This is a genomic window from Amycolatopsis sp. cmx-4-83, from assembly GCF_046548815.1.
Classification (GTDB): domain Bacteria; phylum Actinomycetota; class Actinomycetes; order Mycobacteriales; family Pseudonocardiaceae; genus Amycolatopsis; species Amycolatopsis pretoriensis_A.
The window spans coordinates 112,658-216,074 of sequence record NZ_JAEBEF010000018.1 but is presented as its reverse complement, the minus strand read 5'-3'; the positions used below and the strand labels follow the sequence as shown (position 1 = coordinate 216,074).

The following is a 103,417-nucleotide window of genomic DNA, read 5'->3' as shown; positions in this document are numbered from 1 at the left end:
GGCCTCCGGGCGGTGACGTGGTTCCTAGACAGCTCCACTTCACATCCGGAGGCCTTCACCTGTCTGCACGACAGGCCGTCACCGGGTCACCTCAGCTCGGGACAACGTCCCTGAACATCACAGCTAGAGCCGCGGTCAGGCCTACGAGCAGCGCGGAGGTCAGGTGGGCACCGCGCGGCCGCCCGGGCGCGACGACCGTCAAAGCCGGAAGAGCGGCGTCCCGTCGGGTTTTCGCAGGCCCAGCTGCAGGATCACCGGTGCCGACGGGCGGCGCGCCGGGATGAGGCACGGGGACGTCCGGCGGGCGGTCACCGTGAGCCGCGACCAGCCGATGCCCTGCAGGGTGCGGTGGGCCGGGTCGAGGACCATCGCCGCGCCGAAGTAGGTGCCGGCGGGGACCGCGATGCGGGCGGTGTTGCCCAGCACGACCGAAAACACCGTGCCCGTGCGGCCGCCGTCCTCCTGCAGCGTGAGGATCACCGGCGTGCGGACCTTCGCGGCCGAGTGGTGGCGCACGGAGATCTCGACGGTGCCCGAGGGTGCCCCGCCGGGCCGTGGCCACGCGGGTACCGGGGGCGGCCCGTCGAGCGCGCGGGCGACGAGCCGGTCCAGCAGGTTCGAAGCGGCGCCCTGGGCGAGCCACGCCAAGGCGCCGGTGTGCGAGTCCATGCGGCCTCCGCCGATATTCGGATGACGAACGGGCGCGACCCGGCGCAGAATTCCGGTGTGCCCGGTTGACGCCCTTCCGCTCGTGCCCCTCCTCGTACCAGACGTCGCGAAGCCGTCATCCGCTACGAGAGAGGACAATCATGCCCGCCATCCACGGCGATCGGGTGCGGCTGCGCCCGATCGGCCCAGCGGATCGCGCCCGCGCACGCGAAATCCTGGCCACCCCGGAGGTCGCCCGCTGGTGGGGCGAGCCGGAGTCGGAAATCGAGAGCATCTACACCGCCGAGGACGGCTTCCGCTGCTACGTCATCGAGGCGGACGGGGTCGTCGTCGGGCTGATCCAGAGCTGCGAGGAGCTCGACCCGCAGTACCGCCACGCGGGCATCGACATCGCGATCGACCCGGGCTTCCACGGCCGCGGCCTCGGCACGGACGCCCTCCGCACCCTGGCCGGGCACCTGTTCGACCAGGGCCACCACCGCCTGACGATCGACCCGGCGGCGGCCAACGAGCCGGCGATCAGGGTGTATTCGAAGATCGGCTTCCGGCCGGTGGGCGTGCTACGCCGCTACGAGCGGGCGGCGGACGGCAGCTGGCACGACGGCCTGCTGATGGACCTGCTGGCGGGGGAGCTGAAGTGAGGGATCACCGCTTGTCCGCGAGCTCGCGGACAAGCCGGCCGACTCGCTCGAGGTGGCCGTTCAGCTCGGCGAACCCGCCGGTGAGCGTGCGATCGCACCCTGTGCACGCGTCCCGCAGGGCCGCCAGTTGCCGCCCCTGCTCGAGCTGAGCTTCGAGCGCGCCTTCGAGCGGCGCCGGCTGCTCCGCCAGGATCAGCCGGATCTCGGTGGAGCGATCGGCGCGGACCAGGCCGGACATACGGCTCACGGTATCGGCCCCCGCTCGCCGGTCAGACCGTGACCGCCGCTTGGGAAAGGCTCGCACCCAGGGCGTCCGCCACCCGCTGCACCGCCGGGGCGATGTGCGCCACCGCCTCGGCGGTCAGCCGTCCCGACGGGCCCGACACCGACACCGCCGCCGGTACCGGCGCCCCGGGCACCGCCACCGCGACGCACCGCACACCCAGCTCCTGCTCGGCCTCGTCCAGCGCGTACCCCTGCGAAGCGATCCGCGAAAGCTCGACCGCCAGCAGGTCCGCATCGGTGAACGTGTGCTCCGTGTACGCCGGCATACCGGTCCGCGAGAGCAACGCCTGGACGTCCTCGGAAGGCAGGTGCGCCAGCATCGCCTTCCCCACCCCGGTCCCGTGCGGCAGCAACCGCCGCCCGACCTCGGTGAACATGCGCATCGAGTGCTTCGAGGGCACCTGGGCCACGTACACGACCTCGTCGCGCTCCAGGACCGCCAGGTTCGCTGTCTCGCCGACCTCCTCGACCAGCTCCGCCAGCAGCGGCCGCGCCCACGCGCCGAACTGCATGCTCGCGTTCTCGCCCAGCCGGATCAGCCGCGCGCCCAGCGCGTACCGGCGGTTCGTGTTCTGGCGGACGTAGCCCAGGTCGACCAGGGTGCGGATCAGCCGGTGGATCGTCGGCATCGGCAGCCCGGACAGCGTCGCCAGCTCCGACAGGCTGGCTTCGCCGCCGGTGTCCGCGAGGTGTTCCAGCAGCTCGAAGGCACGCTGCAGGGACTGGACGCCGCCGTCGCGACCGTTCTTCTCCGCCGGCACGGTGGCCCTCCTTACGTCGGCGTTGAGCTTCCGCTATGCAGAAACTATAGTCCGGCTGGTAGAAAACCGTAGGGCCGTTATCCAAAGATCCGAACCCTCGAGGTGTTTCCCCATGTCTTCTGAAGTCCAGGTGCTGGGCGACCCGGTCGAGCGCGGCGACGAGATCCTCACGCCGGAGGCGCTCGCCTTCCTCGCCGGCCTCCACGACGCCTTCGCCGGCCGCCGCGACGAGCTGCTCCAGGCGCGGAGCAAGCGCCGCGAGGAGGCCCGGACCACCGGCAGGCTCGACTTCCTGCCGGAGACGAAGGAGATCCGCGAGAGCGACTGGCAGGTCGCCGGCGCGCCCGCCGCGCTGCGGGACCGCCGCGTCGAGATCACCGGGCCGACCGACCGCAAGATGACCATCAACGCGCTCAACTCCGGCGCGAAGGTGTGGCTGGCCGACCTCGAGGACGCCAACACCCCCCACTGGGTGAACGTCGTCTCCGGCCAGGTCAACCTCTACGACGCCGTCCGCGAGACGATCACCCTGGAGAGTGGCGGCAAGAGCTACGCGCTCAAGGACGTCGAGCACGCCACGATCGTGGTCCGCCCGCGCGGCTGGCACCTGCCCGAAAGCCACCTGAAGTTCGGCGGCCGCGAGGGCGTCGGCGCGCTGGTCGACTTCGGCCTGCACTTCTTCCACAACGCGGCCGAGCTGCTCAAGCGCGGCAAGGGTCCGTACTACTACCTCCCGAAGATGGAGAGCCACCTCGAAGCGCGGCTCTGGAACGACGTCTTCACCCACGCCGAGAAGGCGCTCGGCATCGAGCACGGCACCGTCCGCGCGACCGTGCTGATCGAGACCATCCCGGCCGCGTTCGAGATGGAAGAGATCCTCTACGAGCTGCGCGAGCACGCCTCGGGCCTCAACGCCGGCCGCTGGGACTACCTCTTCAGTGTGATCAAGTACTTCCGCGACGCGGGCGAGAGGTTCGTGCTGCCGGACCGCAACTCGGTCACCATGACCGCGCCGTTCATGCGCGCCTACACCGAGCTGCTGGTGCGCACCTGCCACAAGCGCGGCGCGTTCGCGATCGGCGGCATGGCCGCGTTCATCCCGAGCAAGGACCCCGAGACGAACAAGGGCGCCTTCGACAAGGTGCACGCGGACAAGTCCCGCGAGGCCGGCGACGGCTTCGACGGCTCGTGGGTCGCGCACCCGGGCATGGTCGAGCTCTGCAAGGAGGAGTTCGACAAGGTCCTCGGCGACCAGCCCAACCAGCTCGGCCGTACCCGCGACGAGGTCTCCGTCACCGCCGACCAGCTGCTCGACGTCGCTTCGACGCCGGGCGGCGCGACGGCGGCCGGCTTGCGCGCCGCGGTCGACGTCGGGGTCCGCTACATCGCGTCCTGGCTCGGCGGCAACGGCGCGGCGGCCATCCACAACCTGATGGAGGACGCCGCCACCGCCGAGATCTCGCGCTCGCAGATCTGGCAGTGGGTCAAGAACGGGACCACTTTGGACACCGGCGACACCGTCACCTCGGAGCTGGTCCGCGGTGTGCTCGCGGACGTCCGCGGCGAGCTGGCCGGTGAGCTCAAGCCCGAGCAGCTGGAGCCCGCCGTGGAGCTGTTCGAGCAGGTCGCGCTGGCCGACGAGTTCCCGGACTTCCTGACCCTGCCCGCCTACGAGCGGATCAAGTAGGTGCGTCTTCCCGAAGACGTCTACGCCGCCGCGGACGCACGTCTGGCCGAGGCCGACGCGCGCGTCGCGGCGGCGTACCCGGGGGAGCGGCCGGGCCGGCAGCCGGTGCACACGGTGTACGTGCCGGCGTCGGGGTACCGGACGCGCCTGGTCGCCGACTGGGGCAAGCAGGCGATGCGTGTCTTCGTCGAGCACGAGGACCTGCTCGGGCTCGACGCGCCCGGGTACGAACGCGTGCGCGCCAAGCTGCTCACCGAGCCGATCGAGGACCTGCGGATCGACTTCGAGGACGGCTACGGCCGCGTCCCCGACGACGTCGAGGACGCCGCCGCGCTGGCGGCCGGGCAGACCCTGGCCACCACCGGCGGGACGCCGTTCTGCGGCATCCGGTTCAAGAGCTTCGAAGCGGCGACGCGCCGGCGCGGGATCCGCACGCTGGACCTGTTCCTGACCGGGTTGCTGGACAACGGGCCGCTGCCGCCCGGGTTCGTCGTCACGCTGCCGAAGGTGACGGCGATCGAGCAGGTGTCGGTGGCCGCGGAGATCCTGGCGCGCCTGGAATCCGCGTACGAGCTCGCCGAGGGGACACTGCGGTTCGAGGTCCAGATCGAGACGTCGCAGTCCATTGTGGACATCGACGGGACGCTCGCGGTGCCGCGGATCGTGCAGGCGGCCGAAGGCCGGTGTTCGGGCCTGCACTACGGGACGTACGACTACAGCGCCGGCCTCGGCATCGCGGCGGCGTACCAGAGCATGGAGCACCCGGCGGCGGACCTCGCCAAGGGCCTGATGCAGGTCTCGGCGGCGGGCACCGGCGTCCGGCTGTCGGACGGCTCGACGAACAAGCTCCCGGTCGGCGACGCGCTGCCCGCGGCGTGGGCCGAACACCTGCGCCTGGTGCGGCGGTCCCTGGAACGCGGCTTCTACCAGGGCTGGGACCTGCACCCGCACCAGCTCCCGACGCGCTTCGCGGCGACGTACACGTTCTACCGCTCGGGGTTCGCCGAGGCGGTGGACCGGTTGCGCGCGTACGCGGAGAAGAAGGCCGGGGGTGTGCTCGACGAACCGGCGACGGCCCAGGCGCTGGCGGTGTACCTGCTGCGCGGCCTCGACTGTGGCGCGCTCGACGAGAGCGAGCTGTCGTTCGGGCGGCCGGAGCTGGAGAAGTACGCGCGGCGCGAAGGCTGAGCAACGGCTGGTGAAGTGTCCCGGGGTGCCGTCCGGTGACCGGCGTCACTCACCGAGCCGGGCGCGGTCGGCGGCCTCGCGGCCCGCGCCCCAGCCTTCGTGGCTGCGCACGGTCACCGATTTGTGCACCACTTCGGGGAACCGCGTGCTGAAGGCCGACTCGACCTTCAGCTCGTGCGACGCCAGCACCGGCAGCAGCCGGTCCCGGTCCGGCGCCTCCGCGATCGTCGCTTCGGCGGCCTGGTCGAGCCGCTCGCCGATGCGGGTGGCGTAGGAGACGAGGAACGACTTCCGGAACGCCCGCGACCGCCCGGCCGGGTCGGCGATCATCGCCCGCGTCGCCTGGACGAGCAGGGACGTCGTCATCAGCTCGACGGAGTCCAGGTCCGCCTCGTCGCCGACGACGGTGACGAACCCCCAGCGCGGGTCGAAGACCGCCCGGCACCGGTCGGCCTTCGAGACGACGTGCACCAGCGACTTGGCGTCGACGTACGGCGTGTCGAGCCAGATCCGGCGGGCGGCGGGCAGCTCGGGCGCGGCCTCGCCGGCCTCGACGAGCACGCGGTCGAGGGCGTACCGGGTCATCAGTTCCTGCGCCTTCGCCGAGAGGGCTTCGGCCTCGTCCGGGAACGAGCTCGACTCGGCCTTCGCCAGCAGCGCGCGCACCCGCCCGAGCTTCTTCTCGTCGACGGCGTGGTGCGCGGGCCGCTCCGGGGTCGCGGTCCCCGGCACGGGCAGGACGAGGGTGACGGGCGGCAGGGCCAGCAGGAAGCCGAGGGCCTCGATCACGGTCGTCAGCGCTTCGGCCGGGGTGAGGATGTGCTTGGCCGCCCAGTGGGTGAGGTGCGGGTCCGGCCACCACCGCACGGCGCCGACGTCTTCGAGCTGCTCCCGCCAGCGCGGGTGGACCGTCGCGGGCGCGAACTGCTCGACGTGGGCGGCCAGCGCGTCGAGCACGTAGGACCGGGCGAACTCGTCGACGTGGCGGCGGGCGGCCTGGTCCAGGTCCTCGGGCAGCCAGCCGCCCCGGCAGACCCGGGCGATGACCTGCTGCCCGGCCAGGTGCGCGCCCTCGGCCACCTCGGCAGGCAGGTCGAGGCCGGGCGCGAGCCGGTCCGCCGTCCCCCGCGCGGTCCCGTGGGCGGCGGCGAGCAGCGTGTCCCGAGCTTCCTCGGCCGTCGGCACCGCCCCGGCCCAGGAGACGGCTTCCTCGACGGCCACGCGCTTCCGTTTACCCACGCCCCGAGTGTGCCGCAGCGGTCCGCCCGCCCGATCACCCTCCCTCGTCGCCGGCGCGCAGGGCGAGGTAGACGTCGAGCTGGTCGGTGAACTCGGTCAGGTCCGCGCCGAGCAGCTCGCCCGCCCGGCCGATGCGGTAGCGCAGCGTGTTGACGTGGACGTGCAACGCCTTCGCCGCCCGCGTCGGCGAGCCCGAGCACTCCAGGAACACCCGGACCGTGTGCACCAGGTCCGTGTGCTGCTCGGCGTCGTAGGCCAGCAGCGGCCCGAGCACCCGGCGCCGCAGGGCCGCGCGGACCCCGTCCGGGGCGCCGGCGAGCAGCAGCTGGTGCGCCGCGACGTCGGCGGCGGGGACGACCACGACGCGGCCCGGGCGCCGGGCCGCCACCCCCACCGCGTACCGCGCGGTCTCCCACGCCTCGGTCCGCGGTGCCGGTTCGCTGACCCCGCACAGGATCCGCGTCGCCCGGAGCAGGGGTTCCACAGTGGACAGTTCCAGTGTGGACGGTTGCGCGGTCGTCGCCGCGTACGACGTGTCCCCGGTGGACTCCAGCAGGAGCCCGTCCGGCAGCAGCTCCCGCAGGACGTCCCGGCTCTCGTCGCTGCCCTCGGTCCGCAGCGCGACGACGCGGGCCTCGGCCGGCAGCTCGGCTTCGGCCGGGGCGGTCCGCGCCCGCGTGACCCCGATCAGCCCCGCGAGTTCCTCCGCCAGCTCGGCCTGCGTCGTGCTCAGCGGGCCGCCGGCGGCGATCAGCCACGGCACGGCTTGGCGCCCCTCGACCGGGAGCACCGTCAGCGGCCCGGGCTCGCGGGCCGCGTACCGGCGGACGACGTCTTCGGCGGGCAGGGGCAGCGCGGCGGCGCCGGCGATCACCCGGCCGAGGCCGGAAAGCACCCAGCAGGGCAGCCCGAGCTCCGCCGACGCGCGCTCCAGCAGCGTCTCGACCGGGGCGTCCGCGGCGGCCTGCAAACGTTTGCGCGCACTGTCGGACGCGGCGGCCAGCGCCAGCACCACCTGCTCGGTGATCACCGAAAACGACAGGTCGGTGGGCACTTCCAGCAACGGGATGCGGTGCCGCGCGCAGGCGTCGACCACGTCGGCCGGGATCCCGCCGGAATCGGCGCCGGACGCGGCCAGCGCCGCCGCGCCCGAGCGGGCCAGCGCGGCCACGAACGGCTCGGCGTCGCCCGGGCGCCGCCACCAGAGCAGGCCGGACAGCACCAGTTCGCCCGCCGACAGGTACCGTCCGGGGTCGGGCAGCTCCGTGACGTAGATGCGCGTCACGGGCCGGTCGAGCAGGTCGGCCCCGGCCAGCGGGCGCAGCCGCAGCCCCGGCAGGCCGAGCAGAGTTTTCACGGTCGTCATCAGGCTTGTAGGAAAGCACAAACGCGCCCCGGTCCGCTCCTGTGCGTTTCATGCGCTGTGCCGTTGCCGCCCGCTCCTCGTTGGGCGTCTACTGGTCTATCGCCCTCACCGAAGGAGCACGAGTGGAGTTCCTGCGTCCCACGACGCTCGCCGAGGCCCTCGCCGTCAAGGCGGAGCGGCCGGACGCCGTGCCGATCGCCGGCGGCACCGACGTCATGGTCGAGCTGAACTTCGACCACCGGCGTCCCGAAGCCCTGCTGGACCTGACCACGGTGCCCGAGCTGACGGAGTGGTCCACATCGGACGGCACCGTCCGGCTGGGTGCCGGCGTCCCGTACACCCGCGTGATCGCCGAAGTGGGTGAATCCGTCCCCGCGCTGGCCATGGCGTCCCGCACGGTCGGCTCGCCGCAGATCCGCAACCGCGGCACGGTCGGCGGCAACCTCGGCGCCGCGTCGCCCGCCGGGGACACCCATCCGGTGCTGCTGGCCCTCGACGCCCGGATCGAGGTGGCCTCCGTCCGGGGGACCCGGCTCCTCCGCGCGGAGGATTTCTACGTCGGAGTGAAACGCCACGCGCTGGCCGAGGACGAGCTGATCACCGCCGTCCACCTGCCCGCGCACGCCGGGCCGCAGCAGTTCGCCAAGGTCGGCACGCGCAACGCCATGGTCATCGCGGTCTGCTCCTTCGCGCTCGCCCTGCGGGACGGCGTGGCGGGCGCGGCCATCGGGTCCGCCGCACCCACGCCACGCCGGGCGAAGGCGGCCGAAGAGTTCCTGGCCGCCGAACTGCCGTGGGGCTCGGCCGAGGCGCTGCCCGACTCCCTGAAGCGCCGCTTCGGCGAGCTCGTCGCCGAAGCGACGTCGCCGATCGACGACGTCCGCGGCAGCGCCGCGTATCGGAAGCACGCGCTGGGGGTACTGGCGAGGCGTACGTTGACCTGGGCCTGGGACGACCACCGGACGGGGGAGCGCGCATGCGCCTGAATGTCACGATCAACGGCGAAGACCGCCAGGCGGACGACGTCTGGGAGGGCGAAAGCCTGCTTTACGTGCTGCGCGAGCGGCTCGGCCTCCCGGGCTCGAAGAACGCCTGCGAGCAGGGCGAATGCGGCTCCTGCACGGTCTACCTCGACGAAGTGCCGGTGTGCGCCTGCCTGGTCGCGGCCGGGCAGGCCGAGGGCCGCGTGGTCCGCACGGTCGAGGGACTGGCCGACGGCGACACCCTCGACCCGCTCCAGCAGTCCTTTGTGGACAACGGCGCCGTGCAGTGCGGCTTCTGCACTCCTGGCCTGGTCGTCGCCGCGCACGACCTGCTGAACCGCGTCCCCGACCCGAGCGACGAGGAGATCCGCGAAGCGCTCGCCGGCAACCTCTGCCGCTGCACCGGCTACGAAAAGATCCTGGACGCGGTGCGCGCGGTGGCGAAGGGTGGTGTCGCGTGAAGACCCTCATCGCGAACGCGGCGATCGCCACCGTCTCCGGCCCCGAGTACGCCTCCGGCCACGTCGTCGTCGAGAACGACCGGATCGCCGAAGTCGGCGAGGGCGTCTACACCGGCGAGTTCGACGAGCGCGTCGACGCCGCCGGCTGCCTGGTCACGCCCGGCCTGATCAACACCCACCACCACCTCTACCAGTGGGCGACCCGCGGCCTGGCCGCCGACCACACGCTCTTCGAGTGGCTGGTCGCGCTCTACCCGGTCTGGGGCCGCCTGGACGACGAGATCACCCACGCCGCCGGCACCGCCGGGATGGCGCGCCTGGCGCTGACCGGCTGCACCACCGTCGCCGACCACCACTACGTCTTCCCGCGCGACGGCGGCGACCAGGTCACGGCGCTGGCCGCGGCCCGCCAGCGGATCGGCGTCCGGCTGCACGTCGTGCGCGGGTCGATGGACCGCGGCGAGTCCGACGGCGGCCTGCCGCCGGACAACCTCGTCGAGACGACCGAGGACGCGCTGACCGGCACCGAAGCCGCGATCGGCCGCTTCCACGACGACTCGCCCGGCTCCCACCTGCAGATCGCCGTCGGCCCGTGCTCGCCGTTCTCGGTCACCGAACGGCTGATGTCCGGCGCGGCCGAGCTGGCGCGGCGCAAGGGCGTCCGGCTGCACACGCACCTCGCCGAGACGCTCGACGAAGAAAAGCAGTGCCTCGCCGAAGTCGGCTGCACGCCCGCCGAGTACGCCGACAAGCTGGGCTGGCTCGCCGACGACGTCTGGCTCGCGCACACCGTCCACCTCGCGCCCGACGCGATCCGCCGCTTCGGCGCGACCGGCACCGGCTCGGCGCACTGCCCGACGTCCAACGGCCGGCTCGGCGCCGGCATCGCCCCGGTCCGCGACCTGCTCGACGCGGGCGTGGCGGTCGGTCTCGGCGTCGACGGGGCCGCGTCCAGCGAGTCCGGCGGCCTCGCTGAGGAGCTGCACCAGGCGCTCCTGCAGGCCCGCCAGCGCGGCGGGCCCCGCGGCCTGACCACGCGGGAAGCGCTGTGGATGGGCACGATGGGCGGCGCCCGCTGCCTGGGCCGCGCGGCGGATCTCGGCTCGATCGAACCCGGCAAGCTCGCGGACCTCGCCGTCTGGGACCTGACCGGCCTGAACCACGCGGGCATCGCCGACCCGGTCGCGGCGCTGGTGCTCGGCACGACGCCGCCGCTGCGCCGGCTGTTCGTCGGCGGCAAGGCGATCGTCGAGGACGCCACCCTGCGCGAAGCCGACGAGTCCGCGATCGCCCGCGAGCTGGCGGCCGCGAGCGCCCGGTTGAGGGAGGCCGGATGACCACCACCGTCAGCACGCAGGAGGTCGACGGCGTCGGCACGTCGCCGCGGCGCCCCGACGGCACGGTCAAGGTCCGCGGCGAATTCGCCTACTCTTCGGACCTCTGGCACGAGGACATGGTGTGGGGCGTGACGTTGCGCAGCCCGCACCCGTACGCGCGGATCACCGCGATCGACATCACCGACGCCTTGACCGTGCCCGGCGTCTACGCGGTGCTCACCCACGAGGACGTCCCCGGCGTCAACCGGTACGGCCTGGAGCACTCCGACCAGCCGGTGCTCGCTTCCGACGTCGTGCGCTACCAGGGTGAACCGGTCGCGCTGGTCGCCGCCGACCACCCGGAGACCGCGCGCCGCGCGATGAAGCGGATCGCCGTCTCCTACGAAGAGCTGGAGCCGGTGACGGACTCCGAAGCGGCTGTCGCGGGCGAAGGCGCTTCGCTGCACGACGGCGGCAACGTCGTGCGGCACGTGAAGATCCGCCGCGGGCCACAGGACCTGGCCGCCGACGTCGTCGTCTCCGGCGTCTACGAGGTCGGCATGCAGGACCAGGCGTTCCTCGGGCCGGAGTCCGGCCTCGCCGTACCGGACACCGAAGGCGGCGTCGACCTGTACGTCGCGACGCAGTGGCTGCACGTCGACCAGCAGCAGATCGTGGTCGCGCTGGGCCTGCCGGTCGAGAAGGTGCGGCTCACGCTCGGCGGTGTCGGGGGCGCGTTCGGCGGCCGCGAAGACCTGTCGATGCAGGTCCACGCGTGCCTGCTCGCCCTGCACACCGGCAAGCCGGTGAAGATGGTCTACAACCGCGAAGAGTCGTTCTACGGCCACGTCCACCGCCACCCGGCGAAGATGTACTACGAGCACGGCGCCACCCGCGACGGCCGGCTCGTGTACGTGCGCACGCGGCTCTACCTCGACGGCGGCGCGTACGCGTCCTCGACCGGCGCGGTGGTCGCGAACGCCGCCACCCTCGGCGCCGGGCCGTACAAAGTGGACAGTGTCTCGATCGACTGCTGGGGTACGTACACGAACAACCCGCCGTGCGGTGCGATGCGCGGGTTCGGCGCGGTGCAGGCGGCGTTCGGCTACGAGTCCCAGATGGACAAGCTCGCGGCCGCCTGCGGCCTGGACCCGGTCGAGATCCGCGTCCGCAACGCGATGAGCGAGGGCGACCTGATGCCGACCGGCCAGACCGTCGACTCGGCGGCCCCGGTCGCCGAGCTGCTGGGACTGGTGCGGGACAAGCCGATGCCGCCCGAGCGGCCCTTCGACCTGCGGCACCTGCCGGGCGGGGTCTCGAACACCACGCACGGCGAAGGCGTCGTCCGCGGGGTCGGCTACGCCGTCGGGATCAAGAACGTCTGCTTCTCCGAGGGCTTCGACGACTACTCGACGGCCCGCGTGCGCCTGCAGCTCGTCGGCGGCGAGCCCGCGGCGACCGTGCACACCGCGGCCTGCGAGGTCGGCCAGGGGCTCGTCACGATCATGCAGCAGATCGTCCGGACCGAACTGGGCGTCGACCAGGTGACGATCCTGCCGATGGACACCTCGATCGGCAACGGCGGCTCCACGTCGGCGTCACGCCAGACCTACGTCACCGGCGGTGCGGTCCAGGCCGCCTGCGGCGCGGTGCGCGCGAAGCTGCTGTCGCGGTTCGACCAGCGGGTGCGCGTGGTCGGCGGCAAGCTCGTCGCGGCCGACGGCCAGGTGCTCGCCGACCTGGCGGACGTCCTCGGCGACGACGTCTACGACGAAACGGTGGAGTGGCGGCACCGGCCGACGACCGCGCTGGACCCGGAAACCGGGCAGGGCACCGCGCACGTGCAGTACGCGTTCGCCGCGCACCGGGCGGTCGTCGACGTCGACGTCGAGCTGGGCCTGGTCAAGGTGGTCGCGCTCGACTGCGCCCAGGACGTCGGCAAGGCGCTCAACCCGCAGGCCGTGCTGGGCCAGATCCAGGGCGGTTCCGCGCAGGGGCTCGGGCTCGCGGTGATGGAGGAGATCCAGACCTCCGGCGGGAAGATCCGGAACCCCTCCTTCACCGACTACCTGATCCCGACGGTCCTGGACGTGCCGCCGATGAGCATCGACGTCCTGGAGCGCCCGGACCCGCACGCGCCCTACGGCCTGCGCGGGGTCGGCGAGCCGCCGACGATCTCGTCGACCCCGGCGATCGTCGCGGCGATCCGGGCCGCGACCGGGCTCGCGCTCCCGCGCGTCCCGGTCCGGCCGGAGCACCTCACCGGCACCTGATCAGCGCTTGAGCGACCAGTTCTGGTTGGCGTCGTCGTTGCAGCCCCAGAGTTCGAGCTGGACGCCGTTGACGTTGCCGGCGGGCTTGTCCCCGCCGGTGACGTCGACGCAGAGCCCGGCCTGGGTGATCGAGCCGTCCGCGGCGAGCTTGAACTTCTGGTTCGCGCCGCCGTGGCAGGTCCAGACGATGAGCTTGGTCCCGGCGGCGCTGGTGCCGCCGTCGGCGTCCAGGCACAGGCCGCCGGCCTTCAGCTCACCGGCGCTCGTGAACGTCCAGGACTGGTTCGCGCCGCCGTCGCAGTCCCGGATGTCGACCTTCGTGCCGGGCGTGGTGACGGTGCCGTTGATGTCGACGCACCGCGAGGACGACGCGCCCTGCAGGGGCTGCGCGGTGCCGGTGCTCGAGCCGGACGCGCCGGCCTTCACGCGGTAGATCACCGTGCTGTGCGAAGGAACCGCGGCGCTGATCGTCCCGGTGCTCGTGGTCAGCTCCTTCGACCACAGGTTGGTCAGCCGGTAGCTCGACGCGGCGGGCAGCCCGGCCGCGGCGGCCGTCGTCGAGACCGTGCGGGTGTCGCCGTTTTCGTTGAACAGCACCACGGCCACGTCCCCGTCTGCCAGCGGCTTCGCGAGGACGTCCAGGCCGCCGGACGACGAGATCCGCCGGGCCTGCTTGCCCAGGGAGTCCTGGTCGACGGCGATGACGTCGCCGTTCAGGTACGTCGAGAAGGTGGCGACGCTGGCGGAGCGCAGGTCGGCGCCCGCGATCAGCGGCGCGGCCATCGCGGCCCAGAGCGTGAAGTGGGCGCGGTCCTCCTGGAAGTCCATGCCGTCGCCGACTTCGAGCATGTCCGGGTCGTTCCAGGCGCCGGGTTTCGCGGCCGCCGCGAGACCGACGTTCTGGCGGTAGATCGAGTCGATGCTGCCCCAGTTGTTCGTGATGTCACCCGTGGTGCGCCACAGGTTGCCGACGTCCGGCGCCCAGGTCGACGGGCTGAAGTTGCCCCATTCGCAGATGCTGTAGGCGATCGGGCGGCCGGTGGCCTTCAGCGCGTCGCGCATCGCGGCGTAGCGGCGGACGTAGTCCTGCTGGTTTTCCCCGGCCGGGCTGCCGCAGTTGTCGTACTTGAGGTAGTCGACGCCCCAGCTCGCGTAGCTGTTCGCGTCGGTCTGCTCGTGCCCGAGGCTGCCGGGGTAGTGCTGGCAGGTCTCGGAGCCGGCGCTCTCGTAGATGCCGAACTTCATCCCGCGCGCGTGGATGTAGTCGCCGAGCGCCTTGAGCCCGCTGGGGAACTTCGCGGGGTCGGCGACGAGCTTGCCCGCGCTGTCGCGGGTGCGGGTCATCCAGCAGTCGTCGAGGTTGACGTAGGTGTAGCCGCGGTCGCGCATCCCGGAGCTGACCATCAGGTCGGTGGTCTGCTTGACCAGCGTCTCGTTGATGTTGCACTCGAAGGTGTTCCAGGTGTTCCAGCCCATCGGCGGTGTCCGCGCGAGGCCGTTTTCGAGGGCGTCGGCGGGTGGGGACACGATTCCGAGGGCGGCTACGGCGGTGGCGAGGACAGCGAGGACACGGCGCATGGCAGCTCCAACCGACAGCGGTGGGGGAGGAGAAGAGCAGCTTCCGTGTCTCTTGCTGTGCGGTCAAGCGCCATCTTGAGTATTCGTGTTGGATTCCCGACTAAAGTTGTGTGTTCTCGTTGAGGAGCCGGCGAGCGACGTCGACGGTCGCCGCGCCCGCCACGGCCATCGCTTCGGTGTCGCGCAGCGAGCGGCAGAGCACGAACGCGCCTTCGAGGTTGTTGACGGCGGTGATCGTCAACGTCCGGGCGGCTTCGGTGCCGATGCCGAACTTCGCGAACTTCTCGGTCCCGGCGTCGATCCACGCCGTGAAGACGTCGGCGGTGGCCTGGCGCAGCGGCTCGTTGGTGCTCGCGACTTCCAGCGCGACGGTCGCGATCGGGCAGCCCTCGACGTAGTCGGTGGCTTCGAGCGTCGCGATCCCGGCGGCGAAGAAGGCTTCGATCCCGCTGATCAGGTCGGGCGCGGGCACGATGAAGAGGTCGAAGAGCTGGATGTAGGCGAGCCCGGAGGTGCGGATGACCTCCTGGCCGAGCTGCTCCTTGCCGCCGGGGAAGAAGTGGTAGAGCGACCCGAAGGGCGCGTTCGCTTCCGAGACGATCTGCTTGAGCCCGGTGCCGGTGTAGCCGTTGCGCCGGAACAGTTCCGCGCCGGCGGCCATGATGCGTTCCTTGGTCCCTGCCACGCCCCCATGATAGAGCGATCTATCCACCGCACTTTCACGTGAAAGTGCGGGGACGGCACTTTCCCTACGAAAGCTCCGCTCAGTGGAGGTCCCAGGCCGGGCCGGGGTCCTCGGCGTCGTCACGCAGGATCGTGCCCTCGATCAGGCCGTACGGCCGGTCCGCGGCGTAGAACACCTCGTTGTCGTTCTTCAGCCCGAACGGGCTCAGGTCGACCAGGAAGTGGTGCTTGTTCGGCAGCGACAGCCGGACCTCGGCGACCTCTTGGCGGGTCTCCAGCACCGCTTGCCCCATCGCGTACAGCGTCTGCTGCAGGGAAAGGCTGTGCTTCGTCGCGAACGTCGCCAGCAGCACGCGCCGGATCTCGCGGTGGCTCTCCGCCCAGTCGACGTCCAAGCCCTGGTAGCGCCACTTCGCCGTGACGGCGGTGGCGAGGATGCGGTCTTCGGTCTCGGCGAGCGTCGTGTACTCGTCGCGCGGGAAGCCGTGGAACTCCGAACCGGTGGACTTGAGCAGCGTCAGGCCGTCGATGCCGGACACCACCCACGCGCGGTCGCCCTGGACCGTCACGGCCGTCGTGCGCCGCTCGTCACCCGAGCGGCTGAACGCGTGGTCGTGCGGCTCGTCGCCGACCGCGATCCGGTCCCAGCCGTGCTCGTCGATCTTCACCCGCGCGCCGGTGATGTTCTGCTGCGTGCCGACGAAGTGGCGGGCCAGGCGCAGGCCGAAGTCCTCGATCTCGCCGACCGGCGCCTCCTTCGCGAAGGCGTACACGGTGTTCTTCTGCGTGTCGGTCGCGAGCACGCCGGCGTTGTCGCCGGTCAGGTGCGTCGCGGCCAGCTCACCGCGCAGCGACGTCGACACGGTGAGGTCCTTCAGGTGGTGCACGGGGCCGTCGCGGCGCACCGTGACCAGGCGGACCTCCGCCTTGCCGTACTGGTTGGGGCCCAGGGTGATGGCCACGGTCAGCTCCCTCGGTAGGTCGAATGGGCGAACGGGCTGAGCAGGAGCGGCACGTGGTGGTGCGCGGTGCCGTCGAGGATCCGGAAGGTCAGCGCGACCTCCGGGAAGAACGCGTCCGGGCCCAGGTAGGCGCCGGTGTCGAAGACCAGGCGGTAGACGCCGGGCTCGAGGGTTTCCGGGCCGAGGTCGCGGATGCGGCCGTCGTCGTCGGTGCGGCCGTCGGCGATCGGCTTCCCTGCCGCGGTCTCGAAGCGGACGGCGATCCCCTGGGCGGGGCGTCCCTTCGCCGTGTCGAGGACGTGGGTGGTCACGAGGCTCACGCGGTCACCGCTTTCGCGAGTCGGAGTTCGGCGATCTTGAGGAGTTCGCGCCCGGCGACGGCGAGTTCGGTCGCGGGGTCGTTGTCCAGGCGCTCGCGCAGGATCTTCAGCAGCTCGGCGCCGCTGCGGCCGCTGGCGCAGACGAGGTAGACGTGCCCGAACCTGGCTTCGTACTCGGCGTTCGCGGCGGCGAACGCGTCCGGGTTGTCCACACCGGACTGTTCGGAGCGCGCGAAGCCGTCCGCCGGCTTGTCCCCGATCCGCGGGTGCGCGGCCATCGCCTGCCGGATCTCGTCGCTGCTCAACGGCAAGCCGGCGGCGGCTTTGAGCGCGTCGACGTCGGCGTACGGGCGCCCGGCCAGCACGGCGTCGACCCACCGGGGCACGGCGAGGCACTCGGTCAGCAGCGGGCGGACGTCGGCGGTGTTGAACTCGGTGAGCAGCACGGCCTGACCGTACGTCGGCCCCGGAGTTCCGTCAACATTTTGTTGAAAGCGCTGGTCAGTCGGCTTCCCGGTTGAGGTAGTTGTAGACCGTGAACCGGGTGACGCCCAGCGCGTCGGCCACCGACGAGACCGATTTCCGCAGGCCGAAGGCCCCGCGTTCACGCAGCAGCCGGACCGCGCGCTGCTTGCCCGCGCGGTCGAGCTCGCCGAGCTTGGCGCCCAGTTCGCGCTCGACGTCGGCGATCAGCCGGGCCAGGGCGTCGTTCAGCTCGACGACCGGCGCGCCCCCGGGGTCGTCGGCCCGGCGCAGCTGCAGCGTGACGCGGGTGGCGCCGCCGTCCAAGGCCGCCTTCGCGATCGATGGCAGGGCTTCGAGCAGCTCCTTCGCCTCGCCGCGGGCGAGGGTGCCGAGCGGCCCGAAGTCGGTGTCCAGCCCCGCTTCCGCGGCGGCGTCGCGAGCGGCGACGGCGTGCTCGGGCGGCGAACCTTCGCCGTGGAACGGTTCGCTGGTGAACTCCGCTTCAAGCCGCACGGGTCGACCGTAACGCGCCGCGTCCGTCGTTGACGAGCGGCGCGCGCCGTGGTTACTGTCGTTGTGCGAAACCGTCTTTCCGTTCTGTGGAATCGATGGTGCTCATCCTCCCGGCGAAGGGCTTTCGGATGGATCTTGTGGTGCGCGCCGCACGGGCCGTGACGGCCGAGGGCGAAGTTCCCGTGACGCTCGGCGTCGACGGCGGCCGGATCGTCGCGGTCGAACCTGGCGGCGCTTCGCTGTCCGGCGACCGCGTCCTCGACCTCGGCGGCGACGTCGTGCTGCTGCCGGGACTCGTCGACACGCACGTCCACGTCAACGACCCCGGCCGCGCCGAGTGGGAGGGCTTCGAAACGGCGACCCGCGCGGCCGCCGCGGGCGGGGTGACCACGATCGTGGACATGCCGCTGAACAGCCTGCCGCCGACGGTGGACGTGGCGGCGCTGGAGGTCAAGCGCAAGTCGGCCGCCGGGCGCGTGCACGTCGACGTCGGCTTCTGGGGTGGCGCGATCCCGGGCAACGTCACGGATCTCCGCGGCCTGCACGACGCCGGCGTGTTCGGGTTCAAGTGCTTCCTGCTGCACTCGGGCGTCGACGAGTTCCCGCCGCTCGACCCGGCCGGGCTCGACGAAGCGTTGCGGGAGCTGAGTTCCTTCGACGCGCTGATGATCGTCCACGCCGAGGACGCGCACGAGATCGGCGCGGCGCCGGAGCCGCACGGCGGTCGTTATGTCGACTTCCTGCACTCGCGGCCGCGGCAGGCGGAGAACCTCGCGATCACGCACGTGATCGAGGCGGCCCGCCGCACTTCCGCACGGGCGCACATCCTGCACCTGTCCTCTTCGGAAGCCCTGCCGCTGATCGCCGCGGCCCGTCGTGACGGCGTGGCGCTGACGGCGGAAACGTGCCCGCACTACCTGAGCTTCGTCGCCGAGGAGATCCGCGACGGCGCGACGCAGTTCAAGTGCTGCCCGCCGATCCGCGAGGCGGCCAACCGCGAGCGGCTCTGGCAGGGGCTCGCCGACGGCGTGATCGACACGATCGTCAGCGACCACTCGCCGTGCACGCCGGAGCTGAAGCGCTTCGACAGCGGCGACTTCGGCGAGGCGTGGGGCGGGATTTCCAGCCTGCAGCTGGGCCTGCCGGCGATCTGGACGCAGGCGCGGCAGCGCGGGTTCGCGCTCACCGACGTCATCCGCTGGATGGCCGAGCGCCCGGCCGCGCAGGCCGGGATGCGCCGCAAGGGCCACCTCGCGGTGGGCTACGACGCCGACTTCTGCGTGTTCGCGCCGGACGAGGCGTTCGTCGTCGACGTCGCGAAGTTGAAGCACCGCAACCCGGTGAGCGCCTACGACCGCCGTCCGCTGGCCGGCGTGGTGCGCTCGACGTGGCTGCGGGGCACCGAAATCACGGGCGACGCGCCGCACGGCGCGCTGCTGACCCGGGGGAACTGCTGAAATGGAGGCTGTGGTGTCCGACCGTCCTGAGTGGACAGAACTGCCCGACCTCGCGTCCCGGCGCTTCGGCGGGACCGTGATGTGGGCGACCGACGAGCTGTTCGCCGAGAAGGAGAACCTGGTCAACCCGTGGGTCCCGGCCCACCGCGCGGAGACGTTCGGCCCCAAGGGCCAGGTCTACGACGGCTGGGAAACCCGCCGCCACCGCGAACCGGGCGACGACCAGGCGATCCTCCGGCTCGGCCTGGCGGGCACGGTCACCGGCGTCATCGTGGACACGGCGTTCTTCAAGGGAAACTACCCGCCGCACGTCTCGGTGGAGGCGACCTCGGTCCCGGGCTACCCCTCGGCGGCGGAGCTGGCGTCGGCCGACTGGGACGTCCTGGTCGACCGAGCCCCGGCGGCCGGCCACACGGAGAACTTCTACGCGATCAACGGTTCCCGCCGGTACACGCACGTACGCCTGACGCAGCACCCGGACGGCGGCGTCGCCCGCCTGCGCGTCCACGGCCTGCCGATCCCGGACCCGGACCTGCTCGATCTCGATGCGCTCGACCTGGCGGCCCTGGAGAACGGTGCGGTGGTCACGGGCTGCAGCAACAAGTTCTATTCGTCGCCGAACAACCTGCTGTCCCCGGGCCTGGCGGCCCACCAGGCGGAGGGCTGGGAGACGGCCCGCCGCCGCGACGCCGGCAACGACTGGGTGACGCTGCGCCTGGCGGGCGCGGGCATCGTCCGCTTCGCGGAACTGGACACGAGCAATCTGAAGGGCAACGCCCCGGGCTGGGCGTCGGTCAGCGGCCGCGACACGTACGGCGAGTGGGTGGACCTGCTCCCGAAGACGCGCCTGCAACCGGACACCCGCCACCGCTTCGCCGTGAAGGACGCCCCGGAGGTGACGGAAGCCCGCCTGGACATCTATCCGGACGGCGGCCTGGCCCGCCTGCGGCTCTTCGGCCGCCTCACGGAGGCGGGCCGCACGAACCTGAAGGCGCGGTTCTCGAAGACGCGCTAGCTCAGAGTGCTGTCCACGATGTAGACGGGCCGCAGCGGGAGAAGGCGCTTGTACTCGAGGCTGAACTTGTCGTAGTGCTCGAAGATCAGCTTGACCAGCTGGCGGCCGTTGATCAGGCGGAGGTTCTGGCGGTGCCGTTCTTCGTGCTGCGCGTCGGCGGAATAGCTGCCCAGTGTGACGAACAAGCCGAGCTCGGACCCGCCGGCCGCGAGTGTCCCGGTCAGCTGCTGAACCTCGGGGCGGCCGATCGACGAGGTCGTGCGCTTGCACTGCACCTTGACGATCGGCGGCTCCAGCAGGAGCGGGTCGTGCGAGGCCAGGATGTCGTAGCCGCCGTCCCGTGAAGGGCTCGTCACCTCGGTCCGGTACCCCATGGCCCCGAGGAGGTGGGCGACGAAGTGCTCGAAGTCGATCCCCTCGAGCTTGGTCATCAGGGTCTCGATGATGAAGTCGCGGGTGTAGGTCTCGATCCGTTCGGGATCGGGCTGATCCGCGGCTTCGTCCGCGGCGGCTTCGGGTTCGGCTTCGACCACTGACGGGGTCGTGGCCGAAGTCGCGCCGTCGAGGAAGTCGAGGAACTCCTGCTTGTGCTGCTTGACCTGGAACACGGTCACGGCCGAGCCGATTTCGTAGCGCGCGCTCTGGGAGAACGTCGTGCGGGGGATGCTCGTCCGCAGCCAGGTCACCGGTCGCCGGTTGGCGTGCGTGGGAGCGTCCTTCGCGAAGTAGTAGTCACCCGTGATGCGGCCGATGTTGATCGTGCTGTCCGGCTTGTACGGGTAGATCACGAGATCCCCGGGCCGCATCCGGTGCCGGAAGGAAAGCAGCGTCCCGGCGGTGACCGGGATGGCGCCCGGCTTGAGGTACGGACGTTTCCGGGCGACCCGTTCTTTCGCGTCCTCGCGATCGTCCTTGAGATCGGTGAGATCCCCGAGGTCGTCCCAGCCGATCGACACGAATCCGTTCGCGACCAGGCCCAGTTGGGGCTGGTCGTTGTGGACGCCCCAGATCGTCGTCATGGGGTCACGCTAGCTGTTCGCCCCGGGCCGGTTGAGGTAGGCCGAAGCCAGCGCGAGGACGCAGGCGCAGCCGACGATCGCACTGACCCACCACGGCAGGCCGGTCACGACGCTCCAGACGAAGCCCGCCGCCGCCAGCAGGGCGACGAGGAGGTTGCGGAACTGCAGCGGCGTCGGTTTGGCCATGCCGCCAGCCTCTCACGGCCCGCTGCCGGACCCGTGCTCACCCGGCTCGGACCGCCGCGTGCTGGCCGGGTTCGAGGAGCACCAGCCGGTCGGCCAGCCCGGCCGCCTCGAAGGCCTTCCGGAGCACGTCCGAGCCCTCGGTGAAGTGCTGCCAGCCGCGGAAGTGCAGCGGGACCACCTTCGCCACGCCGAGCACCTTCGCGGCTTCGACGGCGTTCTCGCTGGTCAGCGTCAGGGGAGCGCCGTCGAAGAACCGTGTCCGGGCGGCGCCGGCGAAGAGCACCGCGATGTCGACGCGGAACCGCGAAGCGATCTCGCGCACGAGGTCGACCGAGGCGTTGTCGCCGCTGACGTACACGGTCGGGAGGCCGTCGCCGGTCAGCACGAAGCCCGTGACGTCCCCGGTGACCCGCGAAGCCCCTTCGGGTCCGTGCAGGGCCGGGACGGCGGTGACGGTCAGCGGCCCCACCCGCGTCTCCTCCCACGGCGCCAGCCCCCGCGCCGTGCCGCCGAGGCGCGCAGCCCCGCTGGGCGTGATCAGCGTCAACGGCACCGTGGCGAGGTACGCGCGGCCGCGGTCGTCGAGGTTGTCGGGGTGCTGGTCGTGCGACAGCAGCACGGCGTCCACCACGCCGACCGCAGCCTCGGACAGCACCGAATCCTCGGTCTTGACCAGCACGCGCTCGCCGACCGGGTGGTCGCCGGGCGCGTCGAAGGTCGGGTCGGTGAGCAGCCGGACGCCGCCCAGCTCCAGGAGTGCCGTCGGGCCTCCGGACAACGTGATCCCCAAAGTCATACCGGGGCCAACAGCGGGAACGCCCGTTCTCTTCCCGTGCCGCCTAAGGCGCCGACTGCCGCCGCGAGCTGATCACGCCGGTGTTGAACCCGGCCAGGTGCAGCCCGCCGGCGAAGCGCGCGTGCTCGATCTTCACGCACCGGTTCATCACGACGTCGAGCCCGGCCTCCCGCGCCCGGTCGGCGGCCGGCTCGTGCCACAACCCGAGTTGCAGCCACAGCGTCCGCGCGCCGGCGTCGACGACCTCGTCGGCCACCTGCGGCAGGTCGTCGTGCTTGCGGAAGACGCTGATCAGGTCCAGCTCGCCCGGGACGTCCTCGAGCGACGCGTACACCGGCTTCCCGAGCAGCGTGTCCAGGCGCGGGTTGACGAAGTTGACCTCGTACCGCGTCGAGGAAAGCAGGTAGGTCGCGACGAAGTAGCTGGGCCGCGCCGGGTTGGCGGACGCGCCGACGATCGTCACCGACTTCGTCCGGTTCAGGATCGCGCGCCGCTCGACGGCCCCGACGTCGTGGGTCATCCCGCCACCGCCTTGCCCAGCGCCTGGTCGAGGTCCCAGACGAGGTCGCCGACGTCCTCCAGCCCGATCGACAGCCGGATCAGGTCCGGCCCGACGCCCGCGGCCGCGAGCTGCTCTTCCGACAGCTGCGCGTGCGTCGTCGACGCCGGGTGGATGACGAGCGACCGCGCGTCCCCGACGTTCGCCAGGTGCGACAGCAGTTCGACCGACTCGACGAACTTCTCGCCGGCCGCGCGGCCGCCGTCGATGCCGAAGGAGAACACCGCGCCCGGCCCGGCGGGCAGGTACTTCTTCGCGAGGTCGTGGTGCGGGTGCGACGGCAGCCCGGCGTAGGACACCCAGGCCACGCGCGGGTCGGCTTCGAGGTGCTCGGCGATCGCGCGGGCGTTGGCGACGTGCGCGTCCATCCGCTGCGGCAGCGTCTCGATCCCTTGCAGCAGCAGGAAAGCCGAGTGCGGCGAGAGCACCGCGCCGATGTCCCGCAGCTGCTCGGCGCGCAGCCGGGTGCAGAACGCGTACTCGCCGAAGTTCTCCCAGTACTTCAGGCCGCCGTAGCTGTCGACGGTCTCGGTCATCCGCGGGAACTTCCCGTTGCCCCAGTCGAACTGCCCGGACTCGACGACGATCCCGCCGAGCGTCGTCCCGTGGCCCCCGAGGAACTTCGTCGCCGAGTGCAGCACGATGTCGGCCCCGTGCTCGATCGGGCGGCACAGGTACGGCGTGGCGAGCGTGGCGTCGACGACCAGCGGGATGTCGTGGGCGTGCGCCAGGTCGGCGAGCGCGGCGAGGTCGGCGATGCCGCCACCGGGGTTGCCGATGACCTCGGTGTAGAGCAGCCGCGTCCGGTCGGTGATCGCGGCGGCGTAGTCGTCGATCCCGCCGCTGACGAACGTCGTCTCGACGCCGAAGCGCCGCAGCGTCCCGGTGAGCTGGGTGACGGTGCCGCCGTAGAGGCCGCTCGCGGACACGATGTGGTCACCGGCCTCGGCGAGCGCGCTGAAGGTGAGGAACTCGGCGGCCTGCCCGCTCGCGGTGGCGACTCCGCCGATGGCCCCTTCGAGACTGGCGACCCGCTCCTCGAAGGCGGCGACGGTCGGGTTCCCGATCCGGCTGTAGACGTTCCCGTACTTCTGCAGCGCGAAGAGGTTGGCGGCGTCGGCCGCGTCCTCGAAGACGAAGCTGGTGGTCTGGTAGATCGGCACGGCCCGGGCCCCGGTCGCGGGATCGGGGGTACCACCCGCGTGCAGGGCGCGGGTGCGGAAACCCCAGGTGCGTTCACTCATCGGTGTGCACGCTACCCACGGGTTCGCGGGGGCGCTATCCGTCCCGGCGACCGGCGGTCTCGTCACGCGCGGTGCCGGCGCCTGCGCGGGGCTACCCTTCCCCCGTGACGGTGCGCTGGAGCCTGACGATCGACTGCGCGGAACCCCGCGCGCTGGCGAAGTTCTGGGCGGTGGCCCTCGGCTACATCGAGCGTCCGCCCCCGCCGGGGTGCGCGAGCTGGGAGGCGTGGTTCGAGCAGCAGGGCGTACCCGAGGAAGAGTGGGACGACGGCGCGTTCCTGAGCGACCCCGAGGGCGTCCTGCCGAGCATGAGCTTCCTCAAGGTCCCCGAGAGCAAGGTCGCGAAGAACCGCCTCCACCTGGACGTCCACGCCGGCGGCGGCCGCGAGGTGCCCTGGGAGACGCGCTGGGAGCGGGTCGTCGAGGCGATCGCCCGCCTCACCGCGGCGGGTGCGACGGTGCTCCAGGAGCACACCCTGGACGGGCGCCCCGACCACTTCGTGCTGGCGGACCCCGAGGGCAACGAGTTCTGCGTGGTCTGACACCGGCCGTCCACCGGGTATGACCGGGCTCACTCCCGTTCCGGTCACATCGCCCGCCGCCGCGGGGTCTACTCCTGTGACCCCGGGTGAGAGGAACAGAGTGGACGCGCTGACCGAGCGGTTCGAGCGGGAGCGGCCGCGGTTGCGCGCGGTCGCCTACCGGATGCTGGGGTCGGCCGCCGAGGCCGACGACGCCGTCCAGGAGGCGTGGCTGCGGTTCCACCGCACCGACGCCGCCGAGATCGACAACGTCCCCGCGTGGCTGACCACCGTCGTCGCGCGCGTGTGCCTCTCGGCGCTGCGGTCCCGGCGCAACCACCCCGAAGAACCGCTCGACGGGCAGCCCGAGCCCGACGACGAGCGCCGTGATCCCGCGCAGGAAGCCGAGCTGGCCGACGAAGTCGGGCTCGCGCTGCTGGTCGTCCTCGACGCGCTGGGCCCGGCCGAACGCGTCGCCTTCGTGCTCCACGACATGTTCGCGGTGCCGTTCGAAGAGATCGCGCCGATGCTCGGCAAGACGCCGGCCGCGACCCGGCAGCTCGCGAGCCGCGCCCGCCGCCGCGTTACCAATCCGGCCGAAAGCAGGCGGACACGGTCCGGCGCCGGCTCTGCCACGGGCACCGGTTCCGCCGTGACTGCCGGTCGGATTGGTAACGATCGACACAGCAAGGGCGGGACCGCCGCGGACGCGGGCCTGCCCCGGCGGCGCAAGGTCGTCGAAGCGTTCCTGGCGGCGTCCCGCGGCGGCGACTTCGAGGCGCTGCTCGCCCTCCTCGACCCGGACGTCGTCCTGCACGCCGACCGCTTCGCGGGCCCGACGCCGGCGCCGATCGTGCTTCAGGGCGTCGAGAGCGTCCGCCGCGGCGCGATCCTGGCGTCCGAACGCGCCCGCGCGAGCGAGCTGGCCCTCGTCGACGGCGCGCCCGGCCTGCTCATGGTCCGAGAGGGACGGCTCGCGGTGGTCCTGGCGTTCCGCGTCGAGGACGACCGGATCACGGGCATCGACGTCATCGCCGACCCGGACCGGCTGGCGAAGCTCGAGCTGGCCGTCATCGACTGAGCGCGGCGCGAAGGCGGGCTTCGCGCTCGGCGGGCGGCTGACGCGGGCAGCTCACGCACTTCGGGTTGCCTGCTTCATAGATGAGGCAGCACGACGCCCGCCGCACGGCCGGGGTGCGCCCGACGCGCACGAACCGCGGCTTCGGCAGGTCGAGCCCGATCGCCGCGACCAAAGGCTCGGCCAGGGTGAGCGCCCGCTCGGGATCGGACGTCCAGAGCAGCCGGTTGCCGATCGAGTCGGTGGCGATGGCGCCCAGCGCGCGCTCCCGGGCCCCGCTGACGGCGGCGATGGTGCCGATCGCGGTGCCGAGGGCGACCTTGAAGGCCGCCCCCAGCTCGGGCAAGCCGCCCTCCAGCGCACGGGTGGACCGCGCGCCGAGGAACCGGCCGTCGGCGACGAGGTCCAGCTCGACGGCGTCCAGCGACGGATCCACGAGCCTCCCGGCGACCAGGCCCTCGACAGCCGGCGCCACGAGCACCGACGAGAGCGAGTACCACCAGATCGTGCCCAGCACCTCCGGCCGCGCGCACCCGTACAGCTTCGCCGCGCCGCCGATGCGGGCCCGGACCCACTCCGCGTCCGCGAGCCGGGTCGCGGGGGCGGTCCAGTCGGGCTTCACCCCTTCACCCTTCCAGACGCCGGTAGGTCGACACCGTGAACGACACCGTCACGACCTGCGGCTCGCTCAACGCCGCCAGCCGCGCCCGGCGGTCACCGCGGTCCAGGTGGAACCCCGCCGGCCCCATCCCGACCACCTGCCGCACCTGCTCCGGGGACAGCTCGACCTCCTGGCGGACCGCCGTGCGGCCCGTCCGCGCGAAGTACTCGCCAAGGGTGCCGTCCAGGCGCTCGTCCTTGCGCTCGTCGACCGCCAGCACCAGGTCGCCCAGCTCGCGCAGGTGGTCCGGCGCCGGGGCGGCCACGACCAGCAGGCCGCCGGGGCGCAGCACGCGGTGGAACTCCGGCCCGTTGCGCGGCGCGAAGACGTTCAGCACGACCGACGCCACTTCGTCGCCCACCGGCCACGGCTCCCACAGGTTCCACACCGCCGCGCCCAGCCGCGGGTGGGCGCGGGCCGCCCGTTTCAACGCGGCCGCCGAGACGTCCAGCGCGAGGCCGAACGCGCCGGACGCGTCCAGCACCCGCGCCAGGTAGTAGCCGGTGCCCGCGCCCGCGTCGACGACGAGGTCGTCGGCCTCCGCGCACGCCCGCGCCAGCTCGTCGGCGAGGCCCCGGTAAGCGCCCGACGCGAGGAAGTCCGCGCGGGCCGCGACCATCTCCGCGGTGTCCGCCGTCCCCGCTGGGATTCGCGCGTGCAACAAGTTCACGTAACCCTGTCGCGCTAGATCGAAAGAGTGGCGGTTCCCGCAACGCAGCGTGCGATCGGCTAGCCCGATCAGGTCACCGCAGACCGAACACCGCAACGCCTCCACCACTCGGGGTGGCAGTGGGTCATTACCGGGGCCGCTCGCCGTCATGGGGCTATTCGACCACGGCGTAAAGCAACCGGACACTTCAGCACAGGTCTCCGGAAACCTGTCCGTAACAACCCGGCGCGGACAGTTCACGCGGGTGAAACCTCTCGCGCCGCCCCGTGAAACACCGCGCGCCAAAACTGCCAACGCACGAACCCAGGGCACGGGAGGACGATGTGCTGAACGCAGGAGACACCGCATGGGTACTGGCCAGCGCCGCGCTGGTCATGCTCATGACCCCAGGACTGGCGTTCTTCTACGGCGGGATGGTCCGCGCGAAGAGCGTCTTGAACATGCTGATGATGAACTTCATCGCGCTGGCCGTAGTGGGGGTGCTGTGGGCCCTCTACGGGTTCACGATGTCCTTCGGCGACGACGCGTTCGGCGGTTTGCTGGGTAACTTCCACTTCGCCGGTCTCGAGAACACCTTCGGCAAGCTCGCCGGGTTCGCGACGGCCGCCACCGACACCAGCCCGGCCGTCGCCTGGCCCGGCTCGGACGGCTTGCCCGTCCTCGCCTTCGTCATGTTCCAGCTGATGTTCGCGATCATCACCCCCGCGCTGATCTCCGGCGCCATCGCCGACCGCGCGAAGTTCTGGGGCTGGACGCTGTTCGTCGTCGTCTGGGTGACGATCGTGTACTTCCCGGTCGCGCACTGGGTGTTCTCGTTCAACGGCTTCATCGGCGAGAACTCCGTCGGCGGCTGGATCGCCAACAACCTCAAGGCACTCGACTTCGCCGGGGGTACCGCGGTCCACATCAACGCCGGTGCCGCGGGCCTCGCCCTCGCCATCGTGCTCGGCAAGCGCAAGGGCTTCCCGAAGGACACCGGCCGGCCGCACAACGTGCCGTTCGTGCTGCTCGGCGCGTCCCTGCTGTGGTTCGGCTGGTACGGCTTCAACGCCGGTTCGGCGCTGGCCGCCAACGACCTCGCCGCCGTCGCGTTCACCAACACCACCGTCGCCACCGCCGCCGCCGTCCTCGGCTGGCTGGTCGTGGAGCAGCTGAAGTTCGGCAAGCCGACCACCCTCGGTGCCGCGTCCGGCGCGGTCGCCGGCCTGGTCGCGATCACCCCGGCGTGCGGTTTCGTGAGCCCGATCGGCGCCATCGCGATCGGCCTCATCGCCGGTGTGCTGTGCGCGCTCGCCATCTCGCTCAAGTTCAAGTTCGGCTTCGACGACTCGCTCGACGTCGTCGGCGTCCACCTGGTCGGCGGCATCGTCGGCACGCTGCTGATCGGCTTCTTCGGCACCACCAGCGTCAACTCCCTCGGCGCCGACGGGCTCTTCTACGGCGGCGGGTTCACCCAGCTGGGCCGCCAGGCGCTGGCCGCCGGCGCGGTGCTCGCGTACTCCTTCGTGCTGTCCTTCATCATCGGCTTCGTGATCAAGAAGGCCGGCGGCTTCCGCGTCAGCACCGAGGACGAGGTCACCGGCATCGACGAGGCCCAGCACGCGGAGAGCGCGTACGACTTCACCGGTTCGGGCGGTGGCCTCGGCCAGCCGACGATCATCCCGGTCAAGTCCGCCGCCGGCACCGCGAAACTCGAGGAGAGCAAGGCATGAAGCTCATCACGGCGATTGTGAAGCCGTTCACGCTCGACGACGTCCGCTCCGCGCTGGAGCAGCTGGGCGTCCTGGGCATGACCGTCAGCGAAGTCCAGGGTTACGGCCGCCAGAAGGGCCACACCGAGGTCTACCGCGGTGCGGAGTACTCGGTGGACTTCGTGGCCAAGCTGAAGATCGAGGTCGTCACCGACGACACCAACGTGGAGAAGGTCCTCGAGGCCATCACCACGGCCGCGCACACCGGCAAGATCGGTGACGGCAAGGTGTGGGTGACCCCGGTCGAGACGGTCATCCGGGTACGCACCGGCGAGCGCGGCACGGACGCCCTATAAGGCGACGGGGATGGCCGACGGGGGCGAACTGGTCAAGGCCACCGAGCGTTTGCTCGAGGGCAGGCACGGGAGGCTGGGGGCGTCCGCACTGCGGGCGGCCCTGGTCGACCTCTACGAGTTCTGGCTGGGCAGGGGAGCCTCGGCGGCCGGCGTCGACACCGCGGAACCGGGTGTCGCGCTGGTCGCCGTGGGCGGGCTCGGCCGCCGGGAGCTGGTGCCGTTCTCCGATCTCGACCTGCTGCTGGTGCACAACGGCAACAGCGGCGTCGGCGAGATCGCGGACGCGCTCTGGTACCCGTTGTGGGACGCGAAAGTCGGGCTGGACCACTCGGTCCGCACGCCCGGCGAAGCGCTGAAGGTCGCTTCGGAGGACCTTCGCGTGGCGATGGGCCTGCTCGACGCCCGGCACCTCGCCGGGGACGCCGAGCTGAGCGGCAGGCTGGTTTCGGCGGCGCGCGAGCAGTGGCGCCGCACCGCGCGCAAGCAGATCCCGGACATGACGGCGTCGGTCCGGCAGCGCTGGGCCCGCAGCGGCGAGATCGCGCAGTCCGCCGAACCCGACCTCAAGCACGGCCGGGGCGGGCTGCGGGACTTCGCCGTCCTGGAAGCACTGGCCGCGGCGCAGCTCACCGCGCGTCCGGGCGAAGAACTGCTGGAGGCCAAGGAACTCCTGCTCGACGTCCGCACCGAGCTGCGGCGCGAGATCCGGCGCGAACGGGACGTCCTGGCCGCGCCGGAGGCCGAGCTGGTCGCCGCCGAACTCGGCTTCGGCGACCGGTTCACGCTGGCCCGCAAGCTGTCCGGCGCGGGCCGCACCATCGCGTACGCGCTGGACGTGGCTCTCCGGTCCACTGTGGAGCCGCCGAAGACGCGCTTCGGGCGCCGTCCGTCGCGGACGCCGCTCGCGGAAAACGTGGTGCTGCACGGGAACGAGGTCGCGCTGGCCCGCGACGCCGTCCCGGCGAAGGACCCGGCGCTGCTGCTGCGGGTGGCCGCGGCGTCGGCGCGCACCGGGAAGCCGATCGCGCTCGGCACGTTGAAAGCGCTGGCGGAATCGGCGCCGGAGCTGCGCGCGCCGTGGCCGGCGGAGGCGTTGAACGCGCTGGTCGAGCTGCTGGGCGCGGGGGAGGGCCTGGTCGACGCGGTCGAGTCGCTCGACCGGACCGGCCTGTGGTCCCGGCTGTTCCCCGAGTGGGGCGCGGTCCGCGACCTGCCGCCGCGCTCGCCGGTGCACCAGTGGACGGTCGACCGCCACCTCGTGCGCACCTGCGTCGAGGCGGCCAAGCTGACCACCACGGTCGCGCGGCCGGACCTGCTGCTGATCGGCGCGCTGCTGCACGACATCGGCAAGGGCCGCGACGCCGACCATTCGGAGCTGGGCGCCAAGATCTCCGCCCAGGTCGCGACCCGCCTCGGCCTCAGCCCGGCCGACGTCGCGACGGTGTCGGCGATGGTCCGCCACCACCTGTTGCTGCCGCACACGGCGACCCGGCGCGACATCAGCGAGCCGGCCACGGTGGCGCGGGTGGTGAAGACACTGGACAGCGACCTCGTGCTGGTCGAGCTGCTGCACGCGTTGACGCAGGCGGATTCGCTGGCCACCGGCCCGGGCGTGTGGACGGACTGGAAGGCGCGCCTGCTCGCGGAACTGGTGTCGGGCTGTGAGGAAGTGCTGCACGGCAAGGGTTTCACGGCCCCTTCGCCGATGGACGACGAACAACGCGAACTCGTCGCTTCGGCGGTGGCGTCGGGCACGGGCCAGATCCGCATCAGCTCCCACGGCAAGGTGGTGACGGTCCTGCTGGCGGTCCCGGCCCGCGCGGAACTCCTGGCCCCGGCGGCGGGCGTACTGGCGCTGAATTCCCTGGAGGTCCACGCGGCGGTCCTGCGCGGCCACGACGGCGGCCGCGCGGGCGTGTTCACGGCGTCCCCGAAGTTCGGCTCCCTCCCGGACGCGACACTGCTGCGCGAGCAGTTCGCCCGGGCGGTCGCGGGCACCCTGCCCCTGACCCAGCGCCTGGCGGCGAAGGAACGCGACTACGGCTCCCCGTCGGCGGCTTCGGTGGCGCCGAAGGTCCTGTGGTTCGACGACGAGGCAACGGGCCCGGACACGGTGGTCCTGGAACTGCGCGCGGCCGACCGCATCGGCCTCCTGTTCCGGGTGGCGGGCGCGTTGCGGAGGTGCGACGCGGAGGTCCGCTGGGCAAAGGCATCGACGCTGGGCGGAGCGGTGGTGGACTCGTTCGCGGTGACCCCCCGCAGCGGCCGCATCGAACCAGGCTGGCGCCGAGAGGTGGAACAGGCCGTCCTGGCGGCGGCTTCCTGAAGCGCGTTTGTTCGGAGCCGCATGGACCCGCGGCTCCGAACAATGCGGTAACGGCTGTAACGACCGGTGCCCGCTCACCGAGATCTTCCGCATGGCCGGGACCAAAATCCAAGCAGCGGAGCACACCGTCGGCGAGATCTTCGACGACGCCTACCAATTCACCATCCCTCGTTACCAGCGCCCGTACGCGTGGACGACGGAGCAGGCCGGTGAGATGTTCGACGATCTCCTGGCCGCTTCCCGGTCGAGAGACTCGCTGTCCGAATCGGATCCCTACTTCCTGGGGAGCATCGTCCTCGTCAAAGCGGAAAAGCAGGCGCTCGCCGAGGTGGTCGACGGACAGCAGCGCCTCACCACCTTGACGGTGCTCTACAGCGTCCTCCGCGAACAGGTCTCGCCGGAGTTCGCTGCTTCGCTCGAGAAGCGCATCTTCCAGAAGGGCGACCCGATCAAGGGCACCGCCGACCAGCCGCGGCTCCGGTTGCGGGATCAGGACCAGGGCTTCTTCGAGAAGTACATCCAGGAGCGATCCGGCAACGACCTGCTGCCGGACCTGCGGAACGTGACGCCGGACAGTCGGCTCCGGCTGGTCGAGAACGCGCTGCTGTTCAAGACCCGGTTGAACGCGCTCGAGACGGTGGAGCGCGAGCGGCTGGTCTCGTTCATCGACATGTACACCTACCTCGTCGTCGTGGCGACCGTCGACTTCGAGTCCGCCTACCGGATCTTCTCGGTCCTCAACGAACGCGGCCTGGACCTCACCCACACCGACATCCTGAAGTCGGAGATCATCGGCAAGATCCCGGAAGCCGACCAAGACGCCTACACCACCAAGTGGGCACAGGAGGAAGACGACCTCGGCCGAAACGACTTCGGCGATCTCTTCTCCCACATCCGGATGGTGTACGCGAAGACGAAGGCCCGGGAGTCGATCCTCAAGGAATTCCGGGCGTCCGTGCTGAGCCGGGTACCCGACGGCAAGAAGTTCATCGACGACGTGCTGGTTCCCTTTTCGGACGCTTTCGAGGTGGTCAGGAGCGCCAGCTACGCCGGGGGACCGGGCGCCGAGGAGATCAACCGGCTCCTGGCCTGGCTGAAACAGCTCGACAACACGGACTGGATCCCGCCGGCGATCAGCTACTTCAGCCGGCCGACCGCCGACTCCGCGTCATTGCTGCGTTTCCTCGGCGACCTCGAACGCCTCGCCGCCAGCATGCTCGTGCGCCGGGTGGACATCACCCGCCGGGTCGAGCGGTACGGCCGCGTCCTCGACTGGCTGGAGAAGGACCGCGACCTCTACGCCCCGGAGTCCCCGCTGCAGCTTTCCGGGGACGAACAGGCGGAAACCCTGGCGAAGCTGGGCGCGGAGATCTACACGGTGACGAGGATCCGCCTGTACGTGCTGCTCCGCCTCGACTCGGCCTTGTCGGACGGGGGAACGAACTACGACGGTTACCCACTGATCAGCGTGGAGCACGTCCTCCCGCAGTCCCCGGACGTGGACAGCGTGTGGACCCACTCGTTCACCGCGCAGGAACGGGTCTACTGGGTGCACCGCCTGGCGAACCTCGTCCTGCTCTCGAAACGGAAGAACTCCCAGGCGAGCAACCTCGAGTTCGAGGTGAAGAAGACCAAGTACTTCGAGAAGACGAGCTGGCCACCGTTCGTGCTGACTTCCCAGGTGCTCGCGTCGGACGGCTGGACCCCGGCCGTCCTCGAAGAGCGTCAGGAGACCTTGCTGAAGGTGCTCGGCGGCCTCTGGCGGCTGGCGGCGGCGGCTTCTTAAGCCGGCGCGGTGCCGTCGACCACCTGGTTGCGGCCCGCGTCCTTGGCCCGGTACAGGGCCTTGTCCGCGGCCTGCAGCAGGCGGTCGACGGCCGTGCCGCCGTCCGGGTACGTCGCCACGCCGATCGATGCCGACAGGTCGCCGATCACCCGGGACGCCGTGCCGTCGAAGTACTCGACCTTCAGCGTCTCGATCGCCGAGCGGATGCGCTCCGCCACCGCCAGGACCGCCGCCGGGCCGATCTCCGGGAGCAGGACCACGAACTCCTCGCCGCCGAAGCGGCCGACCGAGTCGTAGTCGCGGACCGCGCTCTTGATCGTCGCCGCGACCGCGCGCAGCACCGCGTCGCCCGCCAGGTGGCCGTGCTCGTCGTTGATCAGCTTGAAGTGGTCGAGGTCGATCATCAGCACGCCGAACGTGCTCCGCTTGCTGCGCTGGGCGCGTGCCAGCTCGCGTGAAGCGAGCACGTGCCAGCCGGTCGTGTTGAACAGGCCGGTCTTCTCGTCGGTCGTCGCCGCGATCTCCAGCTGCTTGATCAGCACCGCCCGGTGCAGCACCAGCAGCGGCGGCACGATCGCGACGGCGAGCGCGGGCAGCGTCGCCAGCGTCAGCGCCGTGAGCAGGCCCAGACACAGCGTCGCGACCTCGAGGAGGTTGTCGCCGAGGCCGCCGAAGAACGCCTTCACCGAGCGCGTCGTGATGGTCAGCGCCGGCAGGATCGTGACCGCCGAGACCAGGAAGTACGCCGCCGCGGCGAGCGCGATGGCCGTGACGCCCCGCCAGCCCGACGTCAGCGCCGTGTACATGTCGGGGACGCCGAGGCGGCTCAGCACGAACTCGGCCGCGTAGCAGGTGATGACGACGAGCGTCGCGTTCAGCGTGGTCCGGAACGGCGGCACGCGCTTGATCCGCGCGAGGCTGCGCGTCGCCAGGTGCAGGTAGAGGACGGCGATCAACGCCGTGACGAGCGCGGGCGGCAGGAGCAGCACGCCGGCGAACGTCCAGACCGACGTCAGGTTGATGTGCGGGGTGTCCGACACCAGCCGCCGGACGCGCTCGACCTGACGGCCCAGCTCCGCCTGCAGCACCCCGAGCCCGGCGAGCACCCCGAGGACGGCCACGTCCCACGTCCGCACGGGTACTTCGGCGGCCGTCCAGACGGTGGCCACGAGCGCGACGGACTCGACGAGGAAGCAGTAGAAGACGAGCGATCGGCGCTGCCGCCAGAGCGTCCAGCGAGCAGGGTTCAGCGCCCCTCGGATCCTGGCCGCGTGGCGTTCGGCCGGACGGGCGCCGTCCATACTCAAGGCGGTCCAACTCCCCTGGTGAGCCGACGATCCGCGTCCACCCCACCACACCGGGCGGCCGCGATCGACGAGTGCCACACGATCGGAGCAGCGAAGGGAGCCGCCGTCATGCGCAACCGCGAATCCTGACTCGTCACTGTCCTGTTCGTACGCCCGGAAGGAGTAGTGCCGTGCGCAATCGCGAGTCCTGAAGCCCACGCCAGCCGCCCGTCCGCACGCCGGAGAGGAGAGCCCCGTGCGCAACCGCGAGTCCTGAACCGCAGCCATCCGTCAGCACATCCGGAAGGAGTCCTGCCGTGCGCAACCGCGAGTCGTGAGCCGAGCCGCCCGTCCGCACGCCGGAGAGGAGCGCCCCGTGCGCAACCGCGAGTCCTGAACCCCCAGCCATCCGCCCGCACGCCCGAGAGGAGCAGCCCCGTGCGCAATCGCGAGTCGTGAGCCCCGCCCGCCCGTCCGCACTCCCGGGAGGAGAGCCCCGTGCGCAACCGTGAGTCCTGAAGGAACGCCGCGGGCCCGGGTGGGGCCGCCGGTCAGGCGGTCGCGCCGCCGTCGACCACCAGGTCGTGCCCGACGGTGAAGGCCGCTTCGTCCGAAGCCAGCCACAGCACCGCGGCCGCCACCTCGGCGGTGGCACCCACCCGGCCCAGCGGGATCGCGCCCTTCACCCGCTCGGCGCGATCGGCGTCCGTCTCGCCGGGGCGCAACGACATCCCGGTGTCCGTCGCGCCCGGGCTGACCGCGTTGATGCGGACCCCCTCGCCGATGTGGTCGCGCGCCGCCGTGCGGGTAAGCGCGCTCACCGCGGCCTTCGACGCCGCGTAGGCCGCCATGTTCGGCAGCCGCCCGTGCGCGCCGATGTTCGACGCGATGTTGACGATCGCGCCGCCGCCGTGCGCCCGCATGTGCGCGACCTCGTGCTTCAGGCACAGCCACGTCCCGGTGACGTTCGTGGCCAGCACCGCGCCGAAGCCGTCCTCGTCGAGGTCCGCGGCCGGCGCCGGCGACCCGAGGATGCCCGCGTTGTTGACCGCGACGTCCAGCCCGCCGTGCCGCGCGACGATCGTCTCGACCATCCGCGCCACGTCCGCCGGGTCGGTGACGTCCACCGTCACCGCGTCGCCGCCGATCTCCTCCACCACGGCCGCCAGCCGCTGCTCGTCGCGCCCGGCGACGACCACCGTCGCGCCCTCGGCCGCGAACGCCCGCGCCGTCTCCCGCCCGATGCCCGAACCGCCGCCCGTCACCAGGACGACCTTGCCCGTGAACCGTGCCCCCATCGCATGCCTTCTTTCTGGTCCGATCAGTCCTGAATGAGGCGCATTGCCTGTGAGACGGCCGCGTCCAGCCGGCGTGAAGCGTCCGCGCCCTTGCCCAGCACGCGCAGGCCCTGCAGCACGGTCAGCAGGAAGCGCGCGAGCGCCGCCGGTTCGCTGCCGGCGGCGAGTTCGCCCTGCGCCTTGGCGCGCTCGAGCGCCATGGTGAGCGCGACCTCGAGGGTGTCCCAGCTGCGTTCCACCAGCCGGGCGACCTCGGGGTCGCGGGGGAGCAGCTCGATCGCCGCGTTGACGACGAAGCAGCCCATCTTTGTCTCGTCGCCGAGGATTTCCGCCAGGTAGCCGTCGAAAAGCCGGCGTACGGCGGCCACCCCCGAGCCCGGGCCCGACAACTCGGCCAGCACCCGCGCGTCGGCCCGCTCCGCGTACCGCTTCAACGCCGTCACGTAGAAGTCGTGCTTCGACCCGAAGGTCGCGTACAGGCTGGCCTTGGCGACGCCGACGTGCGTGACGAGGTCGCTGACCGACGTCGCCTCGTACCCCTGCTGCCGGAAGAGCGTGAGCGCGGCGTCGCAGGCTTCGTCGACGTCGAACTCCTTGACCCGGGACACGAGCGAAACCTTAGCCGTTTTGAGAACGGTCGGTCAAATAAGCAGGCGGCGGTGTGTCGCATCAGGTCACGGCGCGTGCGGTGGCACTATGGCTGCTCTGACCGAGGGGGTGCGCGAATGCAGGATCGGCTGACGCTGCCGCCGACCGTCGTCGCCTCCCACCTGCGGTCGTGCGCCGAGGAGCTCGCCGCGGGCCTGCGCTGCGGCGGCCCGGGCGCGACGACCGCCGAGCTCACCGACGTCGTCGCCCAGCTCGTGGCCGGCCAGGAAGCCATTTCGCGCGCGCTCGCCGGGCTCGCCGCCCGCGTCGGAGCGGGGGCGGACGCGCTCGCCGCGGCCCCGCCGCTGGACGTCGAGGTGGTCACCGAGGTGCTCCGCGCGGCCGCTGTCGCGTCCCGCTGTTCGGCCGAAGCGCTCGACGCGGTCACGCCGTCGTTCGAATGTGTGAGCGAATCCGTCGCGCCTGACACCCGTTTGTAGCTGTCGGCCCGCGGGATCGCCTGGCTAGCCTGGGACCTGCGGAGGTGGTGCGCATGCGGGCCGTCTGGTCGGGCACGATCGGGTTCGGGAGTTACGCCGTTCCGGTGAAGGCGTACAGCGCGACGGAAGAGCGCGAGATCCCGCTGCACCAGGTCCACGAAACCGACGGCGGCCGCGTCCGCGTCAAGCGCGTGTGCGAGGTCGACGGCGAAGAGGTGCCGCCGGCGGAGATGGTCCGCGGCTACCCGGTCCCGGGCGGCGACGTCGTCCTGCTGTCCGACCACGAACTCGCGTCGCTGCCGATGCCGGCCCGCACGATCGCCATCCGCGGTTTCGCCCCGCTCGCCGACGTCGACCCGATCTGGTTCGCGCGCAGCTACTACCTCGAACCCGAGCCGGCGGGCACGAAGCCGTACGTGCTGTTCAGCGAGGCGCTGCAGCAGTCGGGCCGGGTCGCGCTGGTGACTGTCGCGCTTCGCCGCCGCGAGACACTCGGCGCCCTGCGCGTGCGCGACCAGGTGATCGTGCTCGAAACCATGCTGTGGCCCGCCGAGGTGCGCGAGCCCGACTTCCCGTTCCGCCACGCCGACGTCGACATCCGGCCCGGCGAGCTGCGCCGCGCGGTGAACCTCATCGAGGAGCTGACCGGCGAGTTCGACCCCGGCCGCGTGCCCGACCGTTACCGCGAAGCGCTCCAGGCGTTGATCCAGTCGAAGATCGACGGCGCCGAGGTCGTCCAGCCCACGGCGGCCGAGCAGGCGGACGGTGTCACCCGCCTGCTGGCGGCGCTGCAGGAGACGGCCGCGGACGCGCGCCCCGACGCCGTCGCGAAGGCCAAGACCGCCGCGTCGAGGGCGGCGAAGGCGCGTACGACGGCGAAGCGAGCGGCGGGCCGCGGGCGCGCGAAGACGTCTTGAGTACTACTACCCACGGGTAATTGAGGGTTCTCACACTCAACCGGCCGCCTCCGGAGCGGCAGACTTCGTCCTGTCAGCGGATACCGGATCGCTGACGAGGGGGGATCCGGACGGCCCCTGGGGAGGTGAGCCGTCCGGGGACCAGGGTTCCGGGGCGGGCCGACGGAGGAGCGGCCCGTTCCCGGAACCCGTGTCCGCACCGCGGGGAGGCGGCGCGGACGAGGGGAGTCGTGAAAGCCGCCGTGGAGGGATCGAGGGGTCTCCACGGCGGCTTTCAGGCGTTCCTCGTCGGAGTTGCGCTTGCTCGTTCGGTGCGGGAGGCGCGGTGACATCCTCGGTTCACCTGCTCGGCTCGGGCTTCAGCCACGCGATCAGTGAGCACATGTCGACGATGGCCGACCTTTCTTCGGCCATCCGAAGTGACTTGAGCGCCGGCGGGCGGCCGCCGGTGGCGGTGAAGAGCCCGTACTACGTGAACAAAACGATCCGAGCGATTGGCGTCAAGCCGCGGAGGCACTCCGCCAAGCAGACGAGCTCGTGATCATCGGCTTCAGCCTGCCGCCGTCAGACCAGATCGTCAGCTCGATGCTCGCGACTGAGCTGAACGAGAACGCAACGATCATCCCCGTCGACTACGGCGACGCAGTCGTGAGCAACCTCGAGCGGATCTTCCCCGCCGAACGGATCGTCACGGACGACGCCGGCCTGCGTGACTCCGCAGTACCCAAGTGGGTCGCGACCAGGGCAAACCACACGCACTGACCTCAGGCGTCCGCCACCCGCACCAGCAGATCCGCCGCCAGCTTCAGCAGCTGCCGCTCAGTCGGCGACAACGTCGACTCCAGCGCCGCCGCCAGCCACCGTTCCCGCTGCACGCTGTACTCCCGCAGCACCGCCAGCCCCGCCGGCGTGATGCTGATCAACGACCGCCGCCCGTCCTCCGGATCGGTCGTCCGAGTCACGAGCTCGCGCTCCGACACCCAGGCCAGGATCCGCGTCAGCGACTGCGGCTGCAGCCGTTCCGCCTCGGCCAGCTCGGTCGGCGTGTGCGTGCCCGCCCGGTAGAGCCGGCTCAGCACCGCGAGCACCGCCGGGCCCGGACCGCTCGGGTCGCGCTCGGCGCGCATCCGCCAGTTGAGCCGGCCGACGCCCTCGCGGACCCGCCAGGCCAGGTCGGCGAGCTCGGCGTCGGCGCTCACGCGCGAAGCGGTGTCGGGGTCCGGGTGCATGGATCCAGGTTAGGCGGTTCCGCGCACCAGCCGGGCATACCGCCCATCGCGCGCCAGCAGCTCCGCGTGCGTCCCGCGTTCGGCGATCCGGCCTTCGTGCAGCACCACGATCTGGTCCGCGTGTTCCACAGTGGACAGCCGGTGCGCGATGGTCAGCGTCGTGCGTCCCGCCGCGAGCCGGTCGAGCTCGGCCTGCACCGAGCGTTCCGTGCGGGTGTCCAGGGCGCTGGTCGCTTCGTCGAGGATGAGCACCGGCGGGTTGCGCAGCAGGATCCGGGCGATCGCCATCCGCTGCTTCTCGCCGCCGGAGAACCGGTAGCCGCGCTGGCCGACGACCGTGTCGTACCCCTCCGGCAGCCCGGCGAGGGTGTCGTGGATGTGCGCCGCCTTCGCCGCCAGCTCGATCTCCTCGTCGGTCGCGTCCGGCTTCGCGAAGCGCAGGTTCTCCCGCACCGTGTCGTGGAACAGGTAGGTCTCTTGCGAAACCAGCCCGACGCCCGCCGCGAGCGAAGCCAGCGTGACGTCGCGGACGTCGATGTCGTCGATCTTCACCGAACCGGCGCTCACCTCGTACAGCCGCGCCACCAGGTAGGCGAGCGTCGTCTTGCCCGAACCGGTCGCGCCGACCAGCGCCGTCGTGGTCCCGGCCGGGACGTCGAGGTCGATGTCCCGCAGCGTCCACCCGCCGTCGGAGTCGTAGCGGAACGAGACCCCGCGCATCGAGACGTCGCCGCGGCGCACCTCGAGCGAGCGCGCACCGGGCTTGTCGGCGATCTCCACCGGCAGGTCGAGCACCTCGAAGATGCGCCCGAACAGCGCCTTCGACGTCGCCACGTTCTGCCCGATGGTCTGCATCGCGGTCGCCGGCGCGACCAGCCGGTTGAGCATGCTGGTGAACGCCACCACGGTGCCGAGGGAGAACGGCGACGCGCCGCCGGCCAGCGCGAGCCCGGCGATCCAGTAGACCAGCGCCGGGATGACGGTCAGGCTCATCCCGCGCGACGCCGTCTGCCAGCGCCCGGCCAGCGCGGCGGCCCGTTCGAGCGCCGCGATCTCCCGCGACTCGGCGCCGAAGCGCTCGCGCACCGCCCGCTCGTTGCCCATCGTCTTGGCGAGCAGCACGCCGGTGACGGACAGGGACTCCTCGACCATCGTCGTCAGCCGGGCCATCCGCCGGGTCCGGCCGCGGGCCAGCGTCCGCCGCCGCTTGCCCAGCCGCAGCGTGAACAGCAGGAACAGCGGGACGACGACCAGTGACAGCCCCGCCAGCTGCCAGTCGAGCGCGATCAGCGCGGCGGTGATGGCGATCGTCGTGGTCGCGTTCTGCACCACCGAACCCGCGGTCGTGGTGATGACGTTGTCGACGCCGCCGATGTCGTTGAAGACGCGCGAGAGCACTTCGCCGCTCTTCGTCCGCGTGAAGAAGCCGAGCGACATCCGCTGCAGGTGGCCGTAGACCGAGACGCGCAGCTCGTTCATCACGCGCTGCCCGATCGTGTTCGACAGGCCGGTGGTGGCGACGCCGAGGGAGCCGCTGCCGACCGCGCAGACGATCATCCCCGCGGCCAGCAGGCTGATCAGCAGCGTGTCGCGGTGCGGCAGGGCGTCGTCGAGGATCTCGCGCAGCAGGAACGGCGAGACGACGCCGAGGCCGGCCTGCACCACGATCAGCGCGAACAGCGCGGCGAGGGGCCCGCGGTGCGGGCGGAACAGGCCGGCGATCCGCCGCAGCGGGACCGGCTCGTCGGCGTCGGTGGCCGGTTCTCGGAGCACGGGCACGGAAGTCATACACGTATGTTTACCGAATCGCGGGCATGGTTCCAGTTTTTTTCCGGAAGTAGTGACCGTGTTAGTACACACATGCGTAGTACGTGTGCGTACCCGCGAAGAGAAGGAGCCGGAGCGACTACCCTCGGAGGGGCCGGCCTCGTCCGGCGCGCCACTCTCGACCCAGCTGGAGCGTGCACACCCGTGTTCGACACCCTCTCCGATCGGCTCACCGCCGCCCTGCAGACGCTCACGCGCAAGGGCAGGCTGTCCGACGCCGACATCGACGCCACCGCGCGCGAAATCCGCATCGCGCTGCTGGAGGCCGACGTCGCCCTCGGCGTGGTCAAGGCCTTCATCGCGAAGATCAAGGAGCGGGCGAAGGGCGCCGAGGTCTCCCAGGCGCTCAACCCCGCGCAGCAGGTCGTCAAGATCGTCAACGAGGAGCTCGTCGCGATCCTCGGCGGCGAGACGCGCCGGCTCAACCTCGCCAAGACGCCGCCGACCGTGATCATGCTCGCCGGTCTGCAAGGTGCCGGCAAGACGACGCTCGCCGGCAAGCTCGCGCTGTGGCTGAAGAAGCAGGGCCACGCGCCGATGCTGGTCGCCTGCGACCTCCAGCGCCCGAACGCCGTCACGCAGCTGCAGGTCGTCGGCGAGCGCGCCGGCGTCGTCACCTTCGCGCCCGAGCCCGGCAACGGCGTCGGCGACCCGGTCGACGTCGCCCGCCGCGCCATCGCCGAGGCCAAGCACGCGCAGCACGACGTCGTCGTGGTCGACACCGCGGGCCGCCTCGGCGTCGACGAAGAGCTGATGAAGCAGGCCGCGGACATCCGCGACGCGGTCGAGCCGGACGAGGTCCTGTTCGTCGTCGACGCGATGATCGGCCAGGACGCCGTGACCACGGCCCAGGCGTTCCAGGACGGTGTCGGCTTCAGCGGCGTCGTGCTCACCAAGCTCGACGGCGACGCCCGCGGTGGTGCCGCGCTGAGCGTCCGCGAGGTCACCGGCCAGCCGATCCTCTTCGCCTCCAACGGCGAGAAGCTCGAGGACTTCGACACCTTCCACCCGGACCGGATGGCGTCGCGGATCCTCGGCATGGGTGACGTCCTCACCCTGATCGAGCAGGCCGAGCAGGCCTTCGACCAGGGTGAGGCCGAGAAGGCCGCGGCGAAGCTGTCCAGCGGCCAGCTCACCCTGGAGGACTTCCTCGAGCAGATGCTCGCGGTCCGCAAGATGGGCCCGATCGGCAACCTGCTCGGCATGCTCCCGGGTGCCGGCCAGATGAAGGACCAGCTGGCCCAGGTCGACGACAAGCACCTGGACAAGCTGCAGGCGATCATCCGCGGCATGACCCCGGCCGAGCGCGACGACCCGAAGATGATCAACGGCTCGCGCCGGCTGCGCATCGCCAACGGCTCCGGCGTCACCGTCCGCGAGGTCAACGACCTGGTCAACCGGTTCTTCGAAGCCCGCAAGATGATGGCGCAGATGGCCGGCCGGTTCGGCTTCGGCGGCGGGGGCGGCGGCTCCAAGTCGCGCAAGGGCAAGAAGGGCAAGAAGGGCCGCGGCCCGACCCAGCCCAAGGTCCGCGGCGGCTTCCCCGGCGGCATGCCGATGCTGCCCCCGGGCGGCCAGATGCCGGGCGGTATGCCGGACCTCTCGCAGCTGGGCGGCATGAACGACGTCCCGGGCTTCGACCCGTCGAAGTTCAAGCTGCCGAAGAACCCGAAGGACAATTGAGCACGGCGCTGCACGCCGCCGGGGTGGTCCTGCCCGGCGGCGAGTCCCGCGAACTCTGGATCACCGGCGGCCGGATCTCGTTCGAGCCGGTCCCGGACGCCGAGTCGCTGGGCCGGGACGTCTTCCTGGTGCCCGGCCTGGTCGACGCTCACTGCCACCCCGGCATCGGCGTCGGCGGCCCCGTCTCGCTCGAAGAGGCGACCGAGCAGGCGCTGCAGGACCGGGCGGCGGGCACGCTGCTCATCCGCGACTGCGGCCTCCCGATCGACGTCCGGCCCCTGCAGGCGCGGGCCGACCTGCCGACGATCATCCGCGCCGGGCAGCACCTCGCCCTGACCAAGCGGTACATCCCCGGCCTCGGCATCGAGCTGGACGACCCCTCGCAGCTGCCCGGCGCGGTCGCCGAGCAGGCGCGGGACGGCGACGGCTGGGTCAAGCTGGTGGGGGACTGGATCGACCGCGGCGTCGGCGACCTCGCGCCGCTGTGGCCGGACGACGTCCTGGCCGAAGCCGTCGAGGTGGCGCACGAAAACGGCGCCCGCGTCACCGCGCACGTGTTCGGCGAAGCGGCGCTGCCCGGCCTGATCGCGGCCGGCATCGACTGCCTCGAACACGGCACCGGACTGAGCGCCGGCCAGCTCGGCGAGCTGGCCCGCCACGACATCGCCCTGGTGCCGACGCTGATCAACATCGAGAACTTCCCCGGCATCGCGGACAAGGCGGGCAAGTACCCGGCCTACGCGGCGCACATGCGGGCGCTGCACGCCGGCGTCGGCGAGATGGTCGCGACGGCCGTCGAAGCGGGCGTACGCGTCTTCGCGGGCAGTGACGCCGGCGGCATGGTCGAGCACGGCAGGCTCGTGGACGAGATCGAGGCGCTGCACCGCGCGGGCATGACCCGCGAGCAGGCCCTCGCGAGCGCGTCCTGGGCCGCCCGCGACTGGCTCGGCCACCCCGGCATCGCCGACGGCGCCCCGGCCGACCTGCTCGTCTACCCGAGCGACCCGCGCGACGACCTGGGCGTGCTGCGGCATCCCTCGCACATCGTGCTCGGCGGCGTCGTCCACGCGTAGACCCCCGCCGTTTTCCTTGCGGGGGCGGCACTTTAGCGTGGGGAGCGTGACGGACGACGACGGCGCACGGCGCGTACTGGGAGCGCACTGGTGTTTCGTGGCGTTCATCGCGGGGATCGCGGGCTACTACCTGATCAACCTGATCATCGCCGCGGCGGTGAACCGCAACGTCGGCGAGTTCGACCCCCTCGAGCTGCGCGACATCGGCCCGCTCCTGCTCCTCGCCTTCGTGCCCAACCTCCTGCTCGGCCTCGGCCCGGCGGTCGGTTCGTGGCGGTGGGGTCACGGGCTGCGCGCCGACTTCGGGCTCAAACCGACCTGGCGCGACGTCCGGATCGGCCTCGCCTGCGGGGTGCTCGCGCTGGTCGTCGGCTACGGGCTCAACCTGGTGCTGATCGCGGTCTACGGCGCCGACGACGCCTCCGACAGCCCGCTGACCGATCTCGCCGACACCTTCGACGGCGACACCGTGTGGCTGGTGCTGGCCGCGGTGATCGTCATCGCCGGCGCCCCGATCACCGAAGAACTGCTGGTCCGCGGCACGCTCTGGAACGCGCTGGCCTTCCACCGCGTCCCGCCGTGGGTGGTGCTCCTGCTGACGTCGGTGGTGTTCGCGCAGCTCCACGGCGAGCCGACCCGCACGATCGCGCTGATCGGCCAGGGCATCGCGATCGGGCTCGCCCGGCACCTTTCGGGCCGCGTCAGCGCCGGCGTGATCGCCCACGCCGCCAACAACCTCCCGCCCGCCGTGCTGCTGTTCGTCGCGCACTGAACGTTGCGAAGATCGATGGACAGTAGTCGGACGGATACTGTGTGATCACCGCCCGGCCGCTAGGCTCGAAGCAGGAGCCGAGCGACGCGGAGGGCAAGGCGTGACCACTTCCCAGCCCCGGGACCCGGCTGCCGGCGCCGCACCCTTCCCCGAGCCCGAGGAGCCCGCCTCGACCGAGTTCCTGCCCCCGGTGCCGCGGCACAAGTGGGGGTTCGGTGCGTTCCTCCTCGTCGAAGCCGTCCTGCTCTCCAGTGCCGCGTTCGTGTCCGTGCTGGTCGGGGACACCGGACCCGGTCCGCTGCCGATGCGCGTCGTGCTGCTCGGCACCATGCTGCCGACGATGATCGCCGCGGGCGTCGCGGTCCTGATCACCTACGTGCGCGGCAACGGGCCGATCGTCGACCTGCGGATCGAGTGGCGCTGGGCCGACGTCCGCACCGGCGTGCGCTACGGCTGCGTCGGGCTCGTCTTCACCACGGTCGCCGCCTACCTGTGGACGCGCTTCGTCGGCGACGCCAACGCGACGTCGGCGATCAGCGCGCTGGTCGAGGACCGCCGGATGTCGGTTTCGGCGGCCGTGGTGATGTTCGTCTACCTCTGGCTGCTCGGCCCGATCTGCGAGGAGATCATCTACCGCGGCCTGCTGTGGGGCGCCGCCGAGCAGCTGCAGTGGCGCAGCGAGCGCTGGGGCCGCGTGGCCGCGTTCCTGCTGTCCACGGCGGTGTTCGCGGCGAGCCACCTCGAGCCGCTGCGCACGACGTTGCTGCTGGTCATCGCGGTCCCGATCGGCCTGGCGCGGCTGGTCACCGGACGGCTGCCGGGCAGCATCGTCGCGCACCAGGTCAACAACTTCCTCCCGGCGCTCACGATCCTGCTCGGCGCGCTCGGCGTGGCCTCTTTCTGAGCCTCTTTCCGGGCCCGCGGCGGCCGTCTGGCAGAATGGGTCACTGCCTGCTTCCGCCGGACCCTCTCACCGTGCGAAAGCTCCTGACCTTCGGGTGCCCGCGACCGTGTCCCCACTCGGCCCGCGTGCGCCCAGCCCAGCACCAGAGAGATTCGAGGAGAACCCACACCCGTGGCCGTCAAGATCAAGCTGCAGCGCCTCGGCAAGATCCGTGCGCCGTACTACCGCATCATCGTCGCCGACGCGCGCACCCGCCGGGACGGCAAGGCCATCGAGACGATCGGCAAGTACCACCCGAAGGAAGAGCCGAGCCTGATCGAGGTCGTCTCCGAGCGCGCCCAGTACTGGCTGAACGTCGGCGCGCAGCCGACCGAGCCGGTCCAGCGCCTGCTGGAGATCACCGGTGACTGGCAGAAGTTCAAGGGCCTGCCGGGCGCCGAGGGCACCCTGAAGGTGGCCGAGCCGAAGCCGTCCAAGCAGGACCTGTTCAACGCGGCGCTGGCCGCGGCCGGCGAGGAGCCCTCCACCGAGGCCACCACGCCGAAGAAGAAGTCCGCCCCCAAGAAGGCCGAGGCCGAGAAGGCCGAAGCCACCGAGGGTGAGAAGGCCGAGTGAGCTTTCTGGCTGACTCCCTCGAGCACCTGGTGCGCGGGATCGTCGACAACCCGGACGAGGTCCGGGTCGAGCTGCTGACCACGCGCCGTGGCCGCACGCTCGAGGTGCACGTGCACCCCGACGACCTCGGCAAGGTGATCGGCCGGGGTGGTCGCACGGCGACTGCCCTGCGCACCGTCATGGGCGGCATCGGTGGCCGCGGCGTCCGCGTCGACGTCGTCGACACCGACCGCTGAGCCTTCTCGGAAAACGGTCAGGATGGACGTCGTAGTCGGCCGCATCGCCAAGGCGCACGGAATCCGCGGGGAACTCGCGGTGGACGTGCGCACGGATTCGCCGGATGAGCGCTTCCGCGTCGGTGCGGCCGTGCTGACGAAGCTGCGTGACGGCAGCAAAAGGGAACTCACCATTGCAGCCGCCCGCGAACACAGCGGGCGGCTGCTGGTGCGTTTCGAGGAGGTACTGACCCGCGACGTCGCCGAGACGCTGCGGGGCGCCCTCCTGCTCGCCGACACCGACACACTGCCGCCCACCGGCGACCCGGACGAGTTCTACGACCACGAGCTGGCCGGCCTGCGGGCCGAGCTGATCGACGGCACCGTCGTCGGCAAGGTCGTCGAAGTCGTCCACTCGCCCGCGGGCGAACTGCTCGAACTGGACGTCGACGGCCGCGAGGTGCTGGTGCCGTTCGTCCGCGCGATCGTCCCCACCGTGGACATCGGCGGCGGCCGGGTCGTGCTCGACCCGCCGGAAGGGCTCCTGGACGCCTGAGATGCGGATCGACGTCGTCACGATCTTTCCCGAATACCTCGACCCGCTGCGCGCCGCGCTGCTGGGCCGGGCGATCGACCGCGGCCTCATCGAGGTCGGCGTGCACGACCTGCGCGACTGGACCCACGACGTGCACCGCGCGGTCGACGACGCTCCGTACGGCGGCGGTCCCGGCATGGTCATGAAGCCGCAGATCTGGGGCCCGGCCCTGGACGACGTCTGCCGTCCCGAGACGCGGCTCGTCGTGCCGACGCCGGCGGGCCGGCCGTTCACCCAGGAACTGGCCCACGCGTACGCCGAAGAGCAGCACCTGGTGTTCGCCTGCGGTCGCTACGAGGGCATCGACCAGCGCGTCGTCGACGACGCCGCCCGCCGGATGCCGGTCGACGAGGTGTCGATCGGCGACTACGTCCTGGTCGGCGGCGAGGCCGCGGTGCTCGTCATGGTCGAGGCCGTTGTCCGGCTGCTGCCCGGGGTGCTGGGGAATTCGCGTTCGGCCGCCGAGGACTCGTTCTCCGACGGCCTCCTCGAGGGGCCCAGTTACACGCGCCCGGAGGTGTGGCGCGAGCTCGCCGTGCCCGACGTGCTGCGGTCCGGGAACCACGCGCTGATCGACCGCTGGCGGCGCGACCAGGCCCTCGAACGCACCGCCCGGCGCCGCCCCGATCTCCTGGCCGCGCTGCCCGAAGGTAGTCTCGACAAGCACGATCGCGGGGTCCTCGAGGGCTTGGACCCCCGGCAGGCTTAGGGCCGGTTGCTCGACCGGTGCCGGCGTCTGCGATACTTGACAGGTTGGCGTGAGTGGACCTCGTCGTCCGCGAGCCCGCCAGCAGCCCCCTGGGTCGCCCGCAGCGCCACCGTTGCGCGCCCGGGGTCGTGTACGCAAGCCATACGAAGACGAGGACGGACCACCGATGAACACCCTGGACGCGCTGGACAAGCAGTCGCTGCGTTCCGACATCCCGGACTTCCGCCCGGGCGACACGCTCAAGGTGCACGTCCGCGTCATCGAGGGCAACCGCGAGCGCAACCAGGTCTTCCAGGGCGTCGTGATCCGCCGTCAGGGCGGCGGCATCCGGGAGACCTTCACCGTCCGCAAGATCTCCTTCGGCGTGGGCGTCGAGCGCACCTTCCCGGTGCACTCGCCGAACATCGCCGAGGTCGAGGTCCACAAGCGCGGTGACGTGCGGCGCGCGAAGCTCTACTACCTGCGCGACCTGCGCGGCAAGAAGGCCAAGATCAAGGAGCGCCGCGAGAACCGCGAGACGGCCTCGGCTAACTGAGTCACAACCCGGTTACCGGTAGCCTGACGACGTGGCCGAACCCGTGTCCCAGAACGCTCCCGAGGATGACCCCGATCGCTCCGAAGAGGACCAGCCGCGGCTGTCCCGATCCGAGGAGCGCGGGGGATCCCGCCGGCGGCGAGCCAAGCCCGCCAAGAAACGGTCGTTCTGGAAGGAACTGCCGATCCTGCTCGTGATCGCCCTGGTGCTCACGATCCTGATCCAGACATTCCTCGCGAAAGTCTTCATGATCCCTTCGGGGTCCATGGAGGCGACGCTGCACGGGTGTCCCGGCTGCCACGGCGACCGGATCCTCGTCGACCGGGTCACCTACGACTTCACCGAGCCCTCCCCGGGCGACGTGATCGTGTTCAAGGGCCCGCCGGCGTGGATCAACAACGAGATCGCGCCGCAGGAGTCGGGCAACATCGTCGTCCGCGCCATCCAGGGGCTCGGCTCGCTGGTCGGGTTCGCCCCGCCGGACGAGCGCGACTTCGTCAAGCGGGTCATCGCCGTCGGCGGCCAGACCGTCCAGTGCTGCGACCCGCAGGGCCGGATGATCGTGGACGGCAAGGCGCTCGACGAGCCGTACATCCACTGGGAAGACCCGTCGGTCCAGGAGCAGAAGACCTTCGATCCGGTCAAGGTGCCGGCCGGGATGGTCTGGGTCCAGGGCGACAACCGCAACAACTCCGACGACTCCCGGTTCCAGGGTGGCGGCGGCGTGAACGGTGCGGTCCCCGTGGACAACATCATCGGCAAGGCGCGGATCATCGTCCTCCCGCCGAGCCGCTGGGGCGGGATCAGCGACCACAACCCGCAGGAGTCGGCGCAGCCGGTGGCGCTCGGCGCACCGGCGTGGCAGAGCGGGATCCCGCTCGGCGTCGGCGTCGCGGGGGCGTGGCCGGCGCTGTTCCTCGGGCGCAAGCTGAAGTCCGGACTGCGCCGGAAACGCTAACCACCCCGATCCGTGTCGGCAGACGGGTGATCCAGCCTTGACTCTTCCCGTTCCCCTCACCGCGGCCGAGCCGATCCGGCCACCGCGGGCCGTGGTGCGCGGCGACCTCTTCTGGGGTCTGCAGGGCGCGCTCGACCGCCGTGGCCTCGGCCCGGTCGCCGGTGTGGACGAAGCCGGCGCCGGGGCTTGCGCCGGGCCGCTGGTGGTCGCGGCCTGCGTGCTCAAGCAGGGCGACGCGGCGAAGCTGACCGAGCTGACGGACTCCAAGCTGATGACGGCGAAGGCGCGGGACCGGGTCTACGACCTGGTCCTCGCCCGGGCCGTCGACTACTCGGTGATCGTCATCCCGACGGCCGAGGTCGACCTCTACGGCATCCGGGTGATGAACCTGGAGGGCATGCGCCGAGCCGCGGCCGCGTTGCGCGTCCACCCGGGCTACCTCCTCACCGACGGCTTCCGCGTCCCGGGCCTGACCGCCCCGAACACGGCGGTGATCAAGGGCGACCGCTCGGTGGCCTGCATCGCGGCCGCGTCGGTGCTGGCGAAGGTGACGCGCGACCGCATCATGGCGGGCCACCACGACGACCTCCCGCACTACGGTTTCGACGTGCACAAGGGTTACAGCACCTCCGATCACCTGGCGGCGCTGCGCGAACACGGCCCCAGCGACGTCCACCGCTGGTCTTACACGAACGTGGCGAAGGTGGCCGTCAAGCACGGCGTGCGTCCGACCAGGCCGGTCCTGCTGACGTACGCGGCCCTCGAGAAGGCCATGGAAGCCGGCACCACGGCGACCCTGTCCGCGGCCCTCGACGACGCACTCGAGCCACAACTCAGCCTGCCGCTGCATGCCCCGGCCGCGGGTGTGGGTCACAATGAACGCTCCGCCGGCGGAGCAGCAGCACGATCCCGAGGAGGGGCGCGGATTTCATGAGCGCAGAGGATCTCGAGAAGTACGAGACCGAGATGGAGCTCTCGCTGTACCGCGAGTACCGCGACATAGTGGGTCAGTTCTCGTACGTGGTGGAGACCGAGCGGCGGTTCTACCTGGCCAACGCAGTGGACGTCCAGGTCCGCGACGGCGGCGGCGAGGTGTACTTCGAGGTCCGCATGTCGGACGCGTGGGTCTGGGACATGTACCGCCCGGCCCGCTTCGTCAAGCACGTCCGGGTCATCACGTTCAAGGACGTGAACGTGGAGGAGCTCGACAAGCCGGACTTGCGTCTCCCGGAAGACGGCCCGTTCTCGGGCTGACCCAGTCTCCGAAGAACCGCGCCGCCTCACCTGAACGGGTGAGGTCGCGCGGTTCTTTTCGTGCGTCCACGGCTCGATTTCGGCCCCTGCACCCCGCACCGACAGTCCGGGGCACTTCCGAGCGTCCACGGCTTGATTTCGGCCCTTGCACCCCGCACCGACAGTCCGGGGCACTGCCGAGCGCGCGCGGCCCGTCCCGATCCGCGCTTTCCCCCTCTGCTCGGCGCGGCATCCGAGCCCCTCGGACAAGCGTCGCCCTCCCTCGTCCTCCTGATGCCTGCGCGTGTGTTGCCCTCCTGGTGACCACGCAGCCCGCCGTTCCCAGCCTTCTGCTGAGGCGTCGCCCCGCCGATCCTCGTGCGTCCCGGACCATCCCTGGCTCGGCGGCCGCAGATCCCGCCTCCTTCGAGCCCAGCGCTTGTGGCCGGACCGCCCCTAGCACACCGCACCGACAGTTCGGGGCACTTCCGCCACGGTCCGGGACCGGTTGTCCCCAGCACCCCGGTTGTCCACAGCTGCGCGAATCGGCTCTGGTCGGCCCCCTCCGCCCGCTGGCATCGTCGAACGCACACGCACCGTGATCGCCGGGACCGCCCCGGTGACCGGCGCGGACCGACGAGGGGGCGAACACGATGCCGGGCACCGACGAGCTCGCAAAACACCGCCGAGACCTGGGCGCCTGGGGCGAAGACCTGGCCCTCCGCCACCTGCAGGAACGCGGCCTCGTCCTGCTCGCCCGCAACTGGCGCTGCCGCGAAGGCGAGCTGGACCTGGTCTTCACCGACCGCACCCGGGTCATCGTCTGCGAGGTCAAGACCCGTACCGGCACCGAGTTCGGCCTTCCGACCGAGACCGTCACCGAGGAGAAAGCCGGCCGCGTCCGCCGAGCCGCCCAACGCTGGCTGAGCCACTTCCGCATCGGCTGGTGCCCGGTCCGCTACGACGTCGTCACCATCCTCGCCGAACCGGGCACCAGCCCCCGCCTCCAGCACATCGAGGCGGCGTTCTGATGCCCACCGCCAAGACCTGGTCAGCTGGCCTCCTCGGCATCGAAGGCCGAGTCATCGAGATCGAGGCCGACCTCGGTGGCGGACTCAGCCGGATCACCCTCGTGGGCCTCCCCGACGCCGGCTTGCGCGAGGCGAAGGACCGCGTCCGGTCCGCCGTGCGCAATTCCGGGCAGCCGTGGCCGGACGGCAAGGTGACGCTCGGCCTGTCCCCGGCGAACCTCCCCAAGATGGGCTCCGCGTTCGACCTGGGCATCGCGGCGGCGGTACTCGCGGCATCGGGCGCCGTTCCCGCGACGCGTCTCCTCAACACGGTGTTGCTCGGCGAGCTCGCTCTGGACGGCCGGATCCGAGCGGTGCGCGGCATCCTCCCGGGCCTGCTCGCAGCCCGCGCGGCCGGCTATGGAAAGGCCGTCGTCCCGACGGACTCGCTCGTCGAGGCGGCCCTCGTCGACGGAATGGAGGTGGCAGGCGCCCCCCACCTGCGGGAGTTCGTGGCCTGGCTGAAGCGCGAAGGCGATCTGGCCCAACCCGAGCCGCCCGGCCCGGTGCCCCCACCGGAGGTCCCGGACCTCGCGGACGTCGTCGGCCAACCGGAAGCACGCTGGGCCCTGGAAGTCGCCGCGGCGGGCGGCCACCACCTCCTCCTGACCGGCCCGCCCGGGGTGGGCAAGACGATGCTGGCGAGACGGCTGCCGGGCCTCCTCCCGCAGCTCACCTCCGAGGAATCCCTGGAGGTGACCGCGGTGCACTCGGTCGACGGCTCGCTTTCGAAGTCCTCCCCGCTGGTCACGGTGCCCCCGTTCGTCGCCCCGCACTATTCGATCTCCGTACCGGCGCTGATCGGCGGCGGCAGCGGCATCGCCATGCCGGGCGCGATCAGCCGAGCCCACCGCGGCGTCCTGTTCCTGGACGAGGTCTGCGAGTTCGGCGGCCAATGCCTCGAGTCCCTCCGAACCGTCCTAGAAGAGGGCGAGGTGCGCATCGCCCGGGTCAAAGGCGCAATCACCTACCCAGCACGGTTCCAGCTGGTGCTGGCCACCAACCCGTGCGCGTGCGCACCCCCGAAGGACGCCGACTGCGTGTGTTCGCCGAACGCCCGCCGCCGCTACCTGGGCAAGCTTTCCGGCCCCCTGCTCGACCGCGTGGACCTGCGGGTCCGCCTGAGGCCGCTGAGCGCCATCAGCGCACACGACACCGACACGGCGGAGCCGTCGCAGATGGTCCGCGAGCGAGTCCTCACGGCTCGCGAACGCGCGGCGCAAAGGTGGCAGGCCCACGGCTGGCTGTCCAACTCGGAGGTGCCCGGACCGGCCCTGCGCCGCGAGTTCGCCCTACCGCACGACGCAACGATCCTGCTGGACCGAGCCATGGACCGCGGAACCCTGAGCGGCCGCGGCGCCGACCGCTGCCTACGCATCGCGTGGACCCTGGCCGACCTGGACGGCGAGCCCCGCCCCGGCGCCGAACAAGTAGGCGCAGCCCTGGACTTTCGCGAGCGGGTGGCGGCATGACGACCGAACTCCCGCAGTCAAATGGCGGCTCACGCCCCGAACTCCCGCGAGTGGGCGGGAACCCGAGCACCGAGCTTCCCCGAGCGGCCGTTGGCCCGAGCCCCGAGCTTTCCCGGGAGGGCTGCGGCCCGAGCATCGACCTCCCGCGGGCGGCCGTGGGCCCGAGCCCCGAGCTTTCCCGGGAGGGCTGTGGCCCGAGCATCGCCCTCCCGCGGGCGGCCAGTGGCTCGAGCGCCGAGCTGCCACAAGCAGGTGGCGGCCCGACTACCGGCCTCCCGCGGGCGGGCAGCGGCTCGAGCACCGAGCTTCCGCAAGCAGGTGGCGGCACGAACCCGGAGCTTGATGGTGCGAGCGTCGATCTTCCGCAGGCGGATGGCGGCTCTAGCGCCGAGCGTCCGCAAACAGGCGGCGGGCCGAGCGCCGAACGTCCCGGAGCCGGCGGCCCGAGCCCCGGACTTCGCCAAGCGGGTGCGGGCAAGCACCCCGACGAGATCCGCCAGGCCCGCGCCTACCTCCTGCGGGTAGCCGAACCACCGGCGCCCGCCCTGGTTGCCTTCGTGGCCGAGCACGGACCCATCACGGCCGCCAAGCGGGTTCGCGCTGGCGACTGCCCGCCCGAGGTGCTGAAGGCGACCGAAGCCCGGCGGGAGTACGACCTGGTCGCCCAGGACTTCGCCCGCGCCGCCGAAGTCGGTGCCCGGCTGGTCGTACCCGAAGACGACGAGTGGCCCGCCTGGCCGCTGCTCGCCCTCGACCAAGCCGCGCTGCGCGGGGTGGCCGAAGCCGTGCCGCCGCTGGCGTTGTGGGTGTCCGGCGAGGTCGCGCTCGGCACCGCCACCGATCGGGCCGTGGCCATCGTCGGGGCCCGCGCGGCCACCGAGTACGGCGAACACCACGCCGCCGAACTCGCCTACGGGCTGGCCGGCCGGGGCGTGCCGGTGTTCTCGGGCGCGGCGTACGGCATCGACGGGGCGGCGCACCGCGGTGCGCTCGCCGCTGACGGGGTCACCGTCGCGGTGCTCGGCTGTGCCGTCGACGCCGGTTATCCGGCCGGCCACGTCGGGCTGCTGAACCGGATCGCGCGGTCCGGTGGCGCGGTCGTCAGCGAGTACCCGCCCGGCACACCGCCGGCGCGGCACCGCTTCCTCGTCCGCAACCGGCTCATCGCCGCCCTCACCGAGGGCACCGTGGTGGTCGAAGCCGGCCGGCGCAGCGGCGCACGCAACACCGCGAGCACCGCCGGTGCCTTCGGCAAGATCGTGATGGCGTTGCCCGGACCGATCTCGTCCGCGATGTCCATCGGCTGCCACGAGCTGATCCGTGACTCGCGGGCGACGCTGGTCTCGACGATCGACCAGGTCCTCGAGACGGTCGGCCACTTCGGCATCGCCGAGGACACCGCGTCCGGCCGGCAGAAGCGGTCCACCGACCGGCTGGGCCCCGAAGCGCTGCGCACCTACGAGGCACTCGTAGTGCGCGCGGACCGGTCCGACGCGGAGATCGCGGTCGAAGCCGGCATCCCGTTGCGGCGGGTGCGGGCCTTGCTGCCGGCACTGGAGATCGACGGATTCGCCGTCCGCGGGGAAGCCGGGTGGCGACGGCGGAGGGAAAGCTCGTGAACGCCACGAAATCCGGCCGAAATCGTCGATGGGGTTCGGCCGGTCCGGTGGGCCCGCGTGGCGATCCTTGACCGCGGGCGGTAGTTCGCGCAGCGTGACATCCATGCCGTCACCACGCTCCGGCCGGGCCCGCCGTCCCGATCTGCGCGCGCTCCGGGCAGCTTTGCCCGAGCCCGTCCGGGCCGTCGTCACCGGGTACGAACGGCATCTCGGGCTCGAGCGGGGCCTGTCCGCGCACACCGTCCGCGCGTACATCGGAGATGCGGTCTCGCTGCTGGGCTTCGTCGTGGACGGCGGTGGCGGCCTCACCGACCTCGACCTCGCGCGGCTGCGGGCGTGGCTCGCCGCGCAGCAGTCCGGTGGGGCGAGCCGCACGACGCTCGCGCGGCGGGCCGCCTCGGCGCGGACGTTCACCGCCTGGGCGCACCGGACCGGCGTCCTGGCCACCGACCCGGGCGGCCGGCTCGCCGCCCCGCGGGCGCACCGCACCCTGCCCGGGGTGCTGCGCGCCGGGCAGGCGGGGGAGGTCATGCAGGCGTCCGCGGCGGGTGCGGAGCAACGCGATCCGGTCGCACTGCGTGATCGCGCGATCGTCGAGCTGCTCTACGCCACGGGCATCCGCGTGTCGGAGTTGTGCGGGCTGGACGTCGGCGGCGCCGACTTCTCCCGGCGTGTCGTCACGGTGCTCGGCAAGGGCGCGAAGGAACGAGTGGTCCCGTTCGGCGTGCCGGCGGCGGCGGCGCTGACCGACTGGATCGACGAGGGGCGGCCGAAGATCGTCGCCGAAAGCGGTGGTGACGGCACTGAGCCCGCGCTTTTCCTCGGTGTCCGCGGCAAACGCGTCGACCCGCGGGCGGTGCGGCGCGTGGTGCACGACGCCGTCACGGCGGTGCCCGGAGCGCTCGACATGGGGCCTCACGGCCTGCGTCATTCCGCCGCGACGCATCTGCTCGAAGGGGGCGCGGATCTCAGGAGCGTTCAGGAACTGCTTGGTCACGCTACGCTTGCCACGACGCAGCTCTACACTCATGTGACCGTCGACCGGTTGAAAGCGATCCATGACCGAGCGCACCCCAGGGCCTGAGGCGGCCCCGGGGGTCTCGCCGGGGTCGTCAGCAGCGGGCCCGGCGGCGCACGCGCATCCGCACGAGCACGGAGACGACACTGAGCCGCATGCCGAGAACGACTGTGCAATGACCGCAGGACCGCACGTGACCGAAGCCGCCGGAGTGACCACTCACGGTGAGGCCGCCGCGCCCGCGGACACCCGCGCCGGCTACGACGTCGACGCCGGGATCGCGGCGCTGTGGCAGCAGTTCGCCGACAGCCCCGATCAGGCGTCGCGCGATCGGCTCGTGCTGCACTACGCCCCGCTGGTCAAGTACGTCGCGGGCCGAGTCGGCACCGGCCTGCCCACGCACGTCGACGTCGGTGACCTGGTGCAGTCGGGCATCTTCGGCCTCGTCGACGCGATCGAGAAGTTCGACCCCGAGCGCGGCCTGCGCTTCGAGACGTACGCGATGCAGCGCATCCGCGGCGCCATCCTCGACGACCTCCGGTCGCAGGACTGGGTGCCCCGCGCGGTCCGCAGCAAGGCCAAGGAGGCCGAGCGCGCGATGGAGCGCCTCGGCGCCCGTCTGCACCGCACCCCGACCGACGCGGAGCTCGCCGCCGAACTCGGCATCGGCCTCGACGACCTGCGCGACTTCTACGGCCAGCTGCAGCTGACCAGCGTCGTCGCACTGGAGGACCTGGTAGCCGCCGGCAAGGACAGCGGCTCGCTGGTCGACACGCTGCCCGACGACGACGCCGTCGACCCGGTCGCGGTGCTCGTCGACCAGGACAACCGCCGCCAGCTCGCGCAGGCGATCGCGCAGCTCACCGAGCGCGACAAGATCGTCGTCAGCCTCTACTACTTCGAGAGCCTGACCCTCGCCGAGATCGGCAAGGTCCTCGGCGTCACCGAGTCGCGGGTCAGCCAGCTGCACACCCGGGCCGTGATGCGCCTGCGCGCCAAGCTCGTCGAGCAGACCGGCACCTGATCATCGATCACCTCCCCACGCCTTGAGCCGGTATTCGCCCACCTCGCCGGTCAGGGCCAGGGGATCGACGTACTCGTCGCCCCGCCGCACGCCCCAGTGCAGGCAAGCCGCCAGCAGGCAGCCGGGGTGCCCGGCGAGGACGGTCCCGAGCACCTGCCCCCGGTAGACCTGCTCACCGACGGCCACCTTCGGCGCGATGGGCTCGTAGGTGGTGCGCAGCCCACCGTCGTGGTCGACGGAGATGACGGTCCGCCCGCCCACCGGCCCGACGAACACGACCACGCCCACATCGGCCGCGAGCACCTCCTGCCCGGGAACGGCGGCCAGGTCGACCCCGCGGTGCCCGGCGCCGTAGGGCGTTTCGGGGGCGTCGAAGTACTTCGCCACCACCGGAACGGGTGATAACGGCCAAGACAGCCGGGGCTGCCGAACGTCCGGCGCGGACCACGCCCCGGCGGCATCGGCCCGGATCGCCGTTGCGGGATTCGAGACGGCCATGAGTGCGCTCGCCCAGGAGGGAGCCGGCGAGGGCCCGCTCGCGAACCTCGCCAGGGTGGCTGGTTCGGCCGTGGTGGACGCCGGTTCGGGTGGTCTTGGCACCGCCGACGGGAACACCGGCATGGCGGCCGGTGAGTGGGCCGGTCCGGGCGGTCGTGGCGCCGCCGATGGCGACTCTGCGGGGGCAGCTGGCCGAGCGTCGGTGCGGCCCCGCGCGAGCAATCGGGACCCCGCCGGCGGGGCTCCCAAAGGCGGCGGCCACCGCCCGGCGGGCAGCTCCGGGAGGAGCGGCGGGGAGGTCGGCGGCGGCCCCAGATCAGCGGCCGTCTCGCCACCTATCCCCAGCTCCGACGCCACCACCGCTGAGGCCGTCACCACCGTTTCGGGTCCCGCCGAAACCGGCTCCCGGGCCGGCGCCAAAGCCGTCCCAGCCACGCCTCCCAATCCCGCGGGCACCGCCGCGACCAGCACGAACACCACTCCTGTCCACCCCGGCAGCCAGTGCCGGAAACGCATGATCGACTCCATGGCTCCAGCCTGCGGCACCCGCGGCCGCCGTGGGAGGGCGTCGGTGAATCTGTGGATAACCGGAGGCGTTGTGGACAACTCCGTCGCTCAATCGCCGCCGGTGGGGGGTGGGGTGGTGGGAGGGGGTAGAATCTTTTGCGCGGTCCGTGTGAGCGGACTGACTTCGCGTGCACGTGCGCGTTCCCCTCGATTTTCCACGCGGGGGAGACGCACGGGGTCCGGCGGTCCCAGGGGTTCCTCAGCACCTCCGGGTCCGGACGCCGCCACGGGCACCAGGGCGAACGGCCACCCGGCCGGGAGCGACAAAACCGAGCAGCGCGCCGATCGAACCCGGCGCGCACTACACAGAAGAGGTGTGATTCCGGCAATGGCCGTCGTCACCATGAAGCAGCTGCTCGACAGCGGCGTGCACTTCGGGCACCAGACTCGTCGGTGGAACCCGAAGATGAAGCGCTACATCTTCACCGAGCGCAACGGCATCTACATCATCGACCTGCAGCAGACGCTGACCTACATCGACCGTGCCTTCGAGTTCATCAAGGAAACCGTCGCGCACGGTGGCACGATCATGTTCGTCGGCACCAAGAAGCAGGCTCAGGAAGCCATCGCGGCCGAAGCCTCGCGCGTGGGCATGCCCTACGTGAACCAGCGCTGGCTCGGCGGCATGCTGACCAACTTCCAGACCGTGCACAAGCGCCTCCTCCGCCTGAAGGAGCTCGAGTCGCGCGAGCAGACCGGCGGCTTCGAAGGTCTCACCAAGCGCGAGATCCTCACGCTCACCCGTGAGAAGGACAAGCTCGAGAAGACCCTCGGCGGCATCCGCGACATGGCCAAGGTGCCCAGCATCGTGTGGATCGTCGACACGAAGAAGGAGCACATCGCCGTCGGCGAGGCTCGCAAGCTGAACATCCCGGTCGTCGCGATCCTGGACACCAACTGCGACCCGGACGAGGTCGACTACCCGATCCCGGGCAACGACGACGCCATCCGGTCGGCCGCGCTGCTGACCAAGGTCGTCGCCGAAGCCGCGGCCGCCGGTCTGATGCAGCGGTCCAGCCGCAACGGTGCGTCGGCCGACACGAAGCCCGAGCCGGGTGTCGCCGCGGACGAGCCGCTGGCCGAGTGGGAGAAGGAGCTGCTCGCCGGCTCCGAGACCGCCGCCGCCGACGCGACCGAGGCCGCTGCCGCTGTCGAGGCTCCGGTCGAGGCCCCGACCGAGCAGGCGACCGCCTCCTCCTGATGTTCACCCGCCCGTGCGGCCGGCTCCGGCCGGCCGTACGGGCGTAGCACCCTCCAAGACTTACGTACCTGAAAAGGACGGATCTACCAGAATGGCGAACTACACCGCCGCTGACGTGAAGCGCCTGCGCGAGATGACCGGCGCCGGCATGATGGACTGCAAGAAGGCGCTCGAGGAGAACGGCGGCGACTTCGACAAGGCCGTCGAGTTCCTGCGCATCAAGGGTGCCAAGGACGTCGGCAAGCGCGCCGAGCGCGCCACCGCCGAGGGCCTGGTCACCGGCGAGGGCGGTGTCCTCATCGAGCTCGACTCCGAGACCGACTTCGTCGCCAAGAACGCCGACTTCCAGGCGCTCGCCGCGAAGATCGTCGAGGTCGCGAAGACCGTCAAGACCTCCGACGTCGAGGCGCTCAAGGCCGCCGAGCTCGACGGCAAGACCGTCAACGAGGTCGTCCAGGAGCTCTCGGCCCGCATCGGCGAGAAGCTCGAGCTGCGCCGCGTCGTGGCCTTCGAGGGCCAGACCGCGACCTACCTGCACCGCCGCGGCTCCGACCTGCCGCCGGCCGTCGGCGTGCTCGTCGAGTTCACCGGTGACGACACCGAGGCCGCCCGCGGTGCCGCCATGCAGGTCGCCGCGCTGCGCGCGAAGTACCTGACCCGCGAAGAGGTCCCGGCCGAGATCGTCGAGAACGAGCGCTCGATCGCCGAGAAGACCGCCCGCGAAGAGGGCAAGCCGGAGCAGGCCATGTCCAAGATCATCGAGGGCAAGGTCAACGCCTACTACAAGGACAACGTCCTGCTCGAGCAGCCTTCGGTCAAGGACAACAAGAAGACCGTCAAGGCCCTGCTCGACGAGGCCGGCGTGACGCTGACCAAGTTCGCGCGGTTCGAGGTCGGCCAGGCCTGACACCAGGCCAGGGCGTAGGTTTCACACCCACAGTGCCCCGTCTCCGCCCACCGGGGACGGGGCACTGTCGGGTCCAGAGAAGAAATGCACGGCCGAGGGCGTAGGAGGCGACATAGATGGGTGACCGGGTCGAAGGTGGCTACCGGCGGGTGCTGCTGAAACTGGGCGGCGAAATGTTCGGCGGTGGTTCGATCGGCGTCGATCCGGATGTCGTCCACTCGGTCGCGCAGCAGATCGCCGACGTCGCCCGCACCGGCGTCCAGGTCGCGGTCGTGATCGGCGGCGGCAACTACTTCCGCGGCGCGGAGCTCTCGCAGCGCGGCATGGACCGCGACCGCGCCGACTACATGGCGATGCTGGGTACCGTGATGAACTGCCTGGCGCTGCAGGACTTCCTGGAGAAGGAGGGCCTGCCCACCCGCGTGCAGACCGCCATCACGATGGGCCAGGTCGCCGAGCCCTACATCCCGCGCCGCGCCGAGCGGCACCTGGAGAAGGGCCGCGTCGTGATCTTCGGCGCCGGGGTCGGCATGCCGTACTTCTCCACCGACACCGCCGCCGCGCAGCGGGCGCTCGAGCTGGGCTGCGAAGCCGTGCTGATGGCGAAGGCCGTCGACGGCGTCTACACCGCGGACCCGAAGGCCGACCCGACCGCCGAGATGTTCCGCGAGATCACCCACCGCGAGGTGCTGGAACGGGACCTCAAGGTCGCCGACGCGACGGCGTTCAGCCTCTGCATGGACAACAACATGCCGATCATCGTGTTCAACCTGCTCACCGAGGGGAACATCGCCCGCGCGGTGAGTGGTGAAAGAATCGGCACGTTGGTCAGCACCCCCGCCGACGGGGTGCCGGCCTAGACCTGCTGGGATCAGCAAGCGCCACCCATCACAACAACGGGAGTAGCCGTGATCGACGAGACCCTCCTCGACGCCGAGGAGAAGATGGAAAAAGCGGTGTCCGTCGCGAAGGACGACCTGACGTCGGTGCGCACCGGCCGGGCCACCCCGTCGATGTTCTCGCGCATCGTCGTCGAGTACTACGGCGCGCCGACCCCGCTGAACCAGCTGGCCAGCGTCAACGTGCCCGAGGCGCGGATGGCGCTGATCAAGCCCTACGACCAGACGCAGCTGGTCGCCATCGAGAAGGCGATCCGCGAGTCCGACCTCGGGGTCAACCCGAGCAACGACGGCAACGTGATCCGGATCGTCATCCCGCAGCTCACCGAGGAGCGGCGCAAGGAGATGGTGAAGGTCGCCAAAGGCAAGGGCGAGGACGCCCGGGTGACCATCCGCAGCATCCGCCGCAAGGCCAAGGAAGAGCTCGACCGCATCGGCAAAGACGGCGAAGCGGGCGAGGACGAGGTCGTGCGCGCGGAGAAGGAACTGCAGAACCTCACCGACACCTACTCGCACAAGGTCGACGAGCTGGTCAAGCACAAGGAAGCCGAGCTGCTCGAGGTCTGATGGCACAGGTGAGCGAGGAACGCGAGGACCGGGTGGACGCCACCGGAGAACACCCGGCGGCCGCGCCCGGGACACCGGAGCCGGCGCAAGCCGGCACCCCGGCCACGCCGGAGTTCCCGGGGACGGACGCCGCGCCGGAGACCTCGGGCACGGGCGCGACCTCGGGAACCGAGGGGACGGACCGCTCGGCTGCGGCCGGAAATGCCGCAGCGACCGGCGGTGCGGATCGCTCGGCAGCGGCCGGGGCCGCGGGTGCTGGCTCGATCGCCGGTGCCGGGGCGTCCTCGGGTGCTGGCGGTGTGGATCGCTCGGCGGCGGCTGGGATCGCGGGTGCTGGCTCGATTGCCGGTGCCGGGGCGTCCTCGGGTGCTGGCGGTGTGGATCGCTCGGCGTCGGCCGGGGCCGCGGGTGCTGGCTCGATTGCCGGTGCCGGGGCGTCCTCGGGAACCGGCGAGGCGAGCCGGCTGTCGGCGGCCGGGGCCGCTGAGCCGACCTCTGTGCCGGGGACTCCCGGTGCCGAAGCGGCGCCGGAAGCCAAGAAGGCTTCCAAGGCCGGGCGGAACCTGCCCGCCGCCATCGGGGTCGCGTTGCTGCTCGGGGCCGCGATCATCGTTTCCCTGCTCACCGTGCGCTTCCTCTTCATCGGGATCATCGCGGTCGCGATCGCGGTCGGCACCTTCGAATTCGCCGGGGTGCTGCGCCGGGTCGCCGACACCAAGGTCGCGATGATCCCGGTGCTCGTCGGCGGGCAGGCGATGATCTGGCTCGCCTGGCCGTTCGGGCGGGAAGGCGCGCTCACCGCGTTCGTCCTGACCGTGCTCGCCTGCCTGCTGTGGCGCCTGCCCGGCGGCGCCAAGGGCTACCTGCGGGACATCAGCGCGTCGACGTTCGCCGCCGCCTACCTGCCGCTCTTCGGGGCGTTCGCGGCCATGCTCGTGCCGCCGTCGGACGGTGTCGGGCGCGTTCTCACCTTCCTCATCGGCGTTGTCGCCTCGGACACCGGGGGCTACATCGCCGGTGTCCTCGGCGGCAAGCACCCGATGGCGCCCACCATCAGCCCGAAGAAGACCTGGGAAGGCTTCGGCGGTTCGCTGGTCGGCGGGATCGTCGCCGGCGCCCTCACCTTGAGCCTGCTGCTGGACGGGCACGTCTGGCAGGGCGTCATCTTCGGCGTCGCCATCGTCCTCACCGCGACCCTGGGCGACCTCGTCGAGTCGCTGATCAAGCGCGACCTCGGCGTCAAGGACATGGGCACGCTGCTGCCGGGTCACGGCGGGATCATGGACCGCCTCGACTCGCTGCTGCCCTCGGCCGTCGTTTCCTGGCTGCTGCTGTCCGCGTTCGTCCCGTTGGGCTGACCTGCAGTGGGAGCCGCAAGCTCCCACCCGGGAGGCAACGGTTCGTGGACGGCCGAAGCTTCGGCGGGTTTCACTCGGGGGCATGAGCACCGAAACCCGAGCCCCGGCGAAGCTCGCGCTGACCGCCGTCTGCCTGGGCTTCCTGATGATCACGCTCGACGCGACCATCGTGAACCTGGCCCTGCCCGCGATCGGCGCCGACTTCGGTGAGCCGTCGACGGCCGCGCTGCAGTGGGTGGTCGACGCCTACACCGTCACCCTCGCCGCGTTCCTGCTGACCTGGGGTGCCGCCGGGGACCGGTGGGGTTCACGACGCGTTTTCGAAGCGGGCGTCGCCGTCTTCGTCGTCGCTAGCATCGGCTGCGCGCTCGCCGGGGACGCGGTCTGGCTGATCGCCGCGCGGGCCGTGCAGGGGGCCGGGGCCGCCGCGCTGCTGCCGTCGTCGCTCGCCTTGATCGTCCACCAGTTCCCGGACGCGCGGGAGCGGGCCCACGCGCTCGGCGTCTGGGGTGGCATGAGCGGGGCCGGGCTGGCCGCCGGGCCGGTGCTCGGCGGGCTCGCCGTCGGCCTCGCCGACTGGCGCCTGGTCTTCGCGGTCAACGTCCCGGTCGGGATCCTCGCCATCGTCCTGACGCGGCGGGCGGTCACCGAACCCCCGCGCCGGGAGACGCAACTCGACTTCGCCGGGCAGGTCGCCGGCACGGTGTCACTGGCCGCGTTCGTCGCCGGGTTCATCGAAGCCGGGCACACGGGCTGGGGCGCGCCCGCCACCCTCGCGCTGCTCGCCGGGGGCGTGGTGGCCGGCGCGGTGTTCGTGGCCGTGGAGCAGCGCGTCGCGGAACCCGTGCTGCCGCTGGGCATCCTGAAGATCCGGGACTTCGCGGTGGCCGCGGGCATCGGCGGCTTGTTCAACTTCTGCCTCTACGGCACCCTCTTCAGCCTGGCGCTGTACCTGCAACGCGCCTGGTCGCTCGGGGCGCTCGCCGCCGGGCTCGCGCTGGTGCCGCTGACGGCGGTGGTCGGGCTCAACGCCTTCTTCAGCGGACGCCTCACCGGACGCTCCGGCCCGCGTACGCCGATGGTCGCGGGCGCGCTGGCCGGGCTCCTCGGCGCGGCCGGCTTCGCGCTGCTGCCCGCGGATCGCGCGCTGGTGGCGTTCGCCGTGGTCTCGGTCGTCTTCGGCTGCTGTTCGCTGGCGATGCCCGCGATGACGTCGCTGGCGATGAACGCCTTGCCGGGGCAGGCCGGGCTGGCCGCGGGGGTGCTCAACGCGTCGCGCCAGACCGGGGGAGCGATCGGGGTCGCGCTCGTCGGCGCGCTGGCCCCGGCCGCCGGGATGTGGCTGGTGGCGGCCGGGTACGCGCTGGTCGCGGGGCTGGCGTTCGCCGCGCGTCAGTCGTCGTAGGGGTCGTCGACCTCGGCGCGGCCCCACTCCTCGGAGACGCGCGAGTGGTCGATCACGGCGAACACCGCGCCCTCGGGGTCGGCGAGGATCGCCATCCGGCCGAACGGGGTGTCGTACGGCTGGATCACGACGGTGCCGCCGTGCATCAGCGCCTCGCCCGCGACCGCGTCGGCGCCGCGCGCCGGGTCGATGTCGAAGTAGACGAGCCAGTGCGGCGGGGTGTCGAGGCTGTACTCCGACCCCATCACGTACCGGTACAGCACCGGCTGGTGCTCGATGAGCCATTCGACGTAGTCGAGGGTCTCGCCGTCGCCGATCTGGTGGCTGCCGTAGGTGAAGAGCTTGGTGTAGAAGTGATCCGCCGCGGCGCCGTCGTGGGTGTTGAGATCCGCGCCGCTGAAGGTGTTGGGGATCCCGGTGACGAACTCCCAGTCCGGCGGCACCTCCCAGAACACGACCGGCGCGCCGCTCGTGTCGTAGGCGTGCAGGATCGTGCCGCGCTGCGGGATCGGCATCGGGCCGAGCGTCAGCCGTCCGCCGAGGTGCTCGACCCACTCCGCCGCGCTGGCGGTGTGCGGCACGGACAGGTGCGGCATCCAGCCGAGCGGCGCCCCCTGCGCGGCGCGGTAGAGACCGCCGACCGGGAGCGTGTTCAGCGTCGCGATGGCGTACCGGCCGTCGGACGTCGCCGGATCGCGTTGAGTGGTGTACTCCCAGCCGAAGAGGGCACCGTAGAATTGTTCCGCCACGGCCTGCTCGCGGCAGGCCAGCTCGATCCAGCACGGGATTCCGGCCGGGACCGGGGACGGGGTACTGGACGGGTCGACTGCCATGGGTGCTCCTCCCGATACCCACCGGATTCTAGGCGTGATCCGTGAGGTTTCCGCCAAGAATTCGCCACCGGGCGAGCACTGGACGGCGACGAGGACCCGGAAGGAGCAGCGGGGTGCGGTGGTCGTCGCGGCGCGCGGAGGTCGTGCCGAGCCCCAACATCTGGTACTACCAGGCCGATTACGAGCGCGAGAACCGCGCGCAGGACAGCGGCGGCGAGATCTGGCGTGTGCTGCGCGAGGAGTGCGACTGGACCGGCCGGGACGTGCTGGACGTCGGCTGCGGGGACGGTTTCCACTTGCCGGTCTTCGCCCGCGACGCGCGCTCGGTGCTCGGTGTGGAGCCGCACGAGCCGTTGGTGCGAAGCGCGCTGAAGCGCGTCGAGGGACTGTCGAACGTGGACGTCCGGATGGGCCGGGCCCAGCGGTTGCCGGTCCGCAGCGCGAGCGTCGACGTCGTGCACGCGCGCACGGCGTACTTCTTCGGGCCGGGGTGCGAGCCGGGGCTGGCGGAGGCCGACCGGGTCCTGCGGCCGGGCGGGAAGATCCTGATCGTCGACCTCGACGTGACCAGTGAGCCCTACGGCGGCTGGATGCGCGCCGACCTACCGCACTACGACCCGGCCGCGGTGGAACGGTTCTTCGCCCGCGCCGGGTTCGGCTGCCGCCGCGTCGCCACCGACTGGCGGTTCGCGACGGCGGCCGACCTCGAAGCCGTGCTGAAGATCGAGTTCAGCAAGCCCGTCGCCGAACAGGCGATCACGGAGTCCTTGCAGCGTAACGGGAATCGCGGCGAAGACCTGACGCTGCCGGTGGGCTACCGCGTTCACGCGCGGCGCAAGCCCACCGGCCTCGTCCTGCCAGGTCACTCGGCTGCTTCTTCGGGAGCCGAGGACTCGTCCTCGTCTTCGCCCAAGATGCCGTAGAGCGAGCGCCGGGCGTCGTTGAGCACCTCGGCCGCGCGGGCCTGCTGGCTCTCGGTGCCCGCGCGCATGATCTGCACGACCGCGGCGGCCAGGTTCTTGCCCGCCTTCGCGAGCCCGACCTCGGTCGGGTCGACGTCCTGCGCGATGTGCTCCCACGGCGGGGTGCTGTCCTGCTCTTCCGCGGCGGTGCGGCCGGCGTCGGTCAGCTCGAAGAGCTTCTTGCCGTGCTCGTCCTTGCTGACGACCAGGCCTTCGTCGGCCAGCAGCTGCAGCGTCGGGTAGACCGAGCCGGGGCTCGGGCGCCAGAAGCCGCCGGAGCGCTCGCCGATCTCGCGGATGATCTCGTAGCCGTGCCGGGGCTGCTCGGCGAGCAGCGCCAGGATCGCGGCGCGGACGTCACCGCGGCGGCTGCGCCGTCCGCCGTGACCCCGCCGGCCCGGTCCGTGGCCACGGCCGCGTCCACCGGGGCCGAACCCCGGGGGGAACTCGCCGAAACCACCGAAGGGCCCGAAAGGGGTGCGCCCACGCTCGTGGGCGAAGGGGTGTCGTTGCCTACGCATGTCTGTGTTCCTTTCTCGAACTGTTGCGACTGCTTCACGATATATCGGAAACGGTCGGATGACAACCTGCTGGAGGTGAGCCCGGTCACGGCCGCGTCCGGGTGGGAAGATCGGGCCGTGCCCGACACCATCGACGAGATCGACGCGCGGCTGCTCCAGGCGCTGGGGGAGGACCCCCGGTCCACGGCGGTCGCGCTGGCCGAGCGGCTGGGCCTGTCACGCAACACGGTGCAGGCCCGGCTCGCGCGGCTGGAGCAGCGCGGTGCGCTCCGGTCGTTCGAACGCCGCATCGACCCCGCGCGGCTGGGCTACCCGCTGCGGGCGTTCGTCAACGCGCAGGTCGACCAGCGGCGCCTCGCCGAGATCGCCGAAGCCCTGGCCGAAATCCCCGAGGTCACCGAGGTGTGCGGGCTGACCGGGGCGAGCGACCTGATGGTGCAGGTCGTCGCCGTCGACGCGGACGACCTCTACCGGATCGCCGGGCGGATCCTGGCCTCGCCCGGGGTCGAGCGGACGAACATCTCGCTCGTCATGCGCGAGCTCGTCCCGTACCGCTTGACGCCTCTGCTGGAGCGCGTGCATTCTGCGCACCCGGAGGCCTGAGCCGTCCGGTTTCGGTGTGCATTCTGCGCAGCCGGATCGGCATCGGTTGTGCGAAGCGTCCACCAGTGCTGTTCTGGGGGTGCTTCCTGCACGAAAGGTGTCGACGATGACCCAGCCCTCCGCGACCGTTCCGGCGACGGGCACGCTCGCCGCGATCGAACGGCGGGTGCTGTGGCTCGCCACGGCGATCGTGCACCAGGCCAACCGCGTCCGGCCGAACCCGTCGGGGCTGAAGGTCGGCGGGCACCAGGCGTCGTGCGCGTCGCTGGTGTCGATCATGACGTCGCTGTGGTTCCGGCACCTGCGCCCCGAGGACCGCGTCTCGGTCAAGCCGCACGCGTCGCCGGTGCTCCACGCGATCAACTACCTGCTCGGCGAGCTGGACGAGGACTACCTGCCGACGCTGCGCGAGTTCGGCGGCCTGCAGAGCTACCCGAGCCGCGCCAAGGACCCCGACCCCGTCGACTACTCGACCGGCTCGGTCGGCATCGGCGCGACCGCCCCGATCTGGGGCGCGCTGGCCCGCCGCTACCTGACGACCCGGGGCGGCGCCGCGGGAACCGGCCGCCAGTACTCGCTGGTCGGCGACGCCGAGCTCGACGAAGGCGCGATCTGGGAGGCCATCCTCGACCCGGGCGTCGCCGAGCTGGGCGAGATCGTCTGGATCGTCGACCTCAACCGCCAGTCGCTCGACCGCGTCGTCCCGAACATCGCGGCCGGGCGGCTGCAGGGCATGTTCGACGCCGCCGGCTGGCAGGTGCTGACGCTGAAGTACGGGCGGCTGCTGGAAGAGCTGTTCACCCGGCCCGGCGGCGCGGAGCTGCGCGCGCGGATCGACGACATGCCGAACCCGGAGTACCAGCGGCTGCTGCGCTGCGACGCCGCCCAGGTGCGCGACCGGCTGCCCGCGGGGAACGCCGCGTTGGCCGAGCTGGTCGCCTCGCTCGACGACGAGACGCTGCTGGCCGCGATCCGCAACCTCGGCGGCCACGACCTCGGCTCGCTCGACGACGCCTTCGCGTCCATTTCGGACAGCCGGCCGACGGTGATCTTCTGCTACACCGTGAAAGGCCGCGGTCTCCCGACCCAGGGGCACCCGCAGAACCACTCCTCGCTGCTGACCGCCGCGCAGATGGAAGAGCTGGCGTCGTCGCTCGGGACGGACCTCGCTTCGCCCTGGGAGGGCTTCGCGGCTGAAACGGCCGAAGCCGCGTTGTGCGCCGAGGTTGCTTCGCGCCTTCGCCGTCCCGACGTGCCTTCGCTGCCTTCGCTCGAATTGCCCACCGACATCGGGCGGACGCCGTCCGGGACCGCGACGACGCAGGCGGCGCTGGGCCGCGTTCTGCTGGACCTGACGCGCGAAGCGCCCGAAGCGGCGAAGCGCGTTGTGACGGTCAGCCCGGACGTCAGCTCGACGACCAACCTCGGCGGCTGGGTCAACAAGGTCGGCGTCTGGTCGGCCACCGAGCGCCGCGACTGGTTCGACGACGACCCCGAAACGATCATGCACTGGCGGGAAAAGCCGACCGGGCAGCACGTCGAGCTGGGCATCGCCGAGACGAACCTGGTCGGCCTGCTGGGCGAACTCGGTGCCACCTGGAGCCGCTGGGGCGAGCCGCTGCTGCCCATCGGCGTCATGTACGACCCGTTCGTCGAGCGCGCGCTGGAGCCGTGGTCGTTCGGCATCTACGCGGGCGGGCAGTCGATCCTGATCGGCACGCCGTCCGGCGTCACGCTCGCCCCGGAAGGCGGCGCGCACCAGTCGATCACCACGCCGTCGATCGGCATCGAGCAGCCCGGCTGCGTCAGCTACGAACCGGCGTTCGCGATCGACACCGAGTGGACGCTGCTGGCGGCGCTCGGCCGGCTCGGCAAGCCGGGCGGCACGTCGTCGTACTTCCGGCTCTCGACCCGCCCGGTCGACCAGACGCTGGCCGCGGTGCCGGCCGACCCGGCGGCGCGCGAACGCCGTCGCCGCCAGGTCGTGGCGGGCGCGTACCTGCTGCGGCGGGCTTCGGCGCCTTCGGTCACCCTCGCGGCGATGGGCGCGCTGGTGCCGGACACCCTGGCGGCGGCCGAGCGGCTGGCCCAGGTCGGCGTCGAGGCCGACGTCGTCTGCGTGACCAGCCCGGGCCTGCTGTTCGAGGCGCTCCAGGCGCGGTCGGGCCGGGGCACCGGCGAGTCGTGGATCCTCGACCAGGTCTTCCCGGCCGCGCGCGCGAAGCCGCTGGTCACCGTCCTCGACGGCCACCCGCACACGCTGGCGTTCCTCGCCGGGATCAACCGGGTCCCGTCGGTCTCGCTGGGTGTCACGGGCTTCGGCCAGTCGGGCTCGCTCGAGGACGTCTACCGGTACCACGGCATCGACACCGACGCGATCATCCGGGCCGCGCTGGACGTGACCGCCTAGGCGAAGGTGGCGCCGGTCAGCAGTGCGTCCATCTTGGCGTCCCAGCCGGGGAAGGACCCGTACTCGACGACCAGGATCTTGCTCGTCGGCAGCCACCACATGCGGACCTGGTTGTTCTGCGTCGCGTCTTCACAGGTGACCTGCCAGCGGCCGTACTCGGCCTTCTTGGTGCCGATCGGGGCGAAGCCGGAGTCGAGCAGCGTGCTGCCGGTGGCCACCGCGGCCTGCCCGGGCGGCGACGCGGGCGTGATGCACGTCGGCACGTCCGTGCCGGTGTACCAGCCGAAGGGCCGCTTCGCGCTCGGGAGGTTGATGGGTGCGTTGGGGTCCGAAGTCAGTTCGCGCAGGTCCAGCATCCGCGCTTCGCAGACCGTGGTGCCTTCGGCGATGCAGCCGTCGAGGAGGCCGTCCTGGCTGTGCTCGGTGAAGGTCGCGCCCGGCGGCAGCGTCACGCGCATCGTCCCGACGGTCACCTGCGGCCCCGCGGCCGCCGTCACCGTCGGCACGGGCTGGGCCTGCCCCGCGGTCGATGTGCTGCAGGCCGCGGTGCTGAAGACCACCGCGAGGACCAGGACGCAGTGCCGGAAGGACACGGGCTCACCTCTTTCGTCGGACCCTCGGACGCCCGGGCGGCCCGTCCGGTTTCACCGTAAAGGCCGCCCGTGCGCCGGGGATCAGGCGGCTGCCGTCGCGGTGAGCGAGACGTAGCCGGCCTTCAGCTGCGCGAACGCCTCGAGCGCGAACCCGGCGAGCTGGTCGACGACGGCCGGGTTCCGCAGCAGCAGCCGCGTCTGGTTCCCCCGGATCGCGGAGAGCTTCGGCTTCTCGGAGTAGACGATGCTGACGCTGTTGCCGCCCGCGGCCTTCACGTCGACCTGGATGTCCTGGTAGACCCCGGTGAGCTTCGAGGTGATCTTGGCCAGGAGCTGCTGGACGCTGACCGCCGCGGTCAGCGCCGCGATGATGGTCACGATCGCCTTCGTGTCGACGTAGAGCGAACTCACCCGCGGTGTCGTCCACTCGCCGTTGCTGTAGAGCCGGGCCGCCGAGTTCACCTCGGTGAGGTCGATCTCGATCGCGTTGGACCGCGCGGTGCTGAACATCGTGCTGGTGGCGACGTCCTGCTCGAACCAGACCTGCACGCACTCGACCGGGGTCAGCACGTCGGAGCCGGTCACGATGGCCTTCTCGGCCACGTAGATCGGGCTGGTCGACGTGCTGCCGTCGAGGTTGGTCGAGAACGCGCACAGCCCGGGGTGGATCGTGCCGTAGTCGTTGACCAGCGTGATGCCGGTCGCCGGGCCGCCCGAGGAGGATTCCCCGAGCAAGCCGCTCGAGTCGAGCACCGACTCGTCACCCAGGCCGATCGAGACCCGGTTCGTCGAGACGCGCACCGTCACGTCACCCTTGAACTCGTTGCTGCCGAACAGCTCGTACAGCGGCTGCCACGAGAAGGTGTTGTCGGAGAGGTACTTGTCGGCCGACTGCCACACCACGTTGTAGGTGTCGTTCACCTTCTTCGCGAAGCACAGCTTGTACTCGTTCTTCTTCAGCGTCTTCAGGTCCTCCGCGGCGATCTGGATGTCGACGCTCTTGAGCTGTTCGTCCGTCATGGTTTCCGCTCCTCGGTTCGTGCGGGCCGGCGCGGCCCTCGGGACAGACCTTCCGGGGCCGCCGTCGCGCGGGCGTCGGTCCCGCGTGCCGCACGCCGTCGGGCGTCACACGATGGGCTAAACCAGAGCGGACCAGTCCCGTTGGGCCATTGGCGATCCGGGCGCCCGGCGGCCGGGGTGTCCGGCGACGCGCCGTCGCGGCGGCTCCCGTCCGGGTGATCGGTCAAGCCCGCGCACGGCTGAGTGGCGATCGCGCGGGAGCCGTGGTCCCGACGCGGCGTGAGGGAGCGGGGAGACGCCCGGGAGACACCGCCGGTGCCATGCTCGGAGACCGGCGAACGGCGTCGACGGAGACGAGGGGACGCGATGGACGAGGGCGACAGATCCCGCGTGGACTTGGTGCTGCTGGGCCGGTTCGAGCTGCTGGACGGCGGCGAGCGGGTCGCGCTGCCCCGGGCGGCGCAGCGCCTGCTGGCGTTCCTGGCGGTGCGCGACGGCGCCGCGGTGAACCGCAACGCGGCGGCCGAGCAGCTGTGGCCGGAGAGCCGCCGCCAGCGCGCGGCGGCGAACCTGCGTCAGGCGCTGTGGCACGTCCGGCGCTCCACGGCCGCCCCGGTCGTCGAGACCCCGGTCGACCACCTGCGGCTGTCCCCGGCCCTCCCGGTCGACTTCCGCGGCGCCCTCGAAGCGGCCCACCACGTCGTCGCGGCTTCGGCCCGCCCGGCGCCCGAGGGGCTCGTCGGCGCCCTGTCCCGCGACCTGCTGCCCGACTGGACCGAGGAGTGGCTCACCGCGGAACGGCAGCGCTGGGAGCAGGTCCGCCTGCACGCATTGGAGGCGATCGCCCAGCGCCTGATCACGGCCGGCGCGCACCTGGCCGCGCTGGAGGCGGCGTTCACGGCGATCGGCATCGACCCGGTCCGGGAAAGCGCTCACCGCACGGTGATCGCGGCCCACCTGGCCCAGGGCAACGGCGGCTCGGCACTGCGGCACTACCAGCACTACCGGGCGCTGCTGCACCGCGAGCTGGGTGTGCGCCCGTCCCCGCACATGACGAGGCTGGTCGCGGCGCACGGGGCGCCGTGAAGCACGCCGTCAGGGCCGGCCGGGCAGCACGGCCGAAAACTCGGTCACCGGGCCGGCCCGGTCGCCGCCGAACGCGGCCCGCAGCCCGGCCATCTCCGGCAGCGTCGTCCGCCCGGCGACGAACAGCGCCGCGAGGCGGGGCAGTGGCTTCCCGAGGTCGAGCAGACGGCGGACCTGCCCGGCGTCGAGCCCGAGCACGCGCAGGCCGGGGAGGTCGGCGATCGGGCCGAGGTCCGGCACCGCCGAGCCGGCGAGGTCCAGCCTCGTCAGCCGGGGCAGCGTGCGCAGCACCTCCAGGTCGAGCGGCTCCCGGACGTTCTCGAGCCCCAGGTCCCACAGCGCCGGGTGCCCGGCGAGCCCGGCCAGGTCCGCGCGCGTGGCCTCGATCCGCACCGACTCCAGCGCGCCGAGCCCGCCGATCGACGCGGTGACGGCGCCGGCGCGGTTGACGCTCAGCCGCCGCAGCGACGGCAGCGGAGCGAACACGGCCAGGTCGACGTCGGCGGCGTCGTTCAGGTAGACCTCCTGCACCAGCTCCCGGCCGGGCAGCCCGGCCACCACCGACGGCAGGTCCAGCGTGGCCGCCTCGGAGATCACTTCGTGGTACGACCGCTCGGCGGCGTCGCGGAGATCCGTCTCCGCGAAGAGGTACTGCTCGCCCGGGTCTTCGTAGCGCCCGGCCCGCAGGGCGGTCACGACTTCGGTCAGCATCGCGGTGATCGACGTCGCGACGTAGCGCAGCGGGCCGTAGATGTCGCGGCCGTACTCGAGGACCTGGCCGGCGTGCCCCCGCGCGGCGGGGTCGACGTCCACCGCGACGTAGTTCATCGCCCGGTCCCCGCCGAAGGTGATCCACCAGTCGTTGCGCGACAGGCGTTTCACCGCGCCGAAGGGCACGGTCTCGAACACGACGCCGTCGTCGTCCAGCGCGTCTTCCCAGCCGTAGGAACCGGGTGCGCCTTCGAGGTAGGTGTCGACGACGCGGTCCAGCGGGTCGTGGGAGTAGGGCCCGAGCAAGCCGGTCTCCCACGGATCGCCGTCCGCCACCAGGTACAGCGCGCGGAGGTCCTCGGGCAGCCGGACGCCCATGCGCGCCTCGGCGCCGGCCAGCTCCGCTTCGGTCTTGCCCGCGGGCCACCGGGGCGGCGTGCCCTTGATGCGGGTGTACGCCGCCGCGTACTCGCCGGTGAGCCTGAGGATCTCGGCGCGCACCAAGGGATCCGTCGGCGCGCCGGTCGGTTCGGCGCCCGCGGGCCGCGGGCGCCCCGGCAAGGGGTGGCCGGGATAGCGGAAGCCCGGATCGAAGACGAGTTGCCCGGGCGAGACGGCGGTGAGGTCCGGCCGGGCGGTGAAGCGGTACGCCCCCGAGACGTCGAGCCGGACTTCCAGCACCGCGGGCGGGCGCTCGAACAGCCGCTCCGCGATCGGCCCGTAGTCCACGCGAAGGCCGTCCCGCGTGTCACTCCACGCCGTGCACGAGACGGACCCGCCGGTGTGCCGCAGCTGGAGCGTGGCGTGCGCCCACGCGGTGCCGGCGCCCGCGCGCAGGGCTTCGGCCATGGACGCGGCGATGGCGGCGTAGTCGCTTTCCCCCGGATTCACCCCGCGAGGCTACCGAGCCCCCGACCTGGGTGTGACCCGGCGGACACCCGGCCGGGGCGGGCCGGGTGCGGGTTTCGGGGCGTGGGACACTTGACCGGTTATGACTGCCCTCCCGCTCGTTTTCGACGCCCCCAAGCGCGGCCTCCCGCCGCGCCACCTCGCCGACCTCACGCTCGCCGAACGCGCGGCCGCCGTCGCCGAGCTGGGGGAGAAGCCGTTCCGGGCGAAGCAGCTGTCGAACCACTACTTCTCCCGCCTGACGGTCGACCCGGCGGAGATGACCGACATCCCGGCGGCCTCGCGGGACCGGCTGGTCTCGGATCTGATGCCGACGCTGCTGACCGAGGTCCGTGCGCTGGAGGCCGACAGGGGCGCGACGCGCAAGACGCTGTGGCGAGCCCACGACGGCACGCTCCTGGAGAGCGTCCTGATGCGCTACCCGGACCGCGCGACGCTGTGCATCTCGAGCCAGGCGGGCTGCGGCATGGCGTGCCCGTTCTGCGCGACCGGCCAGGGCGGCCTCGACCGCAACCTGTCGACGGCGGAGATCGTGGACCAGGTCCGCTCCGCGGCGGCGGTCATGCGCGACGGCACGATGCCCGGTGGCCCGGGGCGGCTGTCGAACATCGTCTTCATGGGGATGGGCGAGCCCCTGGCCAACTACAAGCGCGTGGTCGCGGCGGTCCGGCGGATCACGGACCCGGCTCCGGGTGGGCTGGGGATCGGTCAGCGTTCGGTGACGGTGTCGACGGTGGGGCTGGCGCCGGCGATCCGGAAGCTGGCGGACGAGAAGATGCAGGTGCGGCTGGCGGTGTCGCTGCACACTCCGGACGATGAGCTGCGTGACACGCTGGTGCCGGTGAACGAGCGCTGGTCGGTCGACGAGGTGCTCTCCGCCGCCCGGTACTACGCCGATACTTCCGGCCGGCGGGTCTCGATCGAGTACGCGCTGATCCGGGACATCAACGACCAGCCGTGGCGGGCGGAGCTGCTCGCGAAGCGGCTGCGCAAGCACCTGGGTCAGCTGGTGCACGTCAACGTGATTCCGCTGAACCCGACCCCGGGTTCGAAGTGGGACGCGTCGCCGAAGCCGGTGGAGCGGGAGTTCGTGCGGCTGGTCAACGCCGGCGGAGTAGCGTGCACGGTGCGGGACACCCGCGGCCAGGAGATCGCCGCCGCCTGTGGGCAGCTTGCTGCCGAAGGCTGAGTTTCCCTTTCAGTGATGGAGAGTTTGTCGTGATGTATGCCCCCAGCCTGCTCGACCCGGCTGCGGAGGAGCTTCGGCTCGCGGACTTCACCGGGGCCACGAACGTGGCCCGCGGCGCCCGGACGCTGCTGGGCGACCGGTTCAGCTCGGTGACGTTCATGTACGTGCTGATGCGAGCGTTCGAGGTGGAGTACACGGCGGCGTGCGACGCGGCGCGCTGGCACGAGTTCCACGGCGGCCCGCGGGCGCTGTCGGACGCGGACCTGGAGAAGCTGCTCGCTCCGTGGCTCGACCGCTGATCTGACCCGGTAGCGGCGCGTGGAGGAGTTCCTCGAACACGCGCGACGAGCGTACGGAGACCTGCGGAAGCCGGACTACGGATTCTTTTCCGACGCACTGCGAGTGCGGCCCTGGGAACCCCTGGTGGATCGGTTGCGGCAGCTCCTGCTGGTGGAGGACTGGACCGACCGCGAGGACGACGTCAGCTTCTCGTACGTCCTGCAGGTCAGCCGGGATTCACCGGCGTGGTCGCTGTGGTTGTCGGCGGTGGGACCGTTCGCGCTGCTGGCCTGCACCGCCGCGGGCGCCGAGCTGGTCCGCTCCGATGTGGTCGTCGGTACCGGACCGGACATGCCTCCGGAAGGAGACCGCGTCCTCGCCCTGCTCCGTGAGGCCGGTGTTCGGCTGCTCAGCGCCGAAGAGGTCGAGACGACCGTGGACGGTTTCCGCGCGTGGAACGGGGGGGGCCTCGTGTCCTTGTTCTTCGTGCTGTTCGGCGAGACCGACGTGCCGTGGTGGCACGCTTCCTAGCCCGTCAGGCGGCAACCGTCCGCAGGGACTCCGACAGCGCCACCAGCTCCCGGACGTCGTCGTCCAGGCCGCCGCCCTCGGGGACGGCGACCGGCATTCCCGAATCCGGGACCGGCTCGCGGCGGGCGTGGGCGTCCAGGGCCTCCGTGAGCCGCAACGCCAATGGCCCCTCGGACGGCCGGTGGGCTAGGTAAGGGCTGATCCGGACCAGCCCGTCGCGACACTCGATGACCCGCCGGTAGTACCGCCGGTGCACGCCCAGCACGCTCAGCGCGTCACGCCGGGGGCTCAACGGCTTCCGGCTCAGCGCGTCCTCCGGGAACGCCTCGTGCAGCCGGGTCCACAGTGGACCGAGACGGTGGTACGTGCGCAAGTGCTGCCACCACACGCGGGTCGCGGCCACGCGGGTGGTGACGCCGGGGTACGACAGGCCGATCACCAGCAGGATCGCGCTCGGGAAGACCAGGAAGACCGTCGCCTGCACCAGCAGCCACGGGATCGCCGCGCCCGCCCAGTGGACCAGCACCACCGCCACCAGTGTCGCGCCGCCCACCGCGCCGAACGCGAAGCCCACCGATGCCACCAGCAGGCCGCGGGCCAGGCGGGGGGCCGCGCCGCGGGCGTAGCGGCGGGCGAGGAAGCACGCGCTCGCGATGCCGTAGGTCAGGTACAGGTCGGCCGCCAGGTAGAAGACCGAGACCCCGGCACGCGGGTACGTCGACGGCGGGCCGCTGGGCATCAGCACCGCGACGACCGCCATCACCAGGATCGCCGTGGCCAGCGGGACCGCCTCCCCCCAGGCCCGACGCCGGGCGCGGTCGGCCGGCAGCGCCGAAAACAAGAAGAAGCACGCCAGTGAATAGACCAGCCCGCAGAGGAAGACGTGCTGGAACAGCAGCGGCACGATCGCGCCCGGGTCCGGCTGGTTGACGTCGCCCGCCAGCAGGCCGAACGGGAAGGACGCCGCGAAGCAGGCCAGGCAGGCCGTGACCATCCAGCGCGCGACGTCCCGCGGGGCCCGGGTGAGCTGGTAGATCTTCCACAGCAGGGCGGGGTAGAGGAGCACGCCCTGGACGACGAGCAGCGCAATCTTGCTGGTCACAGCCACCCCAGCCGTTCGTCCAGCGCGTTCTCGATCCGCTGCGCGGTGCGCTCGCCCGACGACTCGGGCGCGACCCGGTCCAGCACGGATGCCCACTCCAGGATGATCGTCGCGACCGTCTCGGCTTCCCGCTCGTGGTCGGTGTCGTAGGAGGTCCGCAGCAGCGCGCGCCGGACCGGCTCGGGCGTCAGGCCCGGGTACGGCCCGGGCGGGGTCAGCCCGGCGACCAGGCTGTCGTCCTCCGCGGTGGCGTGATGGCCGGCCAGCATGTGGCCCAGTTCGTGCAGGATGATGTGGCTCTGGTGGGCCTTGCTCGTGTCCCGCTGGTAGACGATGTAGTCGGCGCGCTCGGTGGCGATCCACGCGCCGAACGGGCCCGGCACCGGGATCCGGTGCGCGATCAGCCGGATCGGCCGCCCGCGCTGGTCCCCGACGCTCCGGCACAGCTCGACGACGTCGAGCGGCGGCCGGATGCCCAGTTCCTTCAGCAACCGCCGGCAGCGGCGGCGCAATTCGCGTTCCCTCACCCGTCACCTTGCCGTCGCCGTGCCCACCTGTCCGGTCCCTTACCGTAGACGACGCCGATCTCACACGTAGAGGCTGCGCGCGGCCGCGTCGGTCAGGCAGAGCGCCGGGATCGCGTGGTGGACGAAGTCGAAATTGTTCACACGCAAGCGGCCGTCCGGCAGGTTTTCGTCGTACGTCTGCTGCCACACGTCGTTGCCGTCGCGCGCGTCGAAGGGCAGGTACGCCACCGAGAACCGCTTGTCGGGTGACTCCGCCAGCCCGTTCTTCCCCCGGGTGAACGGGTTCGCCTTGCCCCCGGTCAGCGCGGTCGTGGCCGTCGGGAAGGAATGCGTGTAGAAGCGCACGCTCTTGCCCTTGGCCGTGCTGCGCCCGCTCGTCAGCTTCGACCACCCGCCCGCGGCGGCGATCATGGGGTCGGTGAAGCCGTCGGGCGGATCGAAGACGAAGAATTCGTTGAACTCGTCGTTCATGAAGGTCCCGGCCTTGGGGTCGCGCTTGGCCGCGGCCACGTTGTCGGTCAGGAACTTCGCGACCACGTTGCACCCGCTGCTGTTGGCGGAGATCGCGACGTGGGACAGGGTGTCGCCGTGGATCGGCAGGATGTCGCCCTGGATCGCGAGCAGGAGCGTGCGCAGGGTCGCCGCCGAATACAGCTGGTAGTCGCGCAGCTGGCGGGTGGCCTGGTCGAACACCCGGCTGATCTGGGGCAGCACGACCACGTACGGCTTGTTCGCGTGCCGCAGCTGGTAGGGAAAACCGAAGGACCCCTGCTGTGGCGAGAGGAACGGCATGTCGACCTTGACGCTGCCGCCGGCTTCCGGCCGTGCGTTGTAGACCCACCAGCTCCAGATGTCGTAGTACAGCCAGTCGAACCCGAGCGGCCGGAAGTGGGTGAACAGGTGCGCCTTCTCGTCCTGGCCGGGAATGTGCTTGTAGTGCACCAGGAACGGCGGCGGCTTCGAAGTGTCCAGGTCCATCGGGACGGCGACGGCGACGAACCGCGGCGGCCGCTCGTCGCCGTCGTAGGTGACGCTGTAGACCTTCACCGTGTAGCCGGCGGGCGGCTGCCGGACGAACTCGAGGTCGAGGACGTCCCACTTCGCGAACGCCGACCTCTTGAAGAGCGACGGCTTCAGGAACGGCCAGGAGATCGGCTTCGTGACGTCCGGCAGCGGGAGGGGATCCCAGTTCCGGTTCCGGGCCAGGAAGGGTTTCTCGTCCTTCCGGTTCGCGGTCTGGAGCTTGCACGTCTTCACGTCGCGCAGGCACTCGGCGCTGGGTTCGACCGGCACCGCCTGGCCGGTGGGCGGGTTGCTCAGCGTCGTCCACGTCGTGGCCGTCACGTCCCTGAGGGTGAGCACGCTCAGACCTGCTGCCCGGTCTTCGGGTCGTACTCGACCTCGACGACCGCGACCTGGTCGGTCGGCAGGACCTCCACCCACTGGTCGAAGACCTCGTAGCCCTTCTCGCTCTCGGCCTTGAACCCCTTGTCGAGCGGGTCGAAGCCCTTCTCGTACACCATGTCCGGGCGCAGGTAGTTCAGCGTGACGCCGGGTTCGAGCTGCTCGGTGATCACCTCGGTGCCCGCTTCGTGCTTGGCCAGCACCGTGACGGCCACGTACCGCAGGACGTCGCGGATGGTCAGGTCGGCCGGGGCCAGGTCGCGGTAGCGGGTCACCAGCGCCGGGTCGGACCACGGGTAGGCGCGCAGCCCGGTGAGGATCCGGGTGCTCTCGCCGCCGGTGGCCGGCTGGTAGCGGTCGTCCAGGCCGTCGGCGCCCTCGATGCTCGGGTCGGACAGCCAGTTCAGCGCGGCGAGCTCCTTGCCCGGCCGGATCGGCACGACCGCCTTCACCCAGGGCGCGTTCAGGAACGCGTTGCGCTGGTGGTCGCCGTCGAGCTGCAGCAGCCAGCCCAGCGAGCTGCCGAGCCGGGCCGGCGCCGAGTCCTCGGTGATGAAGTAGTTGTCGCGCCGCCTCATGTCGCCCTCGTTGGCCCAGCCGACGGTGTGGTCGTCGAGACCGGTGGGGCTGTCGCGGACGAGGTGCTCGACGGCCGTCTCGAGCGACGGGTCCCGCGCCGGGGTGCCGCCGGGCGTTTCGAGCCGCGGGTCGCCCAGCCGGTCGAGCTCCGGGGCGAACGTCGGGTGCGCCTCGTGCCGGCGGGGCCGCCACCACTCGGGCGCCACGAAGTACAGCATGGCCTCGACGTCGAACATCGAGTTGATGAGCTCGGCGAGCTTGTGCAGCAGCTCCGGCTGGGTCGGCCGGGTGCCGTCGATCCGCATCAGCTGTTCGAGCAGCCGCCGGTACACGACCACGCGCTCCTCCTCGCGGAGCACGTCGTAGTCGCGGACCTGGATCTTGCTGGCCGCGGCCACCCGCTCCCGCGCCGCCGTCAGGTACGCCTCGCGCTGCTTCCGGTCCAGTTCGAGGTCCCGCTTCGCGGCGAGCAGCTGGTTCTGGTCGCTGACCTGCTTGCGCTTTTCGGCCGAGGCCCGGTAGGTCACCGGCACGGTGAACGCGAAGAGCTCGTTCCGCTCGCCGTGGGCGTTGTAGAGGAAGACCGACAGCGCGGGCTGCCGCGGGTCGGGCGTGCCTTCCGGCGCGTCCTGGGTCTTGCGGCCCAGCTTGAGCTTCACCGCCGCGGCCCCCGCCGTCCAGCGCACCTCGCCGACCTTCGCGGGCTCGAAGCCGTCCCGGGGGGTGAGCTCGACGTCGGCGATCCACCAGCCCGTCCCGGACCCGCCCACCGGCCGGATGTAGCCGTTGAAGGGGTAGCCGAACTGGACCGTGACGTCCTCGGTGTAGTCCTCGGGCATCGGCAGCTCGTTGGCCGGCGCCACCGCGGCCGCGTCCGGCGGTGCGGCGAGGTGGACCAGCTTGGCCAGCCCGAGCGCCGCACCCGGGTCGTCCACGAAGGACTGCCAGCACAGCTGGGTGCCGAGGTCCTGCACCTGCACCCCGACGCGGCGCATCTTGCGGCGCAGCTCGTAGTTGATCAGCTTGTCGGTGCCGTTCGCCAGGACGTAGCGGCGGCTCGAGGTGTCGGTGGTCTCGGTGACCGTGCGGAACGTGGTCTTGAAGCTGCGCTTGATCTCGGTGCTCAGCCGTTCGCTCTGCTGGCGCATCTGCTTGTGCGTTTGTTCGCGGGCCTGCTTCTGGGTGTCGCTGAGGTCCATCGTCGCGGTCTCGTTGGCATCGCCCCAGACCCACCGCTGGTTGGCCGACACCGAAAAACCGAGCTTGGTGTTGCGCTCGTTCTCGTCCTTGACCGCGGTCGACACCTCGTCGTCGAGCTTGTTCTCGCTGGTCCGGCTCTGCGTGAGCTCCTGGCCCTCCTCCACCACGCGCTCGACCAGCGTGCGCCGGGTCTGCGACTCGATCAGCTCCAGCGAGCTGCCCGGGCTGAGCCAGACGTGCTGGACCGGCGGGCCGAGGAAGGTGTCGAACTCGAAGAAGTACTGGCGGAACAGGTGCACGATCCCGACCGGGGAGAGGCTGACGCGGTTGAGCGCCTCCGCGCGGCTCGCGGTCTCCAGCGGGTCGAGCATCCGCTGCAGCCCGCGGTACTGCGGGGTGTCGACCTCGCCTTCGCGGGGCGGGGAGAACAGGTCGGCGAGCGTCGGGACGAGGCTCTGCACGGCGAGGTAGTTGAGCAGCCCGGCGACCATGGACTCCTTGGCCGCCATGGCCTCCACCAGCGCCTGGCGCTTGGCCTGGTCGGTGGGCTCAACGACGGCGGCGCGGGTGAACAGCACCGGCGCCACCTCGTTCGCGAGGATCGGGTCCAGGCTCGCGCGGGACAGCAGGGGCAGCCAGGTCGCCGGGGCGCGCGGGTCCTTGTCCTTGACGCGCGCCTGGATCAGGTCCGCCAGCACCGAGGCGATCAGCGGGTTGTACGAGCCGGTGGCGGGTGCGTCGCCGGTCTTCAGCTCCAGTGTGTCGGTCGAGCCGGCTTCGGCGCCCTGGAGGTGGATGACGGGCGGCACGAACTTCGCCCGTGGTGTGACGACCTTGGACAGGGTGGCCAGCACGGCGTCGTCGACGCGGCGCAGCGCCTCGACGTACCGGGCCACCGTCCGCTGCGAGCGCCAGCCGAGCAGCGGCTGGATCAGGCCGAACGACTCGCTCGCGTACGGCAGCGCGCCGGCGAACTCGGCCAGCGGCCGCCCGGTGGTGATCCGGGCGCCGACGGCCGGCGCGGGCAGGGCCTGCGCGTTCGCGACCGGGCCGCCCGCGGTCACCGCGAACGGCAGCACGGTCCACGGCTTGCCGGCCCCGCTCGCCCCGACGAGGAACAGCTCCCGGTCCGCCTGGGCGGCCGGCGCGACGAAGGCGATCGTCTGGGTGGTCCCCGGCGACCCGACGACCTTCCCCGCGTACTGGCGGCTGCCCGCGGCGTCCTTCTCGAGGAAGGCACCGCCGAGCGCGCCGATGTCCGGGTACCGGCGCGGGTCCTGGACGTCGACGGCGGCGGGCAGGGCGAGCGCGATCCGCTGGGTGAGCCCGAACTCCCCGAGCGACGACGCCTGCACGGTGTAGGTCCAGACGTGGTAGTACGCGGTGCCCCCGCTGGTCGCCGGGGTCCTGCCTGCGAAGGTCACGGTCAACGCCATGGTGTTCTCCCGATCGTCGGCCGTCATCGTCGCGCCGTCGCGGTGCCGGGGGAGGGGGCACGAGGACCGACCAAAGGGAGCAACCGGGCGTGCTTCGGGATGCCCTCGAGGGCAGTGCGGGTGCGCGCTGCCAGGCCTTTGCCAGGGCCGTGTGCGCCGGCTGCCAGCGGCTCCCGACAAGCTCTGGAACGTAATTCCAGAGACCGAAGGAGTCACCGTGCGCACCCCAGTCACCATCATCGGCGCCGGGCTCGGGGGACTCACCCTCGCCCGCGTGCTGCACGTCCACGGCATCGAAGCCACCGTCTACGAAGCCGAAGCTTCACCCATGGCGCGGATGCAGGGCGGCATGCTCGACATCCACGACTACAACGGCCGGCTCGCCGTCGAGGCCGCCGGGCTGACGACCGGGTTCCGCGACCTCGTCCTCGAAGGCCGTCAGGCGATGCGCGTCCTCGACTCGACCGGGGCCGTCCTGTTCGAAAAGGGCGACGACGGCACCGGCGGCCGGCCCGAGGTGCAGCGGGGCGAGCTGCGGCAGCTGCTGCTGGACTCGCTGCCCGCCGGCACTGTCCATTGGGGACGCAAGGCCGCCGAGGTGCGGGCCGGGAACGAAGTGGTCTTCACCGACGGCACCAGCGTCACGGCCACCCTGCTCGTCGGCGCGGACGGGGCCTGGTCGCGGGTCCGGCCGCTGCTCACCGCCGCCACGCCCGAGTACGCCGGCACTTCGTTCGTCGAGACCTACCTCTTCGACGCCGACACCCGGCACGCCGCCGTGGCGAAGGCGGTCGGGGGCGGGTCGATGTTCGTCGCCGGCCCCACACCGGGGCAGGGGATCAACGCGCACCGGGAAAGCGGGGACACCCTGCACGCCTACGTCGAGTTCGAGCGGCCGCTGGCGTGGTTCGACGCCGTCGACTTCGGCGATCCCGCCGCGGCCGCCGCCCGGCTCGCGGCGGAGTTCGACGGCTGGGCGCCCGAGCTCACCGCGCTGCTCACCGACGCCGATTCCGGACCGGTCCTGCGGCCGCACCACACCCTGCCGGTCGGGTTGCGGTGGGAGCGCGTACCCGGCGTCACCCTGGTCGGCGACGCCGCCCACCTCACCGCGCCGAACGGCGAAGGCGCCAACCTGGCCATGCTCGACGGCGCCGAGCTCGGCCGGGCCCTCGCCGCGCACCCCGTCGAAGAAGCGCTGGCGGTCTACGAGGAAGCCATGTTCACCCGGAGCGCGAACCCCGTCGACGAAGCCGTCGTCATGGAAAGCGTGTTCGGCGGCGAAATCCCGCCGCAGCTGCGCGCGCTGTTCGACGAGCTCAAGCCCGGGAACTAGCGCGACGGCGGCGGTCCGCCCGGGCCGCCGCCGGCCGTCGTCGTCGCCGAAGACGTTGTCGCTGCCGGTGTCGAAGCCGGACCGGATGTCGGCACGGACGATGCCGCTCTGCTCCAGCACGTCGGGCCCGTTGGAGCCGTCGCCCGGGTACGGTCCCGCGGTCTCGTCCGGGATCTCGCCCGTCGACGCGGTGGTGGTCGTCGAGGCCGAAGACGTGGCGGGGGAAGAAGTCTGGCAGGCGGTCAGCGCCGCGCCCGCCGCGCCGAAACCCTGGTCGACGACCTCGTCACGCGGCCGGGGCAGCGGGCGGCCTTCGTAGGTGGGGTTCATGGCTTCCACCCTGCCGCCGGAAGGGTGCCCCGCCTTGCGCGGAAGCTGTGCGCTTGCCGTGAACCGTCCTCGTCGGGCGGTTCTACGGCTGCCCGGGTGCCCAGAGGCCGTCCGCGTCGCCCGCTTCCAGGCGGCCGCGGTACACGCCGATCTTGCGGTCGATCAGCTGCAGGTTCTCCTGCAGCTCGGCCAGCTTCGCCAGCACGTCGGCGCGGTGCTCCTCCAGCAGGGCCAGGCGTTCCTGCTCGTTGCCGCGGCCGGCCGAGACCAGGTCGGCGTAGCGGCGGATCGTCTTGATCGGCATGCCGGTGGCCCGGAGCTTCGTGCAGATCTTGATCCAGTCCAGGTCCAGCTTCCGGTAGCGGCGGCGGCCGCCGCTCGTGCGGTCGACCTTCGTGACCACCAGGCCCGCTCGTTCGTAGTAGCGCAGCGTGTGCGCGCTGACCCCGGTGCGGCGGGCCGCGTCCGCGATGGTCAGCCCCTCGGCGGGGATCGGCGGTTTGACTTCGAGCACGCTCTAAATCCTAGCGTCGATCGCATGAACGCTCCGACCGCTCATCGCCCCGCGCTCGTGCTGGCCGTCTGCTGCGCCAGCATCGTCGTGGTGGTGATGGACATATCCATCGTCACCGTCGCCCTGCCTTCGATCCGCCGCGACCTCGGCGCGTCCGTCTCCGGGCTGCAGTGGACGGTCGACGCCTACACGCTGGTGCTGGCCGGGTTCCTGGTGCTCGCCGGGTCGGCCGCCGACCGGTTCGGCCGCAAGCGGGTCTTCCAGTGCGGCCTCGCCGCGTTCGGGCTCGGTTCGCTGCTGTGCAGCCTCGCGCCGGGCATCGGCTGGCTGATCGCGGCCCGCGCGCTGCAGGCGATCGGCGGCACCATGCTCAACCCGGTCGCGATGGCCATCGTGGCCACCACCTTCCCGGCCCCGGCCGAACGCGCCCGCGCGATCGGCGTGTTCGGCTCGATGTCCGGACTGGCGCTGGCGCTCGGGCCGATCCTCGGCGGCGCGCTCGTCGACGGCTTCGGCTGGCGCGCGGTCTTCTGGGTCAACGTCCCGATCGTCGCCGCGGCACTCGTGGCCACCGCGCTCTTCGTGCCCGAATCCCGCGCGCCGCGCGCCCGCCGGTTCGACCCGCTCGGGCAGCTCCTCGTGCTGGTGGTGCTCGGCAGCGTCGTCTACGCGCTGATCGAGTCGCGCCCGCTGGGCTGGACGTCGCCGCTGGTCCTCGGCCTGTTCGCGGTCGCCGCGCTCGGCGTGGCCGGCCTGCTCGTGCACGAACCGCGGCGCACCGACCCGCTGCTGGAGCTGCACCTGTTCCGCAACGTCGCCTTCAGCTCGGCGATCGTGATGGCGGTGCTGGCCCTGTGCGGGTTCGGGATCTTCCTGTTCACCGCCACCCAGTACCTCCAGGACGTCCGCGGCCTGCCGCCGCTGGCGGCCGGGCTGTGCCTGCTCCCGGTCGGCGTTCTGGTCCTCGTGCTGTCGCCGCGCACCGGGCGCCTGGTCGGCACCACCGGGCCGCGGCTGCCGCTGGTCGTCGCCGGCAGCACGCTCGCCCTCGGCGGCGCCGCGGCGGCGTGGCTCGGCCCGGCGACGCCGCTGCCCCTGGTGCTCGCGGTCTTCCTGCTGTTCGGCGTCTTCCTCGGCACGGTCAACCCGCCGATCACGAACACCGCCGTCTCCGGGATGCCCGGGTCGATGGCGGGGGTGGCCGCCTCACTGGCGTCCACCGGACGGCAGACCGGCACCACCCTGGGTGTCGCGCTCGCCGGCAGCGCGCACGGCGTGTGGTGGCTGGTCGCCGGGCTCGGCGCCGGGCTGCTCGCGCTGGCGCTGGTGGGCACCCGGCGCCGGGCCGAGGCGCTCAGCCTCCCGCGACCGACGGGATGATCTGCACCTCGGCGGCGTCACGGAGCACGACGTCGGGGCCGCCGCGGTGGCGGCACTCCTCGCCGTCGACGAAGAAGTTGACGTACCGGCGCAGTCCCGCCTGCTCGTCGCGCAGCCGCCGTTCGAGTGCCGGGTAGCGCTCGGCGAGGGCGTCGAGCAGGGTGCCCAGCGTGGCCGGCTCGCCGACTTCGACGTCCAGCTTCGCCTCGCCGCCCGCCTTCTCGCGCAGTGTTCCGGGCAGCAGCACGGTGATCCGCACGGTCACACCGTCGCCGCGCGGACGCTCAGCACGTCGGGCAGGTGCGCCGCGACGAGCTGCCAGCTGTCGCCGTCGTCGCGGCTGGCGTAGACCTCGCCGCAGCGCGAGCCGAAGTACACCCCGGCCGGGTCGGCGTCGTCGGTGCACAGCGCGTCCCGCAGCACGCCCGCCCAGTAGCCGTCCGGCAGGCCGGCGCCCACCGCTTCCCACGACTTCCCGGCGTCCTCGCTGCGGTACACGCGGCAGCGGCCCTCCGGCGGGAACCGCAGGGCGTCGGCGACCAGCGGGAACGTGTAGATCACCTCGGGCCGGTGCGGGTGGACGACGACGGGGAAGCCGAAGTCGCTGGGCAGCCCGTCGGCGATGGACTGCCAGCTCGCGCCGCCGTCGTCGCTGCGGTAGACGCCGTGGTGCACCTGCGCGTAGAAGCGGTCCGGCGCGGCCGGGTGCGTGGCGACCTTGTGCACGCAGTGGCCGTATTCGGGGTACGGGTCGGGGACGTGGACGGCCTTGATACCGGTGTTGCTCGCCCGCCACGACTCGCCGCCGTCCTCGGTGCGGTAGACGCCGCCGGTGGACATCGCGACGGTGACGTGGCCGGGTTCGGTCGCGTGCGGGAGCACGGTGTGGATCGCCTTGCCGCCGCCCCCGGGCGTCCAGTGCTCCCGGTGCGGGTGCTCCCACAGGCCGCGGACCAGCTCGTACGTGCGGCCGCCGTCGGTGGAGCGGAACAGCGCGGACGGCTCGGTGCCGGCGTAGACGACGTCCGGTTCGCTCGCCGGGCCGGGCACGAGCTGCCACGCCCTGGCGAGGGATTCGCCGGTGTCCGGCGGGAACGCGATCGGCGCGTGGCCGGGTTCGTCCCAGGTCGCGCCGAGGTCGTCGCTGGTGGCGACGCTCGGCCCGAAGTGCTCGCTGGTCACCCCGGCGAGCAGGCGCGGGGTGGCGCGGCGGGTGTCGATGCCGACGGCGTGGACGTCGGTCATCGGGTGGTGCGGGCCGGTCACCTCCCAGGTCTTCCGGTCGTCGTGGCTGGTCGCCAGCCACAGGCCTTTGCGCGTTCCGATCGCGAGCACGACGGGCATCGGGCACCTCCAGCCGATGGTGACGCGCGTCACAGTACTCTGCCCGGGAAGATGTCCGGGAGAAATGTCGAACGCCGCGTGCGGCCGATCGACGCGGGGGTGAAGGCCGGTCATCGCGTCCGGAAGGCCCCGGACCACGGCCAGGAAGACCAGGGAGCAAGACCATGCGTTTCCTCATGATGCACCGGATCGACGAGAGCGACCCGCAGGCGTGGAACCCCAGCCCGGAGTTCGTGGAGAAGATGGGCGGGTTCATCCAGGAGTCGGCGGAAAAGGGCATCCTGATCACGGCGGAGGGCGTGCACAAGTCCGACAAGGGTGCGCTGGTCCGCAAGCCGCGCGGGGCCGCGATCCGCGTCACCGACGGCCCGTTCGCCGAGGCCAAGGAGGTCATCGGCGGGTTCGCGCTGATCAACGCCGCGGACCGCGCGGAAGCCGTCGAGTTCGCCCGGCGCTACGTCGAGCTGTTCGACATGGAGATCGAGGTCGAGGTCCGGCAGGTCGTCGAGTTCGAGGACCTGCAGCAGGGCTGACGCGGCGGCCGGTGGCGCTGCGGTGGGCCAGGACGATCCTGGGGGCGGAGATGTTCCTGGTCACCGGCGCCACCGGCACTGTCGGCGCGGAAGCTCCCCCGGCATGCCGGCGCGGGCGCGCGAGGCGGGCGCGCACGCCGGTGCCTTCCGCTGACGGGCCGCTTCAGGGGAGCAGGACGACCTTGCCCGCCGCGCGGCCCGCGTGGAGGTGGCCGATCGCGGCCGCGGCGTCGGCGAGCGGGTAGGTCCGGTCGAGCACCGGCGTGAGCTTCCCGGCTTCGATCAGCTCCCGCAGGGTTTCGAGGTTCGCGCCGCGCTCGCGGGCGACGAGTCCCCGCAGCCGGTGCCGCACGAGTGGGTTCAGCAGTGCCGCGAAGAGCACCCGCTGGATGCCGCCGAGCCACCGGCCGCCTTCGCCGCCGACGATCACCAGCGTTCCGCGCGGGGTCAGGGCCCGGCGCAGGCGGGTCAGCGAGCGCAGGCCCGCGGTGTCGATGATCAGGTCGTACCGGTCCGCCGTGAAGTCCTCGCGCGTGTAGTCGAGGACGTGGCCGGCGCCGAGCGCGCGGACCAGGTCCGTCTTGGCGGTGCTGCACAGGCCGGTCACGTGCGCGCCGAAGGCCTTGGCGAGCTGGACGGCGAAGGAGCCCACCCCGCCCGCCGCGCCGATGACGAGGACGCGCTGCCCCGGCCGGACCCGGCCCGCGTCGCGCAGGGCCTGCAGGGCGGTGCCGCCGGAGACCAGGACTGATGCTGCCTGTTCGAACGACAGGCGCGCGGGTTTCGCCGCGACGAGGTCCTGGTCGGCGACGGCGAGTTCGGCGAACGAGCCCGCGCAGCCGCCGAACACCTCGTCGCCCGGCCGGAACCGCGTCACGCCGTCGCCGGTCTCTTCGACCGTGCCGGCGAAGTCGAGGCCGCGCACCGGCTGCTTCGGCCGCCGCAGGCCGAAACCCAGGAGCCGTAACAGGTAGGGCTGCCCGGTGGTCAGGTGCCACACGCCCGGGTCGACGCCGGCCGCGTGCACCCGCACGAGGACCTCGCCGGCACCGGGCGAAGGTCTCTCGACGTCCCGGAATTCGAGCAGGCCGGGACTTCCGTAGCGGGACTGGACGATCGCTTTCACGAGGACTCCTCCGGGTACTGGAACACTTCTTCGAGCGGGACGCCGAACACGTGCGCGAGCTGGAAAGCCATCTCGAGCGAGGGGGAGTAGCGGCCCTGCTCGATCGCGATGACGGTCTGGCGGGTGACGCCGATCCGGGTGGCGAGGTCGGCCTGGGTCATCTGGCCGTTGGCGAACCGGAGGGCGCGGATCGAGTTCGTGACGCGGGTCGGTTTCACCACGGCTGGAAACCCCGGCGGTAAGCGGAGATCCGGGCGGCGGACCCGAGCACCGCGGAGAGCGTGAACGCCAGGTAGACGGTGTTGGCGATCCAGAAGTGCGGTGCTTCGACCAGCGCCAGCAGCAGCGCGGCCACCGCGCCGATGGCGACGAACGCCTGCCCGACGTGGTCGCCGAACCGGCCGATCTCGCGGTCGCGCTGGTCCTTCTCGCCGTCCTTCGAAACCACCGCGGCCACGATGCTCAGCACGATCGCCGCGGCGACGGAGGCTCCGATCGTCCAGAGCAGCGTCGCGGCGTACGGGACTTCGGCCAGCGGCCGCCCGCCGGCCCGGCCGAGGACCAGGACGAGGTAGACCGCGTAGCTCACCACCGCGGCGAGCCCCCGGATCCAGGCGTTCTTCTCTTCGTGGGTCACCTTCGCCAAGGTAAAACAAACCAGACACCGTGTCAAAGTTTCTTGACATGAGAAAATCTTCGGCGAGGGTGTCCAAGGCGGCGCCGGCCGTTCGTAGTGATCGCGTACGGCAACCGAGACACCGGAGGATCCCGTGAAGTACCTGATGCTCATCAACGCCAGCCTCGACGCCCAGGGCGAGCCGACCGGCTGCAGCACGCCCGAGGACTGGATGCTGTTCGACAAGTCCATGAAGGACGCCGGCGTCCACGTCGGCGGGAACTCGCTCGCCGACTTCACCACGGCCGCCGCGGTCCGCGTCACCGAGACGGGCGAGCGGATCGTCACCGACGGGCCGTTCGCCGAGTCCCGCGAGGTGCTCGGGGGCTACTTCGTCATCGACGTGCCGGACTTCGACGTCGCCCTCGACTGGGCGGCCCGCTGCCCAGGCTCCCGCGACGGCGGCCACATCGTGGTGCGCCCGCTCGCTTCGTACGGGGACTGAAAGCGGTGACGGAGCGGGCGGCCGCGTCGATGGATGCTTTCGGGGGTTCCGGGTGGCAGAGCCCCCGGCCCGGGGCGAAGCCCCGGTTGATACTGGAGGCGGTGTTCCGGGAGGAGCGCGGGCTGCTGCTGGCCGCGCTCGTCCGCCGGTTCGGCGACCTCGACCTGGCCGAGGAGGTCACATCGGAGGCCATCGAAGCCGCGCTGGTGCACTGGCCGGCCGAGGGCGTGCCGCCGAAGCCGGGCGCGTGGCTGATGACGACGGCGCGGCGCAAGGCCGTCGACCGGCTGCGCCGCGACCAGGCCTACGCGGCCCGGCTCGCGGTGCTGCAGGTCGAGGCCGAGCGCGCGGCGCCCGCGCCGGAGTCCGACGGCGGGCTGCCGGACGAGCGGCTCCAGCTGTTCTTCACGTGCGCGCACCCGGCGTTGCCCGCGGAAGACCGCACGGCGCTGACGTTGCGCTGCCTCGCCGGGCTGACCACGCCGGAGGTGGCGCGCGCGTTCCTGGTGCCGAGCGCGACGATGGGGAAGCGGATCGTCCGGGCGAAGCACCGGATCCGCACGCTGCGGATCCCGTTCCGCGTCCCGGACCCGGCCGAGCTGCCCGGGCGGCTGCCGGGCGTGCTCCAGGTCGTCTACTCGATCTTCACCGAGGGGTACGCGGCCAGCTCGGGCCCGGAGCTGCAGCGGCTCGACCTGGCGGAGGAGGCCATCCGGCTGGCCCGGATCCTGCGCCGCCTGCTGCCCGCCGAACGCGAGGTCGCGGGCCTGCTGGCGTTGCTGGTGCTGATCCACGCCCGCCGCGACGCCCGCACCGGCCCGGACGGCGCGGTGGTCCTGCTCGACGACCAGGACCGCACCCGCTGGGACCGCGCGATGATCGACGAGGGCACGCCGCTGGTCGAGACGGCGCTGACCGGAGGCCCACCCGGGCTCTACGGCGTCCAGGCGGCGATCGCGGCGCTGCACGACGAGGCCCCGGACGTGGCGAGCACGGACTGGCCGCAGATCGTCGCGCTGTACGACGTCCTGCGCGGCCTGGCCCCCTCCCCGGTGGTGGACCTGAACCGGGCGGTGGCCGTGGCGATGCGCGACGGCCCGGCAGCGGGCCTGTCCCTGCTCGACGCCCTGGCGGGCGAGCCGCGCCTGCGCGAGTACAGCCCGTTCCCGGCCGCCCGCGGCGACTTGCTCAGTCGCCTGGGTCGCCACCCCGAGGCCGCCGAGGCCTACCGGGAGGCGCTGTCCCTCGCGGGCACGGAACCGGAACGCGCCCACCTGCGCCGCCGCCTCGCCGAGGTCGCCAAGCCGTGAAGGTGGCAGTCACGGACTTCCCGGAACTGTCGGTGCCCGCCGGTAGAATGGACACCGGGGGCCGGAGGCCCAAGACCCGGCCTCGAACTCGGCGTGTCGCTGGGTGAACCGCCCGCCTGTGGGCCCGGTCCGACGGACCGGAGGTCGGTCAGGGAGACTGGGGGCCAGTGCCCGCCCTCTCGACCTGGAGCTTTTGATGCCGCAAGGGACCGTCCGTTGGTTCGACGCCGAACGTGGGTTCGGCTTCCTCGCGCCCGAGGACGGCTCGCCGGACGTGTTCGTGCACGCCTCCGAGATCGTCGGGGACGGCGGCGCGAAATTGCTCCGCGAGGGTCAGGCCGTCGTGTTCGAGGTCGGCGAGAACGACCGCGGGCCCCAGGCGCTGCGCGTTCGCGTCACCGCCGATGCGGCCACCGGCAGCGCCGTGGGCCTGCTCGGCACCATCAACTGGTACGAGCCGGGCAAGGGGTACGGCTTCGCGTCGCCGGACGGCGGTGGCGCCGACATCTTCGTGCACAGCTCCGCCATCGTGACCGGCGGCGTGGTCGCCGAGGGACAGCGGGTGGCCTTCCTGATCGTCGAAGGCGAGCGCGGCCCGCAGGCCGGGCACGTGATCCCGCTGGGAGCAGGGGCCGGCTCACCCGCCGCGGCCGGTAACGCGGACGGTGCCGACGGCACGGTGGCCTGGTACGACGAGGACAAGGGCTTCGGCTTCATCAACCCCGACTCCGGCGCCGGGGACGTCTTCGTTCACGCCCGGGCCCTGGCCGAGGGACTGACGTGGCTCGCGGAGGGCGACCGCGTCGCTTACGAGGTGGCTAGTGGAGACAAGGGCCCGCAGGCCCGCGACGTGCACCTGGTCCGGGGCGCCGAGCCCCAGACGGCGCCGCAGCGGTCGGCCGCGGCCGCAGGGCCGGCGGCGCGGGACGTGCCCGCACGAGGCGGCGAGGGCGTCGTCGCGCGCTACGACGACGACCGCGGCTTCGGCTTCATCACCCCGGACGCGGGCGGCGACGATCTCTTCGCCCACGCGTCCGTGATCATGGGGTCGGAGCCGCTGCAGAAGGGTGACCGGGTCCGGTACGCGGTGCGTCAGAGCGACCGGGGCCCGCAGGCCGACCGCATCGAACGCCTCTGAAGAGGCGGCCCCACCGATGGTGCGGACGTTGATCATGGTGCAGGCCGGCGTGAGTCGCGCCAGCGTGGTGCGTTCGGTCCGGTCGTAGCGCAGCCCGAGGCGTTTGAACCGCAGCGTCCTGCCACTCACGTAACCGCCGCCACGCGGTGTGCCCGGAACCGCATCCGAGCTGCTCGGGTAGGTCTCGCCGGCGGCAGCCGGTGTCGAGCGCGAACAAGATCCCCTCCAGTGCGGCGCTGGCCGGGACGGGATCAGGGGTTCGATCAGCTCCCGGAGCCGGTCTTCGACCCGCCGCTGCTGCGTCGTCTTCGCCACGACTGCCCACGATCGACGACCAGGACCGGAGGGTTGCGCAGTGACACACCCTTGAGTTTCGAGACCAGGTCTAAGCAGGCGCGCGCAAAGCCGTCACCGCCGGGGCGAACATCGTCGCCTTGATCGCGCCCAGGGTGCCGCGGTCCTTGCCCGCCAGCGCCCCGACCCGCCCGGAAGCCACCTCCACCAGCTCGGCCTCGCCCGCGATTTCGTCCACCAGCCCGGTTTCCAGCGCGTCCGCGCCGCCGAACCGGCGTCCCGTCGTCATCGAAGCGATCGCCGCCGCCGGGGTCAGCTTGCCCTGGATCAGCGCCGCCATCCCCGGCGTGAACGGGATGTTGATGTCCGCCTCCGGGAAGCAGAAGTAGCCGCGATCCGCGCGCATCACGCGGAAGTCGTGCGCCATCGCCAGCATCGCGCCCGCGCCGAACGCGTGGCCGTTGATCGCCGCCACCGTCGGCACCGGCAGCGTCAGCACCCGCGCGAACAGCTCCTGCACGTCGGTGACGTAGGACTGGGCCTGGTCGCCGTGCGCGGTGAGCCATTCGAGGTCGAGGCCGTTCGAGTAGAACTTCCCGCCGCCGGTGGTCACCAGCGCGCCTTCGACACCGTCCAAAAAGGAATGCACGCGCTGCAGCCACTCGGGCGAGAAGCGGTTCTCGTCGTCACCCAGGTGAAGCACGGAAACGGTCACGGTCGGTCCTTTTCTCGGGGTGGCACGGTCAGCACGGCCCGCACGGCGGCGGCGAGCCGCGCCCGCACCAGTGGATCGGTGAGGTCACGGCGGAAGAACGCGGTCGGCAGGTCGACGACGCAGGTCGTGATCACCTCGACGGCCAAGCCGTCGCCGCGGTCCCACACCAGTCGCGCGAGCCGCACCAGCAGCGCGACCAGCCGGTTGTCCAGCGCGTGCAAGGTGTCGGCGAGCTCGTCGGGCAGCTCGGGCCCGAACAGCCGGTCAACCCGGACCTTCAGCAGCATCCGGGCCGCGTCGGGCCGCCGGTCGGCGAACAACGCGGGGGTGCCGGCCGCCGCGACCACCGCGTCGACCGGCGTTTCCGCGGCGTCCACCAGCGACGTCTGCAGGTCGAGGAACGCCGTCGCCGCGCGCACCCAGACCCGCGCCAGCAGTTCGCTGAGCGAGCCGAACGCGTGGTAGATCGTGCCGTTCGGCACGCCCGCGGCCGTCGCCAGCCCGCGCACGGTCACGTTCTCGTACCCCGACGATGCGACCAGCCGCTCGGCGACGTCGAGCAGCGCGTCGAGGTCGTGGACACGGGGGCGGGGCATGCCGCGACCGTAACAGAACAGCTGCTCCAAAACCAGCGCGGTAAGCTCCCGCCGTGGAGATCTGGGTCAACCCGGCGTGCTCGAAGTGCCGGTCAGCGGTGTCGATGCTGGACGAAGCGGGCGCGCGGTACACCGTGCGCCGCTACCTCGACGACCCGCCGACGGCGGCGGAGCTGACCGAGGTGATCGAGCGCCTCGGCCTCGAACCGTGGGACATCGCGCGCACGGCCGAGCCGGTCGCGAAGGACCTCGGCCTGAAGTCGTGGGGCCGCACGCCCGACGACCGGTCCCGCTGGATCGACGCGCTGGCCGAGCACCCCAAGCTGATCCAGCGGCCGATCATCACGGCCGACGACGGCACCACCGTCGTCGCCCGCGACCCCGAAACGGTCCGCTCGGTCCTCTAAGGAATCGAGTCCGTCTTCGCCAGCAGCGGGACGTCGAGCGGCACCGTCTCCGGGTACTTGATCCCGGCGCCGGTGTTGAGCACGACGACGTCTTCGTCGCCTTCGAGCCACCCGGACTCGCGAAGGTGCCGCAGCGCGGCGAAGCACGCGCCGCCTTCGGGGCAGACGAAAGTGCCTTCGCGCTCGGTGAGTTCCCGTTGCGCCGCAAGGAGTTCCTCGTCGGTGACGGCGACTGCGGTCCCGCCGGTCGCGTACACGGCGTCGAGCACCAGGAAGTCACCGATGGCCTTCGGCACGGTGATGCCGAAGGCGACCGTCCGCGCGTCGGGGAACGGCTCGCTTTCCCGCGCCCCGCGGGCGAACGCGTCGACGATCGGCGCGCACCCGGTCGCCTGCACGGCGACGAGCTTCGGCAGCTCGCCGGTCACCCAGCCCAGCTCGCGCATCTCCAGCAAAGCCTTGTAGATCCCGATGATCCCGACCCCGCCACCAGTGGGGTAGAGGATGACGTCCGGCAGCCGCCAGCCGAACTGCTCGGCGATCTCGTACCCCATCGTCTTCTTGCCTTCGATGCGGTACGGCTCCTTCAGCGTCGAGACGTCCTGCACCCCCGGCCGCCCCGGAACCGCCGCGGCGACGAGCTTGCCCGCGTCGCCGATGAGACCGTCCACCCGGTACAGCTCGGCGCCGGCGGCGACGCACTCGCGCATGGTGATCGCGGGCGCGTCGTCCGGCATCGCGATCAGGCTCGTCAGCCCCGCGCGGGCCGCGTACAGCGCCCACGCCGCCCCGGCGTTGCCGTTCGTCGGCATCGCGATCCCGCGCACGCCGAGCTCGGCCGCCCGCGAGACGCCGACCGCGGCGCCGCGCGCCTTGAACGTGCCGGTCGGGACCAGGCCCTCGTCCTTCATCCACAACCGGGACAGCCCCAGCTCACGGCCGTAGCGCGGCAGCCGCAGCAACGGCGTCATGCCCTCGCCGAGGCTCACGACGTGCTCGGGCGAGCGCACCGGCAGCACCTCGTGGTAGCGCCACAGCGTCGGCTCCCGCCCGCCGATCTCCTTCGGCGTCACGGCTTCGCGGACGCCGCCGAGTTCGTACCGCGCGAGCAGCGGCGCGCCCGACGGCGACAGCCCCTGGACGGCGTCGGCGTCGAAGCGCTCCCCGGTCCGGGAGCAGTCGAGGTGGCTGAGGAACGAGTACGGCACGGCGCCTCCGGTCAGAAACGGCGGGTGAACGGGAGTGGCTTGCGCATCCGGACCAGCAGCAGGAGCGGCACCAGGACGTAGGGCAGGTTGAAGGCGAGGAACTTCGCCGGGTTGCCGGTGCGCGTGGCCGGGTCGCCGAAGAACTCGACGCCGAACACGACGACCCCGGTCAGCGTGACGATCATGGTCGCGTAGATCACCGACGGCAGCTGGATCCAGTTGCGGCCGGTCAGCAGCGCGAAGACGAGCACGACGTAGAACGGCATGTAGACGAACGCCGAGAGCCCGGTGACGATCCGCATCCAGTCCGGCGGGTGCATGAACAGCGGGTCGGCGTCGCGGGCGTACCAGTAGTTGGAGTTCACGAAGAAGTTGCCCGACGGCCGGGAGAAGTCGACCCCGACGGTCGGCAGCAGGTCGCTGATCAGCGACGTCACCGTGAAGGCCGAGAACAGCACCGCGAAGAAGACGTCGATCTTCCGTTCCCGCAGCGGCAGGTTCATGCCGCCGATCTTAAGTCCTATTGTGAGGGGATGGACGCGTTGCGGGTCTGCCTCTACGTCTTCGCCGGGGTGACGCTCGGCACCTGGCTGGCTTCCGTGCTGACCAGGGAGTACTCCTGGGTGGACCGGATCTGGTCGATCGTCCCGGTCGCGTACCTGGCGATCTTCGCGGCCGAGGCCGGGTTCGCCGACACCCGGCTGAACGTGATGTTCGCGCTGGTCACCCTGTGGGGGATCCGGCTGACGTTCAACTTCGCCCGGAAGGGTGGTTACGCCCCCGGCGGCGAGGACTACCGGTGGGCGGTGCTGCGCGAACGGATGGCGCCGTGGCAGTTCCAGGTGTTCAACTTCTTCTTCATCTCGCTGTACCAGAACGCGATCCTGCTGCTGATCACGCTGCCCGCGTTGACCGCTTCGGAGCACCAAGGCTCGTTCGGGGTGGCGGACGTCGTCGTCGCGGTGGTCTTCCTGGCGTTCCTGGCCGGCGAGACGGTCGCGGACCAGCAGCAGTGGGTGTTCCACCGCGAGAAGCACGCGGGCCGCGCGCCGACGCGGTTCCTGCAGAGCGGGCTGTTCCGCTTTTCGCGGCACCCGAACTTCTTCTTCGAGCAGGCGCAGTGGTGGGTGATCGCGGTGTTCGGGATCGTCGCCGGCGGTCTGCAGTGGACGGTCGTCGGCGCGGTGCTGCTCACGCTGCTGTTCGTCGGGTCGACGAAGTTCACCGAGAGCATCACGAAGTCGCGCTACCCGGAGTACGCGGACTACCAGCGGCGGACGTCCGCCGTCGTTCCGTGGCCGGCCCGCGGATGACGGTCGTCGGCGCGCTGCAGCTCGGCACGGGTGTCGACGTCGGGCGGATCCTGGCGTTCGAGGACGAGATCCGCGGCGCCGACCTGGTGGTCCTGCCGGAGGCCGTGCTCGGCGGGTACCCGGGCCGGGTGCCGTTCGTGGCGTACTTCGCCGCGTCGGTACTGGTTCCGGGGCCGGAAGTTTCGGCGCTGGCCGGGCTCGCGGCCCGCACGGGCACGACCCTGGTGGCCGGCGTCATCGAGCGCGACGGCTCGACGCTCTACAGCACGGCGGTGTTCCTCGACCCGCACCTCGGGCTGGTCGCCAAGCACCGCAAGCTGGTCCCGACCGCCCGCGAGCGCCTCGCCTGGGGCCGCGGCGACGGCTCGACCCTCCCGGCGGTCCCGACGGCGGCGGGCCTGGCGGGCGCGGCGATCTGCTGGGAGAACCACATGCCGCTGTTCAGGGCGGCGATGTACGCGAAGGGCGTCGAAATCTGGTGCGCCCCGACGGCGGACGACCGCGACGTCTGGCAGGCGTCGATGCGCCACATCGCCGACGAGGGCCGGTGTTTCGTGATTTCGGCGTGCCCGTACGAGACCGGCGGCGACGACCCGTTCCGCGGCGGCAGCGTGATCGTGGGCCCGCTGGGCGACGTGCTGGCCGGTCCGCTGCGGGACGCGGAAGGCCTGATCACGGCGGAGATCGACCGCGAGGAGATCGTGGCGGCACGGCACAGTCTTGACGTGTCGGGCCACTACGCGCGGCCGGACGTCTTCTCGCTGACGGTCGACGAGCGCCCGCGGGACGGCGTCACCTTCCTGCGGTGACGCCGTCCCGGCCGGGGCCTCACACCGCCAGCCGGCCGCCGTCCACCGGGAGGATCGCGCCCTGGACGAAGCTTGCGTCGTCCGCCACCAGGAACGCGATCGCCGCCGCGATCTCGGCCGGGGATGCCACGCGGCCGGCCGGGCCCGCCGAGGCCAGTTCGTCCAGGCCGTCGCCGAAGACCGCCGTGCCCTCGGTGCGGGTCGGGCCGGGGCTGACCGCGTTGACGCGGACGCCGGACGGGCCGAACTCCGCCGCCCACGCCTTCGTCAGCAGCTCCACCGCCGCCTTCGCCGAGCCGTACAGGGCCATGCCCGTCATGCCCCTCGCCGCGACCATCGTGGACACGTTGACGATCGCGCCGCGCCCGCGCTCGGCCATCGCCGGGGCCAGCTCGGCGACGAGGAAGTACGGCACCTTCACGTTGATCGCGTACACGCGGTCGAAGTCCGGCTCCGTCGTCGAGGCGGTGGGGCCGGTCGGGAAGATCCCCGCGTTGTTCACCAGCACGTCGACGGGGCCGCCCACTTCCCGCGCCCGCTCGGCGAGGGCGCGCGCCGACGCGGCGTCGGTCAGGTCGGCCGCCACGAAGTCGGCCTTGCCGCCCGCCTCGCGGATGGCCGAGACGACCTCGGCGCCGCGTGCCGCATCCCGGCCGGACAGCACCACGTGGGCGCCGAGCCCGGCCAGTGCGACCGCCGTTGCGCGGCCGATGCCGCTCGTCCCGCCGGTCACCAGCGCCGTCGACCCGGACAGATCTGCACTCATCGTTCAACTCCTCCGCGACCCGGGTGTCTCCCCGGTCGAAGGGTTCAAACGCGAGCGCCGGAAAGGACTTCCGGAACGGCGTTCGGCGCTGCTTATGGCCGCGATCAGTCCGGTCGATAGTCCTCCAGCGCGGCGACGAACTCCGCGAGGTCACGCCGGTGCGCCGCCGCCGGCCACACCGCCCACGTCCGCCGGACGATCGGGTTGCCCGCGAGCGGCACCCACCGCACGGTGTCCGGCAGCGGGTACGGCCACTGCGGCGGGGCGAACGCGTACGCCCCGCCCGCGTTGACCGCCGGGATCTTCAGCTCGACGATCAGCCGCTGCTCTTCCGGGACCTCCGGGCCGACGTCGAGGCCGTGGCTGCGCAGGATCGCCGCCAGCTCGTCGTACCAGGCCGGGCTGCCCGCGCGGGCGAACGCGAACCACTCCAGCCCGGCCAGGTCCTCCAGCCGGACCGGCGAACCCAGCTTCTCCGCCAGGTCCGCGGCCAGCAGCACGCCGACGTCTTCCGCCACGACGAGCACCGCGTCCAGGTCGGGGCCCGGCGGGCGCTCGCGCACCAGCCCGACGTCCAGCTCGCCCGCCCGCAGCGCCGCCACCTGCGCCACCGACGACAGGTGCCGGGCCTGCACCCGCGTGTCCGGGTACGCCGCCGCCAGCCGCGCGAGCGCCGAGGGCAGCAGCTCGGGCGGCAGCTCCAGGGGGATGCCGACGCGCAGCACCCCCGTCGTGGTGTGCCGGGCCAGCGCGGCGAGGGCCTGCTCGTGCCGCGCCAGCACCGCCCGTGCCTCGCCCAGCAGCGTCGTCCCCGCGTCGGTGGTCTGCACGCCGGTGCTCGTGCGCACCAGCAGCTGCAGGCCGAGCCGCCGTTCCAGCGCGGTGATCGTCTGGGACAACGCCGGCTGGCTGATGTGCAGCTGGCGGGCCGCCTTCGACATCGTCCCGGCTTCGACGACCGCGACGAACGCCCGCATCTCGCGGATCTCCATCAGCGCCCCCACCGGATCGGCAGCGACTTGAGGCCGTTCTGGAAGTTCGACCGCAGCCGGACCGGATCCCCCGCGAGCTCGACGGGGCCGAGCAGGTCGAGGACCGCCTCGAACATCGCCCGCAGCTGCACCCGCGCCAGGTGCGCGCCCAGGCAGAAGTGCGGGCCGTGGCCGAAGGTGAGGTGGTCGTTCGGCGTCCGCCCGATGTCGAACGTGTCCGGGGAAGCGAACACGGCCGGATCCCGGTTGGCCGCCGAAAACCACACCACCACCTTGTCCCCGGCCGCGATGTCCACATCGGACAGCCGGACGTCGGAAACGGCCGTGCGCCGGAAGTGCATCACCGGTGTCCACCACCGGAGCATCTCCTCGACCGCCGACGGCAGCAGCGACCGGTCGGCCAGCAGCCGCCGGTGTTCCGCCGGGTGCGAGAGCAGCGCGAGCATCCCGCCGGGCAGGCCGTTGCGCAGGGTTTCGTTGCCCGCCACGGAAAACAGCCAGAACAGGTTCTCGAACTCGGCGAGCGAGACGCGTCCGCCGTCGTCGCCGACGTGCCGCATCAGGGTGCTCATCACGTCGTCACCCGGGTGCGAGCGCTTGTGCTCGCCGAGCGCGTTCGCGTACGCGTAGAGGTCCGGCATGCCCGCGCGCGTCCGCGGATCCGGCATCGACCCGTCCGGCCCCGGCGACGGGCGGACGGCGAGCGCGGCCCGCGCCAGCTCGCTCACCTCGGCGACGGAAACCGTCGAGCTGACCGCGTATTCGGCGTCCTGGTAGCCGATCACGCGGTTGCTCCAGTCGTACATCAGCCGCCGATCCCGCTCCGGCACGCCGAACACCCCGGCCAGGGTGATCAGCGGCAGATCGGCGGCCACCGCGGCGAAGTCGCACTCACCCCGGTCCGCGACCGAAGCGACGAGATCCCGCGCCCACGTCTCGATCTGCGAAGTCAGCTTCGCGATCGCCCTCGGCGTGAACGCCTTCGTCAGCAACCCCCGCAGCCTGCCGTGCTCCGGCGGGTCCATGTTCAGCATCATCCGGCGCACGTAGGCGAGGTCGGCCGCGTCGCGGATCTGGGTCCCGCCGAGCTGCGAGGAAAACGCGGCGGGATCGCGCAGCACCCGCCGCACCTCGGCGTGCCCGAGCACGGCCCAGAAGTCGTCGACGCGCACCACCGGGCCGGCGCGCCGCAACCGCGCCAGCTCCTCGTACGGGACACCTCGCACGTAGGTGTCCGGATCGGTGATCGCCACGAGCCGACCCTAGCCGCGCCCACCGACAATTTGGGAAGCTGCGCGGATGGACACCCTGAACATGCGCACCGGCGGCGAGGGCGAACCGGCCGTCCTCCTGCTGCACGGCCTCGGCGCGACCGGCGCGGTCTGGGCCCACTTCGCCCCGCCGCTCGCCCGGCGCGTCCTGGTGCCCGACCTGCCCGGCCACGGCCCGTCCGCGCCGCTGCCGCACTACAGCTTCGGGACGCTCACCGCCGCGGTCGCCCGCGTGCTGCCCGGCGCGGGCCCGTACGTCGTCGCCGGCCACTCGCTCGGCGGGGTGCTGGCGCTCGAACTGGCGTCCGGGAAGTACGACGTCGAGGTGGCCGGCGTGCTGGCGCTCGGGGTGAAGGTCGAGTGGAGCCAGGACGACCTCGGGCGCGCGGCGAGCTTCGCGGCCAAGCCGCCGCGGGTGTTCGAGACGCGGGTGGCCGCCGAGCAGGCGTACCTGAAGGTGTCCGGGCTGCTCGGGATCGCGCCCGCGGACCCGGCCGGGCTTCGCGAGACCGAGGGAGGTTGGCGCCTCGCGATGGACCCGGCCGCGTTCGGCGTCGGCGCACCGGACATGCCGGCGCTGCTCGCCGCGGCGCGGTGCCCGGTCGTGCTGGCGGCGGGCGAGCACGACCCCATGAGCCGTCCCGGCCAGTTGCGTGCGCTGGACCCGGACGCGGTCACCCTCGCCGGCCTCGGGCACAACGCCCACGTCGAGGACCCAGCCGCCGTGCGCGCCCTGCTGGAGCGCTTCGGCGTCTGAAAGCCCGGGGTGCAGCCGTCGTACCCCACGCGACGGCTGCTCCGCGAACCCCTCGTCACCACCGGACGGGAGAAAGCTTAGGAACTCGTGGTGGACGAGCGTCTGTACTGCCGAGTCACGCCGCGGTCACGGTCGGTACCTGCGGAAACGGTTATCTTCGCCGTTCGGTGGTACAGGTGGGGAGGCACGATCGTGATGCTTGAGGGGTACGTTTCGCTCGGGCACGCGGGAGAGGACGCCTGTGGACGAAGGCCGGTCGTTCGCCGGGTGGCTCCGTGCGCGCCGCGTGCTCGCCGGGCTCACGCAGGCGCAGCTCGCCGAGCGCGCCGGGCTGAGCCTCCGCGCGGTGCGCAACGCCGAGCTCGGCAACGTCCGGCGGCCGCGCCCGGAGACCGAACGACGGCTGCGGGAGGTGCTCGCCGAAGCCCCGCCCGAGCCGGTGCGGATCGGCGTGCTGGGCCCGCTGACGGTGTCGCGGGGTGACGAGCCGGTCGAGATCGGCGCGGAGAAGCAGCGGCTGATCCTCGCGCTGCTCGCACTGCAGCCGAACCGGACCGTCCGGCGCGAGGACCTCGTCGACGTCGTCTGGGACGAGCCGCCGCCGTCGTGCCTGGACCTGCTCCACACCTACGTCGCCCGGCTGCGGCGGGCGCTGCGGCCCGCCGACCTCATCGCCACCGACAAGGGCGGCTACCGGCTCTCCGCCGGCGAAAGCGAGCTCGACCTGCTGGAGTTCGATGCCCTCCTGGCGCGCGACGCCCCCGGCGAGGCCCTCGAACTCTGGCGCGGGCCGGCCCTCGCCGACGTCGAGCGCCTGCGCCAGCACCCCGCCCGCCTCGCGCTCGCGATGCGGCGCGCCAAGGCCGTGATGGCCTACGCCGGGGTCGCGGCCCCCGAGGACGCGGCGGTGCAGCTGCGGGTGCTGACCGCGGAGGAGCCGCTCAACGAGTCCGCGCACGCCCGGCTGATGCTGGTGCTCGCCGAGTCCGGGCGGCAGGCCGCCGCGCTGGACGTCTTCGAGGAGATACGCCGGCGGCTCGCCGAGGAGCTGGGCATCGAGCCCGGCCCGGAGCTGCGCGCCGTCCACCGCCAGGTGCTGCGGCAGGACTTCGCCGGCCCCGAGCCCCCGGCCCGCGTCCCGGCGCAGCTGCCCGCCGACGTCCCGGGCTTCCGCGGCCGCGTCACCCAGCTGGCCGAGCTGGACTCGCTGCTGCGCCGCGAAGACGGCGACACCGGCGCGCGCATCGCCGTCCTCTCCGGCACCGGCGGGGTGGGCAAGACCGCGCTCGCCGTGCACTGGGCGCAGCGCTCGCCCGGCGAGTTCCCCGACGGGCAGCTCTACCTCGACCTGCACGGCTACGGCACGGTCCGGCCGGTGGAGCCGGGCGACGCGCTGTCCGGCTTCCTGCGCGCGCTCGGCGTCCCCGGCACCGACATCCCGACCGAGCCGGACGAGCGCGCGGCGAAGTTCCGCACCGCGCTCGCCGGCCGCCGGATGCTGCTGGTGCTGGACAACGCGGGCTCGGTGGCGCAGGTCCGCCCGCTGCTGCCCGGCTCGCCGACGTGCCTGGTGCTGGTGACCAGCCGGGACGCGCTGCCCGGGCTGGTCGCCCGGCACGGCGCCCGCCGGGTGCTCGTCGACCTGCTCACCGACGCCGAAGCCCGTGACCTCCTGCGGGCGCTGCTCGGCCCCCGCGTCGACGAAGAACCCGAGGCCACCGCGGCGCTGATCGGGTACTCGGCCCGGCTGCCGCTGGCCCTGCGGCTGGTCGCCGAGCTGGCCCTCGGCCGGGAAGGGGAGCGGCTCGCCGCGCTGGCGGCGGAGCTGGCCGACGAACGGCGGCGGCTCGACCTGCTCGACGGCGGCGGCGACCCGCTGACCGCCGTCCGCGCGGTGTTCTCGTGGTCCTACCGGCACCTGCCCTCCGACGCCGCGCGCGTCTTCCGGCTCTGCGGTCTGCACCCGGGCCGCGACCTGACGCCGGTCACCATCGCCGCGCTCGCCGACGTCCCGCTGCCCGAAGCCGAGCGGCTGACCGGCGTGCTGGTGCGCGCCCACCTCGTGCAGCACACCGGCGACGACCGCGTCCAGCTGCACGACCTGCTGCGCGTCTACGCCGCCGAGCTCGCGGCCGCCGAACCGGACGAGAGCCACGCGGCCCAGGAGCGGCTGTTCGACTGCTACGTCCGTTCCGCCGCCCAGGCCATGGACGTCGTCCTGCCGCAGGAACGGCACCTGCGGCCGGTCGTGCCCGACCCCGACGTCAAGGTGATCGAGGCGCAAGCCTGGCTGGAAGCCGAAAGGCGCAACCTGCTCGCCGTCGCCGCGCACGCCACCCGGCACGGCTGGGCCGACCACCTGCGCCTGCTGTCCGGGATCCTCTGGCACCACCTCGACGTCGGCGGCTACCACGAAGAAGCGCTGGTGCTGCACACGCACGCGTCCGCGCTGGCGCACGACGCGGGCGACCGCGCCGCCGAAGCCGAACCGCTGACCCTGATCGCGCTCGGCCACTGGCGCGTCGGCCGGTCGCGGGAAGCGCGGCGGTACCTGGAAGAGGCGCTCGTCCTCGTCCGCGAAACCGGCGACCGGCGCACCGAAATCCACGTCCTCAACACGCTCGGCCTGGTCTGCCGCGCGCTCGGCCGGTTCGCCGAAGCGATCACCTACTCGACGGAAGCGCTGGTGGTGGCCAGGAAGACGGGCGACCGCACCAGCGAAGGCCTGGTCCTGATCGTGCTCGGCTGCTCGTGCCGCGGCATCGGCCGGTACGCGGAAGCGGCCGGGTACCACCGGGAAGCCCTGGCGCTCGCGCGCGAAACCGCCGACCGCACCAGCGAGGGCTACGCGCTCGTGAACCTCGGCGACGCGTTGTCGGCGCAGGGCGACCACGACGAAGCCGCGCGCTCGCTGGCGGAAGGGCTCGAGCACTTCCGGGCCATGGGCGTGCGGGTGAGCGAGGG

General features: G+C 71.9%; 106 protein-coding genes and 2 pseudogenes (1 of these 108 only partly in view). 61 read left to right on the top strand and 47 right to left on the bottom strand.

Going from position 1 to position 103,417, the window contains the following annotated elements; genetic code table 11:
- Positions 1–198: 198 nt before the first annotated feature.
- Positions 199–669, bottom strand: coding sequence for a hypothetical protein (locus tag ACLJQM_RS42855; protein ID WP_410636047.1), 471 nt, complete (start codon positions 667–669; stop codon positions 199–201).
- 140 nt (positions 670–809) lie between these two features.
- On the opposite strand from ACLJQM_RS42855, the gene ACLJQM_RS42850 reads away from it, so the two are divergent.
- Positions 810–1,310, top strand: coding sequence for a GNAT family N-acetyltransferase (locus ACLJQM_RS42850; RefSeq protein ID WP_410636046.1), 501 nt, complete (start codon positions 810–812; stop codon positions 1,308–1,310).
- A gap of 4 nt (positions 1,311–1,314) precedes the next feature.
- Here ACLJQM_RS42850 and ACLJQM_RS42845 read toward each other — a convergent pair whose 3' ends face one another.
- The gene (locus ACLJQM_RS42845; RefSeq protein ID WP_410636045.1) at positions 1,315–1,548 is read right to left on the bottom strand and encodes a hypothetical protein; all 234 of its coding nucleotides are present in this window, start codon (positions 1,546–1,548) and stop codon (positions 1,315–1,317) included.
- 31 nt (positions 1,549–1,579) lie between these two features.
- A complete protein-coding gene (locus ACLJQM_RS42840) occupies positions 1,580–2,356 on the bottom strand; it encodes an IclR family transcriptional regulator (protein ID WP_360783845.1) in 777 nt (258 codons plus the stop codon).
- A 112-nt stretch (positions 2,357–2,468) separates the two neighbouring features.
- Here ACLJQM_RS42840 and aceB point away from each other — a divergent pair, with 112 nt between their 5' ends.
- Both aceB and ACLJQM_RS42830 read left to right on the top strand, forming a co-directional pair.
- Positions 2,469–4,043 (top strand): malate synthase A, encoded by a 1,575-nt coding sequence (gene aceB / locus ACLJQM_RS42835; RefSeq protein ID WP_410636044.1) that lies wholly within the window; start codon positions 2,469–2,471, stop codon positions 4,041–4,043.
- On the top strand, positions 4,044–5,231 hold the full coding sequence (locus ACLJQM_RS42830; protein WP_360783848.1) for a DUF6986 family protein: 1,188 nt from the start codon (positions 4,044–4,046) through the stop codon (positions 5,229–5,231). It abuts the gene before it with no gap.
- Positions 5,232–5,276: 45 nt separating this feature from the next.
- Here the strand turns inward: ACLJQM_RS42830 and ACLJQM_RS42825 are convergent, their stop codons facing one another.
- Both ACLJQM_RS42825 and ACLJQM_RS42820 read right to left on the bottom strand, forming a co-directional pair.
- Positions 5,277–6,470, bottom strand: coding sequence for a DUF2786 domain-containing protein (locus tag ACLJQM_RS42825; protein WP_410636042.1), 1,194 nt, complete (start codon positions 6,468–6,470; stop codon positions 5,277–5,279).
- A 34-nt stretch (positions 6,471–6,504) separates the two neighbouring features.
- The gene (locus ACLJQM_RS42820; protein WP_410636041.1) at positions 6,505–7,836 is read right to left on the bottom strand and encodes a PucR family transcriptional regulator; all 1,332 of its coding nucleotides are present in this window, start codon (positions 7,834–7,836) and stop codon (positions 6,505–6,507) included.
- Positions 7,837–7,958: 122 nt separating this feature from the next.
- Between ACLJQM_RS42820 and ACLJQM_RS42815 the strand changes: the two genes are divergently transcribed.
- The 4 genes from ACLJQM_RS42815 to pucD are packed head-to-tail and all read left to right on the top strand — an operon-like array spanning position 7,959 to position 12,869.
- On the top strand, positions 7,959–8,822 hold the full coding sequence (locus tag ACLJQM_RS42815; RefSeq protein WP_410636039.1) for an FAD binding domain-containing protein: 864 nt from the start codon (positions 7,959–7,961) through the stop codon (positions 8,820–8,822).
- Entirely contained in the window at positions 8,813–9,280 is a 468-nt protein-coding gene (locus tag ACLJQM_RS42810) for a (2Fe-2S)-binding protein (protein WP_247013065.1), read from the top strand. Before ACLJQM_RS42815 ends, ACLJQM_RS42810 begins: the two co-directional genes overlap by 10 nt.
- Entirely contained in the window at positions 9,277–10,617 is a 1,341-nt protein-coding gene (locus ACLJQM_RS42805; RefSeq protein ID WP_410636037.1) for an 8-oxoguanine deaminase, read from the top strand. Before ACLJQM_RS42810 ends, ACLJQM_RS42805 begins: the two co-directional genes overlap by 4 nt.
- Complete coding sequence (gene pucD, locus ACLJQM_RS42800; protein ID WP_410636036.1) at positions 10,614–12,869, top strand: xanthine dehydrogenase subunit D; 2,256 nt, start codon at positions 10,614–10,616, stop codon at positions 12,867–12,869. Before ACLJQM_RS42805 ends, pucD begins: the two co-directional genes overlap by 4 nt.
- Here the strand turns inward: pucD and ACLJQM_RS42795 are convergent, their stop codons facing one another.
- The 6 genes from ACLJQM_RS42795 to ACLJQM_RS42770 all read right to left on the bottom strand — a co-directional run bounded on the left by ACLJQM_RS42795 (position 12,870) and on the right by ACLJQM_RS42770 (position 17,391).
- Positions 12,870–14,447 (bottom strand): glycoside hydrolase family 27 protein, encoded by a 1,578-nt coding sequence (locus ACLJQM_RS42795; RefSeq protein ID WP_410636035.1) that lies wholly within the window; start codon positions 14,445–14,447, stop codon positions 12,870–12,872.
- 100 nt (positions 14,448–14,547) lie between these two features.
- On the bottom strand, positions 14,548–15,108 hold the full coding sequence (locus ACLJQM_RS42790) for a TetR/AcrR family transcriptional regulator (RefSeq protein WP_247025251.1): 561 nt from the start codon (positions 15,106–15,108) through the stop codon (positions 14,548–14,550).
- A gap of 103 nt (positions 15,109–15,211) precedes the next feature.
- Positions 15,212–16,093, bottom strand: coding sequence for a factor-independent urate hydroxylase (gene pucL, locus ACLJQM_RS42785; RefSeq protein ID WP_410636034.1), 882 nt, complete (start codon positions 16,091–16,093; stop codon positions 15,212–15,214).
- 2 nt (positions 16,094–16,095) lie between these two features.
- Positions 16,096–16,413, bottom strand: coding sequence for a hydroxyisourate hydrolase (gene uraH, locus ACLJQM_RS42780; protein WP_410636032.1), 318 nt, complete (start codon positions 16,411–16,413; stop codon positions 16,096–16,098).
- The gene (locus ACLJQM_RS42775; RefSeq protein WP_410636031.1) at positions 16,410–16,859 is read right to left on the bottom strand and encodes a 2-oxo-4-hydroxy-4-carboxy-5-ureidoimidazoline decarboxylase; all 450 of its coding nucleotides are present in this window, start codon (positions 16,857–16,859) and stop codon (positions 16,410–16,412) included. Before ACLJQM_RS42775 ends, uraH begins: the two co-directional genes overlap by 4 nt.
- 55 nt (positions 16,860–16,914) lie before the next feature.
- The gene (locus tag ACLJQM_RS42770) at positions 16,915–17,391 is read right to left on the bottom strand and encodes a helix-turn-helix domain-containing protein (RefSeq protein WP_247013051.1); all 477 of its coding nucleotides are present in this window, start codon (positions 17,389–17,391) and stop codon (positions 16,915–16,917) included.
- A gap of 128 nt (positions 17,392–17,519) precedes the next feature.
- Between ACLJQM_RS42770 and allB the strand changes: the two genes are divergently transcribed.
- Positions 17,520–18,848: an allantoinase AllB gene (allB, locus tag ACLJQM_RS42765; RefSeq protein ID WP_410636030.1), complete on the top strand. Its 1,329-nt coding sequence runs from the start codon at positions 17,520–17,522 to the stop codon at positions 18,846–18,848.
- A gap of 1 nt (position 18,849) precedes the next feature.
- Entirely contained in the window at positions 18,850–19,863 is a 1,014-nt protein-coding gene (alc, locus tag ACLJQM_RS42760) for an allantoicase (protein WP_360783881.1), read from the top strand.
- On the opposite strand, the gene ACLJQM_RS42755 is transcribed toward alc, so the two are convergent.
- Genes ACLJQM_RS42755 through ACLJQM_RS42735 form a run of 5 tightly spaced genes read right to left on the bottom strand, consistent with a single transcriptional unit; the run spans position 19,860 to position 23,667 of the window.
- The gene (locus ACLJQM_RS42755) at positions 19,860–20,882 is read right to left on the bottom strand and encodes a restriction endonuclease (RefSeq protein WP_410636029.1); all 1,023 of its coding nucleotides are present in this window, start codon (positions 20,880–20,882) and stop codon (positions 19,860–19,862) included. The two genes, alc and ACLJQM_RS42755, sit on opposite strands and share 4 nt — an antisense overlap.
- A gap of 9 nt (positions 20,883–20,891) precedes the next feature.
- Positions 20,892–21,068 (bottom strand): hypothetical protein, encoded by a 177-nt coding sequence (locus tag ACLJQM_RS42750; protein WP_360783886.1) that lies wholly within the window; start codon positions 21,066–21,068, stop codon positions 20,892–20,894.
- Between the two features lie 37 nt (positions 21,069–21,105).
- Entirely contained in the window at positions 21,106–21,864 is a 759-nt protein-coding gene (locus ACLJQM_RS42745; protein ID WP_410636028.1) for an MBL fold metallo-hydrolase, read from the bottom strand.
- 43 nt (positions 21,865–21,907) lie between these two features.
- Complete coding sequence (locus tag ACLJQM_RS42740) at positions 21,908–22,384, bottom strand: CoA-binding protein (RefSeq protein ID WP_360783891.1); 477 nt, start codon at positions 22,382–22,384, stop codon at positions 21,908–21,910.
- Positions 22,381–23,667, bottom strand: coding sequence for an O-acetylhomoserine aminocarboxypropyltransferase/cysteine synthase family protein (locus ACLJQM_RS42735; RefSeq protein WP_410636027.1), 1,287 nt, complete (start codon positions 23,665–23,667; stop codon positions 22,381–22,383). The genes ACLJQM_RS42740 and ACLJQM_RS42735 overlap by 4 nt, the downstream gene beginning before the upstream one ends.
- Before the next feature lie 104 nt (positions 23,668–23,771).
- On the opposite strand from ACLJQM_RS42735, the gene ACLJQM_RS42730 reads away from it, so the two are divergent.
- The gene (locus ACLJQM_RS42730) at positions 23,772–24,209 is read left to right on the top strand and encodes a VOC family protein (RefSeq protein WP_360783905.1); all 438 of its coding nucleotides are present in this window, start codon (positions 23,772–23,774) and stop codon (positions 24,207–24,209) included.
- A gap of 100 nt (positions 24,210–24,309) precedes the next feature.
- Entirely contained in the window at positions 24,310–25,269 is a 960-nt protein-coding gene (locus ACLJQM_RS42725) for a sigma-70 family RNA polymerase sigma factor (protein ID WP_410636025.1), read from the top strand.
- Here the strand turns inward: ACLJQM_RS42725 and ACLJQM_RS42720 are convergent.
- Positions 25,259–25,888: a (2Fe-2S)-binding protein gene (locus ACLJQM_RS42720; RefSeq protein ID WP_410636023.1), complete on the bottom strand. Its 630-nt coding sequence runs from the start codon at positions 25,886–25,888 to the stop codon at positions 25,259–25,261. The two genes, ACLJQM_RS42725 and ACLJQM_RS42720, sit on opposite strands and share 11 nt — an antisense overlap.
- A 4-nt stretch (positions 25,889–25,892) precedes the next feature.
- Entirely contained in the window at positions 25,893–26,747 is an 855-nt protein-coding gene (locus ACLJQM_RS42715) for a putative RNA methyltransferase (protein ID WP_410636022.1), read from the bottom strand.
- Positions 26,748–26,920: 173 nt separating this feature from the next.
- On the opposite strand from ACLJQM_RS42715, the gene ACLJQM_RS42710 reads away from it, so the two are divergent.
- From ACLJQM_RS42710 to ACLJQM_RS42695, 4 genes are all read left to right on the top strand, one after another.
- Positions 26,921–28,309, top strand: coding sequence for an ammonium transporter (locus ACLJQM_RS42710; protein ID WP_247013013.1), 1,389 nt, complete (start codon positions 26,921–26,923; stop codon positions 28,307–28,309).
- Positions 28,306–28,644: a P-II family nitrogen regulator gene (locus tag ACLJQM_RS42705; RefSeq protein WP_086677886.1), complete on the top strand. Its 339-nt coding sequence runs from the start codon at positions 28,306–28,308 to the stop codon at positions 28,642–28,644. Before ACLJQM_RS42710 ends, ACLJQM_RS42705 begins: the two co-directional genes overlap by 4 nt.
- Before the next feature lie 10 nt (positions 28,645–28,654).
- Positions 28,655–30,970 (top strand): [protein-PII] uridylyltransferase, encoded by a 2,316-nt coding sequence (locus ACLJQM_RS42700; protein ID WP_410636019.1) that lies wholly within the window; start codon positions 28,655–28,657, stop codon positions 30,968–30,970.
- Between the two features lie 91 nt (positions 30,971–31,061).
- The gene (locus ACLJQM_RS42695; RefSeq protein WP_410636017.1) at positions 31,062–32,756 is read left to right on the top strand and encodes a DUF262 domain-containing protein; all 1,695 of its coding nucleotides are present in this window, start codon (positions 31,062–31,064) and stop codon (positions 32,754–32,756) included.
- Here the strand turns inward: ACLJQM_RS42695 and ACLJQM_RS42690 are convergent.
- The 3 genes from ACLJQM_RS42690 to ACLJQM_RS42680 form a co-directional block, all read right to left on the bottom strand.
- A complete protein-coding gene (locus ACLJQM_RS42690; protein ID WP_410636054.1) occupies positions 32,753–34,057 on the bottom strand; it encodes a diguanylate cyclase in 1,305 nt (434 codons plus the stop codon). The genes ACLJQM_RS42695 and ACLJQM_RS42690 overlap by 4 nt on opposite strands.
- Positions 34,058–34,593: 536 nt before the next feature.
- Positions 34,594–35,340, bottom strand: coding sequence for an SDR family NAD(P)-dependent oxidoreductase (locus ACLJQM_RS42685; RefSeq protein WP_410636015.1), 747 nt, complete (start codon positions 35,338–35,340; stop codon positions 34,594–34,596).
- Positions 35,341–35,363: 23 nt separating this feature from the next.
- Entirely contained in the window at positions 35,364–35,948 is a 585-nt protein-coding gene (locus tag ACLJQM_RS42680) for a TetR/AcrR family transcriptional regulator (protein WP_410636013.1), read from the bottom strand.
- A gap of 117 nt (positions 35,949–36,065) precedes the next feature.
- Here ACLJQM_RS42680 and ACLJQM_RS42675 point away from each other — a divergent pair, with 117 nt between their 5' ends.
- The 3 genes from ACLJQM_RS42675 (at position 36,066) to ACLJQM_RS42665 (ending at position 38,107) form a co-directional block, all read left to right on the top strand.
- A complete protein-coding gene (locus ACLJQM_RS42675) occupies positions 36,066–36,428 on the top strand; it encodes a hypothetical protein (RefSeq protein WP_360783927.1) in 363 nt (120 codons plus the stop codon).
- A 53-nt stretch (positions 36,429–36,481) separates the two neighbouring features.
- Entirely contained in the window at positions 36,482–37,345 is an 864-nt protein-coding gene (locus ACLJQM_RS42670; protein ID WP_410636011.1) for a Ku protein, read from the top strand.
- A 537-nt stretch (positions 37,346–37,882) separates the two neighbouring features.
- The gene (locus ACLJQM_RS42665; RefSeq protein ID WP_410636009.1) at positions 37,883–38,107 is read left to right on the top strand and encodes a hypothetical protein; all 225 of its coding nucleotides are present in this window, start codon (positions 37,883–37,885) and stop codon (positions 38,105–38,107) included.
- 2 nt (positions 38,108–38,109) lie between these two features.
- Here the strand turns inward: ACLJQM_RS42665 and ACLJQM_RS42660 are convergent, their stop codons facing one another.
- Positions 38,110–38,574, bottom strand: a complete 465-nt coding sequence (locus ACLJQM_RS42660) for a MarR family winged helix-turn-helix transcriptional regulator (RefSeq protein WP_290049963.1) — start codon at positions 38,572–38,574, stop codon at positions 38,110–38,112.
- 9 nt (positions 38,575–38,583) lie between these two features.
- Positions 38,584–40,362, bottom strand: coding sequence for an ABC transporter ATP-binding protein (locus ACLJQM_RS42655; protein WP_360783936.1), 1,779 nt, complete (start codon positions 40,360–40,362; stop codon positions 38,584–38,586).
- 183 nt (positions 40,363–40,545) lie between these two features.
- Between ACLJQM_RS42655 and ffh the strand changes: the two genes are divergently transcribed.
- From ffh to ACLJQM_RS42570, 17 genes are all read left to right on the top strand, one after another.
- Positions 40,546–42,084 (top strand): signal recognition particle protein, encoded by a 1,539-nt coding sequence (gene ffh, locus ACLJQM_RS42650; protein WP_247012995.1) that lies wholly within the window; start codon positions 40,546–40,548, stop codon positions 42,082–42,084.
- Positions 42,081–43,157, top strand: coding sequence for an amidohydrolase family protein (locus ACLJQM_RS42645; RefSeq protein ID WP_410636008.1), 1,077 nt, complete (start codon positions 42,081–42,083; stop codon positions 43,155–43,157). The genes ffh and ACLJQM_RS42645 overlap by 4 nt, the downstream gene beginning before the upstream one ends.
- Before the next feature lie 46 nt (positions 43,158–43,203).
- On the top strand, positions 43,204–43,929 hold the full coding sequence (locus ACLJQM_RS42640) for a CPBP family intramembrane glutamic endopeptidase (RefSeq protein ID WP_247012991.1): 726 nt from the start codon (positions 43,204–43,206) through the stop codon (positions 43,927–43,929).
- 100 nt (positions 43,930–44,029) lie between these two features.
- Positions 44,030–44,833: a CPBP family intramembrane glutamic endopeptidase gene (locus ACLJQM_RS42635; RefSeq protein ID WP_247012989.1), complete on the top strand. Its 804-nt coding sequence runs from the start codon at positions 44,030–44,032 to the stop codon at positions 44,831–44,833.
- 171 nt (positions 44,834–45,004) lie between these two features.
- Entirely contained in the window at positions 45,005–45,448 is a 444-nt protein-coding gene (gene rpsP, locus ACLJQM_RS42630) for a 30S ribosomal protein S16 (RefSeq protein ID WP_360783945.1), read from the top strand.
- Positions 45,445–45,684, top strand: coding sequence for an RNA-binding protein (locus tag ACLJQM_RS42625; protein ID WP_003103110.1), 240 nt, complete (start codon positions 45,445–45,447; stop codon positions 45,682–45,684). Before rpsP ends, ACLJQM_RS42625 begins: the two co-directional genes overlap by 4 nt.
- A gap of 22 nt (positions 45,685–45,706) precedes the next feature.
- Positions 45,707–46,219: a ribosome maturation factor RimM gene (gene rimM / locus ACLJQM_RS42620; protein ID WP_410636007.1), complete on the top strand. Its 513-nt coding sequence runs from the start codon at positions 45,707–45,709 to the stop codon at positions 46,217–46,219.
- A gap of 1 nt (position 46,220) precedes the next feature.
- Positions 46,221–46,967, top strand: coding sequence for a tRNA (guanosine(37)-N1)-methyltransferase TrmD (gene trmD, locus ACLJQM_RS42615; protein WP_360783947.1), 747 nt, complete (start codon positions 46,221–46,223; stop codon positions 46,965–46,967).
- Between the two features lie 166 nt (positions 46,968–47,133).
- On the top strand, positions 47,134–47,502 hold the full coding sequence (gene rplS / locus ACLJQM_RS42610; protein ID WP_086680529.1) for a 50S ribosomal protein L19: 369 nt from the start codon (positions 47,134–47,136) through the stop codon (positions 47,500–47,502).
- Positions 47,503–47,533: 31 nt separating this feature from the next.
- A complete protein-coding gene (lepB, locus tag ACLJQM_RS42605; RefSeq protein WP_247012980.1) occupies positions 47,534–48,460 on the top strand; it encodes a signal peptidase I in 927 nt (308 codons plus the stop codon).
- A gap of 91 nt (positions 48,461–48,551) precedes the next feature.
- Complete coding sequence (locus ACLJQM_RS42600; protein ID WP_247025248.1) at positions 48,552–49,394, top strand: ribonuclease HII; 843 nt, start codon at positions 48,552–48,554, stop codon at positions 49,392–49,394.
- Entirely contained in the window at positions 49,391–49,714 is a 324-nt protein-coding gene (locus ACLJQM_RS42595; protein ID WP_003096226.1) for a DUF2469 domain-containing protein, read from the top strand. The genes ACLJQM_RS42600 and ACLJQM_RS42595 overlap by 4 nt, the downstream gene beginning before the upstream one ends.
- 632 nt (positions 49,715–50,346) lie before the next feature.
- Positions 50,347–50,724, top strand: coding sequence for a YraN family protein (locus ACLJQM_RS42590; protein ID WP_247012978.1), 378 nt, complete (start codon positions 50,347–50,349; stop codon positions 50,722–50,724).
- Positions 50,724–52,235: a YifB family Mg chelatase-like AAA ATPase gene (locus ACLJQM_RS42585; RefSeq protein WP_410636005.1), complete on the top strand. Its 1,512-nt coding sequence runs from the start codon at positions 50,724–50,726 to the stop codon at positions 52,233–52,235. Before ACLJQM_RS42590 ends, ACLJQM_RS42585 begins: the two co-directional genes overlap by 1 nt.
- Before the next feature lie 491 nt (positions 52,236–52,726).
- Entirely contained in the window at positions 52,727–53,854 is a 1,128-nt protein-coding gene (gene dprA, locus ACLJQM_RS42580; protein WP_410636052.1) for a DNA-processing protein DprA, read from the top strand.
- Positions 53,855–53,957: 103 nt separating this feature from the next.
- On the top strand, positions 53,958–54,938 hold the full coding sequence (locus ACLJQM_RS42575; protein WP_410636003.1) for a tyrosine recombinase XerC: 981 nt from the start codon (positions 53,958–53,960) through the stop codon (positions 54,936–54,938).
- Between the two features lie 109 nt (positions 54,939–55,047).
- A complete protein-coding gene (locus tag ACLJQM_RS42570) occupies positions 55,048–55,896 on the top strand; it encodes a FliA/WhiG family RNA polymerase sigma factor (RefSeq protein WP_247012972.1) in 849 nt (282 codons plus the stop codon).
- Here the strand turns inward: ACLJQM_RS42570 and ACLJQM_RS42565 are convergent, their stop codons facing one another.
- On the bottom strand, positions 55,897–56,394 hold the full coding sequence (locus tag ACLJQM_RS42565) for a M23 family metallopeptidase (protein ID WP_410636001.1): 498 nt from the start codon (positions 56,392–56,394) through the stop codon (positions 55,897–55,899).
- An 895-nt stretch (positions 56,395–57,289) separates the two neighbouring features.
- Here ACLJQM_RS42565 and rpsB point away from each other — a divergent pair.
- The 6 genes from rpsB (at position 57,290) to ACLJQM_RS42535 (ending at position 63,298) form a co-directional block, all read left to right on the top strand.
- Positions 57,290–58,162: a 30S ribosomal protein S2 gene (gene rpsB, locus ACLJQM_RS42560; protein ID WP_247012968.1), complete on the top strand. Its 873-nt coding sequence runs from the start codon at positions 57,290–57,292 to the stop codon at positions 58,160–58,162.
- 91 nt (positions 58,163–58,253) lie between these two features.
- Entirely contained in the window at positions 58,254–59,069 is an 816-nt protein-coding gene (gene tsf / locus ACLJQM_RS42555) for a translation elongation factor Ts (protein ID WP_247012966.1), read from the top strand.
- A 116-nt stretch (positions 59,070–59,185) separates the two neighbouring features.
- Entirely contained in the window at positions 59,186–59,929 is a 744-nt protein-coding gene (gene pyrH / locus ACLJQM_RS42550; protein WP_003065595.1) for a UMP kinase, read from the top strand.
- A 48-nt stretch (positions 59,930–59,977) separates the two neighbouring features.
- Complete coding sequence (frr, locus tag ACLJQM_RS42545) at positions 59,978–60,535, top strand: ribosome recycling factor (protein ID WP_360780678.1); 558 nt, start codon at positions 59,978–59,980, stop codon at positions 60,533–60,535.
- A 497-nt stretch (positions 60,536–61,032) separates the two neighbouring features.
- Positions 61,033–61,893: a phosphatidate cytidylyltransferase gene (locus ACLJQM_RS42540; protein ID WP_410635997.1), complete on the top strand. Its 861-nt coding sequence runs from the start codon at positions 61,033–61,035 to the stop codon at positions 61,891–61,893.
- Between the two features lie 82 nt (positions 61,894–61,975).
- On the top strand, positions 61,976–63,298 hold the full coding sequence (locus ACLJQM_RS42535) for an MFS transporter (protein ID WP_410635996.1): 1,323 nt from the start codon (positions 61,976–61,978) through the stop codon (positions 63,296–63,298).
- On the opposite strand, the gene ACLJQM_RS42530 is transcribed toward ACLJQM_RS42535, so the two are convergent.
- Positions 63,286–64,131 (bottom strand): VOC family protein, encoded by an 846-nt coding sequence (locus tag ACLJQM_RS42530; protein WP_247012960.1) that lies wholly within the window; start codon positions 64,129–64,131, stop codon positions 63,286–63,288. The genes ACLJQM_RS42535 and ACLJQM_RS42530 overlap by 13 nt on opposite strands.
- A 113-nt stretch (positions 64,132–64,244) precedes the next feature.
- Between ACLJQM_RS42530 and ACLJQM_RS42525 the strand changes: the two genes are divergently transcribed.
- Entirely contained in the window at positions 64,245–65,054 is an 810-nt protein-coding gene (locus ACLJQM_RS42525; RefSeq protein ID WP_247012957.1) for a class I SAM-dependent methyltransferase, read from the top strand.
- Here the strand turns inward: ACLJQM_RS42525 and ACLJQM_RS42520 are convergent.
- A complete protein-coding gene (locus tag ACLJQM_RS42520; RefSeq protein ID WP_247012956.1) occupies positions 64,994–65,614 on the bottom strand; it encodes a PadR family transcriptional regulator in 621 nt (206 codons plus the stop codon). The two genes, ACLJQM_RS42525 and ACLJQM_RS42520, sit on opposite strands and share 61 nt — an antisense overlap.
- 117 nt (positions 65,615–65,731) lie before the next feature.
- Here ACLJQM_RS42520 and ACLJQM_RS42515 point away from each other — a divergent pair, with 117 nt between their 5' ends.
- Both ACLJQM_RS42515 and ACLJQM_RS42510 read left to right on the top strand, forming a co-directional pair.
- The gene (locus ACLJQM_RS42515; RefSeq protein WP_247012954.1) at positions 65,732–66,217 is read left to right on the top strand and encodes an Lrp/AsnC family transcriptional regulator; all 486 of its coding nucleotides are present in this window, start codon (positions 65,732–65,734) and stop codon (positions 66,215–66,217) included.
- 106 nt (positions 66,218–66,323) lie between these two features.
- Entirely contained in the window at positions 66,324–68,627 is a 2,304-nt protein-coding gene (locus tag ACLJQM_RS42510; protein ID WP_410635995.1) for a transketolase-like TK C-terminal-containing protein, read from the top strand.
- Here ACLJQM_RS42510 and ACLJQM_RS42505 read toward each other — a convergent pair.
- Both ACLJQM_RS42505 and ACLJQM_RS42500 read right to left on the bottom strand, forming a co-directional pair.
- Positions 68,624–69,220: a hypothetical protein gene (locus tag ACLJQM_RS42505; RefSeq protein ID WP_360780694.1), complete on the bottom strand. Its 597-nt coding sequence runs from the start codon at positions 69,218–69,220 to the stop codon at positions 68,624–68,626. The two genes, ACLJQM_RS42510 and ACLJQM_RS42505, sit on opposite strands and share 4 nt — an antisense overlap.
- 81 nt (positions 69,221–69,301) lie before the next feature.
- Entirely contained in the window at positions 69,302–70,240 is a 939-nt protein-coding gene (locus tag ACLJQM_RS42500; RefSeq protein ID WP_410635993.1) for a hypothetical protein, read from the bottom strand.
- Positions 70,241–70,606: 366 nt separating this feature from the next.
- On the opposite strand from ACLJQM_RS42500, the gene ACLJQM_RS42495 reads away from it, so the two are divergent.
- The gene (locus ACLJQM_RS42495) at positions 70,607–71,326 is read left to right on the top strand and encodes a BTAD domain-containing putative transcriptional regulator (RefSeq protein WP_360780700.1); all 720 of its coding nucleotides are present in this window, start codon (positions 70,607–70,609) and stop codon (positions 71,324–71,326) included.
- Between the two features lie 9 nt (positions 71,327–71,335).
- Here the strand turns inward: ACLJQM_RS42495 and ACLJQM_RS42490 are convergent, their stop codons facing one another.
- Positions 71,336–72,928 (bottom strand): SMI1/KNR4 family protein, encoded by a 1,593-nt coding sequence (locus ACLJQM_RS42490; RefSeq protein ID WP_410635991.1) that lies wholly within the window; start codon positions 72,926–72,928, stop codon positions 71,336–71,338.
- A 100-nt stretch (positions 72,929–73,028) separates the two neighbouring features.
- Between ACLJQM_RS42490 and rlmN the strand changes: the two genes are divergently transcribed.
- The 3 genes from rlmN to ACLJQM_RS42475 all read left to right on the top strand — a co-directional run bounded on the left by rlmN (position 73,029) and on the right by ACLJQM_RS42475 (position 74,945).
- On the top strand, positions 73,029–74,135 hold the full coding sequence (gene rlmN, locus ACLJQM_RS42485) for a 23S rRNA (adenine(2503)-C(2))-methyltransferase RlmN (RefSeq protein WP_360780705.1): 1,107 nt from the start codon (positions 73,029–73,031) through the stop codon (positions 74,133–74,135).
- Positions 74,136–74,167: 32 nt separating this feature from the next.
- Positions 74,168–74,434, top strand: a complete 267-nt coding sequence (locus ACLJQM_RS42480; RefSeq protein ID WP_360781038.1) for a hypothetical protein — start codon at positions 74,168–74,170, stop codon at positions 74,432–74,434.
- A gap of 124 nt (positions 74,435–74,558) precedes the next feature.
- Positions 74,559–74,945, top strand: a complete 387-nt coding sequence (locus tag ACLJQM_RS42475) for a hypothetical protein (RefSeq protein WP_410635989.1) — start codon at positions 74,559–74,561, stop codon at positions 74,943–74,945.
- Between the two features lie 4 nt (positions 74,946–74,949).
- Here the strand turns inward: ACLJQM_RS42475 and ACLJQM_RS42470 are convergent, their stop codons facing one another.
- The 4 genes from ACLJQM_RS42470 to ACLJQM_RS42455 are packed head-to-tail and all read right to left on the bottom strand — an operon-like array spanning position 74,950 to position 81,193.
- Complete coding sequence (locus ACLJQM_RS42470) at positions 74,950–76,047, bottom strand: MAB_1171c family putative transporter (RefSeq protein ID WP_410635987.1); 1,098 nt, start codon at positions 76,045–76,047, stop codon at positions 74,950–74,952.
- Entirely contained in the window at positions 76,044–76,574 is a 531-nt protein-coding gene (locus tag ACLJQM_RS42465; protein WP_410635985.1) for a hypothetical protein, read from the bottom strand. The genes ACLJQM_RS42470 and ACLJQM_RS42465 overlap by 4 nt, the downstream gene beginning before the upstream one ends.
- A 60-nt stretch (positions 76,575–76,634) precedes the next feature.
- On the bottom strand, positions 76,635–77,936 hold the full coding sequence (locus tag ACLJQM_RS42460) for a hypothetical protein (RefSeq protein WP_410635983.1): 1,302 nt from the start codon (positions 77,934–77,936) through the stop codon (positions 76,635–76,637).
- Between the two features lie 2 nt (positions 77,937–77,938).
- Positions 77,939–81,193: a hypothetical protein gene (locus ACLJQM_RS42455; protein WP_410635982.1), complete on the bottom strand. Its 3,255-nt coding sequence runs from the start codon at positions 81,191–81,193 to the stop codon at positions 77,939–77,941.
- A gap of 217 nt (positions 81,194–81,410) precedes the next feature.
- Here ACLJQM_RS42455 and ACLJQM_RS42450 point away from each other — a divergent pair, with 217 nt between their 5' ends.
- Together ACLJQM_RS42450 and ACLJQM_RS42445 are read left to right on the top strand one after the other, a co-directional pair.
- A complete protein-coding gene (locus tag ACLJQM_RS42450; RefSeq protein ID WP_410635981.1) occupies positions 81,411–82,529 on the top strand; it encodes an FAD-dependent oxidoreductase in 1,119 nt (372 codons plus the stop codon).
- 85 nt (positions 82,530–82,614) lie between these two features.
- Positions 82,615–82,848, top strand: coding sequence for a hypothetical protein (locus tag ACLJQM_RS42445; protein WP_410635980.1), 234 nt, complete (start codon positions 82,615–82,617; stop codon positions 82,846–82,848).
- Positions 82,849–82,941: 93 nt separating this feature from the next.
- Here the strand turns inward: ACLJQM_RS42445 and ACLJQM_RS42440 are convergent, their stop codons facing one another.
- Positions 82,942–83,373 carry a MerR family transcriptional regulator gene (locus ACLJQM_RS42440; protein ID WP_247012919.1) on the bottom strand — a complete coding sequence of 144 codons (432 nt, stop codon included), beginning with the start codon at positions 83,371–83,373 and terminating at the stop codon, positions 82,942–82,944.
- Between the two features lie 24 nt (positions 83,374–83,397).
- Between ACLJQM_RS42440 and ACLJQM_RS42435 the strand changes: the two genes are divergently transcribed.
- Positions 83,398–84,753 carry an MFS transporter gene (locus tag ACLJQM_RS42435; RefSeq protein ID WP_410635978.1) on the top strand — a complete coding sequence of 452 codons (1,356 nt, stop codon included), beginning with the start codon at positions 83,398–83,400 and terminating at the stop codon, positions 84,751–84,753.
- Here the strand turns inward: ACLJQM_RS42435 and ACLJQM_RS42430 are convergent.
- Positions 84,728–85,012, bottom strand: coding sequence for a ubiquitin-like small modifier protein 1 (locus ACLJQM_RS42430; RefSeq protein ID WP_247012915.1), 285 nt, complete (start codon positions 85,010–85,012; stop codon positions 84,728–84,730). The two genes, ACLJQM_RS42435 and ACLJQM_RS42430, sit on opposite strands and share 26 nt — an antisense overlap.
- Before the next feature lie 2 nt (positions 85,013–85,014).
- Positions 85,015–86,097: an exo-alpha-sialidase gene (locus tag ACLJQM_RS42425; RefSeq protein WP_410635975.1), complete on the bottom strand. Its 1,083-nt coding sequence runs from the start codon at positions 86,095–86,097 to the stop codon at positions 85,015–85,017.
- Positions 86,098–86,261: 164 nt separating this feature from the next.
- On the opposite strand from ACLJQM_RS42425, the gene ACLJQM_RS42420 reads away from it, so the two are divergent.
- Positions 86,262–86,630: a YciI family protein gene (locus ACLJQM_RS42420; protein WP_247012911.1), complete on the top strand. Its 369-nt coding sequence runs from the start codon at positions 86,262–86,264 to the stop codon at positions 86,628–86,630.
- A 163-nt stretch (positions 86,631–86,793) separates the two neighbouring features.
- Here the strand turns inward: ACLJQM_RS42420 and ACLJQM_RS42415 are convergent, their stop codons facing one another.
- Genes ACLJQM_RS42415 through ACLJQM_RS42405 form a run of 3 tightly spaced genes read right to left on the bottom strand, consistent with a single transcriptional unit; the run spans position 86,794 to position 88,393 of the window.
- Positions 86,794–87,756, bottom strand: coding sequence for an NAD(P)-dependent alcohol dehydrogenase (locus ACLJQM_RS42415; protein ID WP_410635973.1), 963 nt, complete (start codon positions 87,754–87,756; stop codon positions 86,794–86,796).
- Positions 87,753–87,977, bottom strand: a complete 225-nt coding sequence (locus ACLJQM_RS42410; RefSeq protein WP_247012907.1) for a helix-turn-helix transcriptional regulator — start codon at positions 87,975–87,977, stop codon at positions 87,753–87,755. The genes ACLJQM_RS42415 and ACLJQM_RS42410 overlap by 4 nt, the downstream gene beginning before the upstream one ends.
- The gene (locus ACLJQM_RS42405; RefSeq protein WP_410635971.1) at positions 87,971–88,393 is read right to left on the bottom strand and encodes a hypothetical protein; all 423 of its coding nucleotides are present in this window, start codon (positions 88,391–88,393) and stop codon (positions 87,971–87,973) included. Before ACLJQM_RS42405 ends, ACLJQM_RS42410 begins: the two co-directional genes overlap by 7 nt.
- Before the next feature lie 133 nt (positions 88,394–88,526).
- Here ACLJQM_RS42405 and ACLJQM_RS42400 point away from each other — a divergent pair, with 133 nt between their 5' ends.
- The 4 genes and pseudogenes from ACLJQM_RS42400 (at position 88,527) to ACLJQM_RS42385 (ending at position 91,325) form a co-directional block, all read left to right on the top strand.
- Positions 88,527–88,877 (top strand): YciI family protein, encoded by a 351-nt coding sequence (locus ACLJQM_RS42400; protein WP_247012903.1) that lies wholly within the window; start codon positions 88,527–88,529, stop codon positions 88,875–88,877.
- A 29-nt stretch (positions 88,878–88,906) separates the two neighbouring features.
- Positions 88,907–90,187 carry an RNA polymerase sigma factor gene (locus ACLJQM_RS42395; RefSeq protein ID WP_360780743.1) on the top strand — a complete coding sequence of 427 codons (1,281 nt, stop codon included), beginning with the start codon at positions 88,907–88,909 and terminating at the stop codon, positions 90,185–90,187.
- 196 nt (positions 90,188–90,383) lie between these two features.
- Positions 90,384–90,581: pseudogene (locus ACLJQM_RS42390) on the top strand (cold-shock protein); the annotation flags it as partial.
- Between the two features lie 30 nt (positions 90,582–90,611).
- A complete protein-coding gene (locus tag ACLJQM_RS42385; RefSeq protein WP_410636051.1) occupies positions 90,612–91,325 on the top strand; it encodes a cold-shock protein in 714 nt (237 codons plus the stop codon).
- A gap of 106 nt (positions 91,326–91,431) precedes the next feature.
- Here the strand turns inward: ACLJQM_RS42385 and ACLJQM_RS42380 are convergent.
- The 3 genes and pseudogenes from ACLJQM_RS42380 to ACLJQM_RS42370 all read right to left on the bottom strand — a co-directional run.
- A pseudogene (locus ACLJQM_RS42380) lies at positions 91,432–91,650 on the bottom strand (transposase); the annotation flags it as partial.
- Between the two features lie 60 nt (positions 91,651–91,710).
- Positions 91,711–92,334, bottom strand: coding sequence for an enoyl-CoA hydratase/isomerase family protein (locus ACLJQM_RS42375; RefSeq protein WP_410635970.1), 624 nt, complete (start codon positions 92,332–92,334; stop codon positions 91,711–91,713).
- Positions 92,331–92,930 carry a TetR/AcrR family transcriptional regulator gene (locus tag ACLJQM_RS42370; protein WP_410635968.1) on the bottom strand — a complete coding sequence of 200 codons (600 nt, stop codon included), beginning with the start codon at positions 92,928–92,930 and terminating at the stop codon, positions 92,331–92,333. The genes ACLJQM_RS42375 and ACLJQM_RS42370 overlap by 4 nt, the downstream gene beginning before the upstream one ends.
- Positions 92,931–92,983: 53 nt before the next feature.
- Between ACLJQM_RS42370 and ACLJQM_RS42365 the strand changes: the two genes are divergently transcribed.
- On the top strand, positions 92,984–93,337 hold the full coding sequence (locus ACLJQM_RS42365; RefSeq protein ID WP_410635966.1) for an arsenate reductase family protein: 354 nt from the start codon (positions 92,984–92,986) through the stop codon (positions 93,335–93,337).
- Here ACLJQM_RS42365 and ACLJQM_RS42360 read toward each other — a convergent pair.
- On the bottom strand, positions 93,334–94,545 hold the full coding sequence (locus ACLJQM_RS42360) for a threonine synthase (RefSeq protein WP_410635964.1): 1,212 nt from the start codon (positions 94,543–94,545) through the stop codon (positions 93,334–93,336). The genes ACLJQM_RS42365 and ACLJQM_RS42360 overlap by 4 nt on opposite strands.
- A gap of 11 nt (positions 94,546–94,556) precedes the next feature.
- On the bottom strand, positions 94,557–95,048 hold the full coding sequence (locus ACLJQM_RS42355) for an EXPERA domain-containing protein (RefSeq protein ID WP_410635963.1): 492 nt from the start codon (positions 95,046–95,048) through the stop codon (positions 94,557–94,559).
- Between the two features lie 30 nt (positions 95,049–95,078).
- Here ACLJQM_RS42355 and ACLJQM_RS42350 point away from each other — a divergent pair, with 30 nt between their 5' ends.
- Complete coding sequence (locus tag ACLJQM_RS42350) at positions 95,079–95,858, top strand: DUF1295 domain-containing protein (RefSeq protein WP_410635962.1); 780 nt, start codon at positions 95,079–95,081, stop codon at positions 95,856–95,858.
- On the top strand, positions 95,855–96,667 hold the full coding sequence (locus ACLJQM_RS42345; RefSeq protein WP_410635961.1) for a carbon-nitrogen hydrolase family protein: 813 nt from the start codon (positions 95,855–95,857) through the stop codon (positions 96,665–96,667). The genes ACLJQM_RS42350 and ACLJQM_RS42345 overlap by 4 nt, the downstream gene beginning before the upstream one ends.
- Positions 96,668–96,686: 19 nt before the next feature.
- Here the strand turns inward: ACLJQM_RS42345 and ACLJQM_RS42340 are convergent, their stop codons facing one another.
- From ACLJQM_RS42340 to ACLJQM_RS42330, 3 genes are all read right to left on the bottom strand, one after another.
- Entirely contained in the window at positions 96,687–97,433 is a 747-nt protein-coding gene (locus ACLJQM_RS42340) for an SDR family NAD(P)-dependent oxidoreductase (RefSeq protein ID WP_247012843.1), read from the bottom strand.
- A gap of 104 nt (positions 97,434–97,537) precedes the next feature.
- Positions 97,538–98,425, bottom strand: coding sequence for a LysR family transcriptional regulator (locus ACLJQM_RS42335; RefSeq protein ID WP_410635960.1), 888 nt, complete (start codon positions 98,423–98,425; stop codon positions 97,538–97,540).
- Positions 98,425–99,678 (bottom strand): cytochrome P450, encoded by a 1,254-nt coding sequence (locus tag ACLJQM_RS42330; RefSeq protein ID WP_410635958.1) that lies wholly within the window; start codon positions 99,676–99,678, stop codon positions 98,425–98,427. The genes ACLJQM_RS42335 and ACLJQM_RS42330 overlap by 1 nt, the downstream gene beginning before the upstream one ends.
- Positions 99,679–99,724: 46 nt before the next feature.
- On the opposite strand from ACLJQM_RS42330, the gene ACLJQM_RS42325 reads away from it, so the two are divergent.
- Positions 99,725–100,453, top strand: a complete 729-nt coding sequence (locus ACLJQM_RS42325) for an alpha/beta fold hydrolase (RefSeq protein WP_410635957.1) — start codon at positions 99,725–99,727, stop codon at positions 100,451–100,453.
- 241 nt (positions 100,454–100,694) lie between these two features.
- Positions 100,695–103,417: the 5' portion of a tetratricopeptide repeat protein gene (locus tag ACLJQM_RS42320; RefSeq protein ID WP_410635956.1), read on the top strand. The gene runs 523 nt beyond the window's last position; the window shows 2,723 of its 3,246 coding nt (coding positions 1–2,723); it begins with the start codon at positions 100,695–100,697; the stop codon falls past the right edge of the window.

Coding starts and splice junctions, on each gene's coding strand:
- ACLJQM_RS42685 (WP_410636015.1), bottom strand. CDS start 35,340: ATGGGGGCACGGTTCACGGGCAAGGTCGTCCTGGTGACGGGCGGCGGT.
- ACLJQM_RS42520 (WP_247012956.1), bottom strand. CDS start 65,614: ATGCGTAGGCAACGACACCCCTTCGCCCACGAGCGTGGGCGCACCCCT.
- ACLJQM_RS42855 (WP_410636047.1), bottom strand. CDS start 669: ATGGACTCGCACACCGGCGCCTTGGCGTGGCTCGCCCAGGGCGCCGCT.
- ACLJQM_RS42565 (WP_410636001.1), bottom strand. CDS start 56,394: ATGGCCGTCTCGAATCCCGCAACGGCGATCCGGGCCGATGCCGCCGGG.
- alc (WP_360783881.1), top strand. CDS start 18,850: ATGGAGGCTGTGGTGTCCGACCGTCCTGAGTGGACAGAACTGCCCGAC.
- ACLJQM_RS42735 (WP_410636027.1), bottom strand. CDS start 23,667: ATGAGTGAACGCACCTGGGGTTTCCGCACCCGCGCCCTGCACGCGGGT.
- ACLJQM_RS42740 (WP_360783891.1), bottom strand. CDS start 22,384: ATGACCCACGACGTCGGGGCCGTCGAGCGGCGCGCGATCCTGAACCGG.
- ACLJQM_RS42795 (WP_410636035.1), bottom strand. CDS start 14,447: ATGCGCCGTGTCCTCGCTGTCCTCGCCACCGCCGTAGCCGCCCTCGGA.
- ACLJQM_RS42570 (WP_247012972.1), top strand. CDS start 55,048: ATGACCGCAGGACCGCACGTGACCGAAGCCGCCGGAGTGACCACTCAC.
- ACLJQM_RS42660 (WP_290049963.1), bottom strand. CDS start 38,574: ATGCACCCGGACCCCGACACCGCTTCGCGCGTGAGCGCCGACGCCGAG.
- ACLJQM_RS42575 (WP_410636003.1), top strand. CDS start 53,958: ATGCCGTCACCACGCTCCGGCCGGGCCCGCCGTCCCGATCTGCGCGCG.
- ACLJQM_RS42675 (WP_360783927.1), top strand. CDS start 36,066: ATGCAGGATCGGCTGACGCTGCCGCCGACCGTCGTCGCCTCCCACCTG.
- rpsB (WP_247012968.1), top strand. CDS start 57,290: ATGGCCGTCGTCACCATGAAGCAGCTGCTCGACAGCGGCGTGCACTTC.
- ACLJQM_RS42820 (WP_410636041.1), bottom strand. CDS start 7,836: ATGACGACCGTGAAAACTCTGCTCGGCCTGCCGGGGCTGCGGCTGCGC.
- rplS (WP_086680529.1), top strand. CDS start 47,134: ATGAACACCCTGGACGCGCTGGACAAGCAGTCGCTGCGTTCCGACATC.
- ACLJQM_RS42495 (WP_360780700.1), top strand. CDS start 70,607: ATGGACGAGGGCGACAGATCCCGCGTGGACTTGGTGCTGCTGGGCCGG.
- ACLJQM_RS42695 (WP_410636017.1), top strand. CDS start 31,062: ATGGCCGGGACCAAAATCCAAGCAGCGGAGCACACCGTCGGCGAGATC.
- ACLJQM_RS42790 (WP_247025251.1), bottom strand. CDS start 15,108: ATGGCCGCCGGCGCGGAACTGTTCCGGCGCAACGGCTACACCGGCACC.
- ACLJQM_RS42590 (WP_247012978.1), top strand. CDS start 50,347: ATGCCGGGCACCGACGAGCTCGCAAAACACCGCCGAGACCTGGGCGCC.
- ACLJQM_RS42445 (WP_410635980.1), top strand. CDS start 82,615: ATGTCGGCACGGACGATGCCGCTCTGCTCCAGCACGTCGGGCCCGTTG.
- tsf (WP_247012966.1), top strand. CDS start 58,254: ATGGCGAACTACACCGCCGCTGACGTGAAGCGCCTGCGCGAGATGACC.
- ACLJQM_RS42750 (WP_360783886.1), bottom strand. CDS start 21,068: ATGGCCAAACCGACGCCGCTGCAGTTCCGCAACCTCCTCGTCGCCCTG.
- ACLJQM_RS42500 (WP_410635993.1), bottom strand. CDS start 70,240: ATGACGGACGAACAGCTCAAGAGCGTCGACATCCAGATCGCCGCGGAG.
- pyrH (WP_003065595.1), top strand. CDS start 59,186: ATGGGTGACCGGGTCGAAGGTGGCTACCGGCGGGTGCTGCTGAAACTG.
- rimM (WP_410636007.1), top strand. CDS start 45,707: ATGGACGTCGTAGTCGGCCGCATCGCCAAGGCGCACGGAATCCGCGGG.
- ACLJQM_RS42755 (WP_410636029.1), bottom strand. CDS start 20,882: ATGACGACGATCTGGGGCGTCCACAACGACCAGCCCCAACTGGGCCTG.
- ACLJQM_RS42425 (WP_410635975.1), bottom strand. CDS start 86,097: ATGCCCGTCGTGCTCGCGATCGGAACGCGCAAAGGCCTGTGGCTGGCG.
- aceB (WP_410636044.1), top strand. CDS start 2,469: ATGTCTTCTGAAGTCCAGGTGCTGGGCGACCCGGTCGAGCGCGGCGAC.
- ACLJQM_RS42370 (WP_410635968.1), bottom strand. CDS start 92,930: ATGCCCCGCCCCCGTGTCCACGACCTCGACGCGCTGCTCGACGTCGCC.
- ACLJQM_RS42480 (WP_360781038.1), top strand. CDS start 74,168: ATGTATGCCCCCAGCCTGCTCGACCCGGCTGCGGAGGAGCTTCGGCTC.
- allB (WP_410636030.1), top strand. CDS start 17,520: ATGGATCTTGTGGTGCGCGCCGCACGGGCCGTGACGGCCGAGGGCGAA.
- ACLJQM_RS42850 (WP_410636046.1), top strand. CDS start 810: ATGCCCGCCATCCACGGCGATCGGGTGCGGCTGCGCCCGATCGGCCCA.
- ACLJQM_RS42585 (WP_410636005.1), top strand. CDS start 50,724: ATGCCCACCGCCAAGACCTGGTCAGCTGGCCTCCTCGGCATCGAAGGC.
- ACLJQM_RS42335 (WP_410635960.1), bottom strand. CDS start 98,425: ATGGAGATCCGCGAGATGCGGGCGTTCGTCGCGGTCGTCGAAGCCGGG.
- ACLJQM_RS42340 (WP_247012843.1), bottom strand. CDS start 97,433: ATGAGTGCAGATCTGTCCGGGTCGACGGCGCTGGTGACCGGCGGGACG.
- ACLJQM_RS42670 (WP_410636011.1), top strand. CDS start 36,482: ATGCGGGCCGTCTGGTCGGGCACGATCGGGTTCGGGAGTTACGCCGTT.
- ACLJQM_RS42705 (WP_086677886.1), top strand. CDS start 28,306: ATGAAGCTCATCACGGCGATTGTGAAGCCGTTCACGCTCGACGACGTC.
- ACLJQM_RS42355 (WP_410635963.1), bottom strand. CDS start 95,048: ATGAACCTGCCGCTGCGGGAACGGAAGATCGACGTCTTCTTCGCGGTG.
- ACLJQM_RS42700 (WP_410636019.1), top strand. CDS start 28,655: ATGGCCGACGGGGGCGAACTGGTCAAGGCCACCGAGCGTTTGCTCGAG.
- pucD (WP_410636036.1), top strand. CDS start 10,614: ATGACCACCACCGTCAGCACGCAGGAGGTCGACGGCGTCGGCACGTCG.
- ACLJQM_RS42810 (WP_247013065.1), top strand. CDS start 8,813: ATGCGCCTGAATGTCACGATCAACGGCGAAGACCGCCAGGCGGACGAC.
- ACLJQM_RS42350 (WP_410635962.1), top strand. CDS start 95,079: ATGGACGCGTTGCGGGTCTGCCTCTACGTCTTCGCCGGGGTGACGCTC.
- rlmN (WP_360780705.1), top strand. CDS start 73,029: ATGACTGCCCTCCCGCTCGTTTTCGACGCCCCCAAGCGCGGCCTCCCG.
- ACLJQM_RS42655 (WP_360783936.1), bottom strand. CDS start 40,362: ATGACTTCCGTGCCCGTGCTCCGAGAACCGGCCACCGACGCCGACGAG.
- ACLJQM_RS42510 (WP_410635995.1), top strand. CDS start 66,324: ATGACCCAGCCCTCCGCGACCGTTCCGGCGACGGGCACGCTCGCCGCG.
- ACLJQM_RS42420 (WP_247012911.1), top strand. CDS start 86,262: ATGCGTTTCCTCATGATGCACCGGATCGACGAGAGCGACCCGCAGGCG.
- ACLJQM_RS42530 (WP_247012960.1), bottom strand. CDS start 64,131: ATGGCAGTCGACCCGTCCAGTACCCCGTCCCCGGTCCCGGCCGGAATC.
- ACLJQM_RS42395 (WP_360780743.1), top strand. CDS start 88,907: ATGGATGCTTTCGGGGGTTCCGGGTGGCAGAGCCCCCGGCCCGGGGCG.
- ACLJQM_RS42595 (WP_003096226.1), top strand. CDS start 49,391: ATGAGCGCAGAGGATCTCGAGAAGTACGAGACCGAGATGGAGCTCTCG.
- ACLJQM_RS42535 (WP_410635996.1), top strand. CDS start 61,976: ATGAGCACCGAAACCCGAGCCCCGGCGAAGCTCGCGCTGACCGCCGTC.
- ACLJQM_RS42745 (WP_410636028.1), bottom strand. CDS start 21,864: ATGACTTTGGGGATCACGTTGTCCGGAGGCCCGACGGCACTCCTGGAG.
- ACLJQM_RS42435 (WP_410635978.1), top strand. CDS start 83,398: ATGAACGCTCCGACCGCTCATCGCCCCGCGCTCGTGCTGGCCGTCTGC.
- ACLJQM_RS42715 (WP_410636022.1), bottom strand. CDS start 26,747: ATGACGGCGAGCGGCCCCGGTAATGACCCACTGCCACCCCGAGTGGTG.
- ACLJQM_RS42455 (WP_410635982.1), bottom strand. CDS start 81,193: ATGGCGTTGACCGTGACCTTCGCAGGCAGGACCCCGGCGACCAGCGGG.
- trmD (WP_360783947.1), top strand. CDS start 46,221: ATGCGGATCGACGTCGTCACGATCTTTCCCGAATACCTCGACCCGCTG.
- ACLJQM_RS42345 (WP_410635961.1), top strand. CDS start 95,855: ATGACGGTCGTCGGCGCGCTGCAGCTCGGCACGGGTGTCGACGTCGGG.
- ACLJQM_RS42690 (WP_410636054.1), bottom strand. CDS start 34,057: ATGGACGGCGCCCGTCCGGCCGAACGCCACGCGGCCAGGATCCGAGGG.
- ACLJQM_RS42845 (WP_410636045.1), bottom strand. CDS start 1,548: ATGTCCGGCCTGGTCCGCGCCGATCGCTCCACCGAGATCCGGCTGATC.
- ACLJQM_RS42325 (WP_410635957.1), top strand. CDS start 99,725: ATGGACACCCTGAACATGCGCACCGGCGGCGAGGGCGAACCGGCCGTC.